The sequence below is a fragment of the Vibrio sp. SCSIO 43153 genome (genome assembly GCF_023716625.1).
Taxonomy (GTDB): domain Bacteria; phylum Pseudomonadota; class Gammaproteobacteria; order Enterobacterales; family Vibrionaceae; genus Vibrio; species Vibrio rotiferianus.
Window position 1 is genome coordinate 230686 of sequence record NZ_CP071856.1, and the last position, 115343, is coordinate 346028.

The 115343-nt window shown below is 45.7% G+C and carries 90 protein-coding genes and 2 pseudogenes (2 of these 92 only partly in view); 33 read left to right on the plus strand and 59 right to left on the minus strand.

The features are described from left to right. Positions 1 to 677 carry the 3' portion of a ribosome biogenesis GTPase YlqF gene (gene ylqF, locus J4N37_RS17220; protein WP_010452164.1) on the plus strand. The gene continues 268 nt to the left of window position 1, outside the view, so 677 of the gene's 945 nt are visible here — the last part of the coding sequence; the start codon falls outside the window, past its left edge; it ends in the stop codon at positions 675 to 677. Positions 678 to 973: 296 nt separating this feature from the next. Next, positions 974 to 2155, plus strand: a complete 1182-nt coding sequence (gene cqsA, locus J4N37_RS17225; RefSeq protein WP_252042893.1) for an alpha-hydroxyketone-type quorum-sensing autoinducer synthase — start codon at positions 974 to 976, stop codon at positions 2153 to 2155. A gap of 46 nt (positions 2156 to 2201) precedes the next feature. Here the strand turns inward: cqsA and J4N37_RS17230 are convergent, their stop codons facing one another. Next, on the minus strand, positions 2202 to 4247 hold the full coding sequence (locus tag J4N37_RS17230) for a hybrid sensor histidine kinase/response regulator (protein ID WP_252043319.1): 2046 nt from the start codon (positions 4245 to 4247) through the stop codon (positions 2202 to 2204). Positions 4248 to 4490: 243 nt separating this feature from the next. Then, a complete protein-coding gene (locus J4N37_RS17235) occupies positions 4491 to 5039 on the minus strand; it encodes a GNAT family N-acetyltransferase (protein WP_252042894.1) in 549 nt (182 codons plus the stop codon). A 291-nt stretch (positions 5040 to 5330) separates the two neighbouring features. On the opposite strand from J4N37_RS17235, the gene J4N37_RS17240 reads away from it, so the two are divergent. The 4 genes from J4N37_RS17240 (at position 5331) to J4N37_RS17255 (ending at position 10899) form a co-directional block, all read left to right on the plus strand. After that, a complete protein-coding gene (locus J4N37_RS17240) occupies positions 5331 to 6455 on the plus strand; it encodes an acyl-CoA desaturase (protein ID WP_252042896.1) in 1125 nt (374 codons plus the stop codon). A gap of 389 nt (positions 6456 to 6844) precedes the next feature. Further along, the gene (gene dcuC / locus J4N37_RS17245) at positions 6845 to 8212 is read left to right on the plus strand and encodes an anaerobic C4-dicarboxylate transporter DcuC (protein ID WP_252042897.1); all 1368 of its coding nucleotides are present in this window, start codon (positions 6845 to 6847) and stop codon (positions 8210 to 8212) included. A 228-nt stretch (positions 8213 to 8440) separates the two neighbouring features. Then, positions 8441 to 9031 (plus strand): LemA family protein, encoded by a 591-nt coding sequence (locus J4N37_RS17250; RefSeq protein ID WP_010452175.1) that lies wholly within the window; start codon positions 8441 to 8443, stop codon positions 9029 to 9031. Further along, positions 9031 to 10899 carry a M48 family metallopeptidase gene (locus tag J4N37_RS17255; protein ID WP_252042898.1) on the plus strand — a complete coding sequence of 623 codons (1869 nt, stop codon included), beginning with the start codon at positions 9031 to 9033 and terminating at the stop codon, positions 10897 to 10899. Before J4N37_RS17250 ends, J4N37_RS17255 begins: the two co-directional genes overlap by 1 nt. Positions 10900 to 10964: 65 nt before the next feature. On the opposite strand, the gene J4N37_RS17260 is transcribed toward J4N37_RS17255, so the two are convergent. Continuing rightward, complete coding sequence (locus tag J4N37_RS17260) at positions 10965 to 11321, minus strand: hypothetical protein (RefSeq protein WP_005447150.1); 357 nt, start codon at positions 11319 to 11321, stop codon at positions 10965 to 10967. Positions 11322 to 11897: 576 nt separating this feature from the next. Here J4N37_RS17260 and J4N37_RS17265 point away from each other — a divergent pair. Both J4N37_RS17265 and J4N37_RS17270 read left to right on the plus strand, forming a co-directional pair. Further along, a complete protein-coding gene (locus tag J4N37_RS17265) occupies positions 11898 to 13130 on the plus strand; it encodes an L-lactate MFS transporter (RefSeq protein ID WP_009704178.1) in 1233 nt (410 codons plus the stop codon). A gap of 95 nt (positions 13131 to 13225) precedes the next feature. Continuing rightward, positions 13226 to 14842, plus strand: a complete 1617-nt coding sequence (locus J4N37_RS17270; protein ID WP_252042899.1) for a VRR-NUC domain-containing protein — start codon at positions 13226 to 13228, stop codon at positions 14840 to 14842. 18 nt (positions 14843 to 14860) lie between these two features. Here the strand turns inward: J4N37_RS17270 and J4N37_RS17275 are convergent, their stop codons facing one another. Together J4N37_RS17275 and J4N37_RS17280 are read right to left on the minus strand one after the other, a co-directional pair. Continuing rightward, the gene (locus J4N37_RS17275; protein ID WP_038897160.1) at positions 14861 to 15934 is read right to left on the minus strand and encodes a HEAT repeat domain-containing protein; all 1074 of its coding nucleotides are present in this window, start codon (positions 15932 to 15934) and stop codon (positions 14861 to 14863) included. A gap of 10 nt (positions 15935 to 15944) precedes the next feature. Continuing rightward, positions 15945 to 17267: an anaerobic sulfatase maturase gene (locus tag J4N37_RS17280; protein ID WP_252042901.1), complete on the minus strand. Its 1323-nt coding sequence runs from the start codon at positions 17265 to 17267 to the stop codon at positions 15945 to 15947. Between the two features lie 176 nt (positions 17268 to 17443). Here J4N37_RS17280 and J4N37_RS17285 point away from each other — a divergent pair, with 176 nt between their 5' ends. From J4N37_RS17285 to J4N37_RS17300, 4 genes are all read left to right on the plus strand, one after another. After that, the gene (locus J4N37_RS17285) at positions 17444 to 18232 is read left to right on the plus strand and encodes a formylglycine-generating enzyme family protein (RefSeq protein WP_182027367.1); all 789 of its coding nucleotides are present in this window, start codon (positions 17444 to 17446) and stop codon (positions 18230 to 18232) included. A 156-nt stretch (positions 18233 to 18388) separates the two neighbouring features. Next, positions 18389 to 19369 carry an HAD family hydrolase gene (locus tag J4N37_RS17290; RefSeq protein WP_252042902.1) on the plus strand — a complete coding sequence of 327 codons (981 nt, stop codon included), beginning with the start codon at positions 18389 to 18391 and terminating at the stop codon, positions 19367 to 19369. 137 nt (positions 19370 to 19506) lie between these two features. Continuing rightward, positions 19507 to 20154: an AcfA family outer membrane beta-barrel protein gene (locus J4N37_RS17295; RefSeq protein ID WP_252042903.1), complete on the plus strand. Its 648-nt coding sequence runs from the start codon at positions 19507 to 19509 to the stop codon at positions 20152 to 20154. A gap of 17 nt (positions 20155 to 20171) precedes the next feature. Next, positions 20172 to 20507, plus strand: coding sequence for a YgiW/YdeI family stress tolerance OB fold protein (locus tag J4N37_RS17300; RefSeq protein WP_010452195.1), 336 nt, complete (start codon positions 20172 to 20174; stop codon positions 20505 to 20507). Positions 20508 to 20561: 54 nt separating this feature from the next. On the opposite strand, the gene yegS is transcribed toward J4N37_RS17300, so the two are convergent. From yegS to J4N37_RS17355, 11 genes are all read right to left on the minus strand, one after another. Beyond that, the gene (gene yegS / locus J4N37_RS17305; RefSeq protein ID WP_252042904.1) at positions 20562 to 21464 is read right to left on the minus strand and encodes a lipid kinase YegS; all 903 of its coding nucleotides are present in this window, start codon (positions 21462 to 21464) and stop codon (positions 20562 to 20564) included. Between the two features lie 12 nt (positions 21465 to 21476). After that, a complete protein-coding gene (locus J4N37_RS17310; protein ID WP_038886393.1) occupies positions 21477 to 22382 on the minus strand; it encodes a LysR family transcriptional regulator in 906 nt (301 codons plus the stop codon). 139 nt (positions 22383 to 22521) lie between these two features. After that, the gene (locus tag J4N37_RS17315; RefSeq protein WP_252042905.1) at positions 22522 to 22947 is read right to left on the minus strand and encodes a bifunctional diaminohydroxyphosphoribosylaminopyrimidine deaminase/5-amino-6-(5-phosphoribosylamino)uracil reductase RibD; all 426 of its coding nucleotides are present in this window, start codon (positions 22945 to 22947) and stop codon (positions 22522 to 22524) included. Positions 22948 to 23187: 240 nt separating this feature from the next. Beyond that, entirely contained in the window at positions 23188 to 24504 is a 1317-nt protein-coding gene (locus J4N37_RS17320; RefSeq protein ID WP_252042907.1) for a BatD family protein, read from the minus strand. Positions 24505 to 24509: 5 nt separating this feature from the next. Further along, positions 24510 to 26246 (minus strand): VWA domain-containing protein, encoded by a 1737-nt coding sequence (locus J4N37_RS17325; RefSeq protein ID WP_252042908.1) that lies wholly within the window; start codon positions 26244 to 26246, stop codon positions 24510 to 24512. Beyond that, positions 26239 to 27330 (minus strand): vWA domain-containing protein, encoded by a 1092-nt coding sequence (locus tag J4N37_RS17330; RefSeq protein WP_252042909.1) that lies wholly within the window; start codon positions 27328 to 27330, stop codon positions 26239 to 26241. The genes J4N37_RS17325 and J4N37_RS17330 overlap by 8 nt, the downstream gene beginning before the upstream one ends. Then, a complete protein-coding gene (locus tag J4N37_RS17335; RefSeq protein WP_252042910.1) occupies positions 27323 to 27874 on the minus strand; it encodes a DUF4381 domain-containing protein in 552 nt (183 codons plus the stop codon). Before J4N37_RS17335 ends, J4N37_RS17330 begins: the two co-directional genes overlap by 8 nt. After that, entirely contained in the window at positions 27875 to 28837 is a 963-nt protein-coding gene (locus J4N37_RS17340; protein ID WP_252042912.1) for a DUF58 domain-containing protein, read from the minus strand. It lies immediately after the preceding gene. Between the two features lie 12 nt (positions 28838 to 28849). Next, positions 28850 to 29833 (minus strand): AAA family ATPase, encoded by a 984-nt coding sequence (locus tag J4N37_RS17345; RefSeq protein WP_038896273.1) that lies wholly within the window; start codon positions 29831 to 29833, stop codon positions 28850 to 28852. A 65-nt stretch (positions 29834 to 29898) separates the two neighbouring features. Then, positions 29899 to 31215, minus strand: a complete 1317-nt coding sequence (locus tag J4N37_RS17350; protein ID WP_252042913.1) for an anaerobic sulfatase maturase — start codon at positions 31213 to 31215, stop codon at positions 29899 to 29901. Between the two features lie 95 nt (positions 31216 to 31310). Then, a complete protein-coding gene (locus J4N37_RS17355; RefSeq protein WP_005447189.1) occupies positions 31311 to 32828 on the minus strand; it encodes an arylsulfatase in 1518 nt (505 codons plus the stop codon). Positions 32829 to 32955: 127 nt separating this feature from the next. On the opposite strand from J4N37_RS17355, the gene J4N37_RS17360 reads away from it, so the two are divergent. Next, positions 32956 to 33825: a LysR family transcriptional regulator gene (locus J4N37_RS17360; RefSeq protein ID WP_033001469.1), complete on the plus strand. Its 870-nt coding sequence runs from the start codon at positions 32956 to 32958 to the stop codon at positions 33823 to 33825. Here J4N37_RS17360 and J4N37_RS17365 read toward each other — a convergent pair. Together J4N37_RS17365 and J4N37_RS17370 are read right to left on the minus strand one after the other, a co-directional pair. Then, on the minus strand, positions 33812 to 36118 hold the full coding sequence (locus J4N37_RS17365) for a multiheme c-type cytochrome (protein WP_252042914.1): 2307 nt from the start codon (positions 36116 to 36118) through the stop codon (positions 33812 to 33814). The genes J4N37_RS17360 and J4N37_RS17365 overlap by 14 nt on opposite strands. A 149-nt stretch (positions 36119 to 36267) precedes the next feature. Beyond that, the gene (locus J4N37_RS17370; RefSeq protein ID WP_252042915.1) at positions 36268 to 37815 is read right to left on the minus strand and encodes an arylsulfatase; all 1548 of its coding nucleotides are present in this window, start codon (positions 37813 to 37815) and stop codon (positions 36268 to 36270) included. A 345-nt stretch (positions 37816 to 38160) separates the two neighbouring features. On the opposite strand from J4N37_RS17370, the gene J4N37_RS17375 reads away from it, so the two are divergent. The 4 genes from J4N37_RS17375 to J4N37_RS17390 all read left to right on the plus strand — a co-directional run bounded on the left by J4N37_RS17375 (position 38161) and on the right by J4N37_RS17390 (position 44125). Beyond that, the gene (locus tag J4N37_RS17375) at positions 38161 to 39726 is read left to right on the plus strand and encodes an arylsulfatase (RefSeq protein ID WP_252042916.1); all 1566 of its coding nucleotides are present in this window, start codon (positions 38161 to 38163) and stop codon (positions 39724 to 39726) included. A gap of 269 nt (positions 39727 to 39995) precedes the next feature. Continuing rightward, positions 39996 to 40754 (plus strand): response regulator transcription factor, encoded by a 759-nt coding sequence (locus J4N37_RS17380; protein WP_010452223.1) that lies wholly within the window; start codon positions 39996 to 39998, stop codon positions 40752 to 40754. Beyond that, positions 40751 to 42091, plus strand: a complete 1341-nt coding sequence (locus tag J4N37_RS17385; protein ID WP_252042918.1) for a sensor histidine kinase — start codon at positions 40751 to 40753, stop codon at positions 42089 to 42091. The genes J4N37_RS17380 and J4N37_RS17385 overlap by 4 nt, the downstream gene beginning before the upstream one ends. A gap of 108 nt (positions 42092 to 42199) precedes the next feature. Then, positions 42200 to 44125, plus strand: a complete 1926-nt coding sequence (locus J4N37_RS17390; RefSeq protein ID WP_252042919.1) for a TonB-dependent receptor domain-containing protein — start codon at positions 42200 to 42202, stop codon at positions 44123 to 44125. A 159-nt stretch (positions 44126 to 44284) separates the two neighbouring features. Here J4N37_RS17390 and J4N37_RS17395 read toward each other — a convergent pair whose 3' ends face one another. Further along, complete coding sequence (locus J4N37_RS17395; RefSeq protein ID WP_252042920.1) at positions 44285 to 45526, minus strand: sensor histidine kinase; 1242 nt, start codon at positions 45524 to 45526, stop codon at positions 44285 to 44287. Then, positions 45498 to 46166, minus strand: a complete 669-nt coding sequence (locus tag J4N37_RS17400; protein WP_252042921.1) for a response regulator transcription factor — start codon at positions 46164 to 46166, stop codon at positions 45498 to 45500. Before J4N37_RS17400 ends, J4N37_RS17395 begins: the two co-directional genes overlap by 29 nt. 89 nt (positions 46167 to 46255) lie before the next feature. On the opposite strand from J4N37_RS17400, the gene J4N37_RS17405 reads away from it, so the two are divergent. Then, complete coding sequence (locus tag J4N37_RS17405) at positions 46256 to 47479, plus strand: DUF5666 domain-containing protein (RefSeq protein WP_252042922.1); 1224 nt, start codon at positions 46256 to 46258, stop codon at positions 47477 to 47479. 124 nt (positions 47480 to 47603) lie between these two features. Next, entirely contained in the window at positions 47604 to 47939 is a 336-nt protein-coding gene (locus J4N37_RS17410; protein ID WP_010452232.1) for a hypothetical protein, read from the plus strand. Between the two features lie 157 nt (positions 47940 to 48096). On the opposite strand, the gene J4N37_RS17415 is transcribed toward J4N37_RS17410, so the two are convergent. From J4N37_RS17415 to J4N37_RS17440, 6 genes are all read right to left on the minus strand, one after another. Further along, a complete protein-coding gene (locus tag J4N37_RS17415) occupies positions 48097 to 49137 on the minus strand; it encodes a hypothetical protein (RefSeq protein ID WP_045386964.1) in 1041 nt (346 codons plus the stop codon). A gap of 270 nt (positions 49138 to 49407) precedes the next feature. Further along, the gene (gene yegD / locus J4N37_RS17420) at positions 49408 to 50760 is read right to left on the minus strand and encodes a molecular chaperone (protein WP_252042923.1); all 1353 of its coding nucleotides are present in this window, start codon (positions 50758 to 50760) and stop codon (positions 49408 to 49410) included. 116 nt (positions 50761 to 50876) lie between these two features. Next, on the minus strand, positions 50877 to 51497 hold the full coding sequence (locus J4N37_RS17425) for a hypothetical protein (protein ID WP_252042925.1): 621 nt from the start codon (positions 51495 to 51497) through the stop codon (positions 50877 to 50879). A 214-nt stretch (positions 51498 to 51711) separates the two neighbouring features. Then, on the minus strand, positions 51712 to 52032 hold the full coding sequence (locus tag J4N37_RS17430) for a DOPA 4,5-dioxygenase family protein (RefSeq protein WP_010452236.1): 321 nt from the start codon (positions 52030 to 52032) through the stop codon (positions 51712 to 51714). Positions 52033 to 52184: 152 nt separating this feature from the next. Next, positions 52185 to 53390 carry a NupC/NupG family nucleoside CNT transporter gene (locus J4N37_RS17435; RefSeq protein WP_010452237.1) on the minus strand — a complete coding sequence of 402 codons (1206 nt, stop codon included), beginning with the start codon at positions 53388 to 53390 and terminating at the stop codon, positions 52185 to 52187. A 6-nt stretch (positions 53391 to 53396) separates the two neighbouring features. Beyond that, a complete protein-coding gene (locus J4N37_RS17440) occupies positions 53397 to 53939 on the minus strand; it encodes an NAD(P)H-dependent oxidoreductase (RefSeq protein ID WP_252042926.1) in 543 nt (180 codons plus the stop codon). A gap of 637 nt (positions 53940 to 54576) precedes the next feature. Here J4N37_RS17440 and pdhA point away from each other — a divergent pair. Genes pdhA through J4N37_RS17455 form a run of 3 tightly spaced genes read left to right on the plus strand, consistent with a single transcriptional unit; the run spans position 54577 to position 57786 of the window. Continuing rightward, on the plus strand, positions 54577 to 55671 hold the full coding sequence (gene pdhA, locus J4N37_RS17445) for a pyruvate dehydrogenase (acetyl-transferring) E1 component subunit alpha (protein ID WP_252042927.1): 1095 nt from the start codon (positions 54577 to 54579) through the stop codon (positions 55669 to 55671). After that, positions 55664 to 56647, plus strand: coding sequence for an alpha-ketoacid dehydrogenase subunit beta (locus J4N37_RS17450; RefSeq protein ID WP_252042928.1), 984 nt, complete (start codon positions 55664 to 55666; stop codon positions 56645 to 56647). Before pdhA ends, J4N37_RS17450 begins: the two co-directional genes overlap by 8 nt. Then, a complete protein-coding gene (locus J4N37_RS17455; protein WP_252042929.1) occupies positions 56644 to 57786 on the plus strand; it encodes a dihydrolipoamide acetyltransferase family protein in 1143 nt (380 codons plus the stop codon). Before J4N37_RS17450 ends, J4N37_RS17455 begins: the two co-directional genes overlap by 4 nt. Positions 57787 to 57914: 128 nt before the next feature. Here J4N37_RS17455 and J4N37_RS17460 read toward each other — a convergent pair whose 3' ends face one another. Both J4N37_RS17460 and J4N37_RS17465 read right to left on the minus strand, forming a co-directional pair. Further along, positions 57915 to 58880 (minus strand): electron transfer flavoprotein subunit alpha/FixB family protein, encoded by a 966-nt coding sequence (locus J4N37_RS17460; protein WP_252042931.1) that lies wholly within the window; start codon positions 58878 to 58880, stop codon positions 57915 to 57917. Between the two features lie 11 nt (positions 58881 to 58891). Next, positions 58892 to 59641 (minus strand): electron transfer flavoprotein subunit beta/FixA family protein, encoded by a 750-nt coding sequence (locus tag J4N37_RS17465; protein WP_252042932.1) that lies wholly within the window; start codon positions 59639 to 59641, stop codon positions 58892 to 58894. Between the two features lie 278 nt (positions 59642 to 59919). Here J4N37_RS17465 and J4N37_RS17470 point away from each other — a divergent pair, with 278 nt between their 5' ends. Then, positions 59920 to 61581 carry an electron transfer flavoprotein-ubiquinone oxidoreductase gene (locus tag J4N37_RS17470; protein WP_252042933.1) on the plus strand — a complete coding sequence of 554 codons (1662 nt, stop codon included), beginning with the start codon at positions 59920 to 59922 and terminating at the stop codon, positions 61579 to 61581. Positions 61582 to 61640: 59 nt separating this feature from the next. On the opposite strand, the gene J4N37_RS17475 is transcribed toward J4N37_RS17470, so the two are convergent. After that, the gene (locus J4N37_RS17475; protein WP_005388553.1) at positions 61641 to 62525 is read right to left on the minus strand and encodes a LysR family transcriptional regulator; all 885 of its coding nucleotides are present in this window, start codon (positions 62523 to 62525) and stop codon (positions 61641 to 61643) included. Between the two features lie 117 nt (positions 62526 to 62642). Between J4N37_RS17475 and J4N37_RS17480 the strand changes: the two genes are divergently transcribed. The 3 genes from J4N37_RS17480 (at position 62643) to J4N37_RS17490 (ending at position 64683) form a co-directional block, all read left to right on the plus strand. After that, positions 62643 to 63314, plus strand: coding sequence for a type 1 glutamine amidotransferase domain-containing protein (locus J4N37_RS17480; protein ID WP_252042934.1), 672 nt, complete (start codon positions 62643 to 62645; stop codon positions 63312 to 63314). Between the two features lie 259 nt (positions 63315 to 63573). After that, on the plus strand, positions 63574 to 64449 hold the full coding sequence (locus J4N37_RS17485; RefSeq protein ID WP_252042935.1) for an alpha/beta hydrolase family protein: 876 nt from the start codon (positions 63574 to 63576) through the stop codon (positions 64447 to 64449). A 66-nt stretch (positions 64450 to 64515) separates the two neighbouring features. Next, positions 64516 to 64683 carry a hypothetical protein gene (locus tag J4N37_RS17490; protein WP_252043325.1) on the plus strand — a complete coding sequence of 56 codons (168 nt, stop codon included), beginning with the start codon at positions 64516 to 64518 and terminating at the stop codon, positions 64681 to 64683. Between the two features lie 52 nt (positions 64684 to 64735). Here the strand turns inward: J4N37_RS17490 and J4N37_RS17495 are convergent, their stop codons facing one another. The 3 genes from J4N37_RS17495 to J4N37_RS17505 form a co-directional block, all read right to left on the minus strand. Next, positions 64736 to 65707, minus strand: a complete 972-nt coding sequence (locus J4N37_RS17495; protein WP_252042936.1) for an FAD:protein FMN transferase — start codon at positions 65705 to 65707, stop codon at positions 64736 to 64738. A 95-nt stretch (positions 65708 to 65802) separates the two neighbouring features. Next, positions 65803 to 68817 carry a flavocytochrome c gene (locus tag J4N37_RS17500; RefSeq protein ID WP_252042938.1) on the minus strand — a complete coding sequence of 1005 codons (3015 nt, stop codon included), beginning with the start codon at positions 68815 to 68817 and terminating at the stop codon, positions 65803 to 65805. Between the two features lie 458 nt (positions 68818 to 69275). Next, on the minus strand, positions 69276 to 77333 hold the full coding sequence (locus J4N37_RS17505; protein ID WP_252042939.1) for a VCBS domain-containing protein: 8058 nt from the start codon (positions 77331 to 77333) through the stop codon (positions 69276 to 69278). 372 nt (positions 77334 to 77705) lie between these two features. Here J4N37_RS17505 and J4N37_RS17510 point away from each other — a divergent pair, with 372 nt between their 5' ends. The 3 genes from J4N37_RS17510 to J4N37_RS17520 all read left to right on the plus strand — a co-directional run bounded on the left by J4N37_RS17510 (position 77706) and on the right by J4N37_RS17520 (position 81678). Next, complete coding sequence (locus tag J4N37_RS17510; RefSeq protein WP_252042940.1) at positions 77706 to 79013, plus strand: TolC family outer membrane protein; 1308 nt, start codon at positions 77706 to 77708, stop codon at positions 79011 to 79013. Between the two features lie 5 nt (positions 79014 to 79018). Continuing rightward, positions 79019 to 79636 (plus strand): OmpA family protein, encoded by a 618-nt coding sequence (locus J4N37_RS17515; protein WP_071234357.1) that lies wholly within the window; start codon positions 79019 to 79021, stop codon positions 79634 to 79636. Positions 79637 to 80022: 386 nt separating this feature from the next. Beyond that, positions 80023 to 81678: an ABC transporter substrate-binding protein gene (locus tag J4N37_RS17520; protein WP_252042941.1), complete on the plus strand. Its 1656-nt coding sequence runs from the start codon at positions 80023 to 80025 to the stop codon at positions 81676 to 81678. 92 nt (positions 81679 to 81770) lie between these two features. Here the strand turns inward: J4N37_RS17520 and J4N37_RS17525 are convergent, their stop codons facing one another. Beyond that, entirely contained in the window at positions 81771 to 82418 is a 648-nt protein-coding gene (locus tag J4N37_RS17525; protein WP_252042942.1) for a glutathione S-transferase family protein, read from the minus strand. 118 nt (positions 82419 to 82536) lie between these two features. On the opposite strand from J4N37_RS17525, the gene J4N37_RS17530 reads away from it, so the two are divergent. Beyond that, complete coding sequence (locus tag J4N37_RS17530; protein ID WP_252042943.1) at positions 82537 to 83367, plus strand: LysR family transcriptional regulator; 831 nt, start codon at positions 82537 to 82539, stop codon at positions 83365 to 83367. Between the two features lie 9 nt (positions 83368 to 83376). Here the strand turns inward: J4N37_RS17530 and J4N37_RS17535 are convergent, their stop codons facing one another. The 6 genes from J4N37_RS17535 to J4N37_RS17560 form a co-directional block, all read right to left on the minus strand. After that, a complete protein-coding gene (locus tag J4N37_RS17535) occupies positions 83377 to 83949 on the minus strand; it encodes a dioxygenase family protein (RefSeq protein WP_252042945.1) in 573 nt (190 codons plus the stop codon). A 132-nt stretch (positions 83950 to 84081) separates the two neighbouring features. Further along, on the minus strand, positions 84082 to 84750 hold the full coding sequence (gene artM, locus J4N37_RS17540) for an arginine ABC transporter permease ArtM (RefSeq protein ID WP_010451575.1): 669 nt from the start codon (positions 84748 to 84750) through the stop codon (positions 84082 to 84084). After that, positions 84747 to 85436 carry an arginine ABC transporter permease ArtQ gene (gene artQ / locus J4N37_RS17545; protein ID WP_005431570.1) on the minus strand — a complete coding sequence of 230 codons (690 nt, stop codon included), beginning with the start codon at positions 85434 to 85436 and terminating at the stop codon, positions 84747 to 84749. The genes artM and artQ overlap by 4 nt, the downstream gene beginning before the upstream one ends. Position 85437: 1 nt before the next feature. Beyond that, on the minus strand, positions 85438 to 86181 hold the full coding sequence (locus tag J4N37_RS17550) for an arginine ABC transporter substrate-binding protein (protein ID WP_252042946.1): 744 nt from the start codon (positions 86179 to 86181) through the stop codon (positions 85438 to 85440). An 88-nt stretch (positions 86182 to 86269) separates the two neighbouring features. Continuing rightward, on the minus strand, positions 86270 to 86998 hold the full coding sequence (gene artP / locus J4N37_RS17555) for an arginine ABC transporter ATP-binding protein ArtP (protein ID WP_285337329.1): 729 nt from the start codon (positions 86996 to 86998) through the stop codon (positions 86270 to 86272). 265 nt (positions 86999 to 87263) lie between these two features. Next, entirely contained in the window at positions 87264 to 89156 is a 1893-nt protein-coding gene (locus J4N37_RS17560) for a methyl-accepting chemotaxis protein (protein ID WP_252042948.1), read from the minus strand. Positions 89157 to 89780: 624 nt separating this feature from the next. Between J4N37_RS17560 and J4N37_RS17565 the strand changes: the two genes are divergently transcribed. Then, entirely contained in the window at positions 89781 to 92009 is a 2229-nt protein-coding gene (locus J4N37_RS17565) for a hypothetical protein (RefSeq protein ID WP_252042950.1), read from the plus strand. Between the two features lie 24 nt (positions 92010 to 92033). Beyond that, positions 92034 to 92594, plus strand: a pseudogene (locus J4N37_RS17570) (glycine betaine ABC transporter substrate-binding protein); the annotation flags it as partial. Positions 92595 to 92652: 58 nt separating this feature from the next. Here J4N37_RS17570 and J4N37_RS17575 read toward each other — a convergent pair. From J4N37_RS17575 to J4N37_RS17605, 7 genes and pseudogenes are all read right to left on the minus strand, one after another. Beyond that, entirely contained in the window at positions 92653 to 93045 is a 393-nt protein-coding gene (locus J4N37_RS17575) for a nuclear transport factor 2 family protein (protein ID WP_252042951.1), read from the minus strand. Positions 93046 to 93179: 134 nt separating this feature from the next. Further along, positions 93180 to 93911, minus strand: coding sequence for a DUF3726 domain-containing protein (locus J4N37_RS17580; RefSeq protein ID WP_252042952.1), 732 nt, complete (start codon positions 93909 to 93911; stop codon positions 93180 to 93182). Beyond that, entirely contained in the window at positions 93908 to 95647 is a 1740-nt protein-coding gene (locus J4N37_RS17585) for a hypothetical protein (protein WP_252042953.1), read from the minus strand. The genes J4N37_RS17580 and J4N37_RS17585 overlap by 4 nt, the downstream gene beginning before the upstream one ends. A 112-nt stretch (positions 95648 to 95759) precedes the next feature. Further along, positions 95760 to 97268: pseudogene (locus tag J4N37_RS17590) on the minus strand (BCCT family transporter); the annotation flags it as partial. A 206-nt stretch (positions 97269 to 97474) separates the two neighbouring features. After that, positions 97475 to 98464, minus strand: a complete 990-nt coding sequence (locus J4N37_RS17595; RefSeq protein ID WP_252042954.1) for a membrane dipeptidase — start codon at positions 98462 to 98464, stop codon at positions 97475 to 97477. 67 nt (positions 98465 to 98531) lie between these two features. Beyond that, positions 98532 to 99992, minus strand: coding sequence for an aldehyde dehydrogenase family protein (locus J4N37_RS17600; protein WP_252042956.1), 1461 nt, complete (start codon positions 99990 to 99992; stop codon positions 98532 to 98534). Between the two features lie 94 nt (positions 99993 to 100086). Next, positions 100087 to 100485, minus strand: coding sequence for a RidA family protein (locus J4N37_RS17605; protein WP_009704646.1), 399 nt, complete (start codon positions 100483 to 100485; stop codon positions 100087 to 100089). A gap of 155 nt (positions 100486 to 100640) precedes the next feature. On the opposite strand from J4N37_RS17605, the gene J4N37_RS17610 reads away from it, so the two are divergent. Beyond that, positions 100641 to 101537, plus strand: coding sequence for a LysR family transcriptional regulator (locus J4N37_RS17610; RefSeq protein ID WP_009704647.1), 897 nt, complete (start codon positions 100641 to 100643; stop codon positions 101535 to 101537). Positions 101538 to 101612: 75 nt separating this feature from the next. On the opposite strand, the gene J4N37_RS17615 is transcribed toward J4N37_RS17610, so the two are convergent. From J4N37_RS17615 to J4N37_RS17675, 13 genes are all read right to left on the minus strand, one after another. Next, a complete protein-coding gene (locus tag J4N37_RS17615; protein WP_252042957.1) occupies positions 101613 to 102707 on the minus strand; it encodes an NADH:flavin oxidoreductase in 1095 nt (364 codons plus the stop codon). A 264-nt stretch (positions 102708 to 102971) separates the two neighbouring features. Then, complete coding sequence (gene cyoE, locus J4N37_RS17620; RefSeq protein WP_042605322.1) at positions 102972 to 103844, minus strand: heme o synthase; 873 nt, start codon at positions 103842 to 103844, stop codon at positions 102972 to 102974. Positions 103845 to 103852: 8 nt separating this feature from the next. Continuing rightward, on the minus strand, positions 103853 to 104164 hold the full coding sequence (gene cyoD, locus J4N37_RS17625; protein WP_005443825.1) for a cytochrome o ubiquinol oxidase subunit IV: 312 nt from the start codon (positions 104162 to 104164) through the stop codon (positions 103853 to 103855). Next, complete coding sequence (gene cyoC, locus J4N37_RS17630) at positions 104164 to 104763, minus strand: cytochrome o ubiquinol oxidase subunit III (RefSeq protein ID WP_005451611.1); 600 nt, start codon at positions 104761 to 104763, stop codon at positions 104164 to 104166. Before cyoC ends, cyoD begins: the two co-directional genes overlap by 1 nt. Further along, a complete protein-coding gene (gene cyoB, locus J4N37_RS17635; protein WP_171370308.1) occupies positions 104753 to 106789 on the minus strand; it encodes a cytochrome o ubiquinol oxidase subunit I in 2037 nt (678 codons plus the stop codon). The genes cyoC and cyoB overlap by 11 nt, the downstream gene beginning before the upstream one ends. Positions 106790 to 106794: 5 nt before the next feature. Then, positions 106795 to 107676, minus strand: a complete 882-nt coding sequence (gene cyoA / locus J4N37_RS17640; protein WP_252042958.1) for a ubiquinol oxidase subunit II — start codon at positions 107674 to 107676, stop codon at positions 106795 to 106797. Positions 107677 to 108589: 913 nt separating this feature from the next. Then, a complete protein-coding gene (locus J4N37_RS17645; protein ID WP_252042959.1) occupies positions 108590 to 109348 on the minus strand; it encodes an SDR family oxidoreductase in 759 nt (252 codons plus the stop codon). A 59-nt stretch (positions 109349 to 109407) separates the two neighbouring features. Beyond that, positions 109408 to 110313, minus strand: coding sequence for a 3-hydroxyisobutyrate dehydrogenase (gene mmsB / locus J4N37_RS17650; RefSeq protein WP_252042960.1), 906 nt, complete (start codon positions 110311 to 110313; stop codon positions 109408 to 109410). An 11-nt stretch (positions 110314 to 110324) separates the two neighbouring features. Then, positions 110325 to 111449 carry an enoyl-CoA hydratase/isomerase family protein gene (locus J4N37_RS17655; RefSeq protein WP_252042962.1) on the minus strand — a complete coding sequence of 375 codons (1125 nt, stop codon included), beginning with the start codon at positions 111447 to 111449 and terminating at the stop codon, positions 110325 to 110327. 8 nt (positions 111450 to 111457) lie between these two features. Further along, positions 111458 to 112246 (minus strand): enoyl-CoA hydratase, encoded by a 789-nt coding sequence (locus tag J4N37_RS17660; RefSeq protein WP_252042963.1) that lies wholly within the window; start codon positions 112244 to 112246, stop codon positions 111458 to 111460. 70 nt (positions 112247 to 112316) lie between these two features. After that, positions 112317 to 113471 carry an acyl-CoA dehydrogenase family protein gene (locus J4N37_RS17665; protein ID WP_252042964.1) on the minus strand — a complete coding sequence of 385 codons (1155 nt, stop codon included), beginning with the start codon at positions 113469 to 113471 and terminating at the stop codon, positions 112317 to 112319. Positions 113472 to 113488: 17 nt separating this feature from the next. Continuing rightward, the gene (locus tag J4N37_RS17670) at positions 113489 to 114982 is read right to left on the minus strand and encodes a CoA-acylating methylmalonate-semialdehyde dehydrogenase (protein WP_252042965.1); all 1494 of its coding nucleotides are present in this window, start codon (positions 114980 to 114982) and stop codon (positions 113489 to 113491) included. 173 nt (positions 114983 to 115155) lie between these two features. Further along, on the minus strand, positions 115156 to 115343 hold the 3' portion of the coding sequence (locus J4N37_RS17675; RefSeq protein ID WP_252042966.1) for a thiolase family protein. It continues 1042 nt past the right edge of the window; only the last 188 of its 1230 coding nucleotides appear in the window; its start codon lies off the right edge, out of view; it ends in the stop codon at positions 115156 to 115158.

The window sequence follows — 115343 nt, forward strand, 5'->3', positions numbered from 1 at the left end:
CTACCTCTCAACAGTCTGAAGTCCAAAAAATTATGGAGTTGGTACGTAAACTTGCTCCGCATCGCGAAGAAATCGGCAAAAACATCCGCACCATGATCATGGGCATCCCTAATGTTGGGAAGTCGACCATTATCAATACACTTGCGGGCCGTACCATTGCAGTGACAGGCAACCAACCAGCGGTTACACGTCGTCAGCAACGTATTAACCTTCAAAATGGTATCGTTCTTTCTGACACTCCGGGGATTCTATGGCCAAAAGTAGAAAATCCACACAGTGGCTTCCGTCTTGCTGCAACTGGCGCGGTAAAGGACACCGCAATGGAATACGATGAAGTAGCCTTCTACACTGTGGAATACCTAGCGGCTCACTACCCTGAAAAGCTAAAAGAGCGTTACCAAATCGACGAACTGCCACAATCGGATATCGAGATGATGGAAGAGATCGGTCGTCGTCGTGGTGCATTGCGTGCTGGCGGTCGTGTCGATCTTCATAAAGTATCGGAAATCCTTCTTCACGAACTTCGTCAAGGCACACTGGGTCAAATTACTCTTGAGCTACCAGAGATGATTACTCAAGAGCTAATCGAAGTAGAAATCGAAACCGCTCGTAAAGAAGAAGAGAAAGCGAAACGTAAAGAAGAGCGTCGTAAGCGTTACCTTCGTAATAAGCGATAAAAACACTCTCAAATACAATTAAAAGCGCGAGTCATCGCGCTTTTTTTGTCACTATGAAACCCAAAATCAGCACTAACCGGTTCGCCTATCTGGCCTCAAAAAGTCACCTTAGACTGCCTGTATAAGTAGATTGCATCCCCACAAGCCTATATGCGATTTAGCATAGTTAAAGCCTTAAATATTGAGTTTGCATGGGCTCTCAAACTTATGCAACTTGGATAATGACACTTCTCTCACAATACGGATCATACACAGTGTCAGCGCTGACGTTTTCTGTATAACGAAGAGAGTATATTATGAGTGACAAAGCTAAAATAAAACCACTTCCTTCCTTTGTTGAGGAGCGTCTGGACTTTTACATCCATGATTTAATAGCAAAAAATCAAAACAAAAAACACCTTGTACTAGGAAAACGCCCAACGGATAGTTCAGTGGTGATGCAAAGTAATGACTACCTATCCTTGTCAAGCAACCGACAGATCCAATCTGACCACCAGCACGCTATATCAGAAGATGATGATAACGTCGTAATGTCAGCAATTTTCTTACAAGATGAACAATCTAAGCCTAAATTTGAACAGCAACTTGCTGATTTTACGGGAATGGAAAGTTGTTTATTGTCCCAATCAGGTTGGGCTGCAAATGTTGGCTTATTACAAACGATATGTGCACCACAAACTCCTGTCTATATCGACTTCTTCGCCCACATGTCATTGTGGGAGGGAGCTCGTATCGCCGGAGCTGAAATTCACCCGTTCATGCACAACAACATGAACCACCTCCAAAAGCAAATCAAGCGACACGGTGAGGGTATTATTATCGTTGATTCTATTTACAGCACTATTGGAACCATAGCACCCCTCGAAACAATCTACGAAATTGCTTCTGAATCAAACTGCGCTCTTATCGTCGATGAGTCACATTCATTAGGTACACATGGCCCTGCAGGAGCCGGGCTAGTAAAAGCCCTTGGTTTAACGAGTAAAGTAGATTTCATTACGGTTAGCTTAGCCAAAACATTTGCTTATCGGGCAGGCGCAATCTTGGGCCCGCAAAAGCTATCTCAATCGCTCCCGTTTGTTGCGTATCCTGCTATTTTTAGCTCGACAATTCTTCCTCAAGAAGTTGTCCGCTTGGAATCTACGCTGAACGTTATTAAAAGTGCGGATGACAAACGAAAAGCTTTGTTTGCACGTTCATCATCTTTAAGAACCGGACTAAAGCAGATTGGATTTCAGATTCGTAGTGAATCACAGATCATTGCTTTGGAATGTGGAAGCGAAGAGAACACGGAAAAAGTGAGAGATTTTCTAGAGGAACATGATGTATTTGGAGCCGTTTTCTGTCGACCAGCTACAGGAAAAAACAAGAATATCATTCGTTTTTCTATCAACGCTGATATCACAACAGCTCAAGTCGAACACGTATTGGCCGTGTGCGAAAAGGCTTTCAATAACCCTGAACTAGAATTTGTCTAAACAACTGTTTTAGTACAAATAAACTCGGAGCTCAGTTCGCTGAGCTCTATATCCAATGAGCAATTTTGTCAAACAATCGAGCTTTATCAGCTGGCTTGACGATAAAATCAGACATGCCTGATGACTCTATCTTTTCAAGTGTCACCGGTGAGCTATCACCTGTATGTGCAATAATTGGAATCGTCGAGTAAGCACACTTCGAACTACGAATCTTGCGCGATGTTTCAATCCCATCCATCACTGGCATTTCAATATCCATTAAAATTAAATCAATACTTTCAGAACTCAAAGCTTCCAGTGCTTGTTCGCCATCTTCTTTCTGAATAACATCAAACCCCTGCTTTTCTAACAACAACGCGGTGAACTTTCGTAGCGATTCGTTATCGTCAACGACCATGATAGTCCTTCTGTTATCGTGCTCTATTTCTCTAATAGGGGCCGCAGCAGACTCATAATCAACATCAAACAATAACCGTTCGATAGTCGTGTAAGTGTTTAGTAACCAAGCTTGAGTCTCCATCCAGATAGGGAAATAACCAGCCTTAATTGGACGAGATGGTGAATGCTGCTGGAATAAGTAAACAATTCGCCCTTCTGTAAATGATAGAAGTGATTCAATTCTATCCAGCTGTGTTCCGCGGATATCAATACTTTCAAGGTCGACAAAAATCACGTCATACTCGAACTCGTACTCTTTCTTATTGAATACATCCAACGTGTTAATAACATCAAACTGAAACCCCATATGACGACTTAATTCTGTCGCCTTACTCACCAGGATCTTTTGGTTAGATATCAACACTACTGATTTCAACTTGATTAACTCATCCTTTATTTCTTCTACTACTGGCGAATTAAGAAGAGGAAATGTCAGCGTAAATTGAGACCACTCTCCAAGCTCAGAGACACATTTAATATCACCACCGAAGGAGCGCATGACCTTCTTACAAAATGGTAAGCCAAGCCCATAATTTCCAGATTTACCGGTTGTATAGAAGTCCCTAAAAATGTTTTCAAGAGCATCAACCGAGATCCCAGCCCCATTATCAGTAACAACAATACGGTTGGCATTATCGTTCGACTCAACGGTCACGTGAATATGGAAGTCTTCTGAACTGCGATGATGAAATGCATTTTTAAATAGGTTGTAAACTACGTACTTTAACAAAGTGTCACTACCTAAAAAGTCAAAGCCACTCCGGATATCGATTGATATTGCCGCCCTATCTGACGCTCGCTTGTAGCTGAAACTTTCAATTGCATTTTCAATCACTTGTTGGACATTATGCTTTTTAAAGGTAGCGCGAGAAACTCTATTCTCGTCTATTGATGTCAGCAACAAATCGATAGTCTCATTACCTGACTGAATCATTTTCATTGCGTCATCGCTAATCTCGCGCAATAACTCAATATCTTCAATGGACAGTTGATAAGTGTCTTTTTTCTCTTGTTTTGGATCTGGAATAATTGACTGCATCACATCGATGGAAGAGCAAAGCCCGCTTAACGGGTTACGCATTTCGTGAGCAATCCCCGCTCCAAATGACTTAGCTATGGATACTTTCGCTTCATGTTCAACTTGGTTTCTAAAATAAAATAGATTGCCGAAAAGATAGATAAACAAAAAGATCGGAACATGTGTCCAATCCATCGTTATATGCAGGTGAAACCCTTTCGAGGCCCACGCAAAAAACGTAGCCAGAAAAACCCCGACGAACGTTTGGATAAACATCACTCGAGTGATATGGACCAAAAGGATATGCAAAAAAATCGCCGACATAAATGACATAACCCAAACATTGGACCAATCATTCATCAGCAACATATAGAAAAAGAAAAACGGTAAGCAAAGGGTTATAGCAAACTGATAGTACCAATGCATGTTCGCTTTTAGGCGAGAGCTTAATTTGTTTCTAACGATAATCCCGAGAAATAGAAGTGAGCAAAACAAGCGCAGTGGTAAGTTTTCGTATGGCTGTGGGAACAAGTACTCCCATACAATAAAGTACGTCGGAAAGCCAACAAACCCCATCCAACCAACTAACGTCAGATTCGGCTCTGCATACTGGTATACCTTACGCAATGCATCCATACTATCGTGCCAACGACCCATTTAAACCTATTTTATTGAAATTATAGACATAACAACTCTAGAACTAATTATATATCAGTTAATACAGTGATGCAGCGCAGCGATCTTTCTTTTGTTTGTGACACATGTTTTCTATTTGAGATCTATTGTTTATTTGAGTGCTTTTTAAGCCGAAATAATAGATGAGAGAAACAAAAAAAGCAGCTCTTGGCTGCTTTATTGTTGGGGTAATACTCTTAAGAATCAGGAGTAAACGACGTGCTCTTCTATCCCAGACACTAATGACTGAGCATTCGTCCATCGAAACACTTTCTCTAATACTTCACTGCCGCCTGGAGCTCGCCAGTTTCGCTCTTTACATTCCTGACCACCAAGATGTCGATAGAACTCGACTGCTTGCGTATTTTCAGACACGACCTCCAAGTAAAGGCCGCTGTCTTTAAAGTATTGTTGATGCCACTCAGCAACAGCTAACAAAAGCTGCTTTCCTATCCCACGACCGCGATAGCCATCATCAACATGCAAAGCCTCAATAAAACTACCACGCTCAAAGTCGTGATTGCCAAACACACAAACAAAACCAAGAAGAAGACCGCCCTCTTCGGCTAAAACGATATGTTGGTTAAATGGTGGATTGGTTAAGCGTGTTTGCCATATCAACAATTTGTCGTCGATGGCTTCACTATCTAAGTAACTGTCACTCAAAACACCACGGTAGTGACGCTTCCAACTGTCCGCATGTAACTGCGCTATGCGTTCATAATCCTTATATTCCGCTACTCGTAATTCCATTACGTATTCCTATGTTTTCTATTGCTTCTCTAGCTAGCGTTGGCATTTTCCACCTCATATACCGCTAATTATTGGTAGATACTTCAAACCTAACGCCTCAGCTCATTGATTAATACTACTCATTATTCATTTAAAAGCAAAATATCCCACTCTAAGCTGCCAATAATGCGACATTTCTTTTAGTGATAGAACTGTCACATATCGAAACAAAGTCAAATAACTATGATTTGACTTACACGTGTACGCTGATATTCTAGCGTACAGTTGTTAGCTCAAAGTTAGGGACACATTGTGAAGCATAATAAACCACCACTCATCTGGTTGAATATTTTGATATTTTCTGCCAGTTTCATTCTCACCTTTGTTGTACTACCTTGGTATGCATACCGCTACGGTTTAGGTTGGGAACATCTGATCTGGGGCATTATCGCCTTTAGTTTCACCAACCTCTCTATTACAGCGGGCTATCACCGCCTTTGGAGTCACAAAACCTACGAAGCTCACCCAGTTTTACGATTCATCTTTGCTATCGGTGGTGCTTTCTCTCTACAAAACAGTGCTATGCATTGGTCATCTGATCATCGAGTTCACCACAAACATGTCGATGACAACGACAAAGACCCCTACTCAGCTAAGCGCGGTTTTTGGTATTCACATATTGGTTGGATGCTTCGTGACTACAATCATTCAAAGGAAAACGAGTACACCAATTGTCGCGATTTGAAGCGCGACAAAATCGTCGCGTGGCAGCACAAATATTATGTCCCTTTGGCTATCGCAACGAACATTGGTTTCCCACTGGCTCTTGGGCTTATCTACGGCGATATCTGGGGAATGTTCCTAATTGTCGGTGCAGCTCGTCTGTTCTTGAGCCATCACACCACTTTCTTTATCAACTCATTGGCACACATTTGGGGCAAGCAGACTTTCACCGACAAAAACACCGCTCGCGATAACGGCATTTTGGCATTCTTTACCTTTGGTGAGGGCTATCATAACTTCCACCACATCTTTGAGAACGATTACCGTAATGGCGTCTACTGGTGGCACTACGATCCAACCAAATGGCTAATAAAATCATGCTCTTGGTTAGGTTTGACGACGAAACTTCGCACGACTTCGACATTTCGTATTGAGAAAGCACGAGCAACTCAATTACTGAAGAAAGCCAAAGAGAAACTAGAGAGTAAGCCAAACAGCCAATCGATTAGAGATCAGCTTCAGAAGGAATTCGATGCACTCGTACACCACATGCAAGAATATTATGAAGCACGTAAAGAAGTGTTGGGTGAGAAAACAGCAACGGTAGTGAAAAAGTACGAACGTTCAGTATCAAAGCTGAAATACGAACAAATTAAGGAAGAATTTGAACGTCAACAACGCAGTTGGAACCTCTTAGTTCGACGCTACGCATAACGTGCAACTCGCGCTTCAATATAAAGACGTCTAAACTAATACACCTAAACAAAAGCTCCGTTCATTCGGAGCTTTTTTATTCAACCAAGCTTCTTTAACGTGATCCAGCTCGAACTATTGCTTTTCCCACTTTTTAATCATTCCGTACAATATTCATTCAACAAACCGTTCGCATTTTCGTTTCATTAAAATCAGAAATACCAGTAGATAACACCTACGAAACGTAATTTGAACAAGATAATCCAATGCAGTTATTTATTAATCTAATATTTGTTTTAGATCATGCTAGCTCTAATTTAGTCTCGTGCCACAGGAAAGAATTCTGTAAATTCCCAGACATAAACTGAAACAGTTTCTTTCTTTTGTTCATAATTTTTGGAGACAACCCTATGTTAGAGCTCTTAATTGGCTTAGCAGTGACCATTGCTGTGGGTTATTTCATCGTCAAAGGCTACAAAGCCGCTGGCGTGTTATTAACCGCAGGTATTAGTTTGCTTCTTATGACTGGCATTCTTGGCCATGACGTTCTGCCATCAAAAGTAACCTCAACGGGTAATATGGTGACGGACGCACTAGAGTACGTAAAATACATGCTTCAATACCGTGGTGGCGGTCTTGGCATGCAAATCATGCTACTTTGCGGTTTCGCGTCTTACATGACGCACATCGGCGCAAACAATGTAGTAGTAAAACAGTTCTCTAAACCGCTTTCTGTTATCAAGTCTCCATACGTCCTTTTGGTAGCGGCTTACATCGTGGCATGTTTGATGTCTCTTGCAGTGAGTTCAGCAACAGGTCTAGGCGTCCTATTGATGGCTACCCTATTCCCTATGATGACAGCGATGGGCATCTCTCGCCCAGCAGCAGTTGCAGTGTGTGCATCACCAGCTGCAATCATTCTTTCACCAACATCAGGTGACGTAGTTATCGCTGCAGAAAAATCAGGTCTAGCGCTTGACGTGTTCGCAGTTCAAACCGTACTTCCTGTTTCTATTTGCGCGATCATCGTAATGGCAGCGGCGGCCTTCTTCTGGAACAAATACCTAGACAAGAAAGAAAATACTCCGATGGAGAGAATCGACGTGTCTGAAATTGAAGCAGATGCGCCAGCATTTTATGCCGTGCTACCTTTCCTACCAATCATCGGTGTATTCCTATTCAACGGCCGCACAATCCCTGGTCTAAGCCTAGATATTTACACCATCGTAGTTGGTTCAATTTTCTTGGGCGCCATTATTCACTACGTTGTGAACAAGTTCGATGGCAAGAAATCTCTTGAAGATCTAGACTCATGTTACGCGGGCATGGCGGATGCGTTCAAAGGCGTAGTAATGCTGTTGGTAGCTGCGGGCGTATTCGCGCAAGGTTTAATGTCTATCGGTGCAATCGACAACCTACTTCACCTAGCAGATAACGCTGGTGCAGGCGGCGTTGCTCTGATGCTGCTCCTAACTGGCCTTACTGTTGCAGCGGCAATCGCAACAGGTTCTGGTAACGCACCATTCTACGCGTTCGTAGAACTTGCTCCTTCACTGGCTGCGAAGATGGGTTTAAACCCTGCGTTCCTAATCATCCCAATGCTTCAAGCATCTAACCTCGGTCGTACTATCTCGCCAGTATCTGGTGTAATCGTTGCGACTTCAGGTATGGCAAACATCAGTCCATTTGAGGTAGTAAAACGCACATCAGTGCCAGTTCTAGCGGGTCTGATTACAGTGATCATCGGTACTATGGTGCTTGTACCAATGACGGCATAAGTGCTAATCACAATCATCTAGTTCGTAAAAGCTCGGCAGTTTTGTCGGGCTTTTTTATTTCTATTCCATATACCTCGTCATTACCTTTCTCCTCTCTTTGACACCTCGTACTGAATACGCAACACATCCAATAATTGAAAAACATTGCACATTATAAGTAAGTCTAATTTGCTTAATATCTCAACTACTTATATAAAGTCCGAATACATTCACAAAATGGAACTTACTATGACTTCACTTATTGTTTTTATCGTCATCATTTTGCTTATCGCGGTGTTTGCAGTCAGCATTTACAACAAACTAGTGACGCTACGTAATCGCTTTAAAAACAGCTTTGCTCAGATTGAGGTTCAGCTAAAACGTCGTTACGACTTGATCCCAAACCTAGTGAGTACAGCAAAAGGTTACATGGAGCATGAAAAAGAAACCTTTGAGCGTGTCATCCAAGCGCGTAACCAGGCTATTTCTGGCTTGAAAGCAGCAAGTGATGCGCCAGATAGCGATGCGGCGATTAACCAACTGGCACAAGCAGAAGGCATGCTACAAAATGCGCTAGGTAAGTTGAATGTCGTGGTTGAAGCCTACCCAGAGTTGAAAGCCAACGAAACCATGACCCAGCTGCAAGAAGAGCTGACCAGCACAGAGAATAAGGTCGCTTTTGCTCGCCAAGCTTTCAATGATGCTGTTACCAGCTACAACACTTACAAACAGACTTTCCCACCAGTCTTGTTTGCCAATATGTTTGGCTTCCAAGACGGTAAGTTGCTGGAGTTTGCAGACAGCGAAGCAATCCAAGAAGCGCCAAAGGTTGAGTTCTAATGGATTTTTTCGACCATCAAGATACCGCACGTCAGCGTACCGGGCTTTTGGTGTTTCTGTTTTCCTTAGCGGTATTCTTCATCACGGGTTTGGTCAGCGTCCTATCGATTGGTATTTACTACGGGGTGACCGGTGAGCCATTTAATCAACACACTGCCATTAGCTATGTCTTATTGTGCTTTGCGGGTGTCGTGTTGATCGTTGCAATTAGCTCGATGATTCGCCTATCTGACCTATCTTCGAACGGCGGCCGAGGCGTAGCTGAAAGCATCGGTGGCAAGCTGATTTCCTCTAACACGATAGATGCCAAACACAGGCGACTTCTTAACGTAGTGGAGGAAATGTCGATTGCTTCAGGGATTCCCGTTCCTCCTGTTTATGTGATGCAGGAAGAACGAGGTATCAACGCGTTTGCCGCAGGGATGAGTATTGATGATGCTGTAATCGGTGTCACGCAAGGCGCACTAGACACCTTCACACGCGATGAATTACAAGGCGTGATTGCTCATGAGTTCAGCCACATCTTAAACGGTGACATGCGCATGAACACACGTCTAATTGGTGTTCTGTTCGGCATCACTTGCATTGCCCATTTCGGTCATTTGGTGTTAGATAACACTCACCACACCAGTCGCGTATCAAGAAGCTCTTCGGATTCCGATAAAGGCTTCGCTGTCATTATGCTGATCGCGATTGTGTGTTTGGTGCTCGGTTGGGTTGGTACTTTATTCGGCTCGATGATCAAAGCAGCTATCTCACGACAACGTGAGTTCTTGGCGGACGCGAGTGCGGTTCAGTTTACTCGTAATGACCAAGGGATTTCAGGTGCGCTGAAGAAGATTGGCGGTCATGCATCTGGCTCAAGCCTAAAAGCGAAAGCAAGTAGCCAAATGAGTCACATGATGTTTGGGCAAAGCAGTTTGTCTGGCTTCACTGGCTTATTCGCTACTCACCCACCTCTCGAAGAACGAATTCGCCGTATAGAGCCAAGTTGGGATGGCAGATTTTCGCGCGGAAGTCAGCGCCAAACTTCAGCGTTTGAAACTGGACAAGTCAGTGGGTTTGCGTCGGATGCCGATTTTGGCTCTCAAGATCTTAAGGCTCCAGTCGAAACGCCAACTTCTTCGGAGTTGAGTGAAACAGGTAGACTGCTCATCAGCCAATTACCACAAGACTTAGTCGATATTGCACGTGAGCCCTACAGCTCTCGCTTTATTGCATTGATGCTGATCTTTGATGGCAGTGATGTGCAGCGTGAGATGATCAAAGGTCACATTCCTATGGTTTCACACGCAAAACTTTTACCGTGGTTGGACTACGAACTGCCAACGCATCTGCGTCTCCCTCTATTAGAGCTTGCAGTCCCAGCCCTCAAAGCACTCAGTGAAGGTCAAAAGAACAGACTATGCCAAGTGCTACGAGAATTATCCCAAACCGATAATCACTACTCACTTGGAGAGTGGTGTGTCATTAACTTACTGGAAAAGCAATTACTTACCTCATTTGCTTTTACTCGCCAGAGTAAATCACTGATGCAATTGATGGAGAGTGTTCATTGGCTCCTGAGAGAGTTAGCCTGGGTAAGTCACTCAGAAAAAGACAAAGCACAATATGCTTTCAACAGTGCGCTCACCTCTTTAGGCCTACCGAAAACTCAGTTGCCAGACGCTAACCAAGACTGGAGATTAAGCCGAGCAGCGTTAGAACTTTTACTACAACTTAATCCTAAACAGCGTATTTTGTTCGTCAAAGCATGTCGTTTAGCAATTGAGTCTGACGGTCAGATCACCGTTGCAGAAGGCGAATTGTACCGAGTGATAGCGTGCTTCTTGGAAGTACCAGAGCCACCGCTTACTGTGACGCTGTAAACACAGAAAGTAAAACGCCAGCGATGATCGCTGGCGTTTTTGTATTCGGCTATAAGTGACGCTGATTAAGCAGCTTTAAAGCGCTCTGGAATCTTAGTGATGCTTTGACGATAGCTGAACCACAAGTAGGTCACGGCTAATGAGAAGAACAAGTAAGACAAAGCAAACACGATAGGAGAAGTAATCAGCTCTGCTGACATACCCCACATCACGCCAATTACCGTAATCGTCAATTTAGATAACATGCCACAGATCAGTAAGAACAAAGCAAGCTGTGGGAAACGCGAACTACGGAATGCGAAGAAGTAGCAGCTACCTACTGCAAGCGATGCAATAGAAAGACCTAGCATGAATGAATGGATGTGATCTGCTGATGCGACACCTGCAGAAACAGAAGCCATAAGTAATAGGAACAATTTCATAAGTCACCTCACTACAAGTAGAGAAAAGCATCCTTTCATTAATGAAAACTCATTTTGCGCCCTATTTTGCTTATCTATTTAGCAATTACAAGCACATTTTTTGCTCACTTTGTGTTCAAGCCTCCCTTTCGAATCTAGTTATTACAAGCGGTTAACATTCTCGAATTTATAAACCCTTTAGATCCTGCACTTACAAAAAGCAGTCTCTATTTTGGCCACTTTTGTTACAGAACATTAACACTTAAACATTTAGAAACTTTTTGCTTAAACTGTGAGCCAAACACCCATGTTCGAGCTATCAACCTTGTTTCACTTAGGATCTCACTACCAAACCAAAGCTTCTTTACGTTAGATCAACATTTTCTTCATATATAAAACGCTCTCATTACAATCATTTTTAATGTTTCAAATTATTTTTAGCCGTAGGGGTAAAAAGAGATTCCAATCACACATTTATTGGTTATAATCCGCGCTCATTACGTTATGTGTTGAAAAACGCAAACTTATTTTGAGTAAACCCTATCTTTAAACCGACCCCTCTTTGCTATCTGCCAAGAGGTATTACTGAGAACAAAAATGAGCAAGATTGATAAAGCTATGCGCATCCTGTTAGCAGGATTCTGTATCAACCTTTGTCTTGGCATCCTGTATGCTTGGAGTGTATTCAACAAAGCACTAGTGACTGAGTCAGGCTGGAGCGCAGCAGAAGCATCTGCACCTTACGCGACTGCAACTATTACTTTCTCTATCTGTCTTCTTGTTGCAGGTATTCTTCAAGACCGTATGGGTCCACGTTTGATCCTAATCCTAGGTACTGTTCTAACAGGTCTAGGCATGATTGCGTCTGGTTTTGTTAACTCACCACTAATGCTGAACATCACTTTCGGTGTGATCACTGGTGCAGGTATCGGTTTCGGTTACGCGTGTCTTTCTCCTTCAGCAATGAAGTGGTTCCACGCATCTAAGAAAGGTATGGTTAACGGCATCATCGCAGCAGGTTTCGGTCTAGCAGCTATCTACCTAGCTCCTGTGACTTCTGCACTGATCGACAGCATGGGCATCCAAACGAGCTTCCTAGTTCTTGGTGTTGGTATCCTTGCTATCGCTGTTCCTCTAGCAGCAACAATCAACAACCCACCAGCGGATTACACGCCAGCAGAGCCTAAAGTAAAAGAAGGTCAAGCACCTAAGGTTGTGAAGAAATCTGACGACCTAACTTGGAAAGCAATGCTTAAAACGCCACAGTTCTACTCTCTATGGATCATGTACGCGTTCGCAGCTTCTGTTGGTCTTATGATCATCGGTAACATCACAACTATCGCAAGCGTTCAAGCGAACCTACCAAACGCGGTTTACCTAGCGTCTATCCTTGCGGTATTTAACTCAGGCGGTCGTGTAGCGGCAGGTATGCTTGCAGACAAGATCGGTGGCGTACGTACTCTTCTTCTAGCGTTCGTTCTACAGGGCATCAACATGGTTCTGTTCGCAACGTTCAAAACTGAGTTCACGCTAATCATCGGTACAGCAATCGCAGCAGTAGGTTACGGTACGCTTCTAGCAGTATTCCCTACTCTAACGGCTGAATTCTACGGTCTGAAGAACTACGGTACTAACTACGGCGTGCTTTACACAGCATGGGGTATCGGTGGTGCAATCGGTGCAGCTGTTGTTGGTTTCTCAATGACTAACGGTGACGGCTACGGTCTTGCGTACACTATCTCAGCAGTAATGATGGCTGTGTGTATCGTACTAGCGTTCATCACTAAGCCACTGACTGAAGCGAAAGTAGCACAACTGAAAAACGCTTAATCGCCAGTCCAGTTCTATTTATCTAATAGATCTGCAGAAATTGATTCGAAAAAGGCTTAACCTATGGGTTAAGCCTTTTTTATTGTTAGTTGGTTATGGAAAACACCGTCGAACTCGCGCCAGATTACTATCTCGATAACTTCTTTAAGCTCACACGGCACGCTACCGAGTGGTACAGCGATTTACTTAGCCAAGATGAACACCAGTGGCTATCCGCGTTTGGTAGCTTAAACAAGCCTGCACAGTGCCTTCTCGTGCGTCTTTACAGCCGTAAAGGGTGCTGGTTTCGTAGCGACAAACTCAACTATCAAGAAATTGAGAACATCCAGTCGGCTTTAGATGAATTGGCAACTCATGATTTTGTCTCGCTCTCCCCTGACCTAACGATACAGGAGTTAGCAGCGAATCTACTGACCAAGCCAGAGATCGTCACTCTCTATCCTGAGCATCCTAGATCCCTCAAGAAAGAAGCATTAGTGGCTTGCCTAAATGAAGAGCGTTTCGAGCTATTTGAGGCTCTGGATTTCACGGTGATTAAGCTTAACTCCGCACACATGATTGATGTTTTGCTGACGCTGTTTTTTGCTAATACCCATCAAGACCTCAGTCAGTTCGTGCTTGATGACTTAGGCTTACACCAATTCGAACAATACCAGTTAAGTAAAGCTCGTCGATTCTTCGAGAGTAGAGAGCAAATCGATCGCCTTATTGAACTCAGCCAACTCTCCAACCTTTATTGGCAATGCGACAGAAAACAAAAAGCGAACCTCGATATTCTTATCGAAGCAACGCCAGAACAGGTTGAACATCGCTACGTCGACCGTAAACGCGAGCACATGATTAACGACATTGCCCGTGATTACGAACGCATAAACGAACTTGAGATGGCAATTGCGCTGTTTGAGACGACCACACTCGCGCCAAGCCGAGAGCGTCGTGCTCGCATATACGACAAGCTAGAACAAAACGAATTATTTAGTGACATTGTCACTGATATGCTTACCCACCCTATTGATGTCTCTGAGTTTGAGGTGGCACAGAAGCTCGAACAACGCGTTAAACGTAAACAAGGCTTGAAAGTCCCGAGAGCCACCAAGCCAAAATGCAGCGAATACCACATCGAATTGGATCTCTCCCAGCAACGGGTGGAGCTGGCAACCAAAGCGCATTTCGAAAGTTTAGGTTGGACCGTTTTCTATTCCGAGAATACCCTGCTCAACAACTTGTTAGGCTTAACCTTGTGGGATGCGATTTTTGCACCGATAGAAGGCGCATTCATTAACGCATATCAACATCGACCATTGGATTTGTATCACGCCGATTTTGTCGATAAAAGAAAGCAGCTTATCGACAATGCGCTTGAGCAAGTTCAACAAGGCAATACACAGGCGTTGTTTGATACATACCGAGATAAAGTTGGGGTCAGTAATCCCTTCATCAGTTGGGCATACGTGAACGAAGAGCTAATCTCCCTAGCACTTGAACACATCCCTAATGCCCTGTTGGTCGAACTGTTTAACGTGCAGTTAAGTGACCTAAAACTCTATCGAAACGGTATGCCGGATTTGATTGCATTTAAAGATGGGAAGTTTGAATGGATAGAAGTGAAAGGTCCGGGCGATAAACTCCAAGATAACCAATGGCGTTGGATCAAGGAGTTCAATCGCCTCAATGTGCCGTTCTCAGTCTGTTATGTAACGGCACAAGCTTAGGAAAAGAGCCAAATAACCTTAGCTGCTTACTTTGGCGTTCTTCTGACCTTTCTTCTCTTTCAATTGATCAATCACGTAGCTTGGTGCGACTTTCTCTAGTTCGCCCAAGCACTCATCTGTTTTCGGGTTGTCGTAACGAACATAAATGTCGCAAACCGCATAAAGCTGTTCCGGCGCACCAGAGATCAAATACGCTTGCTCAAAAGACTTCACCGATTTGTCTAGGTTGTAGTCTTCTTGCAGTACGCCATTGAGATACCAGTAGTAGCTGTTATCTTTCGCCATGTTGGCCGCTTTTTCGATTTCTGTCGCTGCATTCTTCTTCTCATCCAAACGTACTAGTGTCAGCGCTTTCGAGTAGTGCAAAGACGCATTATCAGGATGAAGTTTGATCGCAGAATCCAACGTCTTGACCGCATCAGCATCGCGTTGCTGCGCTCGGTAGTTGTCGGCCAAGCTTAGCCAGATTTGTGGATTTTCAGGCTGATTGGTCACCAAAGCTTGATAGATTTTATCCGCTTTATCCCATTCATGGTGCCAACGATAAACATCCGCTAACAGCAGTTTGGAGCCGTCATCTTTCTTGTGCTCTAAGTAGCTGATCAGTTCAGCAACCGGCGCTTCCAGCGTTTGCTGTTGCTCGCTGCTCACGTTGGAAAAGTCACGCACTAAGTTGGTCGCAGCAGTAATACGGACCATGGCCTCTGGATCACTCAATAGTGGCTCTATCATGCGCCAGCGATGTTCAATCGTGTAAGGTTCTGCTCCGACAATCGCGGCTTCACGAACCGCTGGGTCTTGATCTTGAAGGCTGCGTGCAACTGCCACCAGCGCGTTTTGACTTGGGTATTTTGCCAACTCATGCAACGCTTCAATGCGCTTTTCTACTGGCTGTTTCACGTCTTGAGCTTGATAAGACCACTTCGCAACCACTTGCTGTGGTGACATCTGTGCTGAATGGGTTTCCTCAGCACTTGTCACGCTCGCAGAAGAAACTTGGTCCGGTGCCAGCAAGGTCTCATCCTGCGCGGCAACAGATTGGCTTACGGTGACGCCTAGAGCGATGGCTAATAACGTTTTTGAGAATGTCATATCAATCCCCTTAAAATTTGGTTTCGAATACAGGACGCTTCGCCGCTTGTTGGCGTAACACTGCATCACTGTATTTGCCATGTGCCACAGGGTTACCCGTTGCACGAAGAATGTATGCCATTGCCTTATCAGCATGAGAGAAGAACTTTTTCCAACCTGCACACAGGTAGTTCAACCCGGGTTCACCGTCTTTGGTGCGAATGAAACGGTTTTTCGGACACTCGCCGTAGCAAGCGAATTGGTAATCACACTGTTGGCATTGCTTGGTTAGCGAGCGAGTCTTGGCAAAGCCAAACTTTTGTTGCTCAGGACCATACGCCAACGTGTCTAATTTTTCGTGGTGGATGTTGCCAATCTTGTATTCTGGATAAACGTAGTGGTCACAAGCGAAAACATCACCGTTTGGTTCCATTGCCAAGCCTTTGCCACAAATCTCACCGAGCGTACAAAGTGGGTTTTTACGCCCCATCCAAGTCTCTACACTCGCTTCAAAGTACTGCACAAACACTTTGCCAATATCGTGCTGAATCCACTCATCAAAAATCGCGATAAGGAAGTTACCCCACGCCTCGTCTGCCACACACCATGGCTCAACCACAGAGTCTTTGTGACCAGGAATAAGACGCTTGTCGCCTTGTTTCAGCTGCTCTTGCGGCTCCCATGTTTGAGGAGCTGTAGTACGGAACGTTTTCTGTTCTACGATGGGAATAAACTGCATTTGTGGAGAACGCACTTCATCACGCAGGAATCGGTACACCTCAAGAGGATTGCGGCTGGTTAGATTGTTTACACAAGTTAGTGTTGCGAACTTCACTTCGTGTTTGTGCAGCAGTTCAACCCCCTTCATCACTTGGTTAAACGTGCCACGTCCTGAGCGGTTGGTTCGGTAAGCGTTGTGCATCATTTCTGGCCCGTCGATACTCAAACCGACCAAAAAGTTATTTGCTTTTAGAAATGCACACCAATCGTCGTTGAGCAACGTGCCATTGGTTTGTAAATCGTTAGAAATGACCACGCCTTCAGGCTTGTACTTAGATTGAAACTCAACAATCTTTTTAAAGTAATCCAAGCCCAACATCGTTGGTTCACCACCCTGCCAAGAGAAGATGATTTCCGGCGTATTTTGTCCTTCAATGTACTGACGAATGTAGGTTTCTAATGTCTCTTCATCCATCACGGGCGTGCAGCCTTTTTTGTACTCAAGTAAGTCCTGTTTGCTGAGGTAATAGCAGTAAGTGCAATCAATGTTACAAGCTGCCCCAATAGGCTTTGCCATGACATGTAAACGCTTAGAGGCTTTACCGTTGAACTGAGGACCTTGAGTAATGTGCATACGTCACCTTTTTCGTTATGAAATGCAGCTGAGAACGCTCATAAGCGTGCCATTCTCACCTTGATGACCTAATCATAAATCCCATTGATACAAGAGGCTTGTTATACCGTTTATAACCTTTTTTCATAGCGTTTATTGCTAATATTTATCGTGACTTTTTTGGCGAGAAACTATTGATGAAATCATTTAAAAGCAAATCGTTAACCGCACTTTCCATTCTATCATTCAGCGTATTAATGAGTGGTTGTGCAACTCAATCACCGCACCCTATCGCGCTCAACATTGATCAAGACATGGTGTTGGTGGAAGGCGGTTCATTTGTCATGGGATCGAACAGCGACTCCGCCAAGAAGGCAGAAACCCCAGCCCGCGAAGTAAAGGTAGACGGCTTCTACATTTCCAAGTTCGAGGTCACCCAAGAATTATTCGAATCTGTCATGGGTTCTTCAATGAGTTACTTCCAAGGTGCAAACATTCCCGTTAATAACTTGAGCTGGCAACAAGCAAATTACTTCATTGAGAAGTTGAACGAACTGACTGGTGAAAACTACCGCTTACCGACAGAAGCGGAATGGGAGTTTGCCGCAAAAGGTGGTAACAAGAGCCAAGGTTTCACTTACGCAGGCTCAAACAACATTGCTGATGTGGCGTGGTACGTCGATAACTCTAAAAACCAAGCTCACCCAGTTGGTCAAAAGCAACCCAATGAGCTTGGTCTGTATGACATGACAGGCAACGTTGGTGAGTTCGTTATTGATGCTTATGACGACACCTTCTACCGCTTTGGCCCAACCGAGAATCCGAACAACGCTAAAGACGAAAAAGCAGGCCTAGCACACAAGTCCGTACGAGGCGGCAGCTTTGCCTATGATTCTGATGAATCAGAGAATTTCCGTCGAGACTTCGCTAGCCAGTCTATAATTATGTCGGACATGGGACTTCGCCTTGCTAAAGATGCTGATTAAGCATGAGAAGCGACGTTACTGCCCCTTTGCGCATTCTTACCAATTAACACGTCTCTTGGTTAGGGAAATGGTTAGGGAAAGAGGCTAAATCCACGTTGTTCTTCTCTATACCCAAATGTATACAAACAATACATTCAAACTTAGGTAAATAATAATATGAAGAAACACATCTGTGCCCTTGCAGTCTTATCTGGTTTATCGTTCTCAGCGATGGCTTTAGATTGCGACCCAAGCTTGCTGCCATCTTGGAAAGATGGGGCGAGTAAGACCGCCATCGTGAACTACGTTGACCAATCTTTGGATACAACAAAATCGACATTCATCCCTGAGCAAAACCGTATTGCCGTATTTGATAACGACGGTACATTATGGTCAGAGAAGCCTTTCTACTTCCAGCTGGCCTATGCGCTAGACGAAGTGAAACTGATGGCAAAAGACCATCCAGAATGGAAGACACAAGAACCGTTTAAATCTGTACTGAATGACGATATTGAAGGCGTCTTCAAAGGCGGTGAAAAAGCGCTACTTGAGATCGTCAAGGTCACTCATAGTGGTATGACGGTAGAGGAATATCAGCAAAAAGTCGCCGATTGGCTGAAAGTCGCGAAAGATCCACGCTTTGGCAAAGCTTATACCGAACTTACATACAAACCAATGCGCGAAATGGTGACCTACCTGCAAGAGCATGGTTTTAAGACTTACATAGTATCTGGTGGCGGCGTGGACTTCATGCGAGTTTGGGCACCAGAGGTCTACGGCATTCCTGCAGAGCAAATCATTGGTAGCGCACTAAAATACAAGTACGATTACAACGACGGTAAACCAACCGTGACTAAGTTAGGTGAAATCCTTACGATCGATGACAAAGCCGGGAAAGTGGAAAACATTCAACACATCATCGGTAAGAAACCTGTTCTCGCGATTGGTAACTCAGACGGTGACCACGCTATGATGCAGTGGGCAACCAGTCAACCAAACTCGATGGCGATGATCGTTCATCACACCGATGAAGACCGCGAGTGGAAATACGACCGAAAATCCAGCGTCGGTCACTTAGATAAAGCAATGGATGAAGCCAATCAACGCGATAATTGGCATCTTATTGACATGAAAAACGAATGGTGCACCGTCTACTAACACCATTACCACTTCTTTAAAGCTCCCCTTCTCGGGGAGTTTTTTTATTCATTTTCAAACGGTAGGCTTTTCTTCACGATCACTTCACGACTCTTCACACACAATACCTCTCATCAAAACGAAGAGGTAAAAACAGAATGAAAAAAGCAGTCCTGACGATTCTAGCAGCAAGCTCATTTTCGGTAGCAGCAGCACCTTATGTGGGTTTTGAGTATGGATTCGGCACCACCGACCACGATTTTGAAACATCTTTTGAAGCTGACGGTGTGAATCTAAACCCTGAATTAGAAGACGGTATTTATGGTGGCTTTGTTGGCTACTCGATCAACGACTCTTGGGCAGTAGAACTAGGTTACAGCCAATTTGAACTGGACGATAGTCGTTCAAAAAACTTAGGCATCGAGAACATTGATGGTAAAGACTACCACCGTGAAATGGAATGGGATTCTTCAATCAAAGCAAAACAAATCACCCTTGCTCCTGTGTTTAGCTACGCATTAAACGATAAATGGACCACCAAAGTAAAAGCAGGTCTGAGCTACACACAATACGAATCTAAAGCAGGTAAGTATGAGGAGCATGAGTTGGTTTCAAATGACGATGTGGAAATGAGCAAAACGCTTTTCCACAGCACAGAAAAGAACAACGAGTTTGGTGCCGTATTCTCTGTTGGTGCTGAATACAAGATCTTCCCTCAGTTGACCATCAGTGCTAACGCAAAATACCAACTTGATAGCTACGCAAACACAGCATCAATCAACGTAGGCTCTACATACTACTTCTAAATTAGGAAGCCATAAGCATGAAAAAACTGATTATTACGACAGCATTAGCTCTAATTTCTGGCTCTGCATTGGCTGCCTTCAACGGTCCTGAAACGGCAGCAATCAACACAGTAAAAGAAGCTCAGAAAGCATCTGACGACAGTTATGTACTGTTAACAGGTAGCATCGTTCAATCACTTGGGAATGAAACTTATCTGTTTAAAGATAATACAGGCCAAATTCAAGTTGAGATCGACAATGAAGATTGGATGGGGCAAGACGTATCACCGCAAGACCGCGTTGCGATTCGTGGCGAAGTAGACTCCGACTGGACAACAACACAAATTGACGTTGATACTATTCAAAAGCTCTAACTTTACTGTCAGTAAACTGAAAGCCACCACGCTAGTGGCTTTCATTTTGTGGGTTTAATGCACTACTAAGCATGGGCAGTGAGGTGGGAGCACCAAACGTATACTTTGGGGTTGAACCTCAAAACGGATCTTCTTGGATCGATAAGGCTCACCATCAAGGTTTAATGGCAGCGCTTTCGGAAAGTCAATTTCCAACCAACTTGCCAGAGTGTGCTTAACAAATTGGCCTTTTTCAGTTGGGTTCTGAATTTCTTCAAGCACCTGAGGTAGCTCGTGGGGCAAGAATGGATGTACTAAGGTGATATCCATTAAGCCATCATCGATCAATGCACTTGGTGCAAGCTCTTGTCCTCCACCAGCGAGTCGGCTATTGCAAAACGCACCGACTAAAATTTCGCCTTGAAAGCTACCCTGCTCAATCGTCAGCGTTCCATCATAAGGTTTAAAGCCCAACGCTTTCACTAGTCCTGTTAACGTGTAAGCGCCTCCACCAAGAAAGTTCTTTAGCTCTACGGGGGTCTCCGCGGTAATTTCTGCTCCAAAACCTGCTGCTGCAACATTCATAAAGTAGCGCTCATTGGCCTGAACGCTATCTACCGCAACCGCGTCGCCATTAACAGCAAGTTCTATAGACTCTCGAATCGTGGTGGGGATTTTCGTCGCAGTCGCGAAATCATTCGCGGTCCCCATAGGGATAATGGCCAACTCAGGTCTAGCATTTGAGTTTACCTGGTTGAGCGCTGTGATGGCTTCATTGACAGTCCCATCACCACCCGCGACAACAATACGTTTAATGCCTTCATTAACCGCTTCTTTAACTAAGCGTTCCATATCCGCAGATTCCCAAGTGACCCGAACTTGCAGATCCACACCTTGCTCTCGCATTCGCATGATCTCACTGCGAAGCTCCGGTGTTCCGGCCTTCTTACCGTTTAGAATGGCGCGTATTGCTTTCATACTCTTCCCTACCTAGTATTCGATTACCTTACCAGCTTTTTTGAGCTGAGTTCTCAACCATTGATGAGCACTTTCATTGTTGCGGCTCGAGTGCCAAATCGCACATAAATCGTGAATTTTGTCACTAAAAGGAAGTGGTACCGCCTTAATGTTATAAGTTTTAGAGAAGTGCTTTATCGTAGACAGCGGTAACATCCCAATATATTCGGAGCCATCAATAACAGGTAGCATCTCCATCGCGCCAGACGCACGATATACAATGTTGCGCTTAGCTAGGTCTTCGATATCTTCTTCACTCATGAGGCTCTTGCGTGCATGCCAACGCGAGACCACGACATGCTCCTCTGCCAAGAATTGCTCGACAGAACAGGTGTCTTGAATGCGAGGATGGTCTGCACTGCACACCACCATCAAACGCTCAGAAAATACTGGTTCCATCTTGAGAACGGTGCGTCCTCGCGGTGGCATATCAATGATTAAGTCGTACCTTTGCAAACGAAGATCGCTTTCATAATCTTCAGTAAATAAGGGATGCACTTCCAACCCAATATTTGGTGCGCTCTTGCGGATTTGACGTAGCAGTTGAGGCATCAACTCATAGCTCGCCACCGAGACACAAGCAATCGAAAATATACGATTAGACACTTTAGGATCGAAGCTACTAGATGCGGATAAAGTAGACGTAAAGTTTTTCAGCGCTGCGACCATTGCAGGATAAATATCCATAGCAAAACTGGTCGGCTCGACACCCGATGTGCTGCGGTGAAACAGTGGTTCGTCATAGATATCACGCAAACGAGCGAGTGCTTTGCTCACCGCAGGTTGGCTGATATCAAGACGAGCAGCAGCCTTAGACAGGTTCTGCTCTTCATAAATCGCCACGAAAATAGGGATAAGGTTTAAGTCGGTGCTCTTCATTTTGCAAACATAAAACAGGACATGACCTTATTTTAGCTAACAGCATGATAGTTAACGACTCAGAACACCAGATTTGAGCGTCTATGCATGTTTTCGCGAGTTTTAACCTCGCATTGACGAAGAATATTCTGAAAATCGCTCAGGATTTTCCTAGGTAAGGGCTCAAGAATGCACTCGCCTCTTCACCGCACAAGCCGACTTCGACTTCAACGCCACCTTCTTTTAGGATTTCGATACCAAGACCGGCGTTACGAGGGTCAGGATCGAGCATAGCAACCACCACTTTTTTGATGCCGCAAGTCACTAAGGTTTTAGCGCAAGCTGGCGTGCGACCAACAAATGAACATGGCTCTAGTGTTGCGTACGCGGTGACGTCACTTAGATCACCGTTATATGCGTTTAGGGCTTCCACTTCTGCATGATTGCCACCAATCGCTTGTGTGTGCCCTTCCGATACGATTTGACCATCTTTCACTAACACACAACCAACAGGTGGATTTGGCTGGCAAGCAGGGAGTGCGTTCCGTGATACTTCCAAGGCACGGAGCATAAATTTTTGATTCATTTGATATGATTCTCGAGAGTCTGTACTTAGGTGGTCGATTTTAGCGCTGGCATATTATCTCTTCCATACAAATCTATACATAAGTAACCTTAAGGTGCTTCGCTCTTTGACAATGACTTGATTTGTTGGCGCACGCAGATTTAAAGCTCTAGTGGGTCTACATCAACTATTGGCAACAAAATATACAAGACCCTCAATATTAGCAAAGAGTACCTAGCCACTGATTGGAGCTTTTAGAGGCTATCTTTTTCGCATGTTCCTGCTCCGTAGCTCATCAAGTTGCGGCAAGGCCTTTGGTATCGCCCACTTAAGGCGTTTTGGCTTCAGCGCTTGTATCCCTTTCCAAAGCGCATTCATCAAGCTTGCATCCTCCTGCCCCTCTTGTAGGCGCTGTGAACGCTTCTGCCAAACGTCAGTGTTACTGGCTTTACTCATTTCAAGGCCACCCGTGTTGCTTCTCAGCTGCTTATACAAGCTTGCTCTAGCAGCCCCCCATCGATTCGCTTTCACCATTCGTCTGAATACCAACCATGGCGGCGTAGGACGAGAACGATAATAGCGGTGAATGCTCAAGACGGCGATAACGAGAACAAATAGCGTCACTGCGCAGCCAATCAACCAGCCAGAATAAGCTCGAACAAAGGATTTGAATGTATGCTTGGCTTTGAAGGTCTTACCCTCAATCACCACCGTTTCCAGCTGTTTACTCTGGCTATTCCACCATTGGAACGTATGCTCAGGCAAGGTGAACTCACCACCCTGTTGGATCACATACACGCTTTCTTCGATGCGACTCGATTGGTAATCACCACGCGTTTGCTTATCGGCTAAGCGGTTTGGTTGAGGATAGGCTTGATAACTGGCAGTAGAATCATTGGATAACAAGTCTGGAAGCAATACTGACAGGCTGTCTTGTGCATTGATCGTAATGGTGCGAGTGATTGCATCACCGACTTTCAGCTCATCGTTAGACGTTGTCCATTTCTGATCCACACTCACCTTAGTCGCAGTAAACCATGCAGAGTCATCACTTAGCAAACCAGAAGGCATGGACGCTTCGAACTTAATTGGCTGCGTATAAAGCGTACCAGCCACTTTCGAGCCATCAGGCGCAGAGACTTGCACACCAACGGCGACCGGTGGAATTACAAATTGTCCCGAGACTTGCGGATACAGGGTTATTTCCCAACGCTGACGAGACCACGTTTGCCCCCCTTTGCGCTCGGTATAGTTGGTTGCTAATTGGTTACGCTGCTTTGCAATCACGTTAGGGATTTCTACGCTGCCAATGCGTGTACCACCTGTGAACCAACGAGGAGTTGCGACTTCGATGTACAAAATCACCTGCTCATTCACACTGAACTTAGGTGCTTCCTTCCTATCGGTCCCTGCTCCCTGCTTACCAACCCATGCTAACAATTCAACATTATCGCTGCGCTGCAAGTCTTGAATGTCTTGTGCGTTCACCAAGCTAGTAAAAAGCAAAGTAAACATCATCAAGATAGTGCTCAAACGCCCAACCACGGAGTCAGCTCCAAGTTTGAATGCATTCATCATTGTGCTTACTCCTCTTCTTGTTGTGGTTGCGGTTGTGGCTCCGTTGTCACGGGCTCACGCAGTTGAATTTGGAATTTAGCGCGCAAGAAGTACTTAGGATCGGCCTCTACACGTTTTAACCACTTATCCGCCAGTTCTTGGCTGCCAAGGATTTCGTTCGCATTGAGTTTCTCTTTCAGCATTAATTCAGCAGCGGTTTTTTCGTCTGCCCCATCAGCCGTTTGCGGGTTGTCACCCAGTTCAAATGACTCTTCGGGTCCATCCGTTGTCCCCGCTTGGCTTTCACTGGTGCGGTTAATCTCTTCAACAATGCCGCCGATGACTTTTAGGTTATGTTCAACGTCTGGTCGCAATTGATCGCTCAAGGTGTCTTTGTCTGCCAGTGCTTGCAACAAATTACGCGCGGCCAAATATTCACGTTGACGCGCCAACGCACTCGCAGCGTTGTACAACCCATGGTCTTTTACCGCATCTGATGGATCGTTTTGCATCTCCAAGAAAGCCGTATGAGCCAGTTTGTATTCGCCTGCGTAGTAATAAGCCGTCCCTTTACGCAACGGTTCCGTAAAGTGCTTTGCTGCCTCAAGGTATTCGTTTTTGTTGAACAAACGCTGTCCTTGCTGATTTGGGGTGAGCCATAAATCCCACCACCATTGAGACGCTTTATCCCAGACGGTTACCTCTTGCACCACTTCAGGTTTGTCCGCTTTGAGCGAGACGGTTTCCGCCATGGCTTTTGGCGTCATAAACAAAGACGTTGATACCATCGCCACCACACACCATTGCACTAACCAGCCTTTGCGGAACCAAAGCATCATAATGAGAGCAATTGGGAACAGCAGTTGATAGCCCATATCTTTCCAAGGCATGGATGATTCGCCATTGAGTTGCATGTTTCGCTCAACAAAACGATTCAGCTTCTCAATGTCGCTGCTATCTACCGTCACTTCAACAAGGCGTCCACCTGTCGCGCTGGCAAGATTGTTTAACGAGTCCAAATCGACCGGGTTGTTAGAAACAATGTCCGAGTTACCCGCAGCCAAGATAAGCAATTGATAAGGCTTGTCTGCAAAGTAGTTTTTGTAAACGGTAATGGTTGCAGGGTTGACGCCATCTGTAACCAACAGAACCGTAGAACCCGGTTGGCCTTGTAATTGTTGGTCAATCAAAGGTAACGCCGTTTCAGCAAATTTACCTTCAACTGGCATGATTTCTGGCGTTATCGCCGCTAGAAACGGTTCGAATACTTTGCTGTCCTGCGTCACAGGCATTGCGACATGAGCAGAACCCGCATAGACAACCAACCCAGTGCTACCACCTTTTCGTGCAGCCAAGAGGTCACGGATCTTTTGCTTAGAGCGTTCCAAACGGCTTGGCGGAAGGTCTTCTTGCAACATTGAATCGTTGTTGTCTAATACCACCAGCATAGACGCTTTATCTTCGCCAAACGGTGAAGCTTGGCGCTCCCAAGAAGGTCCGGCACAGATGATGATGGCAATCGCTACTATCACCATAAGTAGCTTGAGCGGCAGTTGTTTTCGCCAACCATAGTCGCCAATCGTTAAGGCTTTACGTAAATGCTCAGGAAGAATGTCTTTCCAGCTTGGTTTGGATTCTTCTCGCCACCTTAACCAAAGCAAAAGAAACATCGGGATGAACGCTAATAGCCACATTGGACGAATGAAATGGAACTGTGTGACAAACTGTTCTAGCCCCATACTAGAGAAAGGAGAATCAAACATGGTGCTCTCCTTCTACGTTGTCTGCTTGTGCAAAACCTTCACTGTTCACTGATAGTCGACGACGCTTAAATGTCGCCAACGAGAACGCGGTTAAGTACATCGCAACCACCAAAGCCATTAAGTAATGATGCAAACTTTGCTTAGGACGGTAAGTGGTACTCTCATACAGTTGGGGCTCTAACTTACCAATCTCATCATAGGCTTTAGCAAGTTCGTCACGGTTGAGTGCTTCAAACGCCTCACCACCGGACTCTTTGGCAACACGTTTGATCGTATTCATATCTAGTGCAGTTTCACCCACGGTTTGTGGATCACCCATTGCAATCACGTGGATGCGTACATCTTTGGCTTTCGCGACTTTCGCCGCATCAATCGGTTCAACGAAGCTTCCGGTATCATTACCATCCGTTAGAACAATGGCGACTTTCTCTTTGCTATCTTCTACGTCGGTACGCGACTTTTCACTTTGCTCAAACACCTTAATCGCCAAACCAATTGCATCACCTAAGTGAGTGCTTTGCCCTGCCATCGCCACATCCGTTTGGTTAAGCAACTCTAGCCACACTTTTTGATCGGGCGTGAACGGGGTTTGCACAAATGCCGCATCGCCGAACAAGATCAAACCTAAGCGGTCGCCTTTGCGCGTTTTGGCAAAGTCACTCAACACTTCTTTGGCTGCATCGAGACGAGAGATCTTTTCACCAGTTTTGGACGTGAAGTCTTGCTCTGCCATTGAGCCAGACAAATCGACGACGACCATAACATCGCGGCCTAAGCTTTCACGCACCTGTGGCTCGCCAAGTACTGTCGGCTTTGCCATTGCGATCACGACCAAAAGCCAAGAGATGATGAGCGTTGCGCGCTGCCACCAGCTCGGAGTGAGTTGGCTTGCGCCTTCTGATGGGGTTTCACCAATGGCGTCCACAAGCTGACTAAAGAACGGCACTTTGATGGCCATTTGTTTGGTGCGGTAAGCTGGGACGAGGAAATACACTACTAAAGGCAGGGGCAAGATGATGAACCAAAGCGGATGCTCAAATTCAAAACTGCTCATGCCCAGCCATGAAGCAAGAAGATCACCCATGGCGACCTCCTTTTAATGCACGCGCTTTGTAGGCAAGCGTGCGCTTTTCAATGTTGTGAGCGTTCTCATCGTGCTCTTTCACCCACTCAGTTGCGCGTTCAAGAAGTTGTAAACGCTCTGTTTTTTCCAGTTCAACACTTGGGTCAACGATACTTTGCAGCCATCGCTTCGAGACTTCGTCATCAAACATTTTATGCTTAGGATTAAGCTCATCTAACTTGCGCAGGAACGCAGTATCAAACAAGCGAGCATGAGAGCTATCAAGATGAATCAATACGATTTTCAGAATCGAGAACAGCGCGTTCGGCATGCTGACGTCATCTGGGGTCAAACGAGAAATCGCTTCAATGGCTTCTTTACGGTAACGGTTATCCCACCAATGGTGTGCCAGTCGGTAGCCGACATACATGAGTACAATCGCACCGACAATGGCAAGGATCTTCCAACCAATGGTTTGTGGCACCCAGCTGACGCTTTCTGGCACCGCGACGTCATGCAGCTCACGCAGAATATACGTGCTTGGAGGCGTGTGTAAGTCTGTCATTTATCGGCCTCCAACGAGTTTTTGGAATTGAGTAATGTGGTCACCTGTTGTATCGATTTCGATATGAGGCAGCTTTTTGATTGCCATGAGTTGTGCCAGTGATTGACGTTGTAACTGGGCTTTCTCAACCAAACTGGCGCTGGCTGCATCGACTTTGGCTTTACTGTCTAGGTTTAGCTGGTAACGACCATCACCAATCACCCATTTCACTTTCGCCAAATCTTGCGGAAGCGACTGCTCTAAAGGATCGCTTACCATCACCGCGAGAACATCGTTGTGCTGTTGAAGCTGCTTAAGGTGATCTAGGTGGTGCTCTTCGCAATCGCGCCAATCACTGATGAAAATCAGCGTGGATTGTTTTAGCTTCATCCGTTTGATGAGCTCAATCCATTTACTGAACGTCACTTTGTCTGAATCTAACGAGTCCACATTTAAGCGCTGGTTGGCTTGAGAGAGTCGTTTCAGTTGAGCGAGTAAATCGTTTTGGGAACGCTGGGCCTTGCTGTGATATAGAGCAGAGTCAGAGGCGATAACAAACCCGACTCGGTCACCATCTTTCAATACTCGCCAACCACACATAGCCGCCACTTCAGCAGCGACGACAGATTTCATGACCTCGGTAGAGGCAAAAAACATCGCACTGCGCTGATCTACACAGACAATCACATTACGATCTTTTTCTTCGGTGTAACTGCGCACATGAGGCTTGCCTGTGCGCATGGTGACTTTCCAATCTAGGTTTCGGATGTCGTCCCCTAGTTGGTAATGGCGCAGTTCTTCAAAGTTCAAACCACGTCCGCGGAACAATGAGTTATGACGACCAGAAAGCACACTGTCCGCTTTTAAGTGAGGCAGTAAGCTGAAAGATTCGGCTTGCGCTTGTAAACGCACCAAGCGTGAGTAATCGCAATACAAGCGAGGGTCGAGCCCTTGGGATTGAGGAGCAAGCGTTGGCTTTGCCATAGTCCCTCCCGCTTATCCGATTTCTACACAATCAAGCAACTCTTGCACCACACGTTGATGATCAACACCATCGGCAAGAGCATCGTAAGAAAGTGAGAAGCGATGTCCCAGTACCGATGGCACCATTGCACGCACATCATCAGGCGTTACATGGTCACGCCCTTGTAGCCACGCATAAGCGCGCGCACATTTGTCTAAAGCAATAGAGGCACGAGGACTTGAGCCGATTTCGATCCATTTTTGTAGTTGGGAATCGGCGTAACGCTCTGGTTTACGTGTCGCCATCACAAGCGCCACGATGTAGTTCTCCACTAAATCGGAAACAGTAATGTTTGGTAATTGGCGTCGCGCTTCAATAACGAGCTCTGGTTCAATGTGTTGTGGCGTCACTAATTCGCTACTGGTTTCTGAACCTAGCTCTTCGCTGCGCACCAAGCGAATAATGTCACGCTCTGCTTCATCTTCTGGGTAGTCGACGGTCACTTTCATGATGAAGCGGTCCATCTGCGCTTCTGGCAATGGGTAAGTACCCTCTTGTTCAACTGGGTTTTGCGTTGCAAGCACCATAAACAACTCAGGCAAGACGTGCGTCTTATCACCCACCGTAATCGTACCTTCTGCCATCGCTTCTAGCAGTGCAGCTTGTACTTTTGCTGGCGCACGATTCACTTCATCCGCCAACACAATGCTGTTGAAGATTGGTCCCGGTTGGAAGTGGAGTTGAGGCTTACCATCCAACTCTTGGTACACTTCGGTACCTGTTACGTCTGAAGGTAATAAGTCGGGAGTAAACTGAATACGACCAAAGCTGGTGTTAAGTAGGTTGGCAAGTGACTTTACCGAGCGCGTTTTTGCCGTTCCCGGTAAGCCCTCTAAAAGTACGTGACCATTGGTCAGTAACCCTATCACTAAAGCCTGAACCACATGGCTTTGTCCAATGACGCTTTTTTCAGTTTGTTCGATTAATTCATTAATGGCTTGTTGTGCGTGGTTCATAGTCTACCTATTGAGTTTACGGGAGCCTGAGCGTTAAAAGTTGAGTATAAGACTGAAAGTAATAACTAAAGGTTATATTCGCTATATTCACTTGAGTTGTAAGACTTTATTAACGTAGATATACCGACCAAAATTGGCAGCGAATGGTCAAAGAACATTTTTATTCCTAGACACAAGTAGTTTAGACCAGCCTCACCATTCGGCGCGGTAAGTAGCCGATTTTTTGGGCATTCTCCCCAGCAATATTTCAAATACGGGCAATCGAGGCAGTATTGCGGCAAAGAAGACTTTTTCGCCATGCCAAAGCTGTATTGACGAGTTGAGATAGCAATTTCATTGAGAGAGCGGTCATGAATGTTTGCCAGTTGATATTCCGGATAAACGTAATGATCACAGCTAAACACATCCCCATTGTGTTCAATCGCTAGACCTTTGCCGCAGAACTCTGCGCTAACACATAACTGCGAAGGCATCCCCATCACTTGCGCGACGGCGGTTTCGAAAAGGTTGACCAAGACTCTGCCAAGATCGTTGTTCACCCATTCTTCAAATACAGCGATCAGAAACTCGCCCCACTCTTCTGCATCGACCGACCAATCCGTAACGACCGACATCAAATGCCCCGGCTTTGCTAATTCGCTGCCAAGTTTTGGAGACATGTTTTCTTTCCAGAAATGGGGAGCGGTTTGAGTGAAAGATCGAGGTTCAACACAAGGTGTGAATTGGATATAAGTGACACGGAGTTCTTGAGTAAGAAAGCGATACACTTCGAGCGGATATTTGGCGTTAAAGCGGTTTACTGTCACCAAAGCGTTGAATGACACATTATGACGCTTCATCAAGTCAACGGCTTGCATGACGCGTTGAAAGGTCGGCTTTCCACTTCGGGTTTTACGGTATTTATCGTGGATAAACTCAGGACCATCTATCGATAGACCAACCAGAAACCCATGGTCATGCAGAAACTGACACCAAGCCTCGTTCAATAAAAGACCATTGGTTTGAAGGTCGTTTTCGATACGAACGCCATGTTTAGCGTATTTGTTCTGCAGTTCGACAATCTTCTTAAAGTAATCCAAACCTAATAATGTTGGCTCACCACCCTGCCAAGAAAACACAATCTCGTCACCGTCTTGGCTTTCGATATAGCTCTTTATGAATGCCTCAAGTGTTGCATCATCCATTTTTGGTTGAGTGCCTTGATTGAGTAATTCATCTTTGTGCAGATAAAAACAGTACTGACAATCGATGTTGCATTTTGCTCCGCCCGGTTTCGCCATCACGTGAAAACGTCGTTCGACTTTATCACTATTAGATGCAAATGCCGTTTTGAGAGGAGTTAATGCCATTTGAGTGGTATGAATGTGAGTTTGTTTTTTCATAAAGAACGATCTCGAAAGCAGAAGAAAGTCAGCGCCCAAGTTGGGCGCTGTATTTAAGGACAATAACTAGGGTCTATCGACCTATGGACAAAACGTTATTTCGGAACAAACGAACCCGGAGCCATACGCGGCGGGTACTCTTTGAAAGTATCCATGACCTCTTTCACTTTCTCGATGGCAGGCATCATCAAAAACGAACGTTCGTACATCCAACGGTCGTAACCCATACCAGTATCGCCACGCTCAAATGGGTCGATACTCAAATCATAAATTTGTGGTACGCGGAGTTTGGTGAATGGTTTCTTCCAGATATCCAAGCCCGTTTCATTTTCTTGGATCATGAAGTGATATTTGTACTTACCGTAGCGCAGAGCCAACAAATCTCCGTCGTCGCTCCAGTAGACAAACTCGTTACGAGCAGACTTGTCCGTTTTCCCCGTTAGATATGGCAGCTGATTGTAGCCATCTAAGTGGACGTTGTAATTCATATCGCCCACTTTCTTACCCTTGAGTAGCTCCTCTTTGACGTTACTATTGCCCGCCGCAGCTACTAAGGTTGGTAGGAAATCTTCCAGAGACACAATGCCATTAAGCGTTGTGCCAGCTTGGATATGACCTGGCCATTTGATCAATGCAGGAACGCGAAAACCGCCTTCCCAGCCCGTGTTTTTCTCGCTGCGGAATGGCGTCATACCTGCGTCCGGCCATAAGTTGATCATTGGACCATTATCTGTGGTGTAAACAATGATGGTGTTGTCGTCGACACCAAGCTCTTTAACCTTATTGAGCAAGTGACCAATCTGATCGTCATGTTGCTTCACACCATCGGCGTAGAAGCCAGCGCCAGTTTTGCCTTTGTATTCATCAGGAACGTGCGTGAAGTTGTGCATGCGCGTCGTGTTAAACCACGTAAAGAATGGTTTGTCAGCTTTGACTTGTTTCTCGATAAACTTCTCTGCTTCATCTAAGAACTCATCATCGACTGTTTCCATACGTTTGCGGGTCAATGGACCTGTATCTTCAATCTTGCCATCCGCATAAGAATGGATCACTCCACGAGGACCGAACTTCTTCTTAAATTCAGGATCTTGTGGGTAGTCTACGTTCTCCGGCTCTTCTTCTGCATTTAAGTGGTAAAGGTTACCAAAGAACTCGTCAAAACCGTGGTTGGTTGGCAAGTGTTCGTCACGGTCACCTAGATGGTTCTTACCAAATTGACCCGTTGCGTAACCAAGGTCACGTAACAATGTCGCTATAGTTGGATCTTTCTCAGAAATCCCCTCTTTCGCTCCCGGCAAACCAACTTTAGACAAGCCAGTACGCTTTGGCATTTGTCCCGTAATGAACGCCGAACGACCTGCGGTTGAGCTTTGCTGAGCGTAGAAGTTCGTAAACTTAGCGCCATCTCTAGCAATACTATCAATGTTTGGAGTGCTGTAAGCCAGCATACCGCCGTTGTAAGCACTTAAGTTCCAGTAACCGACGTCATCACCAAAGATAACGAGAATGTTGGGTTGTTCTGCTGAATAAGCGGTCGCTGATGCCGCTCCAATCGCAAGCGTGCAAGCGTTTAATACCAACTTCTTGCCGCGTTTTTTATCGTGGTTTGCCATAAAAGAGCTCCATAAATCCGTTGCTGCTAATCTTGGGGAGAAATCAGATGCCAAGATTTGATTAAGATAAAACTTGTAATTTGACGGATAAATAGAGTTCAGATACGTTAACACATAAATTCAGTTTATGGATAAGAAGATGGACTTAAACTTGATTCAGACTTTTTTGGTTGTCGCTGAGTACCAGTCATACACCAAAGCAGCAGACCATTTAGGAGTTACACAGCCTGCTGTTAGCGCCTCAATAAAGCGACTAGAGCAAGTAGTAGGCAAGCAGCTGTTTGTGAAACAAGGTCGTGGTATTGCACCAACCTCGACTGCCTATCAATTGATGCCGCAGTTTCGCCAAGCCGTAAGTATTGTCGACAACGCCATTTCTGAACGTACCTCTTTTCAAGTTTGCTGCTCCGAAACCTTGCTCCATAGCTTAAATCCAATTGAGAACGTGGTATTCCACGAATCTCCACCGGAAAAATACTTACTTTTTGAACAGATTCGCCAACAGAAAATGGACTTGGTGATTGATACTATCATCACTAAGGACTCCTCATTCGTGATAGAAACGGCTTACGACGAGCCCGCCATGGTGATCTGTCGCCAAAGCCACCCTAGGATTCAAGGTTCGCTCAGCAAAGAAGCCTTCTATCATGAGAATCACTGCATGTTTTCAGGAAAATGGAATAACACATCCGGTTTTGAACAGTTGGCAAAAGAGCCGATTCAGGAGCGAAATGTCGAGATCGTGACGTCATCATTAGCAGGTATGGCAATGTATGTAGCACAACGTGATTGCCTCGGTGTCGTGTCACGCTCGTTTGCGATGAAATGGAGTAAAGCACTTAAATTACAAGTGCTTGATTGTCCAATAGAAATAGAGCGTATTCCTTATAAATTTGTCTACCATAAGCGCGACGAGCACAACCCTGCCCATCAACGCTTAAGAGAACAAATTCAACATCAGTTGGAGTCTACCAATCCAGCACCTATTGATTTATAGAGGCTCTCAAGCGTTGAACAACCTCCGCTGGAGCCACTTCTGCAAGCTGCTTAACACATTGTTCAAAAGCAAAAGCTACGGCCCCTTGTTTATAGTTGCGCGCTAACACTTCACACTCGGCGTACAAATGCTGCGGATTTCCACCCACTTGGTAGGCTGTGCTCAGTGCTTTGCTTGCCGCGAGTATGTCACTCTTCTCTAACGCCAAGCCATACACATACCAATACTGCGGGTTGTGTTCTGCGGTTTCAGCCGCTTGTTTCAAATATTGGTTTGCCTTAACGCCATCTCCAACACGAAGCCATGCCAAACCAGCGCTGTAAGGCAAAGCACTCGATTTAGGTTGCGCTTCAATCCCTGCCATCAAGGTTTCTAGTGCTTTTCTGTCGTTACCTTGTGTACGGTACAAATCCGCTAAGTTGGCGTAGCTGTTTTCAAAGTAAGGCTCTATTTCAATGGCTTTTTGATAAGACGCAATGGCTTTACCTGTTTCCCCAAGATCTCGATAGACATTTGCTAGGTTGGTTCGTCCAAAACCTCGATCCGCATTGAAACGCTGGATTGCCATGTAGTCTTCCAACGGCTGTTTGATCTTGTCGCGTTGCAGCGGATTCATTTCTGGATAATGACGAACCAAAGCAGCCGCGGCTTCAGCGCGAACGGACAATACTGGGTCAGTTAGTAATGGTTCGAGAATTCGCCAACGATCGCTAAATTCATAACCAGAAGAACCAGCAACGGCACCCAAACGGATCATATCGCTTTCATGTTTTACTGCCCTCGCTAATGAAACCAAAGTGTTCTGTCCAGCATTGCCACCCATACGTTCTAAAGCAGACGCACGAATAATATCGCTTAACGATGCGTCTTGAGCCGAATATGCTAATGCATCAGGCGCACCACGATGACCAATAGAATCCGCGTAAAATGCGACTGCGAAGTGTTGTTGATTTCGGTATTTTGAATTCGGGAACCATTCGCCTATTTTCTTATCCGCCCACTGATTGGTTTCGTCTTCATGACAAGACATACAGACGTTTGGCGTATTAATATGCATACTCAAATCTGGGCGCGGCACATGCCAACTGTGATCACGACGCGGGTCCACTTGCATGTAAGTCGTTTCTGGCATGTGACAAGTTGTGCATTGCGATGCCTCAGTATTTGCCTCATGGAAAGTGTGATTTTCCGGCATGTAGTCAGACGCAATATGGCACTGAGCACAAACCGCTTCTTCTGGGATCTTCAACTCTGCGGTATGCGGATCATGGCAGTTAGTACAAGTAACGCCTTTTTCTGCCATGGCAGATTGCAAAAATGAACCGTAGACGTAATCTTCGTCATAGATTTGACCATCGTGATAATAGAGCTCTGGTGTGATTAAGCTAAGACGATATTTATCTAGGAACGAACCTTTTACGTGATCTTCAGTTTCGTTGAGCTGCGTACGACGACTATGGCACTGCGCGCACGTTTGAACTTGGTGCGTCATCGCTATTTCTTTTGGCTGGAGCGTACTGTGCCCTTCTTCGTAGACCCATTCTTTTACAGCCAGACCTAAATCTCGATCAAAACCATAGTGATTCGCTGAGACGATGGTATTTCCAGATTTTTCCGCTTGTTTGGCAAGCTCTACATGTTCGCTGGCAGGACCATGGCACGCTTCACAACCCACATTGATCTCAGACCACGTGGTTGAATACGTATTGGTTTTGGCGTCGTAGTTCTTTTCTAGATTCGTTGAGTGGCAATCGGCACACATGAAGTTCCAATTTTGCCCCGTATTCGTCCAGTAGAATTCATCTTTTGGCGTGGTATCTGGATATAGGTGAAACCAGCGCTGACCACCTTGTTGCTTGGTTCTCGAATCCCATGCAAAAGGAATGAGCTGGACTCGTCCATCTTCAAACTCCACCATGTATTGTTGAAGCGGTTCCCACGCAAAGGTGTAGCTAATTTTGTAGTCGTGCCACTCTCCGTCTGGACCTTGGATATTGACCCAATACTCGTCCCCTTTTCGATAAAAACGGTTTGGCTTTCCTTCGAATGTAAATGTGTGCTCGTTAAAATCACCCAATACGGACTGTGTATCAGCATGCCTCATCGCCATATCATGATGAGATCCTTGCCACGCTTTGGTTTCTTTTTGGTGGCAATCTACGCAAGCTTCACTGCCTACGTAAGTTAGCGTTGATGATTCGGTTGATTGCGGCGTTTCCTGCGCAAACAGAGAAAAACTGACGAGCGCTGCAAGACCAATTAAGGTCTGCTTCCAACTTGCCCACTGAGTCATAACTGTCCTTGTGTGATTCTTTTTATTCTCTGATCAAAGATAGAAGTGTTTTTTCTTTTTAGACAAGCAATTACATAGGTTTTAAGAAAAACTCAAACGAGGCGCAAAAAAAGAGGCTCCGAAGAGCCCCACATTTGGTTGCAATCAATCTATTTATTGTGACTTTCTTGCAGTTTCTCCATCACCTGATCAAGTGAGAAGCTCGCAGCTTTCTGCCTTGGAGGAAATTCTTGGAATGTTTCTAAGAACTTGCCCACATAAGCCTGTGCAGGAACAAGCATGTACGCATGGTCGATCAACCAATCGTAATACGTGTTCGACGTAATATCTGCGACTTCGTATGGGTCCATGCGTAGATTGAAGATCTTAGGCACACGCAACGGTGTAAACGGTTCAGCCCAAATTTGCAACGTACCTTTCGCGCGCTGCTCTAGGAATACAATCTTCCAGTTGCGGAAACGCAGTGAACTCAAATCACCATCGTCTGTAAAGTAGAAGATTTCTTCACGTGGCCCTTTGTCCTCTTTACCAGTTAGGTAAGGCAGGAAGTTGTAACCATCAAGATGGTTTTTGAACGTCTTACCTCCTGCTTTATAGCCTTTCAGGAGTTTCTCTTTGATTTGATCATCGCCTGCTGCCGCTAGGAATGTTGGCATCCAGTCCATATGATGCATGATCTCGTTAGACACGCTTCCCGGCTCAATTTTACCCGGCCAACGAACCATCGCGGGAACGCGGAATGCCCCTTCCCAGTTGGTGTTTTTCTCACCACGGAATGGGGTTGTACCTGCATCTGGCCACGAGTTCATGTGTGGGCCGTTATCGGTGGAGTAAAATACAATGGTGTTGTCTTGAATTCCTAGGTCATCCACTTTCTTCAAAAGCTGACCAACGTGGTTATCGTGCTCAACCATACCGTCGGCATAGAAGCTGATGCCAGTTTTACCTAGATTGCCTTCTTTGACGTGAGTACGGAAGTGCATACGAGTTGCGTTCCACCAGACGAAAAACGGCTTGTCTGCTTTCACCGCACGATCCATAAAATCAAGCGCCGCGTCTAACGTTTCTTCATCTACCGTTTCCATACGCTTGCGCGTTAGAGGCCCGGTATCTTCGATTTTGCCGTCAGCGAAGGATTTAATAACACCGCGAGGACCGAATTTCTTACGGAATTCTGGGTCTTTCGGGTAATCCACATTCTCTGGTTCTTCCTCGGCGTTCAAGTGATAAAGGTTGCCAAAAAATTCGTCGAAGCCGTGGTTAGTTGGAAGGTGTTCATCTTTATCGCCTAAGTGATTTTTACCGAACTGCCCCGTCATGTAGCCGAGTGGTTTGAGCATTTCTGCAATTGTCGCATCTTCTGCTTGCAAGCCTAGGTCAGCCCCCGGAAGGCCTACCTTACTCAAGCCCGTTCGCAGTACTGTTTGACCAGTAATAAAGGTGGAACGGCCCGCGGTACAAGATTGCTCACCATAATAGTCGGTGAACATCATGCCTTCTTTTGCGATTCTATCTATGTTTGGGGTTTTGTAGCCCATGAGGCCGAACGTATAGGCGCTGATATTCGACTGTCCAATATCATCACCCCAGATAACCAGAATGTTCGGTTTTTCTGCTGCGATACTGCTACTTGTCGCGCCGATAAAAGCAGCGGCAAGAATCGCTAATCGGCGTTTAACGCCATAATTCGCTGTCATATAAACCTCTGTCTGTATTAGAAAAGTGCATCCTGCACACAAACATATAGTTCACAAATTAGACTAATGCGAATCCAATAGCATAAATCAACTTGGACTAAAACTAAGGTCGATAGACACTCATTGTAAACAAGATTAACGTGACCCAAGTCTCGCTTCAGTTTTCCACACAAAGCGAAAGGTTTGAATATTAGACTTATAAAACAATGAGTTAATTACCTGCATAACTTATGGTTATAAACACTATAAAGCGACATTCTTCAATTGCATCATTAACTTAATAGCCAACGAAGCGTAGGTAGTACCTGTGCTTCTCTTCCAACTTTCAACCAATTTGGAGTTTTTATGGCTAACCAAATGAGCAAGCTGGCTGTCGGTCTCGGCGTACTGGCAACCTCAAGCGCAGCAGTGGCGGCAGACAAACCAAACATCCTTGCGATTTTTGGTGATGACGTTGGTTACTGGAACATCAGTGCGTACAACCAAGGTATGATGGGTTACGAAACCCCGAATATCGACCGTATCGCAAACGAAGGTGCACTATTCACTGATCACTACGGTCAGCAATCTTGTACTGCCGGCCGTGCATCATTCATCACAGGCCAAGAACCGTTCCGTACTGGCTTGCTTACAATCGGTATGCCAGGCTCAACTCATGGTATTCCAGACTGGGCACCAACCATTGCCGACCTTCTAAAAGGGCAAGGCTACATGACAGCTCAGTTCGGTAAGAACCACTTGGGTGACCAAGACCAACACTTACCAACTAATCATGGTTTCGACGAGTTCTTTGGTAACCTTTACCACCTAAACGCTGAAGAAGAACCAGAAACATACTACTACCCGAAAGACCCTGAGTTTCGTAAAAACTACGGTCCTCGTGGTGTAATCAAGTCATTTGCTGACGGTAAGATCGAAGACACTGGCCCAATGACGCGCAAGCGTATGGAGCATGCGGATGAAGAGTTCCTAGAAACGTCATTGGCGTTCATGGAAAAAGCCGTAAAAGCAGACAAGCCTTTCTTCATCTGGCACAACACCACCCGTATGCACGTTTGGACTCGTCTACAAGAAAAGTACCAAGGTAAATCTGGTATCAGTATCTACGCGGATGGCATGCTAGAGCATGATGATCAAGTGGGTGTTCTACTGGATAAATTAGATGAGCTAGGTGTCGCTGACAACACTATCGTGATCTACTCAACCGATAACGGTGCTGAGACCGTATCTTGGCCTGACGGCGGTGCAACACCTTTCCACGGTGAAAAAGGTACCACTTGGGAAGGCGGCATGCGCGTTCCTCAGCTTGTTCGTTGGCCTGGTGTAATCGAACCAGGTACTAAGATCAACGAAATGATGGCGCACCAAGACTGGTTACCAACACTGATGGCAGCAGCAGGCGTTCCTGACGTGAAAGAGAAACTGGCTAAAGGCTACCAGGCAAACGGCAAAGACTGGCGCGTACATATTGATGGCTACAACTTCATGCCTTACTTCCAAGGTAAAGAAGAGAAAGGTCCACGTGAATCGCTACTGTACTTCACAGCAAACGGCGAGCTCAACGCAGTTCGCTGGAACGATTGGAAACTGCACTTCGCTACACTAGAAGGTAACATCACGGATGCGGTTCGTTTCGCTCCAAACTGGCCGAAGATCATCCACCTACGTGCTGACCCATTCGAGAAAGCGCCACACGAATCTGGTATGTACTTACGCTGGATGGCAGACAACATGTGGTTGTTCGTACCTATCCAAGACGTGCTAGGTGAGTTCTTCAAGACACTACCGGATTACCCAATGCAGCAAGGTCAAATGATGAACCCTGCATCAATTAGCTACCAATCTCTTGGCCTACAAGGGAAAATGAAACAGCTAGAACAACTTCAGCAAGAAGTTAAGAAAATGAAATAGTTTCTTTTGCTACTACCGAAAAAACCCACCAGCCTTGGTGGGTTTTCTTTTTGTTCACTTTTCATCCACTCGCCGCTTTTTATTTACTAATTAACCGTCCTAAATCACACGTTCGCATCACTTCCCTCTCCGATAACGAAACTTCTAATTAGGTCGCACTTTGACGCTCTATTCCTAATAACTGATAGCTTTCTCATTCAGCACATTGATTTTCATCAGTTGATTTTTGATAATAGTTCGCATTATCAAATAATGAGTAATGCATCAACATGTTCAGTCCAACGTCAGCCGCTAGCACTTTTCATCAAAACTGGTCGTCTAGTGCTCCCTCAACTGCTCCTTCTATTTTGTTAGTTGAAGATGATCCCGACCTCAACCTTCAACTCACAGAACTACTCAAGGAGCAAGGTTACAGCGTGAGTTCTATGTACAGTGGTGACGATGGAGTAAGCGCATTTCATCAACAAACGTTCGACTTGGTGATTTTAGATGTGAACCTACCTAACCTTGATGGATTTGAAGTGCTCAATGTGATTCGATCGCAGTCGCAAACCCCCGTTGTCATGCTCACCGCTTACGGTGCGGAAGAATATCGGATTCAAGGTCTTAAATGTGGTGCTGATGATTACATTACTAAACCCTGTAACTTCACCGAGGTTAGCTTACGTGTTGAAGCGATACTGCGCCGAACCCAACTGATTCAACAACCTAACTCTGCTACAAAACTCAGTGATAGAGAGCTTCTTCTCAGTAAGCAGACGCATTCCGTTACGCTTCATTACCGCCCAGAAATGGAACCTGTTCAACTCACACCGATTCAGTTCAAGTTACTTTGGACTTTAATCGAACATCGCGGTGAAGTGTTAAGTAAACCCTTTCTCTATCAAACCGTTCTAGAGCGTCAGTTCAGTCAATACGACCGTGCTCTTGATATGCACTTAAGCCGAGTACGCAAGCGCCTCATCGCAGAAGGCATGTCTAACGACCGCATCCAAACCGTTCATGGCAAGGGATACATTTTTAAATGAAAAAAATGCTGTTTTGGCGGCTATTTATCGTCTTATCCCTTGGAGTGGTGATCTTTTTCTCTCTGATTCATAGTGCTGCCATCCTCTCTAACGAGAAAATGAGCTATTTAAAGAAGTCTCATCGTCAACAAATTTTAGATTGGGGCAATACCGCACAAACCTTCATTGACCAACAAGATTGGCACGGACTTGATGTTTGGCTGGAAGAGCTTGCTATCAAAGAATCAACTTGGGCAACCGTGTTGCAATCCCATCTTGACGTGAAAGGAGGGAACCCGCTCAACCAACGTTTTTGGCAAGGTTATGGAATTGGTCGAAGTGTAGAGTGGAAGATTCACCTCGATTTCCCAGATAACCCAATTATGGAGGTCCCACTCTCTCCATTCGGGTACCATTTTTTGATTCTATTACCTGATCGAATGCGACCGGGAACCTACATGTCTCATGCGTTTTGGCTGTTTCGCTTTGTTATTCCCTTTCTTTCTCTGCTAGCACTGACTGTGTATTTGTACCGATATGTTATGCGCCCTTTGCAGCAATTTCATCTTGCCAGCCAAGCCTTCAGTCAGGGCGATTACTCTGCTCGTATTGGGCATACAATGAAACTAGGCGACGACGAGATTAGCCAAGTCGCTCGTACTTTCGACAAAATGGCGGAACGAACGTCAGGTGTGATTCAACACAACCGCAACCTGATCGCAGACATGTCACACGAGATACGTACCCCACTCGCTCGAATTGAGATGGCAATTGATTGCGTAGATAAAAATATCGAACGTGAGCAGATGTTAGAGCGAATCAAAAGCGATACTAAAAAAATGCGAGCGACCGCCGAAGACACACTGACCCTTGCATGGATTGAAAATGAGCAACCAAACTTAAGAACCGAGTCGTTTGATCTCGCCGAGCTGATTGAAATCATCGTAGAAGATGCGCGTTTTGAATACCCGGATAAACAGGTTTCATTGCTGCAAGAGCATTCTCTTCCTCTACAAGACTCAAACCAAATGGCGCTGAGCCAATCTTTGGAGAACATCATTCGTAACGGTCTGCGATACACGCAAACAAAAGAAACGTTAGACATTCGCGTTCTCACCAAATCCAATCATTATCAAATCTTGATTAGCGACTCTGGTCCGGGTATCGACCCTAGTCTGTATCAACAAATCTTCAAACCCTTCTTCAAGGCGAATAACCAAGTCACATCCCGAAAAGGCTTTGGGGTTGGTCTCGCACTCGCTAAACGCCATATCGAAGCAGTAGGCGGCAAGGTTATCGCTTACAACGCAGAAGAAAAGGGATTGACGATGGATATTTCAGTACCTAAACGACGCTAATTCCGGCTCCTCAAAAGGATTGTAACAGTTGTAAAATTCGTTTACTCAAAGAGGAAGAATCACCAAAATCTCACTCGATAATAATTCTCATTAACAATGGAGGTTACGGTGTCTGCTTCAACCGTATTTAAGCTAAGCCCACTCACCATCGCGCTTGTGGTTGCATCACAATCAGCGTTCGCCAAGGATGACATTGAAGTGATGGAGGTGCTAGGACACACCCCGGAAGGAATCGATATTACGATAGACTCCGACCAGCTCGCCAAATCACAAGCTCAAGATTTGAATGACATTTTCCGTAAAGATGCAGAAGTGAGCGTCGGTGGCTCTTCTGGTGTTTCTCAAAAGATCTATGTCCGCGGCCTGGAAGATACAATGTTGAATGTATCTATCGACGGTGCAGAGCAATCCGGCAACCTATTCCACCATCAAGGTCGACTCTCTATTGAACCTGAACTTCTCAAGCAAGTTGATGTGAGTGCAGGTACAGGTCGTGCAACAGACGGACCAGGTGCACTCGGTGGCGCGATTAAGTTCACCACTAAAGATGCACACGATCTCCTTGCCGCAGGTGAAACCTATGGTGCGATGCTAAAAGGCGGTTATTACACCAATAATGAGGGTTACAAGGTTTCAGCAAGTTTATACGGAGAAGTCGCTGATCAGCTTGGTCTTCTGGCTTCATTTGGTTACGTCGACGGCGATAACATCGAAGACGGTAAAGGTCAGGAACAACCCTACACAGCGTTAGAGCAACAAATTGCGCTTCTAAAGCTTTCTGGTCAGTTGAATGACGAACATTACTTATCTATCAGTTACGATTACCGCAATGATGATGGTCGACGTTTAAATCGCCCTCACTTCCAGCCAAGCTTTAAAAATGCGCCTCTCGATCAAGAAACCGATCGTTCTACTTTTACTCTGAATCACAAATACGCAGCAAGCGAATTGTTTAATTTAGACACCACGCTCTACTACACCGATAGTCGCTTAGCTCATAAAGATCACCCCCGCTGGGGCACCAGTGATGGTTCGATCCAGACTACTGGTATAAAGATATTCAACACGAGTAAATTGACTGACCACACTTTGTTCTATGGCTTGGATTACAAGAAAGACAAATCGGAATTTGAAACCAACTACGATGGTAAAAAGGATGATGAAGAAAAAGGCACAGCCTATGGTCTGTTTGTCCAAGATGATTGGATGCTAACAGAAACCATCATCCTTACCGCGGGAGCTCGTTATGACTGGTATGAGCTTACTGATAACATGGATCAAGATTTTGATTCGAGCGGCTTTAGCCCTAACGTGAGTATTAATTACTATGCGTTGGAAGGTTTGAACCTATTTGCTAGTTATGCAGAAGCGTTCCGTGGTCAACAAATCAAAGAACTGTTTGTTATCGACTACCGCGAAAACGACCCAAATCGTAAGCCTGAAGAAGCACGTAACCTAGAGCTGGGGGCAAATTACCAATACAATGATTTCTTTGCTGGCGTCACCTTCTTCGATAGCACCATCAAAGACGTGGTAACAAACCAAGGTGCGGTTTACACCAATGTGGGTGATTTAGATAACCAAGGTATTACCGCTTACTTAGGTTATGCGATTGCTGATGTGTCTGCCCGATTGAGTTACAACCAATCCCGTCCAGAGCTAAACGGTACTCCGCTTTCAGATGAAGACTCTACATTAGGAACATCGATTGGTGATACTTGGGTGCTTGATCTGATCTACCAACCAATGGAAACCCTTGAGTTTGGCTGGAACGCACGATTTGTTGAACGCTTGACCGGTGTAGCGGATCCAACCGTTCACCCAGAAAAGCCAGGCTATGGTGTGCACGATGTTTACGCATACTGGATGCCGCTCACTGATGAAGAACTGTCCTTAACCCTATCGGTGAAGAACATCTTTGATAAGTACTACTTCGACCATGCCTCATACATGGCATACATCGGAAGCCCAGTAGCACAAGGTTATGCGAGCCCGGGGCGTGATTTCCGATTCAATATTACCTATGCATTTTAAAAGCGAAGAATAAAAAGGAGAGGTTACCCTCTTAATGCCGCTAAGATAAGTTAGCGGCATCATTTTTTTGGGTTATGAACGCGCATTCTCTTTATACGTCAAGATAGGGTCACCCAGATTTATAGACCTGATTTGAAAGGAGTACAATTAAAGGATAAGTTAGGAAACAAAGCCCAATCTAGCGGTAAACCTAACTCCATCGTCTTCTAGCTCAAAGTGCCAATCCATTCGCTCACAGATACGCTGCACAATCACTAAGCCACACCCATATCCAGCGTTGTATGTTTCATTGCCATCGTGACGATTTGTCACAACTAACTCTGTACTATCTAGCTCGATCTCGATGTCACCCACACTGTAGCTGAACGCGTTCTTAATCAGGTTATTAATCACAATGGTGACAAAGCTTTCCGGAGCATGTGCTACACCACTGGTGCTCTCTTTTAGCTGATACTCCGCACCTTGTTTAGCAAACAGAGGGGCTAGCTCTTCCAACTGTCTATTAAGGCATGAGAGCAATTCATGGTCGCCGTAATGTTGTGGCTCAATTTTCTCTTTGCCTAGTAAAAGGAACGCCTCTGTCAGCACTCGCATTTCTTCACCAGCCGACTGCATTCGTGTTATTGCTTTCTGTGCCACCCGTGGCTGCTCTGGTACCCGACTGAGAATATCAGCAGAGCCTTTGATTACCATGATTGGGGTACGCAACTCATGCGATGCAAAACGGCTGAACTCCTGCTCACGGCGAAAATAACCCGCGATTTCATTCTTACTGTCCAGTAATGTCTGTTCTATATGGCGTGTTTCACTAAAATTGGTATCCACTTCAAACATTGGCTGATCTGGCGGCATATAAGCAATTTTATCTTCAATCTTAGTCAGTGGACGAGACAGAATACGCACCATATAAACGCCATATCCCACCATGATTACTGAAAACACCCCGCCTAACAGGAAGGTAAATTGATGTAACGAGCTTTCGTATTCATCAAGATAATCATCGGAGTCATCTTGAAAAACAATGTACATCACCCCTTTTCCTGAAGGATGGTCAAACACCACAAAGTGCTTGTCTTCATCGCCTAGCAAATACTCATAAAACCCTGGGAACTTAAACGATAATAACCAACTTGGTGTGGGAGCTTCACTCCAATAGGTATCAAACTCCATTACATTAGGTAGCGGTGCATCCCAGCCCATTTTTTGGTAATTGTCTTTGTAGAGTTCAACTTCAGTATCAAGCCAGTGGTGTAGACTCAATACTTCAAGCTTATTTTCAGCAACGTAAATCAATGACCAAAACAATGTAAACATTGCAAAGGTCATTAAGCCAAAGCCCCAACGGATTTTACGATATATGCTCGGATATTCTTTATGCTTTGAGTCGGTAGCCTTGTCCATGAATTGTCTCTAATCTGGAATCATCAAAACCTTTATCAAGTGCCGTTCTCAAACCATAAATATGGCTTCTTAATGCATCACTACCAGGTGGCTCATCACCCCATACGTTTTCAATAACTTCTGTACGCGATACCGCGGCAGGGGCGCGCTTAAGCAGTAATTTAAGAATGGTCGTTTGGATACGACTCAGTTTAATGTGTTTGCCCATTCGGTTAACTTCATCAGTCCTCACATCCAGCGCTATGTCCGCAAATTTTAGAGTGCCTATATCTTGCCTTGGCCCTCTATTAGCCAATGCATGAACTCTTAAGCTCAGCTCTTGCATGGCAAAAGGCTTCATCAAATAGTCATCGCCACCCGCATTAAATGCTGCCACTTTATCGTCTAAGGTATCTTTCGCAGTTAAGAATAGAATGGGTGTACCGCACAAGAATTCATGACGAAGTTTCTCGACCGTACTGATGCCATCAAGCTTCGGCATCATGATGTCCATAATGATGACATCGTAATGATTCTCTCGCATTAGATTTAGCGCCGCCTCTCCATGGTATGCGCAATCAATGGTCATTCCCTCGAGTTCCAGATAATCAGCAATGGTCTCTGAGACATTGTGATTATCGTCGACAATTAAAATTTTCATAGGGCTCACGTTTCTTCACGATCACTTCACAATACGCGCCATAAGATACAACCAAATTCATAAAGAAGCTTTCAAAAATAGGTCCAATAATGAAAAAATTAGCGCTTGTAGCAGCAGTGGGGTTGGTATTATCAGGTTGTGGTGGTTCGGGAGACAGCAGTAACTCTTCTACCCAGCCTACTGCAAAACCGAGTACCGCTATCGGTACGGTAGAGTCTGTGAACAGTGAAAACGATTCAATCACCGTAAATGGTTACACTTACCGCGTATCAGAAGTGATGTATGGCGGGAAGCAAACCAACCTGGCTTCGATTAAGCCTAATATGATGGTACAAGTCGGTTCTGGCAAAGAAAAATCCTCTAACGCACCCGTAATTGTCACACTAGAGCCAACCATGACGGGTCACATTCAGATCATTGATAAAACCACTGGCAAGTTCACCATTAACGGTTTTGAGCTCGTCTATCCAGAACTTAATAAGTCAGATATCGAAAGTGGTGACTGGGTAATGGTTTCTTCTCTACCTGCAGCGAACGACCAATATAAAGTTCTTTCAGTAGTGAAATTTGACTCCGATTTTTCTGAAAAAGATGAAATCGAAGGTCGCATTACAAGCATTGATCTCAATAAGAAAGAGTTCAAACTTGGCGCAAATGTCACCGTCGCTTATGACCGCATTGCAGACCTACAAGTAGGTCAATGGGTTGAAGCGGAAGGTTCTTTCAATGGAAATGTCTTCGATGCTTCTTATGTAGAGATTGAAAACTACAACCAATTAGCTGGTGATAATGATGTTGAAGGTATCGTTACTTGGGTAAACCAAGACCAGAGTGCATTTGAACTGAACTACCGTGGTACATTTGTAATTGATAGCAAAACCTGCTTCCAAAGTGATGATGACGCACCTTGTAATCCGTCGTTGATTTCAAACTTGGGAGTAGGTGCTGAGATTGAAGTCACCTCTGTATTGGGAACCGCAAACACACCTGTTGCAACTCACGTAGAATTTGAGAAACCAGACTGGGCAGACGATAACGATGATGACTGGAACGTTAATGAGTTTGAATGTTCTGGCTGGGTATCCAACTACAAAGTAAACGGTGTGGATAAAGCAACTTTCGATATCGACCACTGTTGGAATGACCTAAACCAAACCATAGATAACTCAAGCGTGGTCGTGAATGGCAAAACAATGTATGAAGATGGTCTGTCATTTTCAAACATCGCCAATAAACACGTAGAAGTGGAAGGTACTATCATCAACAACACTAATGTTGCACTTGAGATTGAACCTTGGGAAGCCGAGGATTAAAAAGCCACTAAGCCCAAAAACACAACCAGAAGCACTGCGCCCGTGGTGCTTCTCCCTCTTACTCGTATCAACTTTTCTTTTCAATCTTTAATACAGATACGTATGACCAAATGAGGGAATAATAATGCGTAAAATGACACTGCCTTTAATTATGCTTTTCGGCGCTTTTGCTTCAGCAAGCAGCTTTGCTGCAACAGATAACAATGATACGCCTGAGAGATTAGAATCTTTTGAGTGTACAGGCTTAGTAAACAGCTACGATGCCAGCTCCCGAACTTTTGTCCTTGCCTGTCAAAATGACCACGGGCCAGAATTCCAGACCAAAACCGTGCTGATTGATACCAACACTCAACTTGATGGTATTCAGGAAGCCAACTTAGATGGTGCAACCATTGAGGTCGATGGCGTTGTAATGAATGATCAGAATATCGCAAGAGAAATTGACCTCGCCAACGACTAATCTTCTGAAATGACAAAAGAAACCGCTTCAAAACACCACCAAGAAGGTCATCTCGGATTAATCTCAGAACGATATGAATAGGCTGGGTGAATATCGGTTTAAAATAAACAAAAAAGAGCGTCCATCTGGACGCTCTCTCATTCTTAATTCACGGTGCTTAAGCCGCTTCAGCCTGACCAATCCAATGATAATGGTGATTGGCTTTCTTTCCGACTAAACCGAGTTCGCTTAGCTCTTCAAACACCTTATCGACTTCTTCAGCTGAGAGTCTGAAATGTTTCGCTACAGCCTTCTTGGTACACGTAATTTGTTGATTCTTAAGTGATTCACTCACCTGCTCTAATAGTGTTTTTGGCTCTTCTGGCTCTAGTGAATCGTTCGCTTCAGATTCACCCTCTTCTTTAATGTGAGGCAAATATCCCGCTGGTTCTGGTTCAATGTCTTTTATAGCTTCCAGAGTAACTCCATTATAACGTCTGAAATAATGGCGGAAACGTTGTTCCTCACCAATCAAGCCAACAAAGAACGCTGCAAAAAAATCCAACAAGATCGACAAGAACACAACTAAGCCCAACTGCGCTTGTGATGATGTCGTACCAAATGCTTTTGCCAAGCTGTCAATCAAACCAATCACTGAGCCTTGTGCGACTGGAGGCAAGCTATCACGCTCTGTAGCTAATCGCTGTTGCTCTTCACGCAGCTTATTGTTTTGCTCTTGAATGCGCGCAACACCTGTTGCGATACGTTCCATCTGAATATATTTCTCAGCAGCCAAATTATTCAATTCAATCTGCTGATCTATCGAAGCGATTTGACGGTTGTACGCGTCTACTTTTGCTTGCTCTACCGATATATGACTTTGCGCTGTATTAGTCGCACTGTTAATACCACCAATACTGCCTCCAATCGAAATAGCAGCAAGTACCAGATAAAAGACTAAAGCAGTCAGGGCGCCAGAAAAATTCCTGTGTGCTCTACGCTCCCCATATTCATACCAAGCGTAGAACTTACCTGCTTCAAAGATAATTGCCAAACCGCCAAACAATGCTTGCATCATCGGGTTTTCATCAATAGACAAAAACAAGAGAAGAGAAAAAATGGTCGATGCTAAAATGGCTGCACCAGTGAACGCGTAAACACTCACCATCGCAAATCGACCTTTAGGATATCGATATCCGATTTGTTGTTCGTATTTCATTATCAGAAATTCTTATTTTTCCGCAGAGCCCTTATTTTTCGGGCGCTACGAGCGATATAAAGGTGCGAGAGAGTAACGTATCCTAAACGAAATTACTGTCATAATTCAGTAAACGAGAATCAACCGAAGATTAGTTATTCACTTTGCACTATTTACCAACAAATTAAGGATAATGTGCAGCCACCCTTTTAGGGAAATGTGTGCCATTTACAAGAAATAGAAACGCCTCAAAGAAGCGAGGCGTTTGCATAGAAAGGAAGTAAGAAGTAATTACTTAAAACAAACGTCAGCCCAACGCGCCAAACCTGCGGTTACGGAACCGAAGTAGTTGCCACTAACAACAGGAATATTTGGCAACACGGTTTGTACTGCTTCACGCAATATTGGCGAGCGTGCCGATCCCCCGGTCATGAAGATTGCATCTGGTGTTACCCCTGCGAGGTTTACTGCTTCTGCTACAAGCTCAGTCATTTTTGTTTTTGGAGACTCAATAGCGTCAATCATCTCGTCACGTAACACATCAACTTCAATCAGCTCAGAAAGCAAATTAATGCCAGTTCGATAGGATGGCTCTTCAGACAAAGCAACCTTTGCCTCTTCTGCTCGGCGGACAATGTTGTAACCTAGCGATTCATGGTAGACCTCCAATAAACGAGCAAGCTTCTTTGGCTCTTGCGCTTGTTTGTGGAGCAGTTTCAGCGCGGCTAGATTTTCACGCGAGTAGAAGTCATTTTGAGCTTCAACATTGTTAATCGCAATTGGGTTCCAGAACTGAGTCGTTGGCATGACAATTCCTGACTCCATCTTGCTTTCCATACCAAACGGGAACATCAGCTTTTTAAATGCCAACGCAATGTCTAGGTCATTTCCACCAATACGTTGCCCACTATGTGATAACAAGCTTGCTGTACGATCAGCCTTTCCGCGCCAAGATGGGCCCATTTGGATAAGTGAACAGTCTGTAGTACCCCCGCCAATATCGACCACTAATACAGTTTTGTCTTCGGTAAGCGTAGCTTCATATTCCAGACCAGCAGCAACCGGTTCAAACTGAAACTCAACATTCCGAAAACCAGCTCGTTGCGCCGCACGTAACAGGATATTTTCAGCTTGAATATTGGCAGCCTCTCCTCCACGACCGTGGAAGTTTATTGGACGACCAATCACAGCATCAGTAATTGACTGTTGTGCATCGTTCTCTGCCTGAGACTTAATGTTATCCATCATTGCACATACTAAGTCCTCAAAAAAACTGAGCTGTACGTCGCGTAAACCCGATGCGCCCAAAAATGATTTTGGCGATTTCACATAATAAATGTCTTGAGGATCTGCAAGATAACGCTCTAATGCAGCTTGACCAAAAGCCATATCTTCAAGTTCAAGGTCTATACTTTCTTCACGATTGAAGTTAATTGCACGACGTAACACCTGCTCCCCGACCTGATCAAAAGGCTTGATGTCTCGATGTCGGAAAAGGTGTTCAGAAACCGACTCACGAGTCGGTGCAGAAAGGGTGGAAGGAATGTAGGGGTTCGCTCCCTCAAGCTTGAGCAACTTAGGCTCACCCTGTTCCATTTTCGCCACCGAACAGTTTGCGGTGCCGTAGTCAAAGCCGATGTACATAAATCCTCCCACTGACGAAAAAGGTCGGCAATGCTACATCAATGCTTATACAAATGCTACAGGCGAATAGCTCCGCTTCCTGTCCACTCCCCTTTAATTCTCTGCAACTTCATCATTTATTTAGAAGGCTTACGCTTCATTGAGGGTAAACCAAACGCAAGCAAAAGCGCCAGAATGAGAAATACCGGGGATAGTTTTAGACCATCCCAAATAGAATAACGTTCTTGAAACAACCAAAAGATACCAACGGTCAGTAGGTAAGCAAAATAACTGCAAAACACCAGACTAATCGCGACAAAGCGTGTGCGATTAATAATTAAGACTCTTACAAGGAACTGGCTAAGAATACTTGCACAATGAACAGCAAGTTGCCAATTGATAATAAAAATAGCTAATGCAACAAAGCCTGAGGTAAGCAACGCATCATGTGTTGACAGGATAAAATAGCTGCCAAAACGACTTATGATAACCGGGTAATCCCCTTCGTAGACCGTAGACCATGAAATCGCATTCGCGGCAGCAACAAAATTCGCAAAGTAGGCAATGGCATAAAACGACGTTTGAGAACTAAACGGTTGGACAACATTATGACAATAGCCGCGCCACTCTTCTATGTTGCTTGTTGGCCCAACCCAGCTTTTATCGCTCTTAGGCTCATGCTCAGCAAAGGCTGGCCCATTCCTAAACAGCAACCAAAAGATATAAAGTGCAAGTACGACTAGAAGTAGTGTTAGCATACCCCTCCCCCTCAGAAAACGTCACTTTCATTGCCAATAGCGTTGGGGTCGTATACTACACTTCCCTAAAAATTAAGAGTTAAATTAACCTTAACGCCTGATTAAGCACTAATGATTATCTCTATTTATGAGGTGGCCAAATAACTACCGCCTCATATTTAGGTTTAGCACACATTGCTTATGCACGCTTACCGAGAGAGGGATACTTTACCGCTTAAGCGTCTAACTTATCTTCAAAAATACCAAGTTCACGGCCAAGCCATATGGCGCGAACAGTGTGATCAATAAGCTCTTCTTCACTGACGGGATGAATTAACACGGAGAAGTCGCCACGATGTGCATCTAACCATGATACAAACTCATCGCTTACCGACTCCATGTGTAGTTCAAACATAGGCATTTTATGAGGACCTACAAGTCTGTTCACCAGCGGGAATACTCGAAGTACATCTTGTCTTTGCTCGCGGATGAGGTCACTCAGTTGCTGTGCTTTCTGTTCATGGATTAAAGGATAATAGATATGAGCGTGATACATCGTCTCTCCAACTGGTTGTTCGTTTTAGGTAAATACCCCTAAGTGCATCGCTTAGCACCCAAGAGACATCGGTATAACATAACCAATAAAAAACGCCACCCGTAAATAATACAAGGTGGCGTTTTAGAGCAACTCGACTCAATTTTAAATGTCTAAACGAACAAACCAACAATTGCAGCGTTCATCAGGTTTGCAAGAGTTGCAGCAAGTAGTACTTTCATGCCTAGCTTACCGATAACACCCGCTCTATCTGGGATCATGCTGCTTAGTGCACCACAAACCATTGCAACCGAGCCAATGTTAGCAAAGCCACATAAAGCAATGGTCATGATCGCTGTTGTACGATCGCTCAGTTCTACCCCACCCATACTTGCGAAAGCAACGAACTCATTAAGGGCAATTTTCTGGCCCAAAAATGCCCCTGCACTCATGGCTTCGCCCCAAGGAACACCAATCAGCCAAGCAACAGGAGAGAATAGAACGCCAAGAATGACATCAACCGTTAAGCCACTAAACCCAAAGAACTCTCCTATCGCACCCAAGCCGCCATTTAGCATCGCCATTAAGCCGATACATGAGATAATGACCGCACCCACAATAGCCGCAATCGAGGTGCCTGCGATCGCGCCCTTCGCTACCGCATCAATAAAGCTCGTCGGTTTTTCATTATCTGGCAGTTCTGGCACTTCATCGATCGTTTCTTCTGTTTCAGGGATGATCAACTTTGCGAACATCAATCCTGCGGGTGCAGACATAAAACACGCCATGATTAAGTAGTTGAGATCAACCCCCATGCCTGCAAGACCTGCCAGAATTGAGCCTGCAATAGACGACAAGCCACCCACCATAATAGCGAAGATCTGTGCTCGTGTTAGTACGCGATGGTATGGTTTTACCAACAACGGAGCTTCTGTTTGGCCTAATACAATGTTACCAGCAGCGTTCATTGACTCTGCACGAGATGTGCCCAGCACTCGCTGCAATCCACCACCAATGATTCGAACGAACCACTGCATGATGCCTAAGTAGTAAAGAAGGGAGGTCAGTGACGCTGTGAAAATGATTTGTGGAAGAACCTGTAGCGCCCAAATAAACCCTATACCATCAACGCTGAAGTTCACTAAGCTACCAAACGCAAACTTAATGCCTTCCGTGCCATAGCTAAACACCTTGCCGACTGCACTAGACACTGATAGCAATACATCTGCACCAATATCTGTTGCCAATACAAAGCCCGCAACAACCAAGATGATTCCAAACGCGCCAGAAACCGCACGCCAACTAATTTGTTTTCTGTTTTCTGAGCATAGGAAGCCCACACCGAGTAATACGGCGATACCAAGTAATGACTGAAGCATAATGTTTTATCCGTTGTGAGAATCTACGACTTTGATAACCTGACTTGCGTGCTGGTGAGCTAACTCGATGGTTTTTTCTACATCACCGCCTTCCTCTGGAATGGCATTCATTTCAAATGTAACGACGGTGTCGACAATATTCATTTCAGCAGCTTTAAATGCATGTTCAAACGCTCGCTGATAACACTCTAGAGGCATAAAGTTAAAACCAGATTCAGAATATGATTCTGCTGTCGCCCCGGCCGTGATTGAAAACAACACTTTTTTGTTTTTTAACTGGCTTCCATTTGGACCAAAAGCAAATCCATAGGTAAATACTTGATCGATCCACTCTTTTAATACTGATGGAAACGTACTCCAGTAAAGTGGGAACTGAATAATAACCAGATCAGAACTAAGAAGACGTTGCTGCTCAGATTTTATATCTCCAGTAAAATCTGTGGCATTTGCAATCTGCCAACTCGTGTTCTGAGAGAAATGGGATAGGATTTCAGAGTTTGCGTAAGAACGGTCCAAATTTGGATGACCATTAATAACGAGTACGTTCATGGCGTTGCCCTATAATTATTAGTGCGCTCATTTTCCCACTGCCAGTAAGAACAAGGAAGAGCAAAGCACCTTTCTGTTGTATTGATAATTTTCGTGTTTATGGTAACGCCGTCTTGGCGAAATCTAGAGGACAAATGTCCCTCCCTTGACGAGAGAGCTCAAAAGTTCATACATAAACCCTGCAGATTAAAACGAATCCTCTGTGAAATTTCACAACACAATTTTATTACAATTTTCATGTCAAGCTCAGTGAATCCCTTCAACTTTGAAAACTTACAATTCTAAAAAGCAGTATTTTATCCTAGAAAAGTGCGGTGTAAGCGAAACTTTACTGATGAAGATAACTCAAATCAAAGCACAATTTAACAATTTGTTTACACTTACTATATCTGGTTATACCAAGATTCATCACTGGATTAGGCGGTGTAAACAGCAGTATGAGATGTCGCCTTGTGTTTACCACAACACGGTTTTGCTAGAGAGACGGAAAAGAGGTGCGTCGATAACTAACAAAAACAACTGCAATCCTAGGTATAACCTTTTGCGCTGATATCAAAGACTGAGTACCCATACAGACTTTGATTTAACTATGAGCAGCTGCAGTCCAAAAGACCCGCAGCGTCAAAAGGAGCTTGAGATGAACGTTCAGGCATTACCCATGCATCGGTTTATCGACCATGATGGGAACCTCATCAGCCAACTACCCAACTGGGCTGATCTAGAAACCTTGGTCGGGTTTTACCAAGATATGGTATTAACTCGCACCTACGATAACAAAGCCGTTGCCCTGCAACGCACTGGTAAATTAGGCACCTATCCTTCGCATCTTGGCTCGGAAGCCATTGGGATTGCCGTAGGCAGAGCGCTAAAAGCCAGTGACGTCTTTGTTCCATACTATCGCGACATGCCTGCCATGTGGTGTCGTGGCATAGGAATGGAAAAGAACCTTCAATACTGGGGAGGCGATGAGCGCGGAAGCGACTTCGCACCCGAAGGCAGCCCATTCCCTAGCCGAGACTTACCTTTCTGCGTGCCTATCGCCACCCAATGCACTCATGCGGTGGGCGTTGCATCTGCACTGAAGATCCAAGGCAACCATGAGGCAGCCTTGGTGATGTGTGGTGACGGCGCAACATCAAAAGGCGACTTCCTCGAATCCGTTAACTGTGCGGGCGCATGGAACATTCCACTGGTGTTCGTCGTAAACAACAACCAATGGGCGATCTCCGTACCGCGTAGTTTGCAATGCGCTGCGGAATTTCTCTCAGAAAAAGCCAAAGGCGCCGGCATCCCCGGTATTACGGTGGATGGCAACGACGTAGTCGCCGTGTTTGACGCAACAATGACCGCCCTTGAACGAGCGAGAAAAGGCAAAGGCGCAACGTTAATAGAAGCTGTAAGTTACCGCTTGAGCGATCACACCACTGCCGACGATGCGACCCGTTATCGTAACGAGGATGAAGTTCAAACGGCTTGGCAATATGAGCCCGTCCGTCGACTTAAAGCCTTTCTCATCAATCAAGGCGTTTGGAGTAACGAGAAAGAGCAAGAGTGGCAAACCCACTGCAAAGAACAAGTTGAACTCGCCGTTGAACGTTATCTCAATATGCCGAATCAAGCTCCTGAAACGGGCTTCGACTTCCTTTATGAATCCCTACCCCAAGAGCTTCATGCGCAAAGGGATGAGCTAATCAACAAAGCAATGCGAATGCAGGGAGGGAAACATGGCTGAACTGACGTTAGTTGAAGCAGTGAACCTCGCACTGCACCATGAAATGGAACACGACCCGAATGTCATCGTCCTCGGCGAAGATGTGGGTGACAACGGCGGTGTATTCCGCGCCACTGTAGGGCTCAAACAAAAGTATGGCCTTAAGCGTGTTATCGATACACCATTGGCCGAAGCACTTATTGGCGGTGTCACTGTCGGTATGGCAACGCAAGGCTTACGACCTGTGGCAGAGTTTCAATTCCAAGGCTTTGTCTTCCCAGCACTGGAACAGTTGATGTGTCACGCGGCGCGAATGCGTAACCGTACTCGTGGTCGACTCACTTGCCCTGCCGTATTCCGCGCGCCCTTTGGTGGCGGTATTCACGCACCAGAACATCACTCTGAAAGTGTTGAAGCTCTATTTGCTCATACAGCCGGTTTTAAGGTTGTCATTCCTTCATCACCGCAACGTGCTTACGGTTTGCTCCTAGCAGCCATTCGTAGCAACGATCCGGTGATGTTCTTTGAGCCAAAACGTATCTATCGCACAGTGAAATCTGAAGTAGTGGATAACGGCGAAGCGCTACCTCTCGACACTTGCTTTACCCTTCGTAAAGGTCGCGACATCACTCTTGTGACTTGGGGGGCGTGTGTTGTCGAATCCCTTCAAGCGGCTCAAACGCTGTCCAATCAAGGTATCGAAGTTGAGGTGATTGATTTGGCCAGCATCAAACCCATTGATACCGCGACCATCTTCCGCTCACTTGAGAAAACCGGACGCCTCTTGGTGGTCCATGAAGCCAGCAAAACCTGTGGTGTCGGCTCAGAACTGCTAGCCAGAACCGCAGAACATGCCATGTGCCTACTCAAAGCGCCACCAAAACGTGTCACAGGTATGGATACCATCATGCCGTACTACCGCAACGAAGATTATTACATGATTCAGGAAGAAGACATTGTGCTCGCCGCGCGCGAACTCGTGGAGGATTGGAAATGAAGACGTTTAACTTACCCGATCTCGGCGAAGGTCTCGCTGAGTCAGAAATTGTGAAATGGCATATTAGTGTTGGCGATATGGTCAAGCTCGATCAAGTGGTGCTTACTGTTGAAACCGCAAAAGCAACCGTGGACGTCCCTGCTCCTTATGGTGGTCGTATCGTGAGTCGTCATGGCGAAGAAGGCGACGTAATCAACATTGGTGCTCTACTTCTGGAAATCGATGAAACGGGAGCAGAACAAACCGTCTCAGAGCAGAAACAAACTGCCGATGCAGCAACCGTGGTTGGTAATGTATCCCAACATGCACACAGCGTGAATGTAGACGATTTCTGGATTGGTGGTGAACACAATCCATCGCCAGATAACCTCATCACTGCGCTTCCTTCTGCTCGCCTATTAGCGAAGAAACTGGGTGTGGATTTAGACTTGGTCAAAGGCAGCGGCCCAGATGGTTTGATCGTCGATGCCGATATCTACGATGAAGCAGGTAAACAGCGCCCAGGTACGGAAGTACTCAAAGGCGCACGCCGAACCATGGTGTCGACCATGGCGGAATCCCACCATAATGTCGCGGCAGTGACCATTACTGAGGAAGCTGTCTTAGATGGCTGGAAGCAAGGTGAAGACATCAGTATTCGTCTGGTCCAAGCGATTGTACATGCGTGTCAGGAAGAGCCAGCCATGAATGCATGGTTTGATGCTGAGACCATGACGCGTTGTGTCCACAGCACGGTGAATATTGGTATTGCCGTAGACAGTCGACATGGTTTGTACGTGCCTGTTCTACGACACGCCGATGAATATGAGCCTCAAGAAGTACGTCGTTGGTTGGACCAAACCGTACAAGGCATACGCGAACGTAAGATCGGTCGTGAGCAGTTACAACACGCCACGATTACGCTTTCAAACTTTGGTGCAATTGCCGGTATTTACGCAACGCCTGTGGTCACACCGCCACAAGTCGCGATTGTCGGTGCGGGTCGAATCATTGAGAAAGTAGTAATTCGAGACGGGCAAGCTGTAGCAGTGAAAGCCATGCCGCTGTCGATAACTTTTGACCACCGAGCATGTACCGGCGGTGAAGCAGCAAGGTTCACAAAAGTGCTGGCAGAGCACCTAAGAAAACCGAGTGTTTAAGAAACGTTTTTCATGAATAATAAAGGGCTTCTGATTGGAAGCCCTTTTGTTTTGAGAGTGAATTTAAAGAGAGATTCCCTACTCGCTCATTCTTCGCTCTAGGGAATGACGCCCGAAAAATACCGAACTTAAACCTTCTCCAATAATTCCGGCATAATCTCAAACAAATCACCAACCAGACCATAATCTGCGACTTGGAAGATTGGTGCTTCAGGATCACTGTTGATCGCCACAATCACCTTAGAATCCTTCATCCCAGCCAAATGTTGAATGGCTCCAGAAATACCTACAGCAATGTACAGCTGAGGCGCAACAATCTTACCCGTTTGCCCAACTTGCAAATCGTTAGAGACAAAGCCTGCATCTACCGCAGCACGTGATGCACCAATTGCACCACCAAGCTTGTCGGCAAGCTGTTCCACCAGCGCGAAATTCTCTTTACTGCCTAACCCTCGACCACCCGAGACAACAACATTTGCCGCAGGTAGTTCTGGTCTTTCACTTTCCGCTTTTTGCTGTGAAACAAACTCACTGTGCTCTGCCTTAATGACAGTTTCTAACGTCACGACATTCTCGACTACTGGTGAGTCAGACACAGCAATTGCGTCAAACGCTGAACTTCGAATCGTCATTACTTTGATTGTATCGTCCGAACGAACTCTGGCTAACGCATTACCGGCATAGATGGGGCGAACAACCGTATCGAGCGATTCAATTGCAATCACATCTGATAACTGCCCAACATCCAGTAAGGCAGCGACTCGGGGCATCAAGTTCTTACCGAACGTACTCGCAGGGGCAAGGATATGCGAATAGTCCCGACCAACTTCGGCAATCAAGGTGGACAGATTTTCTGCCAATGCATGCTGATATTCGGCAGCATCAATCACAACAATCTGCGAGATACCTTGCACACACTGTAACTCATTCAATACTGAGCTGCATTGATGTCCAACTAACAAGGCGGTGACAGGCAAGGAGGCACCGTCTTGTTGAACCTGAGCAGCCGCGCTCAACGCGCGTAATGTATCTGCTGAAAGTGATTGGTTGTCGTGCTCCACAACGACCAAGGTTGCTAACGGTTTGTTTTCCATGGTTATGCCTCCTAAATCACTTTCGCTTCATTTTTGAGCTTGTCGACTAACTCGCTCACACTGCCAACCATCTCACCGGCTTTACGAGCAGGCGGCGTCATGACTTCCAGCACTTGCTGAGAGTGTTCGACACTCACACCAAAGAAGTCTGGCGTCATTACCGATAGCGGCTTCTTCTTCGCTTTCATGATGTTCGGTAGAGAGGCGTAACGCGGTTCATTCAATCGCAAATCCGTACTGATGATCGCAGGCAAATCCAGTTTCAGAGTTTCTAAGCCACCGTCGATTTCCCGAGTAACCAGAACCGTTTCCCCTTCAACTTTCACTTCCGAAGCAAATGTCCCCTGCGGACGATTCATCAGTGCCGCCATCATTTGCGCGACTTGGTTGTTATCCGTATCGATTGACTGTTTACCGAGAAGCACCAGTTGAGCCTGTTCTTGCTCCATCACAGCTTTGAGTAACTTCGCGACCGCAAGCGGTTCTGGTGACTGTTCAACATCAATATGAATCGCACGATCCGCACCTAATGCGAGCGCTGAGCGCAATTGTTCCTGACAACTGGCGTCACCAATCGACACCACTAACACCTCTTCTGCTACCCCAGCTTCTTTAAGGCGAACAGCCTCTTCCACCGCAATTTCACAGAATGGGTTCATCGTCATTTTCACGTTGTTGGTTTCCACACCGGAACCATCAGATTTCACTCTTACTTTAACGTAAGGGTCAATTACACGTTTAATCGCAACCAGTACTTTCACATTCCCTCCTAGCAGATCGCAAAGCGATACGCGTCCTAGCAATTGGGTCATGCGTGACGAAGATTTGTGTTAAAGCTCTTGCTTTTCATCACCTTGCTAATAAAAAACGCATTGTGACATTGTCACTCAAAATCTTTATCACGCCCTATGACGTTACCATTTGAGCTTAGTTTAGTTTACGTTTACGTCAACTGGACTATAGTTCTTTATACGAGCACTGCGTAATAGAAGAAGCACCTGAAACACAAAGAAAGGTTTCGCATAAAGGAAGCAAGAAGATGGAAAGAGAATGCATGGAATTTGATGTGGTGATTGTTGGCGCCGGACCTGCAGGTTTGAGTGCAGCATGCCGCTTAGCGCAACTCAACCAAGAACGTGAGGGTGAGCCGCTGTCTATTTGTGTGGTAGAAAAAGGCTCAGAAGTTGGCGCACATATCTTATCTGGTGCGGTATTCGAAACACGTGCATTAGACGCACTCTTTCCTGATTGGCAAAGCATGGGCGCACCGCTTTCCGCCGCAGTAAAAAACGATGCCTTCTTGTACCTAACCACAGACCTTAATCACATTCGTGTTCCCCACTTTCTTACTCCCAACCCAATGCACAATGACGAAAACAACTACGTCATTAGCTTGGCGAACCTGTGTCGTTGGTTAGCAGAACAAGCTGAATCGCTTGGCGTTGAGGTCTATCCCGGTTTCGCTGCATCCACGATTAACTACGATGCATTTGGCGCTGTTACAGGAGTAAACACCAGCGACATGGGCTTGGACAAAAAAGGAGAAGCCAAACCCAACTTTGAGGCCGGGATTGAGCTAAAAGCCAAATACACCGTATTCGCCGAGGGGTGCCGAGGTCATTTAGGTAAAGAGCTCATCCAACGATTTGGTTTAGACGATGATAAACAACCGCAACATTATGCGCTTGGGCTTAAAGAGATTTGGGAGTTACCTGCCGATGCCAAAGATCAATCAGGCAGCGTGATTCACTCTGCTGGGTATCCTCTAAGTGAATCCAACACCACGGGCGGCGGTTTTCTCTATCACATGGAGAACAACCAAATCGCTGTCGGGCTTATTGTCGACTTGAATTACAGCAATCCTTACTTAAGTCCGTTTGACGAATTTCAACGCTTTAAGCACCACCCTGCAATCGAACAACATTTGAAAGGCGCTCAACGCATCGCTTACGGCGCAAGAGCCATTGCGAAAGGCGGACTGTCTTCTCTGCCGAAACAGCAATTCCCCGGCGGTTTATTGATTGGTTGTGATGCAGGTACTTTGAACGTCGCCAAAATCAAAGGCAGCCATACTGCGATGAAATCCGGTTTATTAGCCGCAGAAGCCATTGCTGAAGCATTCACACAATCCAATTCGGAACCGGATTACCAAACCAAGTTTGAGGATTCATGGTTGTATGAAGAGCTTAGTGACACACGCAACTTTGGTGCGAACATTCACAAATTCGGCAGCGTACTCGGCGGCGCACTTTCCACCTTCGAACACAACCTGTGGCAGCCACTGGTTAAGAAACCAATACCGTGGACAATCACAGATCGTTCTCACGATCATGAACAGCTGAAACCAATTGATGAGTGCCAACCTATTCAATACTCGAAACCAGATGGTGTAATCAGCTTCGATAAACCCTCATCAGTATTTTTGTCTGGTACACAACACGAAGAAAATCAGCCTTGCCACTTGCAACTCGCCTATCCTCATATTCCGATTCAAGTCCATTTGAAGAAGTTTGATGAGCCAAGCCAGCGCTACTGCCCTGCTGGCGTGTATGAAGTGGTAGAAGTCGAAGGCGAGCGAACATTTCAAATCAATGCCGCAAACTGCGTGCATTGCAAAACCTGTGACATCAAAGATCCTTCGCAAAACATCACATGGAAAGCACCAGAAGGTAGCGGCGGACCGAGCTATCAAAACATGTAGATACGTTAGTATGTTGACAGTCTAATGAATGGATAAATAAACCGATTGGCAGAGCATCATTACTCCTGCCAATCGGCAAAATGGTCGAGCAGGAAATCTATAGCCAATCGCGCTCGTAGTGGCAGAAAGTGACGATTCTGATAAACAATCCAGCTGCTATTACCACTTCCCCAATAGGGCTCTAGTATTGGCACCAAACGACCAGACGAAATAGCATCGTTGAAACTGCTCTTCGGTAAGTACGCCACACCTAATCCTTCTGCACAGGCTTGCAAGACCGTGTGTGCGTTATTGCTCTTCCATCTGCCCTGCACTTTTACGCCATCTAAAGGCTTGCCGTCTTTTTCAAACAACCAAACGTCCTTATTGGCAATAATGCAGCTATGACGCTTGAGTTGCTCAGGGTGCGTTGGTAAACCATGTTCATCGAGATAACGCTGACTGGCTGCCGCTGCCATGGGACGATCCACCAACTTTCTCGCAACCAAGCCTGAATCACTCAACCTGCCGTAACGAATGGCAAAATCGAAACCATCTTCAATAAAGTTGACCATGCTGGTATTGAAGTTGATCTCTACCGTGAGATTAGGATGTTGCTTGGCAAACGCCATCAAGGCAGGCGCTACATGGTTCTCAGAAAACGCACCGGCGGCACTCACGCGTAACGTACCGCTCAATTGAGTTTGCTGCGTGGTGAGCTGTTCATTGGCTTGCTGAAGCCCAATCACCAGCTCTTTACACTGCTGATAATACGCTTGCCCTGCTTCCGTTAGACTCACCATTCTTGTCGAACGTGCTAACAAGGCGACACCTAATCGCTCTTCTAGTCTTGTGACTTGGCGACTGACATGACTGGTACTGCAACCTAATTGTTTTGCCGCTGCAGAAAACCCTAAGCTCTCAGCAACCGTAACGAACTCATTGATGCCTTCAAAACTGTCCATACTTACCTTTGCTATATAGCAATAATGTTTTGCCAATTAATCGTATTATCACTTATTTGTTTAGCAATTAGTATGAAGGTGTTCAACAAATACACGTAAGCCAAAAAGGAAACCATCATGAAGAAAGTACTCATCATTGTGACGAACCATGCGACCCTTGGTGAAACTGACCAAGCAAACGGAACTTACGCGCCAGAGCTCACTCATGCCCTTAGCGAACTACTGGGTGCAGGCTTCGATTACGACATTGCCTCTATCAATGGTGGACAAGCACCACTGTACGGAACCGACATCGAAGGCGACGCAGTGAACGAGAAAATTTTGGCGGATGATGATTTCCAGAACCGCATCAACAACACGATTCCAGTGTCACAAATCAACGGTGACAACTACGATGCGATCTTCTATCCGGGTGGTTTTGGTCTTCTTTCAGACCTAGCGAGCAACGAAGATTTTGCCAAGATTTCTGCAAAACACTATGAAGATGGCGGTATTGTGGCTGCAGTTTGTCATGGTCCTGGCGCTCTTCTCCCTATCACGCTTAACAATGGCGAAAAGCTACTTGCGTCTAAATCAGTAACAGGCTTCACTCGCGAAGAAGAAATCGACTTCGGCACTATCAACGACATCCCATTCCTATTGGAAGAGTCTCTTGCTCGTGGCGCAGCGCGCTACTCTAAAGTGCAGCCATGGCAAGAGCTTGTGATTGTGGACGACCGAGTCATCACAGGTCAAAACCCAACGAGCGCACACGGCGTAGGTAAAGCAATCGTGGATCTATTGAGCTAGTCCCTAGACACTCTGCCCACGAAGAACAAAGGAAAGCCGCATTCATGTCGCTTTCCTTTTTGTTTGTCGTCTATTTCACTATTCAGCCAAGACCGTTCAGTTCCCTCACCCCACCCCTTCCCAATACAATAACGAGTGATGCCTCGCAAAACTTGAGTTACTTCAAACTCATCCGCTTGTATTTCTTTGATTCATTGAAACTCACCAAAGATTGAATCAAGGTAAGTTAACAATTCAATAACAACAAGTCAGGACGACAATGAATAATGAATTAGTACTGAAAACGCCTGATGCGCTCTCCATCCATGCCAGAGTTTTCCATCCAGAAAGCGAGGTAAAAGCTGGTGTCATCATCAACGCAGCTACCGCAGTTAAGCAAAGTTATTATCAACGTTTTGCTCAATTCCTCGCGCAAAATGGTTATTTGGTGGTGACCTATGACTATCGCGGTATTGGTCAATCCGCCATTCAAGATACGCGCGACCTTCGCTTAACAATGCAAGCATGGGGCGAAAAGGACTTGGCTACCGTCATTGATTGGGTGACAACCCATCACTCTGCACTCGATTGGCACTGTATTGGGCACAGCGTTGGCGGTCAGATCTTAGGTTTAGCGGCAAACAACACGGTATTTAAAAGCGTTTACTGTGTTTCCTCTCAAAGCGGATATTGGGCAAATTGGGAAGGTATATCTAAACCTAGAATGTTTGCCATGTGGTATTTCGCCGTTCCAGTGTTATCAACGCTGTTTGGCAAAGTTCCCGGAGTCTTTCTTGGTGGCGAAGCTCTACCAGGATGCATTGCCAAACAATGGGCATACTGGGGACGCGATCCGCACTACATCATTGATGAAAACGGCACGCCAATCCGCGATAATTTCGAGCAAATGACCTGTGATATTAAGTTCAAACTTATCGATGATGACATGGACTTTGCACCACCGAAATCCGTCCATCAGCTTGCCAGCTTTTACAGCAATGCGAACGTCGAAATAGAGACAGTGAAAACTAAACAACTGGGCACCAAAGTTGGACACTTTGGCTTCTTCCGTAAGAAACATGAAGACGATCTCTGGTTAGATGCTCTAGCTTGGCTGAACAAACAATATCCGAGTGAGATAGAGTCGGTGGCGTAATGCGATATTATCGCCATTCCTCATCAATTCCGGATATAATGCCCTCCTTGTTCCAGCTGATGAATCATGACAATGCGAAAATACTACGTAACTGAAGGCGACACGACGTCTAAGAAAGAGAAAATTGCCTACCCAAAACTGGCGCTATGTGACCAATGTGTGGGTAGCTATGTTGTGATCAGTGAAGGCGAACGCACGTACGAAGAGTGCGCTAAATGCTGTGCGGACGATTAACGCTAACGCGATAAGTTAATGATATGAGGCAGGTTTGAATCTCTGCCTCATCTTACTCTTCCAGAGCTGACTCTTCGCGCAATAAAATACAACCTTTATAATCCATCAGCCCTTGTGTGACGTTCACTTCACCTTGTTTTGAAACAACCACTGCCTCGATACCCTGTTGCTGATTTAGGTACAATATCGCTTGTTCAACGCTTGGTAAAAAGCCTGCGGTACTCCAAATTTCACCATCGACAGACAGGCGAGAGATAATCGTCAAACTGGCGATATCGGTTGAGATTGGCATTCCCGTTTTGGCATCCAACAAGTGATGATAACGCTGCCCGTTGGATTCAAAAAATCGCTCATTGATACCCGATGTCACCATCGACATGCCTTGTAAAGGTACGACGCGAACGACGTCACCACGCTCAAATAATGGGTTCTGAATGCCCACATTCCATGCTTTGTTGCTGTTATCTGGCGAATGACCGATGGTCAGTACGTTCCCACCCAAACTGATAAAACCGCTTTGTACGCCTGCTTCAACCAGTTTGTTCTTTACCTGATCAGCGAAGTAACCTTTAGCAATCGCGCCCAAGTCTATCTCCATCCCCTTCTGACTTAAGAACACCGAGTGGTCATCTTCGTTCAAAATGATCTTGGTCGGATCGACCAAGGATAACTTGTCGGTAATCACATCATGAGACGGCACTTTGGCATCCTTAAAGCCAATTCGCCAAGCTTTTACAAGCGGACCGACTGCAACGTTAAAAGGATTTCTTCCGTCTTCACTGTGCTGTTTGGCAAGCTTAATCAGGTCAAATAGATCCTGCGCTACCACCACAGGCGCAATGCCCGCATTTTGGTTGACGCACATCAGCTCAGAGTCGGATTGATTGACCGTAAATCGCTCTGCGTAATCGGCGAGTTGCGCGTAGGCTTCTCTTATCAGTTGCTCACCGTTCGAGTGATACACCACCACATCGATAAAGGTGCCCATCATCTGAAATCTGGCGCTGTATTTATTGGTGCTCATCGATTTCTCCAAACACTAAATACGGAAAAAGAGGGAAGCATCACTCCCCTCTTATTGATTACCTATCTTGCTCTGCTTCGCTCTTGAATGAGTGCTTAAACAAGATCAGATGCACTCTCACCAGCGATACGACCATAAGTGAATATATCGATCAGCGCGTTACCACCGAGACGGTTACCCGCGTGGATACCCCCCGTTACTTCGCCTGCTGCGTATAGACCTTGAATAACTTCGCCATCTTTACCAATCACGCGCGCCTTAGTATCAATCTTCAAGCCGCCCATTGTATGGTGAACTGAAGGCTGACGTGGCGTCGCGTAGAACGGTGCTTTTTCCACTTTCAAACCGAATGCACTCTTATAGAACTCAGGATCCTGTCCTGCATCCACACAAGCGTTGTATTGTGCGATGGTGTTAGTTAGCTCTTGCGTCGGAACGCCAATTTTCTCTGCCAACTCTTCTAGCGTGTCAGCTTGAATAATGATGCCTTCTTTGATTTCGCGCTCGATGGTTTCATCTGACGTATTCGCTGCGGTTTGACGAATGTTCTCGTCCGCAATCATGTAAATCAGACCACCGTTATCGAAGAACGCCTCAGAAAGCACGTCACGGCTACCACACTCATCAACAAAGCGCTTACCTTGCTTGTTCACGAATACAAAGTTCTCTGGTGGCACAATCAGACCGGTCAGCAGCGCACCTGATTTAGGGTCACCAACTGGCATTAATTGCACAAAGCCCATGCCGACTAATTCTGCGCCAGCTTTCTCACCAATTTCGATGCCGTCACCAACCAATGCTGGTGAGTTTGTGGTCTTGATGTCGTCCGCGATTTCTTTCCAGTATGTGTTGTACTTTTTGATCATCTGAGTGTTTGCGCCGAAACCACCAGAAGCCAACACCACACCATGATTCACGTGAAGGATAAGCTCTGTGCCGTCCGCTTGAACCGCTTTGATGCCCACCACTTTACCGTTATCAACCATCAAATCCGTTGCACGCGTATCTGTAATGATGCGACCGTTTTGCTCTTGAATGCGTTTTGATAGTTTGTCGACAAACTCTACGCCTTTTGGACGTTTAGGTTTGTGTGCACGACGCCACAAGGCACCAACGGGGATCTCAACAACGCTACGGTCAAAATCAATGCCCTTTTCACTCAACCAATCAATAGATTCCATAGAGCGAGATGTTAGGGTTTCAACCAAATCGTATTGACCATAAATCGATTCACCGTTCAGGTCGGTACGTTTACCGCCAAGGTAGGTTTGAATGCGGTGTAATTCGACAGAATCAAACAAGTACTGCTTGCCGTTCTCAAGATCTGTAAAGTAACCGTCTAGTTGTGCTTTAAGTACTTTGAAGTCTTCTAAGTACTCACCCGCAAACTCGGATTCCGCTGTTTTCGCTAGCAGCATCAAGGTTTCTTTTTCGCCAGGAAGTGCTGGGAAATCACCTTGCCATTTTGGTTCTGCCGCGTTCACCCAACCGCCAGTACGCACCGTGTTACCACCGATTGCTGGGAACTTCTCAAGCAAAGTAACCGACTTGCCTTTATCTAGCGCCGTTAACGTTGCACTCAAGCCGGCACCGCCGCCACCAACAACCACGATATCCACGGTTTCTTCGATGGTTTTCGATGACCATGCCACCGCTTCTTTGGCTTTGCAGCGCAGTGCTTCTGAGTTACCGCCCGCCAGATCAACCGCGTTCGATACGCCGTCCAGCACTGCTTGGCTGCTGACTGTCGCACCTGAAATCACGTCGATATTCAGTGTTTGACCATCAAGAATTTGTTGAGGAATACGTTCAAATGCTGGGTTTGCGATGCCGTCCGATTCTTTTGAAGAGTCCACCACAATGTCGAGGATCTTATCTTCAGAGAAAGTAACGGTAACCGGCAAGTCACCATTGTGACCGCGACCATACGCCGTGTATTCACCTGAGTTAAATTTGATTGGAACGTTCTGCAGCTCTTTGATGCGTTGGTGCTTCAATGCTTCTGCTGCGCTATCCACAATCATGTAATCCATGATTTCCCAAAGTGGCGTTGGAATTTGCAGCGCTTCTTGTTGCGCGATGTCCGCGAACTCAGCACAAGTTTCATCGTTAAGCGCTTTGTTTGCCCAAGTAGGTTCAACCAAATAACCTTTACCGACACTGACCATGTCGTAACCTTGCTCTAGTGCATTTTCTGCATCTTTGCGTTGAGCAATACCACCAACACCAATCACTGGTACTTTCGCAACACTTTCAGATTGAAGCTTACGGTATTTGTCGATAAGTGGCTCTTGGTCTTCTGGCGTGACGATAGAATTGCGTAACCAACTACCCATTGAGAAATGGAAGTAATCCAAGCCGTGAGCCGCAAGCTTGTCTAGTAGGAACATGGTGTCATCAAAGCGGATGCCCGGTTGTTCAATCTCTTCAGGAGAGAAGCGGTAACCGATGATGAAATCAGATTTGTTATGTTGCTCAGCCACTTGCTTAGTTTTTGCAAGTACAGCTAATGGGAAGGAAGTACGTCTTTCAATGTTACCACCCCATTTATCGTTACGACGGTTTGAGTGTGGCGAGAAGAATTGCTGAATCAGGTATGTGTTTGCGCCGTGAATTTCAACGCCATCGAAACCAGCAAGAATTGCACGATTTACAGCATCACCAAAGCGATCGATCATCTCTTCGATTTGCTCTTTGGTCATCTCAAGTGGTGTTTCAGCATTGTCACGTAGCGCAGCGACAGGACTTGCAGAAATCGGTTGGTGTCCACCATTGAACTCAGGATTTGCCATACGACCCGCATGGTAGATCTGCAGAATCGCTTTAGAGCCTTTTGCTTTAATCGCATCGGCAAGTTTAGTTAAACCAGCAATTTTGCTGTCGGTATCAATACCAAGCGCCCCCGGGAAAGCACGACCGTAATTCTCTACAAACGCACTCTCGACAATGATCGCCCCTGCATCACCAGAACGTGCCGCGTAGTAGTTGATCATCTCTTGCGTTACGCCGCCATCAAAGAATGCCGACTGAATCGTCATCGGTGCCATCACGATACGATTGTGCAGTTTGACCCCTGATTGAAATACAATTTCATCGACTAACTGAGCCATAAATAGTTTCCTTTAACAGATTAATTCTCATATCAAAGGCACCTCCAGTTCGACCAACACACCACAAGTGTTTTTGATATGAAAACCAACGTCCTCATTCGATAACCACAAAAATATTATTTATTTGACCGTATGAGTAAAATGAATACTTTGCATTTTAAACATGACCACTGCGCATAGATAAGTTCAAACTACAATTCTTGGCTTTGATAAAATTAACTTATATACACAACAAAGATGATGCTTGAGATAAGGCCTAACCACCTTATTAAAACCAGACAAAGCCATATAAAATCAATAACTTATAAATTTAATTGCGGGAAGTAAAATAAAATAGGAAATATAGATTGGATCAAGAGACTGTAATCAAAATGGACAATGAAAAAATCAAAAAAAGCGGCACCTGAAATATCTCAGATGCCGCTCAAAATATTGTTTTCTAACTGAATAAGATTGCGTTATTCAGAAGTAAAAACGTGATGTTGGAACAATTGGTCAACAATTTCATGCGAAGTCGCTGATGCGCCCAGTTCTAGGCCAGACATGTCAAAGTGCTCCAGCGCGACCGATGTAGATTGGCCAGTATCATTAGTAATCGTTAGGTTGAGGGTATCCTGTTCACCATCAAAACTAGCGCTGACGTGATCCAACAAGGCTTCCATGGCCGCCACATCATCATCTGCTGGTGAAACAATATCACTCAAGTCTAATTTATCTTCACCGAGGTTAAAGTCTTTGATGACGTCCATAGATGCTTCAGAACTTAAAGACTCATTGGTGAAAGTAAACGTATCGCTACCTTCACCTCCCGTTAGGATGTCATTCCCTAAACCTCCGATGAGAATGTCATTGCCAAGCCCCCCCACTAGGATGTCATCGCCTGCAGCGCCATTTAAGGTATCTGCACCGTCTTGTCCCAGCATGATATCAATCGTCTCACTACCATCAAGCAAGTTGGCCAGGTCATTACCCATGACAGCATGACGCTCAGTAGAAGCGACGTCTGCACCTGATTCACTAAGTGTTAGAGTAAAGACGTTGTCACTCACCCCGCCTCTTCCGTCTGACACTTTAAAGAGAAAGTTAAGATCAACTTGTTGGCTACCTTCTAAGGTAAAGCTATCACTTTGTGTAAAGCTGTAACTGCCGTTTGACTCGACCTCTAACAAGCCAAATGCCGTTTCAACATGTAAGCTCCCATCGACTTGACTCGTCGAAGAAACAAGGTCTTGGTCGACGGTGACATCATGCAAATCAGCACTTAAAAGAGTGAAATCCCCATCAGCCAAAGAGACTGTCATGATGTCGCCATCTGCATCTTGGCTTCCTGACAGCAACTCACCAGCAATTGGTTCAGGTGAAAAGTGATTTAGGAATTGGCCTAACTGCTCGCCAGAATCGATAAATACAACTTGGTCGCTCAATTCTTCCAGTGCTTGGGCTGCACTTTCATTGTCTGACGTTGCAATACCAATACCATAAACTTTGGCATCATGCGTTTGCTTATAGTCTTCCCATCGTTCATTCAAATCTGGAGCTGCTGTTTCACCTTCTTTAGGGTTTGGTGCACCGTCAGAGATAAAGAAAATCGTATCTTTACTCTCCGTCGGTTTCTCTGGTCCGAAGAAGTCAAAGCCATCTTGCCATGGGTACACAGCATTGCTTGCATCCCCAGAATCCATCACGGCTTCTAACGCTTTGCTGTAATCGGTGTTGGTACCATAGTCTATGTCACACCAGTTGCGGACATATTCTGCCACATCATTTCGATAACTCAGGTCATCAACATTGCGCCCATTTAACTCCGGTGGGCGTGTCATTCGCTCAACCTCATCAAGCGTCAACCAACTTTGTGTGGATGTATCGCCATCAAAGCGAACCAAACGAATGTAAGTATTGGATTGCCCACCCTCTTCAATCATGTTTTCAACCATTGAGTGAAGGGCTTCCGCAGCTTTGTAAGCTCTTGATTCTGTCTTGGGTGCAGTAGCCTCACTACCAACGGTATTTTGCCCATCAAATGTGCGAGTCATACTGTTTGATTCATCAAACACAACCGTCACTTTGTTAATCGGCAAGTCTTCCATTTCAGCAAAGCCATGCACTGGCGATGAAGTTGGGGCATGGTTTTCAGTTACATTTAGAGTGACCTGAGTTGTGTCTTTATCCGTACCATCCGTCGCCGTGACTTCCAACTGATAACTATCCTGAACAGAGTGGTCTAGCTTAACTCCGTCTTTAAGCCAAATCTCACCGCTATTTGAATCTACGCGGAACACATCGGCATCACCGCCACTTAGCTCGTATTTAATCGTATCTGCACCATCAGGGTCGAAAGCTCTAACCTTACCGACCAGCAATCCAGCTTCCTGCTCTGCAACGTTAAATGTTGCATTATCCGCAGTTGGCATACCGCTGACATCGGTTCCATGAGTCTGATCTGCATCAGTATTGCTAATAAACTCAGGAGCGCGATCTCGAATATCGATTGTCACTTCACCAGTCACTGTATCGCCGTCTGCATCGATAACGGTGATATTGAATTTTTCTTGTTGATGACCCTTAACATTCGTCGCTTTGTAGTCATAGCGACCATTCTCAAAGTTAAGGGTTAGCGTACCATGATCAGTGTCGATCTCTGCTAGCGAGTGTAGAGAGATAACCGCCCCATTACTTGTACTTACTGTGCCATCAGCTTTATTGTAATGATAGGTTTCACCATCAACTTCAATTTGATCCACCCATTGGCTATCGCCACTAATATCATCTAGAAGATTGCTCTGAAGCTGCCCTGATACTGTTTTGTTCAGAAGCCCCTCTATTTGTGAGTCGTCAGTTACTACCAGTGCAGAGCCTTTATCGGTTGCAACTGGTTCTAGATATTTCATATCCGCACCAGCGCCAATACCAATTGACCAGATGTTCTCTAAAGATGCACCACTCGAACCGATACTGCGATCCATCGCATTTTCAAGAATGATGCTTTGCTCAGCTTCTGTCGGTTGATCCCAACCATTAGCCAAGTACTCGTAGCGCTGCTCACTTTCAAAATCGTCTGCTGTAGACCACTTCATTAAGCTCTCGCGCAACTCTGTATATGCCGGATCTGACGTATTTGTCCATGAATTGAAGTCGCTTGGCGCACCATCCGAAATAAAGTAAAGCTGATGATTGCTAGTGTCATCTGTTTCTTGACTAAGGTCGGTTAAGGCAGCATTTACTTGGCCAATCGCTTGGCTATATGGCGTCCAACCACCACGACCAATCGAATCCAAGTAAGCATCAATATCATCTACCGATTCCAGCCATTCAGACGTTTGACCATCTGGATAACCTGAGTGCGTCGCAATCTTAAATCGAACGTCACCAAGATCATCATACTTTTCAAACATGGTCTTAATTGCACTGCGTGCTAGGTCCCAGCGGGTAACTTCAACGCCTTGCTCGTTTTTAACCATGTCATCCCACATTGAACCCGATGCATCTAACGCGATAACAACACTGTTGTTTTGTGGGTCAACATCCATGATTTCATGGTGCTCTGAATTAACTGAAGGTAAAGAGTCAACAACACCAAGGTGCAAAGTTGCATTTTCAACTCGGCCACCCGCATCCACTTGAACGCTAACAGGGATATCTAACGTGTCAGCACCGAGTTCCGAGTGATCTACTGGCTCATATTGCTCGACGGTGTAATGCCCAGTTTTACCATCAATGCTCGCTTCAATGACTTTGACCTTATCATCACCTGAGCCAACATATCCGGTTAAAGTACCGCGATCATCACTCACTTCAAACACAACTGGCTTGCCTTCACTGGTAACGTTCTCCAGATTCTGTTCAGAATCAAATCGGAACTCAGCATCTGATGCAGAACCAAGGCTGGCAACTAAATCACCTTCAGCATGTACGCTAGAGTTCGCACCAACTGCAGACTCATCGAGCGTGATATGCGAATCGTCCAGTGAAATAGGCTCACCTACTACATGCACTGTTACTTCAGCTTTATCAGTCAGGCCATCCGCATCTTCAATGACGTATTCAAATGAGTATTCCTTTATTTCCCCAGTCTTAATCGTGCGCTGATCTTCTGGCAATGACTCAAGATACTTGGCTGCATCAAACACCAATTTGCCATCTACTAGGTTTAGATATTCTGTTTGTGGGTAGTCGATAATGGTCAGTTCATCACCGTCTGGATCGCTATCATTCGCTAACACATCCAACTCTAGAATACCGGCTTCTGTTGTTTGATAATCGTCATCAAAGCTCGTCAAATCGGCGGAAACTTGTGTTACAAAGTACTCCGAACCCTTAGGATCAACCACACCATCTTTGTAACCCACAGCTGACATTTCAATGCTATCGAAATATCGACCGTCCGCATCAATACTTACAACTTGCTTACCATTGCCAGTACCTTCAAATACCCCCGAAGCGACAACCTCACCTTTGTAGTAAGCCTTCCAAACACCGCGCTCAACTCCAGGCTCCCAAGAGCTCCAAAGATTGTTAACTTGTACTTCAGCATGATCTGCGACTTGTCCATCAGCGAAAGTGAAACGCATAGCCTCACTGTGTGAAGTAGCGTCATCGAACCCAATTTGACCATCTTTTACCTGATCTGTACCGCCATCTAAGGAAGAGCTAACCCCAAACTTATGCGTACCACCGTCACCGGTGTAATCCGCCTTGTTAGCGTCACCGACTTTGTTACCAGTGTTGGTATCAACGATGTAGTAATCCACACTAATATCGGTACTGTCATCCCAGTTCGTGTGATCTAAAACCTTAGTCTCTTTCTCAATACCTTTGTCATCTTCAGCGATCGGAGCTTCGTTAATATCATTTATCACGACATTGACGTTGGCAATGTCCTTTGCCCCAGACTGGTCTTCAGCTTCTACCAATAGTTGGTAGCTATCTGACGTTTCATGGTCAAAGACTACGCCACTTTTAACGCTGATCTCACCTGTGTGACTATTTATTTCAAAAAGGTCAGTATGATTGGTTAACTGATAAGTTACATTGCTGCCTTTATCGACATCAAATGCCTCAACCTTCCCAATTACGCCTGCAACAGCATTCTCATTAATGCTAAATTGGTAACTATCGGTATCAGCTTTACCGTCTTCATCAAGGCCGTGGTTATCATTTGTTCCACTAATAAATTCTGGAGCATCGTTGTTACCAGTAATAGTCACAACCACGTCATGAGTCGTGCCATCCGCAGAAGTCACGGTCATAGTTCGAATCACCGGATCGCTATCAGCATCTAGCGCTTGCACGTCTGGGTGACTGTTGTTCAGCTCATAGGTCCATTTACCATTCTCATCGATCGAGAAAGTACCCCAATCACCATCTTGAACGTTGGTTTGTGGTTGGAATACCGCTTCACCTGAATCAGGGTCGTCCACATTTAGGTTACCGCCAGTGGTCAGCGTAACGTCTTCTTGGACTGCGCCTTTGTCATCACCCGCTTGGTCTGGCGTAATGACCGCTTTGTCGTCTGAGCCAGTGATTGTCACGACCACTTCATGAGTGGTGCCATCCGCAGACGTCACTGTCATAGTGCGAATAACCGGATCGCTATCAGCATCTAGCGCTTGCACATCTGGGTGGTTGTTGTTCAGCTCATACGTCCATTTACCAGTCTCATCGATCGAGAACATACCCCAATCGCCGTCTTGAACGTTGGTTTGAGGTTGGAATATCGCTTCACCCGCATCAGTATCCTCCACGTTTAACTTACCACCCGTGGTCAAGGTTACATCTTCTTGAACCGCACCTTTATCATCACTCGGTTGGTCTGGCGTAATGACCGCTTTGTCGTTTGAACCAGTAATCGTCACAACTACATTATGAGTCGTGCCATCCGCAGACATCACCATCATGTTACGAATAACTGGATCGCTATCGGCACCTAACGCTTGTACATCTGGGTGATTATTGTTCAGCTCATACGTCCATTTACCAGTCTCATCGATAGAGAAGGTACCCCAATTACCGTCTTGAACGTCTGTCTGGGGTTGGAAAACCGCTTCACCTGCATCAGGGTCGTCCACGTTTAGGTTGCCGCCAGTGGTCAGCGTTACGTCTTCTTGAACCGCGCCTTTATCATCACCCGGTTGATCAGGTGTGATGATCGCTTTGTCGTCCGAGCCCGTGATTGTCACAACCACGTCATGAGTCGTGCCGTCCGAAGACGTCACTGTCATGGTACGAATCACCGGATCGCTATCGGCGTCCAACGCTTGCACGTCTGGATGATTATTATTCAGCTCATATGTCCAGCTACCTTGCTCATCGATCGAGAACGTACCCCAGTTGCCATCTTGAACGTTGGCCTGTGGTTGGAAGACAGCTTCACCTACATCAGGGTCGTCAACATTCAAATTACCGCCAGTAGTCAGCGTTACGTCTTCTTGAACCGCACCTTTATCGTCACCCGGTTGATCCGGTGTGATGATCGCTTTATCGTCTGAGCCCGTGATCGTCACGAACACGTCATGAGTGGTACCGTCCGCAGACGTCACTGTCATGGTTCGAATCACCGGATCGCTATCGGCATCTAGCGCTTGCACGTCTGGATGATTATTATTCAGCTCATACGTCCACTTACCTTGCTCATCGATAGAGAAAGTACCCCAATTACCGTCTTGAACGTCTATTTGGGGCTGAAAGACGGCTTCACCTGCATCAGGGTCGTCCACGTTTAGGTTACCGCCAGTGGTCAGCGTTACGTCTTCTTGGACTGCGCCTTTATCATCACCCGGTTGATCTGGTGTGATGATCGCTTTGTCGTCTGAGCCCGTAATCGTCACTACAATTTGATGTGCTCCCCCTCCGACAGACTGCACAGCTATAGTACGAACAACTGGTTCACTATCGGCGTCTAACGCTTGCACGTCTGCGTGACTGTTGTTCAACTCATACGTCCAGTTACCATCTGCATCGATAGAGAAGGTGCCCCAATTGCCGTCTTGAACGTTAGTTTGAGGCTGAAACGCTGCTTCACCCACATCAGGGTCATCAACATTTAAATTACCGCCAGTGGCTAGCGTTACGTCTTCTTGAACCGCGCCCTTATCATCACCCGGTTGATCTGGCGTAATAATGGAGTTGTCGTCTGAACCAGTAATGGTGACTACAACGTCATGAGTCGTGCCATCCGCAGACGTCACTGTCATGGTGCGAATAACCGGGTCGCTATCAGCGTCTAACGCCTGTACATCTGGGTGACTGTTGTTCAGCGTATACGTCCAGTTACCTTGCTCATCGATAGAGAAAGTACCCCAATTACCATCTTGAACGTTGGTTTGTGGTTGGAATACCGCTTCACCTGCGTCAGGGTCGTCCACATTTAAATTGCCGCCAGTGGTCAGCGTTACGTCTTCTTGAACCGCGCCTTTATCATCACCCGGTTGATCTGGCGTAATGACCGCTTTGTCGTCTGAACCGGTGATCGTCACAACCACGTCATGAGTGGTGCCATCCGCAGACGTCACTGTCATGGTGCGAATAACCGGTTCGCTATCAGCATCTAACGCTTGCACGTCTGGGTGACTGTTGTTCAGCGTATACGTCCAGTTACCTTGCTCATCGATAGAGAAGGTACCCCAGTTGCCATCTTGAACGCCTGTTTGCGGTTGAAAGACAGCTTCACCTGCATCAGGGTCGTCCACGTTTAGGTTGCCGCCAGTGCTCAACGTTACGTCTTCTTGAACCGCGCCTTTGTCATCGCCCGGTTGATCTGGCGTGATGATCGCTTTGTCGTCTGAGCCCGTAATTGTCACAACCACGTCATGAGTCGTGCCATCCGCAGATGTTACTGTCATGGTACGAATAATCGGATCACTATCGGCGTCTAACGCTTGCACGTCTGGGTGGCTATTGTTCAGCTCATACGTCCAGTTACCTTGCTCATCGATAGAGAAAGCACCCCAGTTACCATCTTGAATGTCCGTTTGGGGTTGGAAGACCGCTTCACCTGCATCAGGGTCATCCACGTTTAGGTTGCCACCTGTGGTAAGCGTTACGTCTTCTCTTACTGCCCCCACGTCGTCACCATCAATTAACGCCGTGGAATTACTACTATCTATTTCAGTAGAACGATGCACGTCAGGCAAAACATTGGTATCGCTCTGCTCACTGTCTAAACCTGAAGTTTCAAAAAACGTACTTGCCAAAAGTTCAGCCCCTAAACGTTCAATCGTTCCGGAATTGGTTAAGCTAGAACTTAATTGCTCACCTGCAGCAGTAGCGTATTCTTCTCCTAATTCTGTAGGGTCATCACCTTGCGCAACGGCTTTAATGATTTCCTCAACTTCAGGAGATATATCTGAATTTGTATCACTGCGCTCTAATGAGGCATGCGCAGGTAGAGAATCACCATTCAACGTCTCCACAACAATCTCACCCGGAAGTAGGCTATCTTTAGATTCAACCACCCTAATATGACCATCTTTACCGATTACAACATACTTTTCCGTAGCTGAACTTGACTTTCCAACCAAAGTTATTTCCCCATTTAGCAGACGAAATAGGCCTTCCCCCCACGGTTAAACCAGGAAATGAGAACTATTTCAGGCAGTGATACATTTAGTTAATAATTTATCATTAATTACTCAACGTAAAACATGCACTTTTTCCATCAATAAGTTTCATGTTTTAAATTTGTTTTATTTTCCCTAAGAAAGTCATATGTTATGCGGCTTATTTTTAGGGACTTTGTTCCAAGAGATTACTTTTTTAGAAAAGATGGCTTAAATTAAACAAGCCAGATTTTACACAAACGTTTTCTTTAATATATCCAGTTCTTAAAGTTTCATTATTGAGACAGTAAATTAAAGATAATTAGCGTTGCGAATTATTTGGGGAGACTTCCTTTGAAGCTTAGTAGTATTAGTATTTGTTGTTTTGGGTTGTTAATACCTCTTCATTCCAGTGCCCAAACATTGGAGCAGGCCGTAGCGGTTACATTTGCAACCAACCCAGAAATCAAAAGTGCGTTCAATGAATATATGAGTAAGCGCTACATCATTGAACAATCCACTGGTGCATACAAACCGACCATCGATTTAGACGCAGGTATCGGTTATGAGGGCATAGATCCTGCGAACTCCGCAGATAGAACCGACATGACCCGTAAAGAAGCCGCAATTACATTTAACCAGCTAATTTGGGATGGCTCTAAAACTCTTTACGATATCGATCGCACATCAGCAGATGCAGAATCGGTACGTTATCAATTGCTTGCTGATGCTCAAAATATTGCCCTACAAGTTGCTAAAGCGTATCTGGACGTAATTAAGGCACAGCAGTTCATTACTCTTTCAGAAAGCAACTTAAATACGCACGAGCGTATTTATACTGATATCAAAAAACGCACAGAATCGGGAATAGGCTCAGTCGCCGATTTGACTCAAGTTGAAGGTCGCCTAGCAAAAGCTCACAGCAATTTACTAGCTGCACAAAATAACTACAAAGATGCGCAAACCACATTTATTCGATTAGTGGGTGAAAACCCTCAGGATCTGATCTTTCCACGCGCAGACCAAAACTTTATTCCTAGCTCCTTGGATGAGGCCAAAAATCAGGCTTTTGAAAACCACCCAGTAATAAAGATAGCTTTAGCAGATGTCGACTCTGCAAGATTCCAGTACCAGCAAGCAGATGCGAACCACTATCCAGTAGTTTCCGTTGAAGCAGCACAAAACTGGCGTGATGATGCAGGAGGTATTGAAGGTAACAGTTCTGAAACCACTGCTATGCTTCGCGTCCGCTATAACCTATATAATGGCGGCAGAGATTCAGCAAACACTGATAGTATGGCCTACCAGCTCAACAAAGCGAAAGACCTACGTGAACGTGCCTACCGAAGTGTTGAGCAAGAGCTTAGTCTCTCATGGAGTGCTTTAGAATTGACTGGCAAGCAAAAAACCTTTCTAAGCCAACATGTTGATTCAATGTCAGACACCGTTGTTGCTTATCAAAAGCAGTACCGTATTGGTAAACGTACATTGCTTGATTTGCTCAATACTGAAAATGAGCTATTTGAATCCCGCAAAAACTACCTCGAAACGCAGTTCGATCAACAATACGCTAAATACCGAACTCTAACTTCTACAGGAAAACTTCTTGATGCATTGCGCGTCGATATTCCGCAAGAATGGACTCAGCCAGTAGAGTACTAAACACGATGAAAAACAATACCTTAATATTTCTAGCTCTATCAACAATGAGCCTAAATAGTGCATTTGCGACTGATAAGTTCGATTACATCCCTACTCCGGAGCACATTCAAGTTGCTGACCTTCATGACGTAGATAACGATGGCGTAATCAATGCTCGTGATCTATGTGCGAATACCCCTGTTGGTGCCGAAGTAGATAATGATGGCTGCGAAACCTACCTAAACAAAGAAGAACAGTATCAACTTAAGATTTTGTTTGCTAATGATTCAGACAGCATTAATCCAGTATTCCAACGTAAGATCACTGAATTAGCAGCATTCCTTAAGAAGTACCCTACGACTTCTATCGAAATACAGGGTTACGCAAGTAAAGTTGGTACCGCGACTTACAACCTTGAGCTATCACGCCGCCGAGCAAGTAACGTACGCAACCTATTAATTAAGCAAGGCATTTCAGAGGAAAGGTTAACTATTGTTGGCTTTGGTGATACCCATTTAGCTAAATTGGGGACAGATGATGTCAGCCACGCTTTAAACCGTCGTGTAACCGCTACCGTCATTGGCCACAAAGGCATGGTTAAAGATGAGTGGACGATATTTACTACCTTTCCCAAGGTAGACTAACACCCCTGCCTCTGGCCAGTTTTCATCAATGGCTAGAGGCATCTCCTTTGTACTCAATAAAACAGATATCAGTACATTTTACTGACTTAAACTAGAGGTAATCACCACTATTCATTTAGAGAATTGAGCTCCGTACGAAATTAAGAACTATCTAATTAATATAGTTGTAACTTACTTTAGAAAATATTATTAACTTATTTAATTATAAAAAATAAAAGCTGTCAGATAAAAATAGTAGTAACATATTTCACTTAAACAAGTGATTGCACTTTTTCGAACGAGTTACAGTGAGAAGTCTTAGCTAATCCAAAACTAGTGGTTGGTTATTTTACATACTAAAGTCGAGTGTCGCATTCCTATCTATTTACAAACTATGGCGCTGCAAAATGACCGAAACATGCCTTCGCAGATTGAGTCAGTTATTAAATCATTATAATCATTCGCAATTGCATCAAGTAAGCTTAGATGAGTTAGAAACCGTATTCGCAACTTCTCGGCGTAATACTTCCAACGTTATAAAAGTGCTACATGACTATGGTTGGATAAGCTGGACACCAGGTCGTGGCCGTGGAAAAGCTAGTACTCTCAAGGTTATGATTTCTATGCACCAAGCCCTGTATAGAACTATCCACCATGAAATTAGCACTGGTAACTTCGATGCTATCCCTAAATACCTAGAAACGTATAAAACGGTTGCAGCAAGTGCACTCAGCCAAGCAATGGCTGAAGCAGCACAAGAAAATCAGAACGCAAATTCTCTTATCATTAGCCAATACCCTTGGGTAAATGAACTCAATCCATCAGTGACATATCGCTTTTCAGAGCTCCAAGTCATACGAAGCATTTATGATACCCTATTCACTATTGATTCTAATGGTCAATTAAAACCCCACCTAGCCTGTGATTACCAAGCTGAAGGTAAGTATATCTATATTTGGCTTCGTCCGGATATCCTAAGCCACGACGGTCTCATACTCGAAGCTAAAGATGTCATCATTGCACTGAAGCAGTTAGTAACAACTGACGGTCCTGTAAAAAGGTTGTTTCAACAAGTCACCAAAATTAGCTTTGATGACATAAAACAAGCTATCTGCATCGAGCTTGTTCAGGAGAACCCCTTATTTATCTACTGCCTCGCTACCGCGAATGCATCTATCGCTTCCAGACGCCACAAAGCCTTTAGTCATCAAAGAAGTGTGGCAATTGGCACAGGCCCATTTAAGCTAGAGTACTGGGAAGAAGATAAGATAGTGATGAAAAAGCACCATCATTACTTCGCTAAGAAAGCACTATTGGACCAAATTACCCTCTCCCATCAGGGAGAAGATCTCGATAAGCACCTTAGTTACAACCAAGACTCTGATGATAATGAAAGTTACACGATCCAAGCTTTTTCTTATTTGGCACATAACCGTCGTTCCAGCTGTTCAATTAGCGATCAAACGTGGCAACAGTTATTTACCTTTATAGAAAGTCGCCGATTTGAATTTGCTGCCAATAGTGACTTAGACGTAATGGAGATGCTTGGAGCGTCAGCACCAACGAGTGATGTGCCAAAGTTGACAGGCACTGTTGTGTTAGCGCACCCAAAATGGACCATCAAATACCTAGAAAAAATGAGCAATTGGCTAGTAGCTTTGATTCGTCAAACAGGGTTAAACGTAGAGTTCGTAGAATTATCTGATGCAAGTAAACCCCAGCTCGTAAAAGAAAGTGCAGATCTGCTGATGATTGAAGATCTCATTGAGCCGCCATTAGAATACGGTGCATACGAATGGTTGCTTACAGGCACTGGTATTCGTTTTATCTTTGACCCAGATGAGTTTGATCAACACTTTGATGCTGTACACACTGCTATCTCTCAAGGAGCACACAAAGGACGATTAGTAGAAGTACTGGCCACATTGAGGCATAGCGCTAGCATCTTGCCGCTATTTTGGGGCCAAGAACAAGTGACCTGTCAAAAAGGAGTGTCTGGCATACAAATACGTAAGTCTGGATACAGTGATTTCTATAAGCTAAGGATAAATTCCCCTAGTTAAATCTAACTATTTGAGTATAAAAGCTGGGTGCGATTGGACTCATCCTTCACATCCAGCTTCAACATACAACATTTAAGCATTCAGAACTGGCACTAGACCTCTACCCCTGCTTCATCTTCTTCTACGATATCCGTTTCTAGGCTCGCCTCTTCGAGCCATTGCTTTAGAGATTCACTTGCTAGCACCTTCTGTTGGTAAGCTTTGGCACCTTCCGATAACTCGATACCGTAAGTTAGGAAACGCAATGCCACAGGTGCATACATGGCATCTGCAATCGACCATTCTCCAAATAACCACCCGTTCGGATACAGTTTGGCTTGTTCTGCCCAAATAGCGTCAATGCGTACAATATCTTTCCGTGCACCTTCAGTTAAATCGACTTTTCTGCGTGCGCGGATGTTCATTGGGAGTTCGTTTCTTAAGTCAAAGAAACCCGAATGCATTTCTGAGGCAATAGCGCGTGCTTTAGCTCGTTCTGCGGAGTTGCTTGGCCATGCTTTGCCTTGTAAGTATTGCTCGTTAACGTATTCCAAAATCGCTAATGAATCCCACACGGTTGCGTCACCATCCACCAAGGTAGGTGCTTTCGCCGTTGGTGTAATACCTTCCAAGGTCTTGTAAAAATCTTCCGTGAATAACTTGAGCTTGGTGACTTTCACATCCAGTTTGAATTGAGAAAAGATCAGCCATGCGCGCAGTGACCAACTTGAGTAGTTTTGATTAGCAATAAACAGTTTCATGACGCCTCCATGCGGTTCGTGTTTTGAGTACCCATTCACAATATCTGATTGTATTTAAGGGGACTAACGGATAGTTTTGATGGAACACTTCAACAAAAACGATGGATGAGTTTTAGATATGGATATCGATGCGTTACGCAGCTTTCTGGCTTTTGTCGAAACGGGAAGTTTCACTCGTGCAGCCAAGCAGATCAATCGCACCCAATCAGCGTTCAGTGCACAGATGCGTAAGCTGGAAGATGAACTCAGCGTCAGCTTGTTTGAAAAAGAAGGTCGCAACCTAGTATTGAGTGAAGCAGGGCTGGCACTGCGCTCTCACGCCGAGCAATTGGTCAGCTTGCACAATCAAGCACTGAAACAAGTGAAACGTTATGAAAACAAGCGCCCTCTTCGCTTAGGTTGCCCAGAAGATTACAACGACAATATCCTGCCTAAAGTCATCCGCGTATTGCAGCAATCTGAACCCACATGTTCTATTCAAGTCTTCAGTGAGCCAAGCATCACCTTGAGAGAAAAACTCGATGAAGGAAAGCTAGACGCGGCGATTGTGACAAGAGCACCGGACAGTGAAGAAGGTTACTGGCTAGCAAGCGACAAAGGCGTGTGGATTGCTCATCCTGATTTTGATATCAAGAACGCCCAAACTCTCCCTCTCGCCCTATTCCAAACCGACTGCAAATACCACGCGGCAGCGGTAGACGGGTTAACCAAACGTGGCACTCCTTATCAACTACTGGCATGTTGCAATACGGCCTCTGCACAAAGAGCGATTGTACGTTCAGGCATGGCTATCGGTGCGATGGGCAGTATTAGCGTTAGCGAGGATCTTAAGATCTTAGACGATATGCCATCGCTGCCTTCCGTGGATATCGTTTTGGTCACGGGCGTCGAGCCTCATCCAATACTGGATAAAGACTGCTTGGAGCAATTGGTTGAGTTAATGGCTTAACCGGATTCGCTAACCAATCACAAAGTTAAATTCGCCCGTTAATCGCCCGTCGATTCGTATAGTCTCAAACTGTAGATAATCACGGGCTTTGCCTCCCCACCATTCATCACCCATATTGCCTTTCAAGTACAACTGAGTGGTCAGAAGTTCTTGATTTTCTCGCCACAACTTAACGTGAATGTGCGGCGGACGAGAGGCATAAGGTACAGGGTACAAGGTCTGAAACAAGTAGCGACCATCCGATTGAGTTTCGACTGCGCCAAAGCCAGCAAAGTGAGCATCAAACTTATCGTTATTTGGCTGCTTGGGATGATCGTAAATACCCTGCCCATCGCATTGCCAGATTTCTACTTTGATGCCAGAGACAGGGTCTCCTGTTGTATCCAGTACTTTCCCTTGCAATATGAGGGGCTCCCCGATTAATCCTTGAGTCTGAATAACTAAATTTGATCGAAGAGGAATCCGAACAACCGGATAAAATGGACCTTCTGCTTGTTCAGGAGTTGGTTGCATTGGCGTTTTCGCTTTTAAACTGGGTGCAAAGATCAGAGTCCAAAGCGCCAAAAAGTGTCGTCGTTTCATCGTGTCACCAATTCAAATACACTGAGTTAAGTTTGGTGAAACTTGAGCGATTTGCCACGACCAATATAAAAAAAGCCCCTGCGAGAGAATCATCCACAGAGGCGAAGTGAAATCAAATTTATAAGGACAGTCTTATGCAGATTCGAACGCTAACGCTTTCTTCTCTACCTGACGGAATATCAGTGTAAGGATACCATTCACACCTAAATAGAACGCTCCTGCAATACCAAATACTGTCAACGTATCGTAGGTTTGTGCATTAATACGCTGCGCATAACCCATCAAATCCATAATCGTGATGGTACTAGCCAGTGACGTGCCTTTGAACACCAAAATCACTTCGTTAGAGTAAGCAGGAACGGCGCGACGAATTGCGTATGGCAACAATACTTTCAGTGTCGCCGTTCTGTTCATACCCAGAGCACGGCAAGCTTGCCATTGACCAGACGGGATCGCGTTAAATGCACCTTTGAACAACTGAGTACTGTACGCCGCAGTATTAAGCGCTAACGCTAACATCGCGCAAAACCAAGGTTGGCTCAACCAAGTCCAAAATACGCTTTCTCTTACCGCATCAAACTGACCCGGACCGTAGTACACCAAAAAGATCTGTACCAACAAAGGCGTACCAGTGAACAAGGTGATGATGCCACGACTTACCCAATGCAAACCCGGAGTACGTAAGATCAGAGTTAGCGTCATCATCAAAGCAAGAATACACCCCACAACCAAAGAGGCCGCTGTCAATTGAAGGCTAGTGCCTAAGCCATCCAGCATTTGCCAAACGTGTTGTTCGTTCATGCGGTTGCCTCCTGTCCCATGCTCATACCTTGAATTGAGAACTTCTTATCAATCAGTTTGACGGCACGTTGTGTAATGAGTGTAATGACCAAATAAATTGCCGCAGCTGTTGCGTACCAAGTGAAAGCCTCGTGCGTAGCTGCTGAAGTTAGCTGCGCTTGTTTCAGCAAGTCCGTCACACCAATCAGTGATACAAGTGCGGTATCTTTCAGCAGAACCAACCATTGGTTAGTTAAGCCTGGTAGTGCGTGTCTTACAGCTTGAGGCAAAACAATGCGAACAAAAGCGTGTGCTTGACTGATGCCGAGTGCACTTGCTGCTTCTCTCTGTCCTCTTCCTACGGCTTTCAATGCGCCACGTAGAGTTTGAGAAGCGTAGGAAGCGAAGATCAATGACAACGCCACCACGCCAGACAAGAACGGGCTAACTTCAATAAAGTCGCCGGTGATTAAAAACAGAACCTGTGTCGAACCAAAATAGATAAACAACACGACAAGGATTTCTGGCAAGCCGCGCACAATCGTCACAAACGCCGTCATTGGCCATTTAACGAAAACGCGGCGAGACATTTCACCACTGGCGAATACCACTGCCAGAATCAAACCGACTAAAAGGCTTGTGAATGCTAGCTGGACAGTCATCCAACTAGCTTGAACAAGCGATAAAGAGTAACCCGTTAGTGCCATATTACTTACCGAAGTACTTGTTGTAGATTACGTCGTATTCGCCGTTCGCTTTCACTGTTTTCAGTGCCGTGTTCAGCTTGTTCACTAACTCGTCGTTACCCTTATTTACCGCGATACCGAAACCGTTACCGAAGTATTTAGGGTTAGTGACGTGTTCACCCACGTACGCTAGGTTGTCTTCTTTCTTGAACCATTCTGCTACGACAGCTGTGTCACCGAATACAGAATCAATACGGCCATTTTTCATATCGATGAACGCGTCTTGGTAGCTTGAGTAAGGAACTGCGGTTACGCCCGGCATTTGCTCAATCAGGTAGCTTTGGTGTGTTGAACCATTTTGAACACCAACACGCTTACCTTCTAAACCTTTTTGGTCTGCCACTTTTTCCTTAATAGATACAAACGCTGCTGAGTTGTCGTAGTAAGGGTCAGAAAAGTTCACTTGCTCCAAACGCGCGTCAGTAATATCCATTGCAGAGATAGCCGCATCGTAACGCTTGAATTTTAATGCAGGGATCAGGCTGTCAAAAGATTGGTTGTGGAAGGTACATTTTGCTTCCATTTCTTTACATAGTGCGTTCGCCAGATCCACATCAAAACCTTGGATTTGGTTGTTTTCATCCATGTATTCGAACGGTGCGTAAGTCGCTTCCATCGCGAATTTGATCTCTTCTTGTGCTGCTGCGTTTGCTGCCATGGTTGCAGAAGAAAGGCCGATTAGTGAAGCTAGTAGAATCTTTTTCATTGCAATACTCCGTGTGTACTTAGTGGGCTGACACTCGCAATGACAGCCGAGCTTATCTGTTAAATAGACTGAACTTTAAAAACGTAATTTAGTGATTTAGGTAATCAGCAAACTGAGTGGTTTGCGGATTAACAAATGCGTCGTGCGTGCCGTGTTCTACGATGTGTCCTTGTTCTAGGTATAGAACATGGCTAGCGATTTTCTTGGCGAAATCCACCTCGTGGGTCACAACGACTTGTGTAATTCCGGTTTCGCTTAAATCATTAATGATTTTGACCACTTGGTTCGTAATTTCAGGGTCAAGCGCCGCGGTAGGCTCATCAAAAAGCAAGACTTCTGGTTTCATCATCAGTGCGCGGGCAATCGCCACACGTTGTTGCTGACCGCCAGAAAGTTGCATCGGCCATGCATCCGCTTTGTCTGCCAAATGCAGCGTTGCGAGAATTTGCATTGCCTGCTTCTTCGCTTCTTCTTTATCCATGCCAGAGACTTTTATCGGAGCCTCAATCAGGTTCTCCACCACTGTCATGTGTGGCCATAGGTTGTACTGTTGGAACACCATGCCCACTTTACGACGAAGCGCTAAGCCTTGCTTCTCTTTGATTTCAGTTGAAAAGTCGAATGCGCCATCAGCGATGTTTAACTGGCCGTTATCCGCCCCTTCAAGAAGGTTAAGAACACGTAGCAGAGAGCTCTTCCCTGCACCACTTGGACCGAGTAACACCAGCGTTTCACCGCTTTCACAATTAAAACTGACATCGTGTAGAACTTGGGTATCGCCGTAAGACTTATTGATACTTTTAACTTGAATACTCATGCTGCCATACTGCATTAATTGTCACCTGGGACTTATACTAGCAAGAAAGAGATTTTATGCAATAAAAATGTATAAACATTTATATTGTTAATTTTTTGTATAAGAAACAACCAGCTAAGCAGAGTATCTGACTGGTGCAATGAGTTCAGGTTTTAACGAGATTTGTTGAATGTTCTAATGGAAATGAAGTCAATGAAAGGCAATAAAAAGAGAGGCATGTGCCTCTCTTTCGTTGGTGTTAAGTCTCAATCTTGAACGAAATTACTTAGTTCAACTTAAACATGCTGACACTATCACGAAGCTTATTCGACATCGCAATCAAGGCTTCTGATGTATCCACATTGTCTTGGACATCTACCGTCGTATCACGTGCAAGATCATTCACGTTAATCACGCTTTCGTTGATCTCATGCGCCACCTGAGACTGCTCTTCCGCCGCTGTGGCAATTTGGTGGTTCATATCTTGAATTCGCTGGATTTCATGGCGAATCTGGTCTAGAGATAACGTCGCCTCTCCTGCCTTATCAAGCGTGCGTTTTGCACTGTCCGAGTTGTCTTGCATCAGCAATACCGACTTGTTCGCTTGCTCTTGCAGGACTTCAATCATCGATTGGATCTCATTGGTGCTTTGTTGCGTTTTCGTCGCAAGAGAGCGAACTTCATCCGCTACTACAGCGAAACCACGACCATGTTCACCGGCACGGGCTGCTTCAATAGCGGCATTCAGTGCAAGCAGATTCGTTTGATCAGCGATGCCACGAATCACATCCAGAATACCGCCGACATTTTCCGTTTCTGTATGAACGTTACGTATCACCTGTTGGACTTGGTTGATGTCGTTTACAAGCGTCGTAATATCAGAGTTCATTTGAGCAACAACCGTCAGACCTTGCTCTGAGCTGTTATTTGCATCACTTGATGAACTTGATGCCTCAACCGCACTCTGAGCAACCTCAGCAACCGTTGCTGTCATCTCGTTCATTGCTGTTGCAACTTGCTCCAGTTGCATCATTTGAGATTTAGACGAACCATCGACTTTAATAGATGAACGCTCTAGCTTACTCGACGCTTCAATGAGCTCTTCCGAAGACAAGTTAATATCAGTGATCATAGTCTTCAACTTATCTGCCATTAACAATGTTGAACGAAACACACCAATGTCACTAGCTTTTGCCGAAGGAATGTCAGTCAAATCACCATTCGCAATCTTGTCGACTAGACGTTCAATTTCTTTCGGCTCACCACCGATTGGGTTGTACAACAGCTTTTGAATAAGCAATGACGCACCTAGCGTACCAATAATAATGAACACAAGGCCAGAAACTAAGTTAGTGATCACCGCTTCACGAGACGTCGCTTTAATATCTTCCCAGCTTGCGAAAGCCCAAACGGTCCAGCCAAGTGCTTTCGAACGTTCAGATACTACATAAAACTCACCACGGTCTGGAACCATGTAAGAGTGTGAACTAGATGCATCGCTCGCGTACTGCTTGTATGTAGGACGTAACTCAAACAAATCTTCGCCGACAAGTTGCTCTTCATACGCCGCCATCAAGTAACCATCTTCACGAGCAACAAAAACATTGCTGTCTTCCGCCAACCCATTAATGAAGCGAGTCAAATCGTTCATCAGTAGGCTCAGACCAACAATCGCTACGACCTCGCCGTTTCGTTTTACTGGAATAACAAGAGAAATAGACATCTGTCCCGTACTCGCTTTAAACGGCTTAGTGACAACTTGGTCCTGCCCAGACATCGCCTTTACATACCACTCCCTTTGCAGCTTTTTAGCATTAAAAGTTGGATGCAGACCTTTTGAATCTGAATCGTAAAGAGTTCCGTCAAGAAGTGCGATGAAGTAGTTGGAAACCCCTAAGCTCTTTGTACCTTGAACCAACATCTCCACCATACGGTTATCAATAGATGCAGTTTGGTTGTTGACGACGATGGCAGAAGCTGTTGCTTCTAAGCTCGTAAAGTAAGTTTGAATCTTTTGTTCAACGGCAGAAGTAATTAAATGCGTGCTGGTAGAAAGGTTCGTTTGATAAGAATTTGTAGAAGAAGAGTTGATTTGGTTGTAACTCAACACTGAAATAATAGTTACGATCGAAATTATTAAAATACCTATCGATGCTAAAAGTTTATTTTTTGCATTCATGCGACATTTACCCAAAATGGTCAATGTTTACTTATTGTAAACAAGCGATTAAATAAAATAATGATATTTTTCTATCTGACTTTTATAAGTGTATATAGACAAAAAGTTAGCTTCATATGCACTTTCAATATAAGGAGAGTGACAATGAACTGAATAAACAAAAGGCGGTTAGCCGTATGCGAGTTGTCCCGTGCTGCTTTAGAGCTCACGAACGATAGTTCAAAATGGGGTGAACTCTACAAGAACGTCATATTGCAACTCAATTCTACCTGTATTAATTGATTTTGATAATAACTTTGATGAATAACTCAACAAAGATCACTTTTCAAATATAAAACCACTCCATTTAATAAAAGCCAATAAAACCTCATTGGATTATGTAAATTTGTCATTTTGACAAAAACTAAAAACATCGAACCTTTCATTATTCAAGTATCAATTATGAGACTCAATATATTAAATTTATAAAACGATGATTAATTTGGTTTATTGTTTTGATAAATAATTTAAATCAATCATATCTTCTGATGCACTCTTGAATTGGTCTGACCGATCGCTAATACTTCCTCGTAATTTGACTCGCAATTTGAGTAATCGAAGTTTTTTGATTGGGACAACTCAATAATGAAGCCATATCGTTTTGCGCTGCTTGCGCTTGGTTCTTTGAACCTATTTTCGCCTACTACTTGGGCTGGTACTGCTGTCGTTTTACCGGGATTGCATGAGCAAGGTGTCGATTTACAAGATGCTCCGCTCTCTGCCGATGATGTGATCGATTGGGAAATTAACAATGCCGATATTGTGTTTGGTGCTTACCCAAACAAGGCTGACAACGAGCGTGTCCAAGCCATCGGTTATATGTACAACCAAAAGCTTGAGCTGAATGCGAGTTGGGTAGAAAACGATATTCGCAACGAGGCAGAGCTGAATGGGATTGATTACGAGGATTACTTTCTCCATTTTGCCGAAGACACCATCATCGCAGAGGTAGACTCTAGCCATGGTGAAAATACCTTACTCAATAGAAAACCGATGATCGTTGGCTATACCGCCAGCGCTGACCACGCCGGTTTTTGGCTATATCAACAACCACCATGGGATGCCGACGTATTTGGTCAGGCGAATAATGGTGGTGCGCTCTATGTTTATCACTCAGAGAAGTTCGACCGCTTAACCTTTAAGTTCTCTCAGTTTGCTCAAGGCGGCAGCTTCACGATTGAATACCCTTCTGCCATCGACTCTTTTGGTCAGGTAACAGAATGGAAAAGCTTCGCGATTAAAAAAGACAAAACTGAGAACATGACTAAAAACCAAACGGTAAACTGGTCTGTTCCTTCGGATTGGGTTCGCGCTACAACACACGATGGCAGCGGACAAACCTATGGTGGTGGTCAGTACTTTGGCTCCACCTTTTTACGCGATGGTGGCCGTCTTTACGTTGCGAAAATTACTTGGCATGACGAAAACATCGAGAATCGCCCTCGTCTAAAAGAAGTAAAGCTCAAAAACAGCTTCCAAACCGTTAAGTTGGCCGACGCACCAACGACAACCCCCGAAGGTCAAACCATTCAACGTTGGCGCAAAATTCCTGGCTTCGACAAATCTGCGGACCTAAACCAAGACAATTATCTTTCTTGGAATGAATACAAAAACCGTTCGAATAAGAACGCAACGGCACGATTTCGTTGGGAGTCACGTGTTATTCCATTTGGTCGTATGTGGAATCAAACCTCTTCTTGGACATTGACTAATCTCGGCAACCCTGACTTTGCCAACGCAATGCACCACTACTACCAAGCTGAATGGGCGAAGCAAGGTTTAAACGGTGCGTACAACGACGATACGAATAAGTTACTCGGAGCAAATCAGTTCTACGTTTATTCCGGTGGTACCGTGGATGAACTTGGTTTAGTCGCGGGTAGCCAAGCTGCTGACGATGCTTACAAAGCGCAATTCTCGGCGTTTTTAAACAAACTGGCGACGCTGGATGCGGATGCGTTAATTGGCCTCAACATCGGCACGGCAAACTTATTCGGCCGTAATGGACAGAACCACTTAGTTGAAGCTGGTTCTCTGTACTTACGCGAGCATTACCTTTTCCCTTCTACTGGCTTTAGTGGCTATGCTGGCTTAGCTAAGTTTTGGGATAACTCAGCACTCGCCAAAGCTGGCCAGAAAGTGATTTATCAAGCAACAACGCGTTATGGTCGAGTGCAATACTTTGGCAACACTGAAGATAACTGGAAGCAAGACCAATACTCTGCACTGGCAGCGTTTTACTTAAATCATCACCCTGAGCGCAGCTACTTTAATCAGTGGAACAATGGTTACCTATATGGAAGTAATAACACCACTGGTGATAACTTCTGGAAGGCTGGCGTACCAAAGAATATTGCGTATCAACCAAGTGCCTTACTTGCCATTGATTTGGGAGAGCCTGCCAATCAGCTCCCCGAGGACGCAGAGGCCATCCCACTGATGATGTCCACCAGCACGCCTTACCCAGCGGATTACACGGTTATTGGTGATTCGTCGATGAACGAGGTGGTACATGCAGATTTACCAGATGGCATTACTTACGTTTCTCCTACGTTCACCTACTTTGCGTATCGCTCTGAGAGCAATGTGGTGGCTCAAGGCCCTACAGAGATGGTATTAGCACGCGAGTTTAGCAAAGGCAGAGTGTTGTACCGCACCGACTTTTTCGGCAAGAACGTGGATTATTTCACGGCGCCTAAAATCACCGTCACGCTAGAAAAACCAATGCGACCTGTCGACAAGGACGGCTATGTTGGAGACTATGTTTCCGACATTCATATTGGTGGATACGAAGGACTGTTCTTACTGTATTGATCCGCGACTTAAGGCCCCTTTCCCGAAGCCTTGCTAGAACTGGGCTTACACTACGAACCATACGCGCTTTGAGGTGTGCCAGATTACGTGCCTGAAGAACTGGTATCAGAAGTAAGCGACCTAACGAAACCAGAAGTCGTGGCGAGGATGAAATCGGATATTCAAGGCATCACCCCTGGGGCGGGTACTACGCGCTTTTCGATTAAGATGATGGACGAATACTCGCTGACCCAAGCAGGCTACCATTTCCACACAGGGACGGAAGAAGATTGCTTTACTGCATTTGAGAAGGCGGTAGAGAACAAACAGTGGGTTATCGTGCCGCTTTGAAAGCCTCAATTTCTTCACTATAAGTACGCAATTCGAGAAATCGCAGAACCAAAAGGTTTGCTGGGTATTGTCGATAAAGCGGTATTGCTATTGCGCCAAGACAAATCAGATAAATTTACTCAAGATGAGTTGAATAGATTGGACACGCTCCGTTTCTCAAACGATATCATTGCGGAATTGGATTACAAAATCTGTCGTGAAGGACGAGATTTAGACACGGTGACACGTGAGTGGTTGGATAACCAAGCACAATAGACTTAATTACAATCTCAGTGCCTTGCCGTGCTTAACGCGTATGGCAAGGCTCGGTGCGCTAGTACATGGAATTCCCGTTTGCTGTCTCTTTCGGTATTTCCTGCAACGCATCCCAATGCTCGACAATCTTACCGTTTAGATCAAAGCGGAAGAAATCCATCGTCACGTATTCCACATCATCAGGCCACGTCTGATGAGTATGCAGTGCCACCAAATTCCCCTCTGCAACAGCGCGAACAAACGTAATATCTTTGTTGGGATACTCTTCCCGCATTTGCTCGAAATAAGCGATAAATGGCTCGGTACCGTTACCCACTAACGGATTGTGCTGAATGTAATCATCCCCTACATATAGCTCGACCGCTTTTCTCGGTTCTCCTCGATATGCCATCTCATAGAAGGCAATGGCATTGCGCTTATTCTCTTCTATATCGATTTGCATGGTGCTCATTTGATTCTCCTTCGTCATGCAAACAACCTGTCATTAGCGTAGTTGAGAATCACAATCCTGCTTTATTATTAAACGAAAAGAGGCAGCATTCAGCTACCTCTTTTTCTATTCTCAGTGATTCCGATTTGGTTGCGCTACACTAACTCGCCAGCACCTTGTACCGAACGTTCACTGTTCTCGACAAGGAAAACCGTGGCAGTTTGTTTAAGCGCGTTCCATTCTGCGTCTTCGACAAAGATGCCCTCTTCCCATGATGTTTTCTGCGCACGGCTCAACTCTTCACCATCAATATGAATTGCGTAACCTTGAGAGCTCGCTTCGATATCAAAATCCGTTACGGCAAGCTCTATCGTCATACTGTGATAGTCGGTACTGTTATCTTCAATCTGGTCAGAAAAGAATACCTCTGGTGCTATCCGCCCACGATTTAACACATACAAGGTTCGCTTAGGACTAGTGCCATTAACCCACTGAGCACGACATGCGATGCCTTTGGCAGAGAGCCTAACTAACTCACTAAATGCTAGCCAGCGATTGTGGCATTGCTTCAGTGTGATGGTAACGCTCTTGCTGCTGACCATTTTCTCAAGCGCAAAATCCAACACCGCAGGTAAATGACAGGCAATACTGCCATTGTGTAGCTCGACTTCGATATGAGAGTCGGTGTTACTCGTAATGCTAACCGCACAATCTGAATCTAAGTTGAGAAACAGGCTGGCGTTGTTGAAGTGACGCACGCCGTGCAAACCCACCATTTGCAGATCCGCAACCATATTGGCAATCACATCTGCTTCACCGCAATGACGGCGCATACCAAGAAAAGCTTTGTTTACTGCTGCTACCAGCTCGTTATGCGAAACGATCATAATGCAAAACCTCCACTGATTTTTTGATTGTCGCTTTGCGCGATTTCTTCACGCTCTGGCATGGTTGGGAAAATCCACGTATCGCTGAAACGCGGGTCCTGAATCTCGTCAAGCAATGGTGCGCCTTGGAAGAAGGTAACGCGCACCCATCGGTCTGAACGTGGATCGAACTTGGTCGCCCCAAAGATAGCTAACTTACAACGCAGTAGATGCATAGGCAGTGCGTCTTCACGTAGCACGTTCATCTGGATATCACCCATTTCTCGGTTGCCGAGCGTCCATACACGACGAGTGATTGCACGATACTGCGGATGCTGCAGTAAGAACTCCGCCAACGATGTTTCTGGCTGGCACGTTTGCAGCGCATGGTAGAGGCGGTTTACTTGTCGCCCTATGTCGAGTGGCAACTCACGTTCTTCACCGATTTCTTCTCCACGAACGCCTAGCCTTGGTTCTTCTTTGTCTTGCGAGCGATACCAGAACCAATAGTTGTTCTCTGGTAACGTGTAGTCAGCATCGATTGACCATCGGTACTTACTCTCTAGTATTTGCAAAACATCTTGAACGCTTTTTCCGCCTGGAATAGAGAGTGATTCGTCGGTGTTCATTTGGTTTTCAAATTCATCAACCAAAGACGGGTAAAGCTCGATCAAACATGAAGTTAGGATTTCTTGGGCTTCCAAACTCATGGTTGTGGTTTGTTTGATCAAGCTTGCCCAATTCGAGTGCTCTGCCATCAAAGCATTTAAGTTAATTTGTAGCGCTTGGAGATCAGCAATGGCTTGATGGTTAAGCTGATTTTGATGTTCATTGATTGTTATCACTTGCTGTAAGTGTCGCTGTGCTTTTTTAAGCAGGGCTTTTAATGGTTGCTCTAGCTCGTTAGGTTCACATGGCATAGCAAGTACGTTGGCAATCGCACGCTCACGTGATGTCATCCATTGATCAACAATGCATGGATGATTGATTAAATATGGCGCCATACCCAAGCCAGTTGCGTTCCCCACACCAAGATAGCGCTGCAAACCTTTGTGAAGTGCAATGGCGTTATCTCCCCCCTTTTGCGCAGCAAGGTAATGAACCCAATCTAAGCTGAATTCACGCAGCATATAAACGGCACACATCTGTGCACTGAACGACTGGTTGAAATCAGGGTTGTTCTCTAGCAGTTTAAAGTCGGCAATGCCAAATTTACCGTTACCATAAACGGCGGTGGTTCTTAGGATGTACCCCACTTCAGCAAGCTCAGAAGGCTCTGGCTGCTCACCTTTAGAAAGCGCATTCACAATGTGTTCAAACACACGAACGCTCTTATTCGCACGAGCAAGAACAAGCACGTTGTTTGGATTGCGCCCCGCTTCTTGCAAAGGCACATTGGCTCTAAGTTGCTCTAACAGTTCAACATTAACCTCGCCTTTGACCAAAGCAAAGGTTACGTCCCATTTCTCAGCAATGACTCGGTCGTTACGCTCTTCATCAGCAATTTCATCGCAAAACACAACCAAGTGATAAACGTGTTCCGGCGTCGCTAATTTGTAAATCACATGACCAAAACCGCGTGGACACAATTGCCACTCATGTTTGCTCACTTGCCATTCCTGACTCGCCATTTTTCGGATCAAGCTTCGCACAAAGCTGATTCGATTTTGGTGCATAGCCCCTAGCCTGTCTGGCGCCATCACAATTGCAGCGTTGCGAAGTGTTGTTTCAGTGTAAGTAGAACGATGTGCATCCATTTTGCTCACCACTTATTTTTTATTGTAAGAATAAGGGCTTGTGAGGGTGTGGGGAGGATTCACCCACACAAGCGCCACGTTATTGGGTTTGATCTTTTTATTATAACCGTTGTTATAACCCTTGCTCTTTTGCCATCTTCATAGCGATCTGCGGCGCATTCCATAGTGACGGTAACAGTATTAATGACACTGGAACGGCTGTAATCACGATGAAGGATTGCAGGGCTGATATACCGCCAGAGCCAAGTGAGATGAGAATCAACGCCGTGATACCCATAGCCACGCCCCAGAAAGTACGAATAATCGCATTCGGTTCTGTCTCACCACTGATCACAACACTGATGGTGTACGTCATTGAGTCACCGGTGGTAACGATAAAGATGGTGGTCAAAATCAAGAACAAGATTGAAACCAACATTGGCATCGGCAGTTGTTGAGTCACTGCGAGTAACGCGCCCGGTAAATTGAAGCCTTCAAATGCTGCACTCACACTGCCTGGATTCGCAATTTCAAACGCTAAGCCAGAACCACCAACAATGGTGAACCAAAAACACGTGGTAAGCGGAGCAACAATGCTGATCGTCGAGATGATTTGACGAATACTGCGACCGCGAGAGATACGTGCAATGAAGATTGCCATCATCGGGCCGTACCCTAAGAACCAGCCCCAGAAGAATACTGTCCACCAGCTCAACCAACCTTCATCACCACGGTAAGTCGCCATTGGGATAAAGTTATCCAGCATGGTACCCACGCCTTGAATATAACCATTGAAAATAAAATCAGTTGGACCAAATAGAAGGATGTAAACCATCAATGCCAGTGCGAGAATCACGTTGTAGCGACTCAGCATTTGCATACCACGGTTCAAACCACTCAGCGCAGACACTGTGTACAACACTATCGCAAATAAAATGATGATTAACTGTGTGGTAAAGCCGTCTGGGATATCAAACAGGGCATTTAACGCGTAGCTAACCTGCAAACCTAAGAAGCCAATCGGTCCAATGGTTCCTGCCGCTACGGCAATGATGCAACATGCGTCAATCAACGCACCTATCTGGCCTTTTAGCGCTCGTTCGCCCAGTACAGGATAAAGCAAGATGCGAGGTTTTAACGGTAGTCCTTTATCGTAGTGTAAATGCATGACCACGATAGACGTCAAACTACCAACGATAGCCCACGCTAGAAAACCCCAGTGCATGAAAGATTGCGATAGTGCGTTCACTGCACCCTGCTGTGGATTATCTTGTGCGCCATACAAAGGTGGAGGGCTCACATAATGCGCGATAGGCTCTGCCGCCGCCCAAAACACGCCACCACCAGCTAAAAGTGTACAGAAGATGATTGCCATCCAACGAAAACCATCCATTTCAGGTTTGGTCGTGCCACCTAAAATCACCTTGCCTGTTCGCCCTGCTGCCAAACCAAGACCAATAAGAAAAGTGAGAAGAAGCAGTAGTTGCCAATATGGGCCGAAGACTTTTACTGACCACGCAAATCCTGTGTTTACCAATGTGGATAGCAGTTCACCATCATAAAGCGCGATGGCAACGAACAGGGCGATAAAGCCGCCACTGTACCAAAGTGCTGGATTGCTTAGACCCAGTTTGTCCGGTGAATTTTCAGTTGCTGAAATGTCATTGTGTGTTGCTAGTGGCTTCTTTGATGACACGCTCATCGCAGAAGTTTTCATGCTATCGGTTAGATCAGACATACTCTGACTCCAGAGGTTTATTGCAGCTGCCTTAACGGCTACAAAAAGTGACTTTAACACCCGCCTTGTTATTATTTTTTTAGCGAGCTATTCCATGTTTGGGTTACAACTTATAACTTGGCCTCCAACCCTTCTTCCAAGAAGTTAAACCAATTCTCACCCAGTATTTTTCCTGCCTCGGATTCACTGAATCCATGACGCATTAAGCCGTTGTATATGTTCTCCATCCCTTTACTGCCACTAAACCAAGGCAGAGCATCTGGCCACCCCGCATTACTAGCGGAACCTTCGCCATAGTCCATTGCTTTGGACCAACGACCGTTGCGCATCCACTCAAGCACTTGCTGTGGTTGGTTTAAACAAAGATCACTGCCGATGCCTAAATGATCCACACCGAACTGATCGGCAGTTTTCGCGACCATTTGGCAAAAATCTTCAAGCGTGCATTGGCTTCCGTTTGGAAGATGAAATGGGTAAAGACTAAAGCCAATCAAGCCGCCACGTTCGGTGAGCGCTTTAATGACGTTGTTCGATTTGTTGCGCAGAGCATCATGAGCAAACGTTGGGTTCGCGTGACTAATACAAATGGGACGTGAAGAAAGGTCAATCGCTTCCAACGTTGAGCGCTCTGCACTGTGGGACATATCGATGATCATCCCGACACGGTTCATCTCTTCGATGGCTTGTTTACCAAAACGCGTGACACCAGAGTCGTTCTGCTCATAGCACCCTGTCGCCAGCAAGCTTTGGTTGTTATAGGTCAACTGCATAATCAACAAACCTTGGCGACGCATGACTTCAATCAAGCCGATTTCATCGTCAATTGGGGAGCAGTTCTGCGCACCAAAAAAGACACCAACCTTTCCCTCTGCTTTTGCTTTCTCGACGTCAGCCATCGAGTAAATAGGCATTATCAGATCTGCATTTTGTTCGAACCTCAGGTTCCATTCGGCAAAGCGAGTTAAGGTATCGCGTGCATTTTCGTGATAAACGATCGTTGCATGCACAGCCGTAATACCGCTCGCCTTCAGCGTTTGGAAGTATTCTCGATCCCAATTGCAGTACTGCAATCCATCAATCACAATCCGTTGTTGGTACATAACCACTCCTTAAACGTTAATAAGACTTTAAGGTTGGGCAGCGGAATGCTCGGCTGCCCTATTTCACTTAGTAAGGACGTTGATAAGCGGTTTTCACCACGGTGTAGAATTCTTTTGCGTATTGACCTTGCTCGCGTGGACCAAAGCTCGACTCTTTACGACCGCCAAACGGCACGTGGTAATCCGTTCCTGCGGTTGGTAGGTTGACCATGACACAGCCAGTTTGAGCTTGTTGTTTGAAGATGGCGCTATTACGGAGGCTTTGCGTGATGATGCCGCCCGTCAAGCCAAAGCGAGTATCGTTCGCGACAGCAATGGCTTCATCCAAGTCAGAAACTCGAATCACGCTTGCCATTGGCGCAAACACTTCTTCTTGGTTCACTTCCCAACTGTTTTTCGTATTGAGGAAAAGGGTTGGTGACATGTAGAACCCGTCATGTTTCAAGTTCAAACGCTCGCCACCGAATGCCAACTCCGCACCACTTTGACGTGCTTTCTCGATCCATTCGAAGTTGGCATTCAATTGTTTTCCATCCACAACGGGTCCCATGAACACACCGTCTTCTAAAGCGTGACCGACTTTAAGCTCGCTCATACGTTTGATCAGTGCTTCCACGTAGGCATCGTGAATACCATCCATGACGACAAGACGAGAAGACGCGGTACACTTCTGACCTGCGCCAGAGAAAGAGCCTGCAATGGTCGCTTCAACTGCGATTTGAATGTCTGCATCATCAGCAACCACAAGTGCGTTCTTACTGCCCATCTCTAACTGGCAACGAACAAAATTTGGTGCCGTCGCTGCCGCTACTTTACGACCCGTATCAACAGATCCAGTAAAGCTCACGCCGTTTACGTCTTTCGAGTTGATAAGCGTGTTACCCACTTGAGAGCCGCTGCCTAACACAAGGTTGAACGTGCCTGCTGGTAATCCTTGACGATGGATAATCTCCGTCAGTGCAACCGCACTTGCTGGTGTCAGGTTTGCGGGCTTCCATACTACGCTGTTGCCGAACGCAAGCGCTGGCGCGATTTTCCATGCCGCCGTTGCGGTTGGGAAATTCCAAGGAGAGATAATGGCGATAACGCCGACGGCTTCACGAGTGACCTCAACGGAAACGCCTGGACGGACAGAAGCTGCGTTATCGCCAATTTGACGCAGCACTTCCGCTGCGAAATATTGGAAGAATTGGCCAGCACGGTAGATTTCACCGCGACCTTCAGCAAAAGGTTTACCCTCTTCACGTGAAAGCAGCGTACCAAGCTCATCACAACGAGCGATCAACTCATCACCAATTGCCTGCAAAACCGCTTGTTTGCGCTCAATCGGCGTTTGTTCCCACTCTGGCTGTGCGACTTTGGCAGCTTGAATGGCTTGCTCTACTTGAGCTTCACTCGCCTGAGCAAAATCGCCTAAGTTCTCACTGATGTCTGAAGGGTTAATGTTCGCAACCGTATTAATGCCAGACTGCCATTCGCCTGAAATGTAGAGAGATTTCTCTGCTTGAACATTATTGATAAAAGTCATTGCTCTGTCCTTATTCTTCCTGACGTCTGGTGATCGCCACCAGCTCACTAATCTCACTAACAAAGCCCGGTAATGAGGCTTTGATTATTATTCTTTACTCTGGCTGACTCGCCGATGCGTACACCACAAACTCCACCAGCATCTCTTCACGCGCCAGTCCTGCCACGACCATAGCGGCGCGATTAGGGTAAGGCGCTTCAAAATACTCAGCGTAGACTTGGTTAACCGTTTTTAAGTACTCACGATCCGTCACATAAATCAGCACCTGCAGAACCGAATCTAAAGACTCCCCTGCACACTCCAACGTGTGAACGAGATTATTAAAGGTTTGACGAGTCTGGGCTTCGATACCGCCTTCCACGACAGCTCCGGTATCATCAATCGGGATTTGCGCGGTGTATAACGTGCCATTGTTAACAATTGCCCATTCCAGCGGCGCTTTAGAGGCAAACAATGCGGTTTTGACTGGGTATTTTTTCGTAGAAGTATTCACGTGCCTTTTAACCTTTGTAACAATCTTGTTTCAAGATAGTTAAATACTGCACATTGACAGGCGATAAATCGAACGGTAAATTTTTTACATTTGATAAGAAAAATCTATCACCTTATTAAAACTAAGGTAAATAAAGGGATTGCAGAGGTTTCGCCATGAGTATCAAGCTTCAACAATTAAAGCATTTTGTGATGGTGGTCGAGGAAGGTGGTTTTAGAGCAGCGTCACATCGAGCGAACCGTTCCCAGGCTGCGCTGTCAACGTCAATCAAAGAACTGGAAAAAATACTCGGTCAAACCCTATTTGAGCCGGGCAATAAATCCAAACTCACTCCATTCGGTGAGATCTGCCTGCCTAAGATCATTCAGTTTCTCAACATCTATAACGCCCTTGATAACGATCTAAAAGCCGCCGCTGCAGGGCAACAAGGTCGGGTACGCATCGCCAGCGTTCCTTCTGTTGCTGCCAAGCTGATTCCCAGTGTGCTCGGCGCATTCTGCGAACAGCACCCAAACGTAGAAGTCAGTTTGATTGATGATAACGCCGCTGGGGTCGAAGCGCGTTTGTTATCAGGAGAAGTCGATTTAGCGCTGGGTAACCCATCACATTTAGACGAAGGCGGTATCGAGTTTACCCCGTTAATCTCTGACCCCATTGGCGTGGTGTGTTTGAAGGATAACCCCATCGCTCAGCACCCAGAAGGAATCGAGTGGCAAACGCTGTTAGAACAACCTTTTATTCGAAACGGAACTTGTACCCTACTCGATCCCACTCCTGCAAGAGCGCTAAGTGAACAAGCTTTGTATTCCGTGGAGAACATTACGTCTTTATTCTCAGTTCTTGAGCTAGGGATTGGCGTGACTACATTGCCAAAATTAGCGTTCCCGACTAACGAAACTCGACTGGTTTGGATTCCACTGATCGATCCGCCTTTGGAGAGACAAGTAGGTATCTTTACTCTGACGGATAGAACCATTTCTCCTCAGGCAAAAGCGTTTCATGATTTGTGCATTCACTACTTGAACTATCAAGAAGAAGTCGAAACTGCATAAGCATGACTTATAAAACAAAAGCCCCTGACACGTTAAGCATCAGGGGCTTTTTAAAATTTCATGAGTCAGAACACGTTACTTTCTGCGCTTATAAACCACACAGAAGTTGCCGCGCTTGGTGCGACACTTAGAGCAGCGTTCGCAGTCCACTTCAGCACGGTTACCGTCTTTCCAGCGCTTGATCAATTGTGGCTCTGCCAATAACGGACGAGAAAGCGCGAAGAATTGGATCTTGGTGTTTTCAGCCAAATCTTCGATCGCACAGAAGTCGTTTAAGCCACCTACGGTAATCACAGGTACGTTCACATCTTGACCGATCACTTGCCCGTACTCGTGGAAGTAGCCCTCTTCTTGTAGCGTGTAACCGTCGAACGATTCACCTACCATGGTGCTTGCGTTGCCATGAATGTTACCCGATACAATGATCGCATCCACGCCCACTTCTTCTAGCTTCTTACAAACAATGCGCGTTTCATCGAACGTCAAACCGCCATCGAAGAATTCTGTGGCTGTCAGCTTCACTAGAATTGGGAAATCATCACCAACTAACTTGCGTGTTTCGGCATAGATCTCCATAAGGAAACGCATGCGGTTCTCAAGACTGCCGCCATATTGGTCTTCACGACGGTTGTAGTATGGGCTTAAGAACTGGTTGATCAAGTACGTGTGCGCCGCGTGGATTTCTACACCATCAAAGCCAGAATCTTGCGCACGCTTGCTCGCTAGCGCAAATGCTTTAACGATGTAGTCAATCTCATCTTGAGTCATCGCTTTGCCTTCCGTTTTGGTGCCACGTTCTGGCACTTCACTTGGAGCAAAAATCACACGCTCGCCAACGTTGAATGTCGTTTTTGTGCCACCGTAAGCGATCTGCATAACGATCTTAGCGTCGTGCTCATGGACAAGGTCAGTCAGCTTTTTGTATTCATCGATGAAAGAGTCGTTGTAGATCCCCATCATGCCTGCGTTCGGCTTCTCTTCTTCTACGATGTTCGCATATCCAGTAACGATCAGACCCACTTCACCTTTGGCAAGTTCTTCATAAATGTCGTACAACTTCTCGGTCATGTGACCGTCTTCTGTCGCCATATTTTCCCACGTTGCACTACGTACAAAGCGGTTCTTTAGTGTCATGTTGCCAATGCGGGCTTCTGAAAACAAAATGCTCAAGTCCAGTCCTCTTATAATCTGTTTTTTTAGATGCATCACTACCAAGCAGGAACGAAAAAGGAACAGCGATACACAAAGCATGGCTGTTCCTTCTCTGAATTTCTGTTCAGTGCGATGAGCGACGCGAACCTTACCGCCGAAACTGCGGCAAAACTTTAATCTGGATTAAGGTTTGGTGAGATAGATCACCGATTCCGCATTCATTGGTTTTGTTCTCATCACAACTACTGATGGCATCAATCGTTAACTCAGATTTACTTTCCTTTAATGAATAAACGGCAGTGGAATCAACTCTAAACCAAGCACGCCACTGATGCTCATTACGACCAATAACGACACCTTAAACACCGCTTTGGACCATTGGATGTAGTTGTTGTAATTCACTTTTTGGAATGTCACCCGCGTCCACATAAAGCACACTGCTGCCGAGACTGCTAAATACTCGTACCCAGCTTCACCCAACATAAACAGCCCGATAGCAACCACACCAAAAGCAACCACGTACGCTTTCATATGCTGATGCGCTTTAGCAATCCCCTCTTTAACGGGAAGAACAGGAATTCCTGCATCGCGATAATCTTGCATACGGAACATAGCAATCGCGTAAGAGTGAGGCATCTGCCAAAGACAAAACATAATGAAGAGTAAAATCGCTTCTAAGCTGATGTAGTTCGTCACCGCAAGGTAGCCCACCAACGGAGGAACCGCACCAGAAATGCTGCCGACTAAGGTGCCGTAGACCGAATTTCGCTTGTACCACATGGTGTAGAAGAAGACGTAAAACACGTAACCCAAGAGTACAACCACAGCCGAAAGCGGATTCACCAGTTGGAACAATAACGCTGTGCCGTTAAGCAGCAATACCAAAGCGTAAACAAACGCCGCGTCGATGTTGATGTTTCCCATCACCAATTCACGGTTTTGCGTGCGCTTCATTTTTTGGTCGATATCGCGGTCGAAGATGTTGTTCACCACGCATCCTGATGCTATCACAAGCCCGACGCCAACTAACGTTGTCAGCAACAATAGAAAGTTAGCGGGTTCTGATTTTGCGGCGAGGAAAAACCCCGCCGCAACAGAAATCAGGTTGCCGAAAATGATGCCCGGTTTAGTAATAGACAAATAACTTTTCAGCATACCCTAGCCTACAGCTTCATGTTGACGTTCATGTTGTAAATGATCCAGATCGAGCCAGCGATCAGAATCAACACAACAATGGCGGTAAACATCAATGACACCACGTTCCACTGACCTTCTGACGTTTTCACTTCCATGTGCAGGAAGTACTTAAAGTGCACGAAGATCTGCACAATCGCACAACCAAACAACACGGCATAAGTCGCAGTATCTGGCAGCACTTGCGCCCACACACAGTAGAAAGGAATCACGGTCAGGATCAGAGACGCAATAAAACCTTTTACGTAATCAGAGGCACCTGTATCTAGATGTTGTTCCATTACATAACCCCCAATAAGTAAACGATGGTGAATACACAAATCCAAACGATGTCTAGGAAGTGCCAGAACAAGCTCAAGCACTGGAATCGCATCGACATGTTATCGTTCAAGCCTTTGGTGGACAGTTGGTGGTAGCACACGGCTAGCCAAATCAAACCAAAGGTTACGTGCAAACCGTGTGTTCCAACCAAAGTGAAAAACGCCGACAAGAATGCACTTTCTTGTGGACCATAGCCTTCAACAATCAGGTGATGGAACTCATACACTTCCATCCCGATAAAGCCGGCACCAAGTAAGAAGGTCACTTTTAACCAACGCTTTAACCCTGCAACGTCTTTACGCTTCATCGCAATCATGCCGAAGCCAAACGTGATACTGCTGAATAGCAGCAACATGGTTTCTACAAACACGAAAGGCAGTTCGAAAATGTCTTTACCGGTTGGACCCGCAATAGAGCCGCTTTCTAGTACTGCGTAAGTCGCGAACAAAGTCGCAAACAATACACAGTCACTCATTAGGTAAATCCAGAAACCAAACAGCTTAATGCCAGCAGAATCATGGTGATGATCGTGGTCGTGAACCGCAACATTAGCTTGCATAAGTCACCTCCAGATCGTCTTTCTTATCGTTGTCTTTCACTTCGTTTTTCTTCGCTTCTTCAAGTTGAGCTCGACGCTCCGCTTCAATCGCTTTGATTTCTTCTACTTCAACGTAGTAATCCACGTCGTCGTTGTAGCTGTGTTGGATACACGTCACGATAATGCCAACAAAGCTTGCTGCTGCTAGCCACCAGATGTACCAGATCATCGCGAAGCCAAACACCAACGCCCATGCAGAAACATAAATACCTGTTGGTGTGTTCTTCGGCATGTGAATACGTTCATATTCCACTTCTTTGGTTGGATCGAATTCGCCACTCTGCTTTTGGTACCAGAACGCGTCTAGCTCATCGCCTTTTGGTAGGTGTGCAAAGTTGTAGAACGGCGGTGGTGAAGACGTCGCCCACTCAAAGGTACGACCGCCCCATGGATCACCCGTTAGGTCGCGGTTTTGCTCGCGGTCACGAACACTCACGTAGATTTGGATGAACTGACAAACCACGCCAAGCGCAATCACTGCCGTACCCGCTGCAGCAACTGCTAACAGTGGGAAGTACTCTGGGTTAAGATCTTGGCTTAGACGACGCGTCATGCCCATAAAGCCCAGCGCATAAAGCGGTAGGAACGCCATTAAGAAGCCAACAATCCAGCAAATGAATGCACGTTTGCCCCATGTTTCGTTCATGGTGAAACCTGTCGCTTTCGGGAACCAGTAAGTGATTGCCGCGAAACAACCAAATACCACACCACCGATGATTACGTTATGGAAGTGCGCAATCAGGAACACGGAGTTGTGCAGAACAAAGTCCGCGCCCGGAACCGCCATTAGTACGCCCGTCATACCACCTACAGAGAAGGTAATCAGGAAGCCAACTGTCCACATCATAGGCGTAGTAAAGCGGATTCGCCCTTTGTACATGGTGAATAGCCAGTTGAAGATCTTCACCCCGGTCGGGATAGAGATAATCATGGTGGCGATGCCGAAGAATGCATTCACATTTGCACCTGAGCCCATGGTGAAGAAGTGATGCAGCCAAACGACGAACGCCAAAATCGTAATTACAATGGTCGCCCATACTAGCGAAGTGTAACCAAATAGCTTCTTGCGTGAGAAGGTTGCCGTTACCTCAGAGAACACACCAAAAATAGGCAAGATCAGGATGTACACTTCTGGGTGACCCCATGCCCAAATCAAGTTTACGTACATCATTACGTTGCCACCAAGATCATTGGTGAAGAAGTGCGTACCGATGTAGCGATCCAACGTTAGTAGCGCGATGGTTACGGTTAGGATTGGGAATGAAATGATGATTAGAATGTTGGCACACAGGGACGCCCACGTGAACACCGGCATCTTCATCATTGGCATAGACGGCGTACGCATGCGCAAAATAGTCGCAAAGAAGTTCACGCCCGTCAGCGTGGTGCCGACACCGGATATTTGCAGCGCCCATATCCAATAATCCACCCCAACTCCGGGGCTTGCCTCTATACCAGACAGCGGCGGATACGCCAACCAACCAGTACGACCAAACTCACCCAAGCCAAGTGACATGTTGGTGAGGATCACGCCTACGACAAACAGCCAGAAACTCAGGTTGTTTAAGTAAGGGAATGCCACATCACGCGCACCAATTTGCAGCGGAACGATGATGTTCATCAAACCAATCACCAACGGCATCGCCACAAAGAAAATCATGATCACGCCATGGGCAGTAAAGATTTGGTCGTAGTGATGTGGTGGTAAATAACCGCTCTCGCCTGCCGCAGAAAGCAGTTGTTGGCTACGCATCATGACCGCATCAGCAAAGCCACGAATCAACATCACCATTGCCACAGCGATGTACATAAAGCCTAGTTTTTTGTGGTCTACCGAAGTAAACCATTCATTCCATAAGTATTGCCACTTACCCGCTTTGGTTATCGCCGCAACGACAGCCAAACCAACGATCGCGATCACCGCTAGAGTGACGACAATAATCGGCTCGTGATAAGGGATTGATTCAAGTGTTAATCTTCCAAACATTGCGATTATCCTAGATTTTCCGGCAAACAGTTCATTGAACCCGGATGCTGGGTCACGACGTCGGTGAACAAAAATGGTGGAATACTAGAGAACATCTTCACAGGCTCCGCCACCGTTGGTGATGCAAGCGCACGGAATTGCTCCCAGTCTTCGATTCGATCAGGGCTAGCTTTCACTTGCTGTACCCAACTCACGAATGCAGTGCGATCTTCCATTGCTGCTGCGGTAAATTTCATTTGCGAGAAACCCTTACCGCTGTAGTTAGAAGCAAAGCCTTTGTAATCCCCTGTGTGGTTCGCAATCAGATTCAACTTGGTCACCATGCCTGGCATCGCGTAAATCTGAGTACCGAGACGCGGGATAAAGAACGCGTTCATGATGTTGTCTGAGGTCAGTTTGAACTGAACCGGAACATCTTTCGGAAACGCCACGTAGTTCACTGTCGCAATGTTCTCTTCTGGGTAGATGAACAGCCATTTCCAGTCGAGTGACACCACCTCAATGGTGATGGGTTTGACGTCACTTGCGATGGGCTTGGATGGCTCTAACTCGTGAGTAGAACGCCAAGTGATGGTTGCCAGAATCGCGATGATGATGATTGGAATCGTCCACACCACCACTTCGATCTTGGTCGAGTGCGCCCACTCTGGAGCGTATTCCTCGCCAGTGTTCGACTCTCGGTAGCGGTAAGCAAAATAGATTGTCATTAAAATCACGGGGATCACGACAATCAGCATCAGTAAAAGCGCTGTAATGATCAGTTCTTTTTCCTGAACGCCAATACTACCTTTCGGGTCAAGTAGAGCTGAGTTACACCCTGAAAGCATAAGAATGGTTCCTGCCAAACTTATCCTCGCTAAGATGCGTTTGTATCTTGAAGCTTCCATTAACTTTCTCGATGGTTAGCCAACAACAGAGCAAGCCCTGCGATTGGTTGTCTTGGTCATTAGAATATTTTTGTGTTGAGCTTTTGCAGCAATGGACTTCTTGGTGGGAGGTATCAAGTTGCTTGATGGTTAAAACCACACCCACAACGTGAGTTTATTGTTACACTTTGAAATACATTGTTACATTCGAGCGCATTATGCGGAGGGAAAAAGGAAAGCTCATTAGCCACAGATGGAAACTAACGTTCCATTTATGAAAGATAATATTGATAAAGGAATAGCAAAGCAGGTGCACAACATTAACGTACTACAATGTATATCCTTTTCTTTACAGCAACTTAAGCAACGCAAACAAGAAGAGTAAGCAGTTGCGTATTCGGCGCGAAAGTGTGAGCTACATTAGAAAGTGCGAATTAAGGAAAGCGTGACCAGTATCATAGTTATGAATTCACATACTATTTACATGGCATTTCGAATTTCAATCATCACGAACGACCTTTCATTCATAGACTTTATATTTTGACGAATAACGGGGAAACCGCCCGCTGCACTGTTAACTCACTTTAACACTAAGTAGCGACGTCTTTAGCTTGAGAACATTTCATTCTGTACATTTAAATTCGTGAGTTCATTCGAGGCTTGGAAGCTAACAGTCTTTGTTGGGCTTACGATGAGTTTATTGTTTGATTACGGTGAAAAATCAGGCATTACGGTCATGTCCAAACTTCTTATTCTAACGTTCTATTACGTCATCATTTTTTCTTTCACAGTGTGGCTCTGGTCTGACGCAGACGACTCGACTAAAACTGGTTTGTTTTATTTCGTGTTCGGAATAGCATTCTTCCAAAATGCTTATCACACACACAAAATTGAGACACTCAAAAACAAGAAAGAGCCGTAATCGGCTCTTTCTTCACATTCTCATCCCACCATCCACTTCGAGCACTCGCCCTGTGAAGTAGTCGTTTTCAAGAATGTATTTCACGGCATGAGCAATCTCACTCGTCTCTCCCATCCTACCGACGGGTATCATCTTTTGCAGTCGGTCTATGGCTTCTGGTTTCATTTGATCTGCCATTGCCGTTTTGACGACACCGGGCGCAATAGCCGCAGAGCGAATGCCATATCTGGCGAGTTCTCTTGCCCATGTTGTTGCCATGGTTGCGACGGCAGCTTTCGAGGCAGAGTAATTGGTTTGCCCAATATTGCCCGCTCTCGCCACGCTGGAGATGTTAATGATGGCACCTCTCGAGCCACTCTCGATCATTTTGACTGCCGCTTCTCGTCCGCACAAGAAGGTGCCCGTGACATTGACGTTCATCACTAAGTTGAACTGCTCAAGCGACATCTTGGTGATCTCGCCGTCCTTGGCTTTGACTAACAACCCATCTCGCAAGACGCCAGCGTTATTAACTAAGCCGTTTAGCTGTCCAAAATCTTGAAGAATCTCATTAAAGGTATCCTCCACTTCAGATTCATTGGTGACATCAAGTCGATAGATCAACGCCTTGGCACTGAGCATCCGGCATTGTTCTTGGGTATTCAGCAGTCCCGTTTCGTTAACGTCAAGCAATGCTAAATCCGCACCCGCTTGAGCAAGGCTGACGGCCATCATCTGCCCTAACCCTTGCCCCGCACCTGTAATTGCAATGACACTGTTTTTTAAATCCATATCTGTACTCCATTACTGGATAACTTCCATGCTTAAACGCCTGATAGGAAATCTCCCTTTTAGCCCTTCTGATTCTTGTAGAATTCAAACAAGCTAGAGAAATCGAGTTCTTCATGACCTGCTGCGTTATGGAATGCATAGAGGTTACGAGCCAAAGAGCCCATCGGAACAGAAGAGTTAGTTTGCAGCGCCGCATCCAAACCTAAGCCAAGATCTTTCAACATCAGCTTACTCATAAAACCAGGGTTGTATTGATTACTCGCTGGTGCAGAGTCCATCACTCCGGGACATGGGTTATAAAGCTCTAACGCCCAGTTTCGACCTGAGCTTTGCAGCATGATGTTGGATAAGACTTTCGGGTCGAGACCATGGTCAATGCCGAGATTGAGCGCCTCGCAGGTTCCCGACATCAAGATACCCAACATCAGGTTATTACAGATTTTTGCCATCTGACCGTCGCCCGCTTTACCAGCGTGGAACACGTTCTTGCCCATGTATTGCAAAATCGCATTGGCTTTAGAGAACGCCTCATCCGAGCCACCAACAATAAAGGTCAGCGTTGCTGCTTTTGCGCCTGCTACACCACCAGAGACGGGAGAATCGACAAACAACAATCGTTTGTTCTGAGCTTCGTTCGCCACCAAGCGAGCAGAATCTGGATCGATGGTCGAACAGTCAATCAGCAATGCGTTGTCCTGCACAATGTTGAGCAGACCGACACCACCGTGTAAATCTCCCAAATACACCGCGCGCACGTGTGCACCTGCTGGTAGCATGGTGATGATTGTTCCTGCGCCATCTACGGCTTCTTCTAGCGTACTGGCGACCACTGCGCCAAACGGTTCGAGTTGCTTCGCCGCATTCACATCCACATCGAACACTTGCACGTGAAACCCTGACGCCAATAGGTTTTGTGCCATTGGACTGCCCATGTTGCCCAAGCCAATAAATGCAATGGTACTCATGTTGTTTCTCCTTATTTTCCTAGCTGTGCAAGTGGATGTTCCTCTTCTGACCAAAGAGAAGTGAACAAGGTGTCGATGACGCTTTCATCGACTTCACTGACGCTGTTAAACATCCATTTTGGATTGCCATCTTTATCAACTAATCGAGAGCGCACGCCCTCTTCAAACTCACCAAGTAATGCGCTGCGAACTGACAAGGTTAGCTCTAGACGGAAACAATCCGCCAATGACAAACGATGGTACTCTTTGACTTGTCTAAAACAGATATGTGCGGTGATCGGACTGCCCGCAACAAATGATTTTTGTGCGTTCTCAAGCCATTGAGTCTCGCCTTCCATTGCTTGAATACGTTGGACAATCTGATTTAAGTCATAGCCTTTACAGGCTTCTTTAATTTGGTCGAGATAAGGGCAAATCTGAGTTGTCGGCTTACTGTCGATGACTTGATCTTCCATCAATTGAAGTAACGCACTGACAAGCGATTTGGCATCGGCAGAGCCCCAGTCGACTTGTTTCAGCTCTTCTAACAGTTCCGGATATTGCTCTTCCAACAGCAACCATTCTGCCAAACCGATAGTGACAGCGTCACTTGAATTCACCATTGCACCGGTTAACCCAAGGAACAAACCTACCTCTGGGTCGATTTGGCTTAAGAACCAAGTACCACCCACGTCCGGGTAAAGTCCGATATTGATCTCTGGCATCGCGAGACGAGATTTAGGCGTGACGACCCTGTGGCTGGTGCCCATAAACAAGCCCATGCCGCCGCCCATCACAATGCCCTCTCCCCAACCAATGATTGGCTTTTGGTAGGTATGAATCAGGTAATCGCATTCGTACTCAAGCGAGAAGTAATTAGAACAGAACTCTGCGGTCTCTTCTTTGCTTTTCTCGTGCATGACGTGGTACATGGTTCGTACATCGCCCCCTGCACAAAACGCTTTTTCACCCGCGCCGTTGAGGATGACACACACCAAATCAGGGTCATCTTGCCATTCGATAAGTTGGTCGTTGAGCTCTGCCAACATATCGTAAGTCAACGCGTTCAAAGAAGCCGTGTTGTCTAACGTCGCGATACCAATTCGGTGCACGCCGTCTAAGCAATCTATTTCGCTAATGGTTACTTTCCCTGTCATGCGACCTCCTATTGATTCTTCCAGTTGGGTTTACGTTTTTCTAAGAAGGCACGAACCCCCTCGGTTTGATCTTCGGTATCGAATAAGTTTAGAAACAGTTCTCGCTCTTTAATCAGACCATGTTTGAGTGGCGCTGAGCGCATGTTTTGGATAAGCGCTTTGCACGCGGTTACCGAAGAAGGCGATTGATTGGCAACCGATTCTGCAAGCTCAATGGCTTTATTAAGCGCTCCACCTTTTGCTACCACTTCTTCTACTAGGCCAAGTTCTCGAGCTTGTGCTGCACCGACTTGTTCACCGCACAATATGATGCGTTTCGCCCAACCTTCGCCGACCAATGCGGTTAGGTTTTGCGTACCACCAGCACAAGGCAGTAAGCCCACTTTCGCCTCTGGCAGTGCCAGCACGGCTTGCTCTTCTACCACACGAATATCACACGCCAATGCGACTTCTAATCCGCCTCCCATGGCGTAGCCGTTGATGGCTGCGATGGAAACCCCTCGAAATGCAGAGAGCGTTTCAAAGGCTTCACCAAAGATACGCGCCATCTCTAACGCAACCGCTTTATCGCCATCGGCAAACAACTTGAGGTCTGCTCCCGCCGAGAAAAACTTCTCTCCACTTCCTGTGAGCACTAGAGCGTAAACGTCTTTATTGTCGTTTAGCGCCAGCACTAACTCTTTCAATGCGGTTAAGCTTTGTGACGTCCAAGTATTGGCGGGCGGGTTGTTCATGGTCACCACCGCAACATGATTGCTGATGGTATGTTGAATCGCTTGTTGTTCTGTTAGTGACATATCTCTGAATCCTTTCCTTTCTTGGTGAAAATGACCTGAGCTTTATGAATAAAAGCAGAGCTGGCTGCACTTATAACAATGCGGACTCTTCTGCGAGCAATCGACGCGCGATGATCAACCGCATGATCTCGTTGGTACCTTCCAAAATCTGGTGTACTCGAACATCACGGAAATAGCGCTCCATTGGGTATTCTTTGATGTAACCGTAGCCACCGTAAAGTTGCAGCGCTTGGTCACAGACTTGAAAGCCGACATCGGTTGCAAAGCGTTTTGCCATGGCACAATAAGTGGTGGCGTCTGGATCACCTCGGTCTAACTTGCTAGCGGCGTAACGTACCAGTTGGCGGGCAGCGACAAGCTCGGTTGCCATGTCTGCCAGTTTGAATTGCAATGCTTGGAATTGAGCTAATGATTTGCCGAACTGTTTACGTTCTTGCATGTACTGCGCCGCTTGATTCAACGCTTGTTGAGCCGTACCGACAGAACACGTAGCAATGTTGATGCGTCCACCATCCAAACCTTTCATGGCGAACACAAACCCTTGTCCTTCTTCCCCGAGCAGATGTGATGCGGGAATAGAAACATTGTCGAAAGTCACCGCCCGTGTCGGCTGACTGTTCCAGCCCATTTTCGGCTCTTTACGTCCGTAGCTAATACCGTCTGCATCGGCGGGGACAACAAACGCGGATACACCTTTCGCGCCCGCATCGCCGGTTCTCGCCATCACGACTAAAACGTCGGTATCGCCTGCGCCAGAAATAAAGGTTTTGCCGCCGTTGAGAATGTAGTTATCACCTTGCTTAGTCGCAGAAGTCGTTAGAGACGCCGCGTCCGAACCTGCGTTTGGCTCGGTTAAACAATAAGATCCGAGAAATTCACCCGTAATAAGTTTCGGGCAGAACGTGTCTTTCACTTCATCGGTCGCAAAGCTCGCAACCATCCAAGTCACCATGTTGTGAATGGTCATAAATGAGGTGGTCGATGTGCACCCCATGGAGAGTTGCTCGAAAATGATAGACGCGTCCAAACGGCTTAAGCCCAAACCGCCTTGTTCTTCTGGGGTATAGAGGCTCAAGAAACCAAGCTCTCCTGCCTCTCGAAGAATGTCTTTCGGGAAGATTTGTTTCTCATCCCACTCTGCTGCCATTGGCGCTAAACGCTCTGCCGCAAATTGCTGAGCAGTGTCGGCAAACATACGTTGATCTTCGTTGAGTTCAAAATCCATATGAGCTCCTTTCTTCGTTAGCGCAGGTTAATAGTCAGGTTTGGACCAGTTGGGATATCGTCATCAAACCAACGAGCCGTCACGGTTTTGGTCTCGGTGTAGAAGCGCACCGCTTGTTTACCATAGGCGTGCAAATCACCGTAAAAACTGCCGCGCCAACCCGTAAACGAGAAGAATGGTAAAGGGACTGGAATTGGCACGTTCACACCTACCTGACCGACTTGAATCTCATGTTGATACTTTCTCGCCGCCGCACCATTCGCAGTGAAGATGGAAGTACCGTTGCCGTATGGGTTGCGATTCACGAGATCTATCGCTTCTTGTAACGTGTCGACCTCAATACACACCAAAACAGGTCCGAAGATTTCTTGGGTGTAAATCGACATCTCGGTAGTGACGCCACTGAATAAAGTCGGACCGACCCAGTTACCTTCTGGGAAGCCTTCCACTTCACATTGGCTACCATCAAGTTCACACACCGCCCCTTGTTGCTTGCCTTCTTCTATCAAACCAAGCACACGCTGTTTTGCTTGTGCACTGATCAAAGGACCGTACGCGGCATTTTCGTCATCCCAAGCGCCGGGGTGCACTTTCGCCATTTCTTGTTTTAAATCGGCAATCCACTCTTTCGAACTGCCTACAAACACCGCGACGGATATCGCCATACATCGTTGCCCTGCTGCACCAACTGAAGAACCAACTAAGTTATTCACCACTTGGTTTTTGTTCGCATCTGGCATGATCACCATGTGATTTTTCGCGCCAGCAAAGGCTTGAACACGTTTAAAGTTCTGCGTGCCTGTGGTGTAGATATATTGCGCTACGGGTACCGAACCGACAAAAGAAGCGGCTTGGATACCGGGATGTTTCAGCAACAAGTCGACTTGCTCTTTTCGACCGTGCACGATTTGCAGCACACCTTTTGGTGCGCCCGCTTCTTCGAACAGTTCAGCCAAGCGAATTGACGTGAGAGGAACTTGCTCAGAGGGCTTAAGGACAAAGGTATTCCCGCTCGCAATCGCGATTGGGAACATCCACAAAGGGATCATGGCTGGGAAGTTAAACGGCGTAATACCGCAGCACACCCCAAGAGGTTGAATCAACGAATAACTGTCAATATCTGTAGCAACGTTCTCGACGGTTTCTCCCATCATGTTACTAGCGATATTTGCAGCTTGCTCGACCACTTCGATACCTCGCCATACATCTCCTTTTGCATCCGCAAAGATCTTACCGGTCTCGTGAGACAGCAGCGTCGCCAGTTCATCGTGATGTTCTTTAAGCAGATGTTGATAGCGCAGCATCAAGCGCGCACGTTCGGAAACGGCGACATCTTTCCAACAGGAAAAGGTGGCTTTTGCACTTTCAATTGCCGCGTGCATCTCTTCATCCGTCGCGCACGGCAAGCGCGCAATCACGTCGTTGGTAGCAGGGTTTGTGACTTCTACCCAATCCGTTGCTTGAGATTCACGAAACTCACCATCGATGAATAAGGGAACCGTGCGAGTCATAATCTAGTCCTTCTTTACGTTATTTGATAAATACCAATTTGAACAATTAGTTACTCGTCCTTGCTTGCCAAAATCTCTTATAACTGCGTTATGAATCTTGAAATTAGCTCCACTAGTTACGTGCAATTCATGCCTTGTTCTAAGCGATTTTTCTACGCAATTTACGAAAGCAACTACTTATTCGCATTGGTACCAAGCGGTATCTCGATACCAATGGCAGTGGCTTCACCACCACCGATACACAGTGATGCAACACCTCGCATCACCTTTTTATTGTTGTTGTCACCGTCAACACCGAGCACTTGTAGCTGGCGTAGGCTATGAATGAGGGTCACCAAAATACGTGCTCCGCTCGCACCAA

Bases quoted from the DNA above. Each gene is read 5' to 3' on its own strand.
- cqsA (WP_252042893.1), top strand. From the start codon at position 974: ATGAGTGACAAAGCTAAAATAAAACCACTTCCTTCCTTTGTTGAGGAG.
- J4N37_RS17230 (WP_252043319.1), bottom strand. From the start codon at position 4,247: ATGGATGCATTGCGTAAGGTATACCAGTATGCAGAGCCGAATCTGACG.
- J4N37_RS17235 (WP_252042894.1), bottom strand. From the start codon at position 5,039: ATGGAATTACGAGTAGCGGAATATAAGGATTATGAACGCATAGCGCAG.
- dcuC (WP_252042897.1), top strand. From the start codon at position 6,845: ATGTTAGAGCTCTTAATTGGCTTAGCAGTGACCATTGCTGTGGGTTAT.
- J4N37_RS17250 (WP_010452175.1), top strand. From the start codon at position 8,441: ATGACTTCACTTATTGTTTTTATCGTCATCATTTTGCTTATCGCGGTG.
- J4N37_RS17255 (WP_252042898.1), top strand. From the start codon at position 9,031: ATGGATTTTTTCGACCATCAAGATACCGCACGTCAGCGTACCGGGCTT.
- J4N37_RS17260 (WP_005447150.1), bottom strand. From the start codon at position 11,321: ATGAAATTGTTCCTATTACTTATGGCTTCTGTTTCTGCAGGTGTCGCA.
- J4N37_RS17265 (WP_009704178.1), top strand. From the start codon at position 11,898: ATGAGCAAGATTGATAAAGCTATGCGCATCCTGTTAGCAGGATTCTGT.
- J4N37_RS17270 (WP_252042899.1), top strand. From the start codon at position 13,226: ATGGAAAACACCGTCGAACTCGCGCCAGATTACTATCTCGATAACTTC.
- J4N37_RS17275 (WP_038897160.1), bottom strand. From the start codon at position 15,934: ATGACATTCTCAAAAACGTTATTAGCCATCGCTCTAGGCGTCACCGTA.
- J4N37_RS17280 (WP_252042901.1), bottom strand. From the start codon at position 17,267: ATGCACATTACTCAAGGTCCTCAGTTCAACGGTAAAGCCTCTAAGCGT.
- J4N37_RS17285 (WP_182027367.1), top strand. From the start codon at position 17,444: ATGAAATCATTTAAAAGCAAATCGTTAACCGCACTTTCCATTCTATCA.
- J4N37_RS17290 (WP_252042902.1), top strand. From the start codon at position 18,389: ATGAAGAAACACATCTGTGCCCTTGCAGTCTTATCTGGTTTATCGTTC.
- J4N37_RS17295 (WP_252042903.1), top strand. From the start codon at position 19,507: ATGAAAAAAGCAGTCCTGACGATTCTAGCAGCAAGCTCATTTTCGGTA.
- J4N37_RS17300 (WP_010452195.1), top strand. From the start codon at position 20,172: ATGAAAAAACTGATTATTACGACAGCATTAGCTCTAATTTCTGGCTCT.
- yegS (WP_252042904.1), bottom strand. From the start codon at position 21,464: ATGAAAGCAATACGCGCCATTCTAAACGGTAAGAAGGCCGGAACACCG.
- J4N37_RS17310 (WP_038886393.1), bottom strand. From the start codon at position 22,382: ATGAAGAGCACCGACTTAAACCTTATCCCTATTTTCGTGGCGATTTAT.
- J4N37_RS17315 (WP_252042905.1), bottom strand. From the start codon at position 22,947: ATGAATCAAAAATTTATGCTCCGTGCCTTGGAAGTATCACGGAACGCA.
- J4N37_RS17320 (WP_252042907.1), bottom strand. From the start codon at position 24,504: ATGATGAATGCATTCAAACTTGGAGCTGACTCCGTGGTTGGGCGTTTG.
- J4N37_RS17325 (WP_252042908.1), bottom strand. From the start codon at position 26,246: ATGTTTGATTCTCCTTTCTCTAGTATGGGGCTAGAACAGTTTGTCACA.
- J4N37_RS17330 (WP_252042909.1), bottom strand. From the start codon at position 27,330: ATGGGTGATCTTCTTGCTTCATGGCTGGGCATGAGCAGTTTTGAATTT.
- J4N37_RS17335 (WP_252042910.1), bottom strand. From the start codon at position 27,874: ATGACAGACTTACACACGCCTCCAAGCACGTATATTCTGCGTGAGCTG.
- J4N37_RS17340 (WP_252042912.1), bottom strand. From the start codon at position 28,837: ATGGCAAAGCCAACGCTTGCTCCTCAATCCCAAGGGCTCGACCCTCGC.
- J4N37_RS17345 (WP_038896273.1), bottom strand. From the start codon at position 29,833: ATGAACCACGCACAACAAGCCATTAATGAATTAATCGAACAAACTGAA.
- J4N37_RS17350 (WP_252042913.1), bottom strand. From the start codon at position 31,215: ATGAAAAAACAAACTCACATTCATACCACTCAAATGGCATTAACTCCT.
- J4N37_RS17355 (WP_005447189.1), bottom strand. From the start codon at position 32,828: ATGGCAAACCACGATAAAAAACGCGGCAAGAAGTTGGTATTAAACGCT.
- J4N37_RS17360 (WP_033001469.1), top strand. From the start codon at position 32,956: ATGGATAAGAAGATGGACTTAAACTTGATTCAGACTTTTTTGGTTGTC.
- J4N37_RS17365 (WP_252042914.1), bottom strand. From the start codon at position 36,118: ATGACTCAGTGGGCAAGTTGGAAGCAGACCTTAATTGGTCTTGCAGCG.
- J4N37_RS17370 (WP_252042915.1), bottom strand. From the start codon at position 37,815: ATGACAGCGAATTATGGCGTTAAACGCCGATTAGCGATTCTTGCCGCT.
- J4N37_RS17375 (WP_252042916.1), top strand. From the start codon at position 38,161: ATGGCTAACCAAATGAGCAAGCTGGCTGTCGGTCTCGGCGTACTGGCA.
- J4N37_RS17380 (WP_010452223.1), top strand. From the start codon at position 39,996: ATGTTCAGTCCAACGTCAGCCGCTAGCACTTTTCATCAAAACTGGTCG.
- J4N37_RS17385 (WP_252042918.1), top strand. From the start codon at position 40,751: ATGAAAAAAATGCTGTTTTGGCGGCTATTTATCGTCTTATCCCTTGGA.
- J4N37_RS17395 (WP_252042920.1), bottom strand. From the start codon at position 45,526: ATGGACAAGGCTACCGACTCAAAGCATAAAGAATATCCGAGCATATAT.
- J4N37_RS17400 (WP_252042921.1), bottom strand. From the start codon at position 46,166: ATGAAAATTTTAATTGTCGACGATAATCACAATGTCTCAGAGACCATT.
- J4N37_RS17405 (WP_252042922.1), top strand. From the start codon at position 46,256: ATGAAAAAATTAGCGCTTGTAGCAGCAGTGGGGTTGGTATTATCAGGT.
- J4N37_RS17410 (WP_010452232.1), top strand. From the start codon at position 47,604: ATGCGTAAAATGACACTGCCTTTAATTATGCTTTTCGGCGCTTTTGCT.
- J4N37_RS17415 (WP_045386964.1), bottom strand. From the start codon at position 49,137: ATGAAATACGAACAACAAATCGGATATCGATATCCTAAAGGTCGATTT.
- yegD (WP_252042923.1), bottom strand. From the start codon at position 50,760: ATGTACATCGGCTTTGACTACGGCACCGCAAACTGTTCGGTGGCGAAA.
- J4N37_RS17425 (WP_252042925.1), bottom strand. From the start codon at position 51,497: ATGCTAACACTACTTCTAGTCGTACTTGCACTTTATATCTTTTGGTTG.
- J4N37_RS17430 (WP_010452236.1), bottom strand. From the start codon at position 52,032: ATGTATCACGCTCATATCTATTATCCTTTAATCCATGAACAGAAAGCA.
- J4N37_RS17435 (WP_010452237.1), bottom strand. From the start codon at position 53,390: ATGCTTCAGTCATTACTTGGTATCGCCGTATTACTCGGTGTGGGCTTC.
- J4N37_RS17440 (WP_252042926.1), bottom strand. From the start codon at position 53,939: ATGAACGTACTCGTTATTAATGGTCATCCAAATTTGGACCGTTCTTAC.
- pdhA (WP_252042927.1), top strand. From the start codon at position 54,577: ATGAACGTTCAGGCATTACCCATGCATCGGTTTATCGACCATGATGGG.
- J4N37_RS17450 (WP_252042928.1), top strand. From the start codon at position 55,664: ATGGCTGAACTGACGTTAGTTGAAGCAGTGAACCTCGCACTGCACCAT.
- J4N37_RS17455 (WP_252042929.1), top strand. From the start codon at position 56,644: ATGAAGACGTTTAACTTACCCGATCTCGGCGAAGGTCTCGCTGAGTCA.
- J4N37_RS17460 (WP_252042931.1), bottom strand. From the start codon at position 58,880: ATGGAAAACAAACCGTTAGCAACCTTGGTCGTTGTGGAGCACGACAAC.
- J4N37_RS17470 (WP_252042933.1), top strand. From the start codon at position 59,920: ATGGAAAGAGAATGCATGGAATTTGATGTGGTGATTGTTGGCGCCGGA.
- J4N37_RS17475 (WP_005388553.1), bottom strand. From the start codon at position 62,525: ATGGACAGTTTTGAAGGCATCAATGAGTTCGTTACGGTTGCTGAGAGC.
- J4N37_RS17480 (WP_252042934.1), top strand. From the start codon at position 62,643: ATGAAGAAAGTACTCATCATTGTGACGAACCATGCGACCCTTGGTGAA.
- J4N37_RS17485 (WP_252042935.1), top strand. From the start codon at position 63,574: ATGAATAATGAATTAGTACTGAAAACGCCTGATGCGCTCTCCATCCAT.
- J4N37_RS17490 (WP_252043325.1), top strand. From the start codon at position 64,516: ATGACAATGCGAAAATACTACGTAACTGAAGGCGACACGACGTCTAAG.
- J4N37_RS17495 (WP_252042936.1), bottom strand. From the start codon at position 65,707: ATGAGCACCAATAAATACAGCGCCAGATTTCAGATGATGGGCACCTTT.
- J4N37_RS17500 (WP_252042938.1), bottom strand. From the start codon at position 68,817: ATGGCTCAGTTAGTCGATGAAATTGTATTTCAATCAGGGGTCAAACTG.
- J4N37_RS17515 (WP_071234357.1), top strand. From the start codon at position 79,019: ATGAAAAACAATACCTTAATATTTCTAGCTCTATCAACAATGAGCCTA.
- J4N37_RS17520 (WP_252042941.1), top strand. From the start codon at position 80,023: ATGACCGAAACATGCCTTCGCAGATTGAGTCAGTTATTAAATCATTAT.
- J4N37_RS17525 (WP_252042942.1), bottom strand. From the start codon at position 82,418: ATGAAACTGTTTATTGCTAATCAAAACTACTCAAGTTGGTCACTGCGC.
- J4N37_RS17530 (WP_252042943.1), top strand. From the start codon at position 82,537: ATGGATATCGATGCGTTACGCAGCTTTCTGGCTTTTGTCGAAACGGGA.
- J4N37_RS17535 (WP_252042945.1), bottom strand. From the start codon at position 83,949: ATGAAACGACGACACTTTTTGGCGCTTTGGACTCTGATCTTTGCACCC.
- artM (WP_010451575.1), bottom strand. From the start codon at position 84,750: ATGAACGAACAACACGTTTGGCAAATGCTGGATGGCTTAGGCACTAGC.
- artQ (WP_005431570.1), bottom strand. From the start codon at position 85,436: ATGGCACTAACGGGTTACTCTTTATCGCTTGTTCAAGCTAGTTGGATG.
- J4N37_RS17550 (WP_252042946.1), bottom strand. From the start codon at position 86,181: ATGAAAAAGATTCTACTAGCTTCACTAATCGGCCTTTCTTCTGCAACC.
- artP (WP_285337329.1), bottom strand. From the start codon at position 86,998: ATGAGTATTCAAGTTAAAAGTATCAATAAGTCTTACGGCGATACCCAA.
- J4N37_RS17560 (WP_252042948.1), bottom strand. From the start codon at position 89,156: ATGAATGCAAAAAATAAACTTTTAGCATCGATAGGTATTTTAATAATT.
- J4N37_RS17565 (WP_252042950.1), top strand. From the start codon at position 89,781: ATGAAGCCATATCGTTTTGCGCTGCTTGCGCTTGGTTCTTTGAACCTA.
- J4N37_RS17575 (WP_252042951.1), bottom strand. From the start codon at position 93,045: ATGAGCACCATGCAAATCGATATAGAAGAGAATAAGCGCAATGCCATT.
- J4N37_RS17580 (WP_252042952.1), bottom strand. From the start codon at position 93,911: ATGATCGTTTCGCATAACGAGCTGGTAGCAGCAGTAAACAAAGCTTTT.
- J4N37_RS17585 (WP_252042953.1), bottom strand. From the start codon at position 95,647: ATGGATGCACATCGTTCTACTTACACTGAAACAACACTTCGCAACGCT.
- J4N37_RS17595 (WP_252042954.1), bottom strand. From the start codon at position 98,464: ATGTACCAACAACGGATTGTGATTGATGGATTGCAGTACTGCAATTGG.
- J4N37_RS17600 (WP_252042956.1), bottom strand. From the start codon at position 99,992: ATGACTTTTATCAATAATGTTCAAGCAGAGAAATCTCTCTACATTTCA.
- J4N37_RS17610 (WP_009704647.1), top strand. From the start codon at position 100,641: ATGAGTATCAAGCTTCAACAATTAAAGCATTTTGTGATGGTGGTCGAG.
- cyoE (WP_042605322.1), bottom strand. From the start codon at position 103,844: ATGCTGAAAAGTTATTTGTCTATTACTAAACCGGGCATCATTTTCGGC.
- cyoD (WP_005443825.1), bottom strand. From the start codon at position 104,164: ATGGAACAACATCTAGATACAGGTGCCTCTGATTACGTAAAAGGTTTT.
- cyoC (WP_005451611.1), bottom strand. From the start codon at position 104,763: ATGCAAGCTAATGTTGCGGTTCACGACCACGATCATCACCATGATTCT.
- cyoB (WP_171370308.1), bottom strand. From the start codon at position 106,789: ATGTTTGGAAGATTAACACTTGAATCAATCCCTTATCACGAGCCGATT.
- cyoA (WP_252042958.1), bottom strand. From the start codon at position 107,676: ATGGAAGCTTCAAGATACAAACGCATCTTAGCGAGGATAAGTTTGGCA.
- J4N37_RS17645 (WP_252042959.1), bottom strand. From the start codon at position 109,348: ATGGATTTAAAAAACAGTGTCATTGCAATTACAGGTGCGGGGCAAGGG.
- mmsB (WP_252042960.1), bottom strand. From the start codon at position 110,313: ATGAGTACCATTGCATTTATTGGCTTGGGCAACATGGGCAGTCCAATG.
- J4N37_RS17655 (WP_252042962.1), bottom strand. From the start codon at position 111,449: ATGACAGGGAAAGTAACCATTAGCGAAATAGATTGCTTAGACGGCGTG.
- J4N37_RS17660 (WP_252042963.1), bottom strand. From the start codon at position 112,246: ATGTCACTAACAGAACAACAAGCGATTCAACATACCATCAGCAATCAT.
- J4N37_RS17665 (WP_252042964.1), bottom strand. From the start codon at position 113,471: ATGGATTTTGAACTCAACGAAGATCAACGTATGTTTGCCGACACTGCT.
- J4N37_RS17670 (WP_252042965.1), bottom strand. From the start codon at position 114,982: ATGACTCGCACGGTTCCCTTATTCATCGATGGTGAGTTTCGTGAATCT.